Below are 115343 nucleotides of genomic sequence, written 5' to 3' on the forward strand. Positions count from 1 at the left end.
GATTTTGGCAGCGTCACGCCGCCGCAGGGCTGGCCGAGCCATGTCCCGCTACCGCAGATCGAGCAACTGTTAGAGCGATCGCTGCGGCAGGGCGGACGGCTCAGTCTAGAAGTGGCATCGCCGCGAGAAAAGTCTGGCAATATTTGGCGCAGCTGGCCGTGGAGCCAGTCTCCTGATAATGCCACCAAGGCCGTGGAAGGGATCTTGGACTGCATTCAGGCAAACCCCCGAAGCTATATCAAACTGGTCGGCTACAATCCGAAAACCCAAACGCGGCTTCTCGAAGAGACGATCGTGCGGCCTCAGTAGAGTCGAGAGGGGTGGCGTGACGCTGCCAGTGGCGATCGTGGCATTGCAGCGCGATGTTGCAGCGCAGCTACACAACGATCTTGCGTTCTTTAATCGGTCGCGCGGGATTGCCGAAATAGATGGTCATCGGCTCCAAGGACTTTGCGGCAATGCTGCCCAAGCCAAGCACTGCGCCTTCCCCCACCGTCACCCCCGGCCCTATGGCAGCTTTTGCGCCAATCCAACTGCTGCGCTTAATGCGAATGGGGGCGCACTTGAGGGCAAATTCGGGATGGGTCCAATCGTGGTTGCCAGTACACAGGTAAGTTCCTTGGGACAGGCAGACGTGTTCTTCGATCGCGATTTCGGCCACATTATCGATCCAGCAATCTTCGCCAATCCATGTATGGGAACCCACCTGAAGCCGCCACGGGAACTTGATTTTTACACCCGTTTTGATCCGCACGCCTTGCCCGATTTTTGCGCCGAATCCCCGCAAGAGCAAAACTTTGAGGGCAGAGAGCGGCAGACAGCGACTGGCCACTAACGGATAGCCTGCAAAAAACCAGAGCAACTGCTTCCACAGGGGGGCACCGGGGGTATAGTCGCCGACTGTATAGGTATCTAATTTCATAGCCAAACCCTAGAAGCAAACGTCGATCGTCGCCAAGCTGAAACGCGAGGAATTGCTTGCGCCGCATTCACTTTTGAAAGGACTGGAACAGTTGCAAATAATCCTGCGAGATTTTCTCTACTGTAAAGTTCGAGATACAGTAATCTCGCCCGGATTGTCCCAGTTTGGCCGCCCATTCAGGATCTTGGCTCAGTTTTTCGAGGTATTGGGCGAGTCCTTCGCTGTCTCCATTCCGAAATGTAGCACCACATTGGGCGCGATCGACGAGCGCATTAAGGTATGAGTAAGATTCGCAGATACCGACAACAGGGCGACCCGTCGCTAGAGATGAGTATAGTTTGCTAGGTACGACAAGCCCTTCCATATCTCCGCGAATGCTTACAATGGACACATCGCAGGCCGTCAAGGAAAAGGGGAGAACTTCGCGAGACTGATAGGGAAGAAACAAACAGTTTTCCAGTTTCAAACGTTTGACTTGCTCGCTCACCACATTAAACTTGGCTCCGCTACCAATAAATACGAATTGAAAGGGGCGATCGCGCAGCAGAACGATCGCTTCTAGAAGGGTCTGAATATCGTGGCACCGTCCCATATTTCCCGAATATAAAACCGTAAAGGGCTTGACTAAGCCATGTTGTTTCGCAAACCAATTATTTTGTTTTGGGATCGGTTTGATGTACTGAGGATCGGCCCAGGTCGGAAGCACGACAATTTTATCTTCAAGCGCGGGATATTTTTTGGTAATTCGCACTTTCATAGCATTGCTTAAGACAATAATTGCAGCAGATCGATTCCAAGTTAAGAAGTTGCAAGTTTCCCATAGCTTGACAATCCAATGACCTGGAGAGAGCACTTGGAGGTTGACGGCAATATCTGGATAGAGATCGTATAGCAAACAGACATATTGAATATTACAAACCTTACTGAGCAGGTACCCCAAAAAGGGCAAAAAGGGCGGAGCTGTTGTCAAGAGAACGAGTTCTCTGCGTTGAGTATGTTTGAGTAAATTAATCGCTGCTCGGACAAAGAAAATAACGCCGGAGAAGGCTTTGCCTCGGATGCGAGACGGCCACAACCGCGTACTTTGAGAGCGGCGAATTGTAAGGGTATCATCATAATGCTCCCAGGTGGGAGAATCGTCGCTGTCAAAAGCATAGGAAGGTTGGCTGGCAAAAATCTCTATAGGGCCAAGTTCGTCCTTGAGCTGATGAGCCAGTTCTGCAATGAGTTGACCTGTTGGTGCGTAGTCTGGCGGGAAAAATTGATTGATAATTTTCAGTCTAATCCGAGGAGATATTTTGCGAGAAAGATTGCGGCTTCTAGTAGAAGATGGAGCTTTTGCGCGAACAGATTGCTTGAAATAAGACAGCATAATTTAATCCCCCGTTGCAGAAAAACTTACAGCCAAAATTAAAGGTCAGCAACTTTAAATTGGCTGACCAATCAGCAGAATTAGGAAACAATATCTATCTAGAGAGCTCGGCTTCTAGGAGATGAAGCGAGAGAAGAATTTCTGCAAATGTACGTTGAAAAGCATAGTACCAACCGCGCCAACCATCTAAAATTCCACCTTTGAGAAACAGACAATATACTAGTATGACGAAGGGCGCTAAGATTTTTGTTTTGCGCAAGCGATCGCCAAAGCTTAGTTCCTTTTCAGGTGTTTCTATGAGCTTTTTGGCCTCGATAATCATGTAACGATCTTGCGCCCAAATCCATCGCGTGAGGGGTTTGCGATCGTCATGGTAAATTGATGCTGAAAGCATTGTAAGGTTACCCTCAATACTAACTTGATGAGCATGACCATCATCTTGATATCTAGCTTTTACTCGTCTATATAAAACTTTCCGCGGTGGTAGTAATGTACCGCGCAAGGGTTTACCAAAAACGCAGTATTGAAACGGAACCCGATATCCGTCGATATTGGGGTCTTCCGTAAGCATTTTGATCTGCAACACTAACTCATCGCTCAGTCGATAGTCAGCATCTAAAGAAAGAACCCAATCTGATTCGATTTTGGATAGGCCGTAGTTACATTGTTCTGCAAATGAGTCAAATTTCCGCTGAAAAACTCGGACTTGAGGGTAAGCGTCCAAAATTTTCAAGGTTTCGTCGTCACTGTGACTATCAATAACAACGATCTGTTTTGCCCAAGTTAGTTTTTGAAGCGTGCGTTCGATATTGGGAGCTTCGTTATAGGTCAAGATCAGCGGTGTAATTTCAAGTTCGGTTGTAATAGAAGGCATTGAAGTTTGCGAAAAATTTTTATCAGTTCGACTGTTTAATGTAAGATTCACGTTAGCAACTATATATTTTTAGAAAACCTGGAGTTAATGAGGTAGATTTATCGCGCATATCATTGATTTCCATAGAAAAGGGAAGCGTCCTGAAAATCTAAATTTAGGAGATGCAAAACCTTCAGAAATTAGAAGCTTTTTGAGCGTAGGTACTGAAAAGAACTTTATATGCCCACCATCCCACAGAGTTGTGAAATGGGCATCCAGCTTTCCGGTTAGAGCTAAGGAAACATTTTTGAGATAGCCGTGAAACGGAGTAGTTACAATCAAAGTACCTCCAGGCTTTAAACATTGCTTTGCTGCGCGAGGCAATTCCCTGGGATAGAATAAGTGTTCAATTACTTCGATTGATATAACAATATCAAATTGATTCTGGCAAACCTCTAAAGGGAGTTGATAAAGACTACCTTGAATAAAACGAGTTTCAGGAAAATTTTGAGTGGCGATCGCAATTCCAGATGCTGATTCTTCAACGCCTACCACGTCGTACCCTAGATTAGTCAACATATGGCTAAAGCTCCCATTTCCACAGCCAAGGTCTAAAATACGTATTTTTCGCTCATCAGAGGACTTTGTTTGAGGATTTGGGAGAATTGATAGTATTGGGTTGGTTAAGTACGAGTAAATATGGGTAAGTTGCTTTGAGGAATACTGATATTCATAGTTAAGCTTCGTTTTAGTCATAGGTTCAGGTAGTTATAGTTGAGCTTATATTGATAATCAGTTTCCTGATTCTTTGAGATAGACAGTTTGTCCGTCAGCATTTTTGTGCGAATACACCCTAAAATGCCCGTTTAGACGTGAAAACTAACGCATGCAAATGTTTTAGAGTATTCCCTGAAAGGGATATTGACCTTACTGCCTCCAATCGTTAGGAGCGAGGCCAAAACGTCAATTTTCAGGCGATCGCCTTGGCATCACGTACTTCATAGCGAGTCGAACCATCCAAATGATGTAATAGAGCGGAAACAGCAGTTTGGGTAGCGCAAAGTTTTATCAGTCAACCAGAGCGATCGCGCACTAACTAAACGCTATCTATCCCCAGTTCTCGAAGTTTTGCAGCCAATCGATCTGCCCGTTGCCGCTCTTGGTCTGCTCGCTGCCGCTCTTGGTCTGCTCGCTGCCGTTCCTGGTCTGCTCGCTGCCGTTCCTGCTGGAGTTGTTCGGTTGCCATCGCAATCCAAGCACCTGATTTATCGTACCAGCGCAACCAAAGCCCCTCCGTATCTTGGTAGCAGCCTTGCCAGACCCCCAAACCTAGTTCGAGTTCCTCAAACCAAAAACGCTGCTCGGGGAGAGGAACGGATTCATAGCGAGTAGCCACTAAGCGAAATAGCCGAAACTGGTTGGAGTAGCGGTCGAAAACAGCATAGTAGGGAATGCGAAGGATCTGTTCGTAAACTTGCCACTTTGTAGGTGGTGTATTAATTTCCCTGAGGGTTTGGCCTAAATCCTCTGCCTCGGTGCCCGGTGACAATAGCTCGACGACCAAAAAGGGTGCTGTCCCTTCTTGCCAGATGACATAGCTAAGATGCATCCGATCTTGGGTTGAGGCAGGGGACTTACCCAGTACTAAAAACCAGTCGGGACGTTTGTACCAGCGGGTATGGTTAGGATCGTAATAGAGGTTGAGGTCGCTGGCGGTCAGGAATTGATTGGGTGCATAGACAGGGGGACGGCAGGTTTCGTCCAGCAAACGCGGTTGTGCGACATGAAAAAGGTCGGGCAAGCCTGGATCCTCAGAGTCTTCGCTAGGAAGATCGTACATGGTGGGGAGGGTTTCTTGGGGAGGCTGGGGGAAGTTGGTTTGATACATGCCACGCGCTCCGAAAGGGGAGAGTTTCTCCTATTTTAGGGTATTGAATCCACACGGCTCAGGTACAACTAAATCTCCAGGAAAAAGCGAGAGAAAAATTTTTGAGGTTGCTACAATGAGCCTATTCATTGCCTGAGCTGTTTTGCCATGCAAGTCACCGAACAGCAACCCACCGAACACCCACGGCATTCAACCCTTGTTTATCCGGTTTCAGATGGTGAACCCGTGGCAGAAACCTACGACCATCTCTACGCGATCTTAGTCACGCTAGAAGTGTTACGCCAATACCTTGAGGGACAGCAGGCAACAGTTCTTGCTAACCAGTTTTTGTATTATGCCCAAGGATTGCCCAAACTCAGGGTTGCACCGGATGTGATGGTAATTTTCGGGGTGGCGCCAGGGGGACGCGATAGCTACAAATTGTGGGAAGAGGGGGAAGTGCCACGGGTCGTCTTTGAAATGACCTCTAAAAGCACTCAGCAAGAAGACCAAATTATTAAGCGTCGTCTTTATGCCCAGATTGGAGTCCAGGAGTACTGGCTATTTGACCCAAAGGGAGAATGGTTAGAGTCACCCTTAATGGGGTATCGGCTCTTAAATGATGACTATGTACCGATTACCGATTTATGCAGTGAGGCTCTAGGGCTGCAATTGCAGGTGGAGGGGAAGTTAATTACGTTTACGGAAATTACCACGGGGAAGCGGCTATTGATGCCAGCAGAACTGGGGCAGGCGTTAGAGCAAGAGCGGCAGCTTGCCAACCAAGAACGGCAGCGCGCCGAACAAGAGCAGCAGCGCGCGGAGCAGGAACGACAACATGCGGAGCGATTAAAGGAACAGCTCAAGGCTTTGGGGGTTGAACCGATTGAGTAGCAAATCTTTTTCAGTCAGGCGGGGCGCTAATGGGGAATGGGTTGTTTGCTGAGGATGGCAGTATAAACCTCAATGAGTTGCGCGGCAATTCTATCCCAGGTGTAGCGTTCGAGGACGAACTGACGCGCGCGATCGCCCATCGCTTTGGCTTCCACAGGCCGAGCAAAGTATTGTTCCAGGGTTTGGGCGATCGCACCCTCATCCAAATCTGCAACATAGCCCAGTTGGTATTGTCGAATCATCGGAGCCAGGGCCACACCGGGCGCGACTAACGCGGGCAACCCAGCGGCAAGGGCTTCTAAGACTGCAATGCCAAAGTTTTCAGAGTGAGAAGTTAATGCAAACAAATCTGCCCCCTGGAGCAATTGGTTTTTCTGCTCGCCTTTGACAAATCCCATCCAATGGGTGCGTTCGTCTAACCCGTGGGTTTCCAGAAGCGTCCGAAGATAAGCAGTATACGCAGAATCTCCATCTCCAGCTAAAACAAAGGTAAACCGATGGCGAAGCAGCTTACCTAAGGCGGGAATTAAAATATCCAATCCCTTTTTAGGATGGAGGCGGGATAAAAACAAAATAATGGGTTCGTCGGGGGGGAGGTTGAGTTGTTGTCTGAGGATTTGACGAGCATCCAGACACGGGCTGGGCATTCCCAATCCGTGGGGAAGGATAAAACTGGATGGCTTTAGGCAGAGCGACTTGACTTCGGTTTGTTCTTGTTGCGCCGTAAAGTGAAGGGCTTTGGCGCCGTTTAGATTGACGCGTTCGATGGCATCTAAGTACAGTTGTTTTTTACGGGCGCTCTGCTGCAAAGACCACTCGCAAAGTTGCCCGAGAGGGCGGGCAATATAGGGGACATTTTGCTGGCGGGCGATCGCCATGGCCATGGTGGAAGGATAAGAAAAAATAGCATGAATATGCAGCAGATCGTATCGATCGATATTCTGCCAAAGCCAAGTTGTTAGCTGACTGGAGAAGGCAAATTCACGGACTGAGTGAATATTGGGAGAAAAGCGGGAGAAAAACCAAACAGGCACATGTTGATATTCGCTGCACTGCCCGATCGGGACATCCAAGAGAACGGAACCATTGTCATTAGTAGTGGCGATCTCAGCCTCCATCCCGCTATCGTTGAGAGCTTTGACCATTTCTAAAACAGCTTGACTGGGACCGCCCCGCACTTGAGCGATCGAAGGAATAACATGCAGAATTCTCATGGCTGAATACTTTGCCACCAATGTTGGAGAATTGCAAGACGAGTATGGGCTAGCGCAATATCCCAATCCTTGGAAATATAAATTCCCCGGTCATCGGGACCGCGATGGAACAAAGCACCTTGCATCCATTGGATTCGGCGTTCTAGATGGAAAAAGTCGGACTGGGCCGTTAGGATGCCAGCAATGCCACACATGTAAAAACTCCAACTTTAAAGATGAACTAAAGGAAAGCGGTCTTCAAGTTGAAGTTTAAGAGCTTGTTGAAATGATTCAAAACAAAATTGTTTGATAACAGCTTGACGTAACTGTTCGGGTTTGTATAGTAGCGAATTAGGATGTTTTTTTTGCAGGATCTGAATGAGTATTTGCGCGATCTCCTTAACATCGTCAGGATTGACCAAAACCCCGAGCTTGCCTTGGCATAATGCATCGATCGCTCCATCTTGATTTCCCCCTAGTGCTGGCTTGCCGCAAGATAAAGCTTCCAAATAAACAATCCCAAACCCTTCCCGTTTGCTAGGCATTGCAAACACATCACAGAGGTTGTAATAATCGCAAAGTTCTTCGTCTGGAATATACCCTGCTAATGTCGTACAATCTCGTACGCGAAGGTCATGCATCATTTGCTCGATTCGCGGACGGTCGTCGCCTTTGCCCACTATTAAATAATGAATATTGGGAATGACTTGACGAATCAGCGGAAGCGCGCTCAAGATTCGCTCGTATCCTTTGTATTGCTCCGATTGCACCAAACGAGACACCGTTAAAATAATCGGTTGTTCCGAACTGAGTCCGTGACGTTCTAATAAAAACAATGGTTTTGGCTTAATTTGAAACCGACTCGCATCAAAAGTATTGGGCAAGATCGCGACTCGATCGGGGTCTAAGGATTGCTCTCGTAACAGGCGATCGCGGGTGTAACAACTCACGCACAAAATCCGGTCAGCCTGTAGGAGCGCTACTTTTAAGTGTGGATTTTGAATATCCCAAGCCTCAACCCCATGGGCAACGGCCCAGTAGGGAATACCCGCAAACCGTTTGAGCCAATATGCTGCAACGGCAAAATTTAAGTGGGTCGCAATAATCAAGTCGGGCCGCTTCAACAGCGCCTGACTTACGATTTGAAGGGAGAACATGAGGGTTCGGACGGATAACGGCCATCTGCCGACAAAGTGAAAGCGCGTTTGGGGGAGATAGCCATCGCGATCCGGTTCTCGGACATCGTGTTTGAGAAATACATCGTATTGGTCCTGAGGGTAAAGCGCTTGAAGCGCTTCCAGAAAAAAAGCCGAATAAACCTGTATTCCCCCTTTAAAATCAAAAATATTGGGGATCCAGAGATGAAAACGTTTTTTTGTCACAGTCATCCTATGGGTGGCACACGCAATTGAGGGCTTGCAATAAACCCTCGGTTGCTCGGGCGTAACTATAATTTGAAACGATGGTGCGACTGGCTATCCCCCACTGCCTTAGGCGATCGCGGTCGGAAAAAGCTTCTTTTAAGGCGGTTGTCAGTGCTTCTACATCGCCAGCCGGAAAAACCAATCCATTCTCCATGGGGTGAACCAAGTCTTGAGCGCACCCAACATGGTTACTGACAATGACCGGACAGCTCAGACACATGGCTTCGTTGATCGCTAATCCCCATGTTTCTTGATTGCTGTAACTCGGCAGCACGACAAGATCTGCTGCTGCATAGGTCCGCGGCATTAAGGTTTGGTTTTGAAAGGGGGCAAAGTAAATACTGTCGTGGATTGAAGTCTCAGCTTTTAAGGTTTCTTCTAGGGGACCCGCACCGACAAAGAGTAAAGAAACATTGTCAAGTGCGGCTTTTTGGAAAGCACGGAGGAGATCTAACGGGCGTTTTTTAGTCTCAAATTTTCCAGCGAAGAGAATGACCGCATGATTTTCAGGAACACCTAGAGATTTTTTCCACGCGATCGCCTCCTGACGCGCCCCAGCGGCTCGATCGAAAAATCGATCGTTGTCCACCGCGTGGGGCGAAAAAAAGAGCCGATTTGCGGAAACATCGTGATATCGAAAATATTCGTAATTTGCTTTGCCCACGTACAAACAAGCTGCAAACCGATGAAAGATTTTCTGGATCACCTTTTGTTTGGCCCATGCTTTAATCCCAGGCGAAGGCAATAAACGATGGGAATCGCCGCGAAAGAGGAGAGGAATGCGATCGCGATTCCATTGCAGTAGAAATCGATAACAGCTTGCGTAGTTATAGTTCATTAATAAAACGGCATCGGGCAGGAAGGCTTGCACCCTCTGGCTCAAAGTCGGATTATTTAAGCCCCAGAACCGATCGGTACCTGGACGAGAACTAGCATTGGGGACAAACTCAGACTCATATCCCTCTAATAAAGGCAGATCCCATTGAATCGATTGCTTAAACCCAGGATCGATCTGTTGGGTTATGCCAAAGTCCCAAAGATAGAAAACTTTAATATCAAGATTGTTATGTTGTGCGAGATGGCAAAACCAGGGAGCGTAATATTGAATGGGGTGGGAGGCGACAATGGCTAGTTTCGTCATTCCAGCTCGTATTGACTCTGAAGGATAGGCGCTGACGGATAGGTTTTCATGAGAAAAACAACTATCCCCAGCAAGGACATACTGGACTGGAACAGTGCTGCAACGTACACGCCAGCGGACCATTCGGTTTGAAAGGAGAACGTAATCATTAAGATGGCAAATAGGGACTGAGCGGAAAGGAGTGGGGCATTAATGCTCCAGCGTGTTGTTTTTCCATAGGCAATTCCCAAAACAATCGCTAGCCCCGCACAACCAAAATTCCCAAAGTTAGCGTAGGCTTCATTTAAAAGCCCCCAGCCAATCGTCGTGTTGTAGGTATCTTGACGTCGTTGCAAGCCGTAGTGAATATTCAGGATGTAGGTGCCTTCGTGGCTGCGGATCTTGTTCGCATCAAAAATACGAGGAATCAAAAGCTGCGGCACAATCGCGTAGGTTTCTCCGCTGAGATACGGGACAGATTCAGGGGTTTTAGTTTGAGCTAAAAGGAGCAAATGAATGACACTCGATCGCTCTGCAAATGATTGTCTTTTGGCATAGGAAGTGACCTCAGATGACCGATCGGCGGAAGGATTCAGTCTGGTTAGGGAGTAATCTGCCCACTCTGCATACCACGCTGGATACTGCCAAGGTTGAATGATGGCACCTGGCCCATAAACCCAATATTTGGCCCGCATGTCGCCTTTCCCGCCATGCAGCAAAATCAGACAAACTAGGGTAAATACAATGAATGATGTTGGAGGTTTTTTACGTCCGATGCTAAAGGCGATCGCAACCGTTAAAAATGTTACCATCGCACCCACCAGCAAGAGTCCAGCCGCGCTGACAATCATATGGAGAATAATCAACACCCAAAATAAGCGGGTTTGGTTGCTGGAAAGTTCGTCGCTTCCGGCCCGATAGGCTAGGGTAAAAGTTGCTAAGGCTGTAAGACCTAAGATCCCGCCTCGCACTAAGGCAAATGAGCCGCCCGATAACAACAGCCATCCTCCCGTTGCTGCAATGGTAAAGAGGATTCCTAAAACTAAAACGCCTAAGAAAAAACTCTCCCCTTTTTTTCCGCTCAATGCTCGATAGGTTTGGGGTAGAGGAGGTGGAGATTTAACAAATTGGAACCAAACCCAAGTTCCTAGTAGGAGAAAACCCGTCGTGGTGAGGCTGGCATAAAGATGATGAATGGGGCTATAGGTAATAATTTTAGGATGTTGGCTGATTAGGGGTAAGGCATGGGTCCAAATAAAGGGGAGGGCAGAAAGGGGGAAAACTGGAAATCCGAATGCTTTGCCGGAACACCATAGGTAACTGGGCAATAATGCGGCAGCAGTAATGAGCAGTCCGGCAACAGTGGTTTGCAGCGAATTAATCTGCGTGCCAAAGACTTCAAATAAAAATAATCCGCCTGCCACTAACCAAAATAAATTGAGGAGTTGCCGCCGTTCTTGCCGTGTGGTTTCTGGCAGATAGGCAATGGGTTGAATGGCGGGTTGTGTCGTCTCAGGCATGGCTAGCTTATTGGGGTTGGCACAAGACAGCGATCGAAAACCATGCACTGCTGGCGGGTCATTTCTTTTGCGGTGTAGGGTTGGAAAGCTTGCCAGTCGGTGTCGGGCTGGTAGGTTTTAGGGATGGAGAGGAGCCATTGAAGTTGAGGTGCAATGAGGGAAAGTAATTGCTCGGGGCGATCGCTGCTTTTGAAGGTCAGGGTTCGGCCTGCATTGCATTGATTGAGTATATTAACGACGGAACTTTGATGGTGGAAAATGGCCAAAATGGGTTTTCGGGCAAGCACGCAAGGGTACAGTTTAGATGCTGTATAGCTGGCATCATCGGATCCGATCAGCAGGATGCCATCGCTTTCGACTAAAACCTGAAGGGCTTCAAAATAGGGAATGCGATAGGGATGTTCCGTGACTAAGTCGGCGACTCCTAGTTCTCGAGCAATGGGCTCTACGGTTTTTTCGGCTCGCCCTTGGGGAGCATAGCTGGTTCCAACAAAATGCAGGTGCACGGATTGCCAAAGTTCGGGCTGTTGATGGCGGGCTTCTTGCAAGCCTAAGAATAATGACCGCAGCGCTAGGGCCATATCGTTTCCGCCCCGCCCTACGTAAACCCAGTGACGTTTGCCATCGTTGGGGTCAAAAATGCGTTGTTGAATCTTAAGGGAGGGCAGTACCTCAAAGTCTAATTCTGGAGCCCCAAAGGGCAAGACTGTAAATTGCTCTGGGGATAAGTAAGGGTATCTTTTTTGAAGGGCTTCAGGATAGGTTGGCGAAACGCTGATGATGTGGCTGACTTTCTGGATGGCTTTGGGTTCGAGTATTTTTGCCTGAAGTTGTGCAAAACTATATTTGAATTTTCCCCCCGGCGGTTTTACGCCTGTTTTTGCATAATAGTCGCTTTGCCACGGATCTTGAAAATCCAGCACGTAAGGAATTCCAAAGCGATCGCGCCAGCGGGGGCCAAGGCTCATGGCGTTAAAAACGGTAGTGGAGAAGTAAATGAGGTCGAAGTGTTGTTGGCTTAGGAGGCGATCGCCTTCCCTCTGCAAAAAGGGCAAACTCCTAATCCCTAAGCTCCCAATCCCAAAGGTTCGAGTGTATTTGAGCGGCAATGCGTTCGCGTAAGTTAATGGTACATTATTAGGGAATGTTTGTGATAATAACGGCTCTTGTACTGCTTCAATACAGTCTGCTTTTACTGCTAAAACATGGGCATCCCAACCATACTTTAAAAAGTATGGCAAAGACATCCGTACTCGTTGATGATCTGCCGCATTAATAGGTGGGAAATGGGGACTGACAATAAGAACTCGGTGAGTCATCTTTTGATGAAAAACATATAAATAGCTAATTAAAGACTTGAAAAAAAGCGTTTGACTTAATCAAAAAGTAATTCCTAAGACTTTATATTTAGGAGCTGCTTTACAACGCTCTATAATTTGCAATGGATTGCGAATCCATAAAAAATTGTTACTTACATGCTCGCTGGCTGACGTCTGAAATTCTCGTTTAAATGGATCGTAACTAGCAGGTTCAAATCCATTTTCTCGAAGAATTTTCTCAATTTTAGGATCGATAGTTTCTAACAAAATAGCGAGTAAAGAATTACAAGCCAGAGTTTTCACTGCTCCTGCCATTACATCCGGCTCAAATCCCTCAACATCAATTTTCATGAGTACTGGATGTAGTTTATCGAGCAACTGATCGAGGGTTTCGACGGGAACCTCAATCGAGCTTCCTGAATAATCAGGATCGACTACTTGGTTTGTTGTATCGAGATCTGATGAAAATTTTAATACTCCATGATTTTGTCCGGCGGCACAACAACGACTTTCCACCAAGGATGATATATCGTTAAGGTTTATATTGCGTCGCAAACGTTTATAAGTCGCTGGAACGGGTTCAATTGTAAAACTGTTTGCACCAACTACTTTAGAAGCGAGTATTGTATACGAACCAATATTTGCACCCACATCAACAAAGAGATCGCTCGGTCGCAATAAATGAAGAGTAAAAGCCATGTCTACAAACTCATGCATACCAGCATAAATATTACCAGTAGCACCAGTCATCCCCATCTCAGCAACTAACTGAGATTCACCGACAAACGGAACAACAATCGGCATCTTTAAAATACGAGATCCAATTTGCCATTTAAGCCAAAGCTTGAGCGCAAGTGGAATATTTTGTGAAGCTAGCGGGTGGGAATAGATAAATCGCCAAGTTCTTAAAAATGAATCAATTACCATTTGGGTATGTTTTAAACAGAGAAATAAACTTTAATTAGGTGATGATTCAAGATTTAAAGTTAGATTTAATTGTATAAAGCTGTCTAATCTATTTTGGCAAAAAAAGACCGTTAGTATGTCTGGGTAACAGGTTAATGGAAATGGAAGAGAAATAGTATTTTTTGGCATTATTGATGGTTTATAAGTTTTTGATAAAGTTTCTCATAACGATCGACAATGACTTCCGCAGAGAAATGCTGCTCGACCCGTTGGCGACAGTTTAATCGATCAATCTTTGGCAGTTTTTCCACTGCGGAAATTGCTTCTTCAATACTTGTTACTAAATAGCCATCAATCCTTTGACGAACAATCTCTGGCAGCGATCCTGTAGGACAGGAGATGACTGGAGTACCGCAGGCTAGAGATTCGGCAAACACGATCCCAAAAGGTTCATTCCACTCGATCGGCACAATCATCGCAGCAGCTTGTCCTAACAGTTTATTTTTCTGAGTGTCATTAACTGTACCAACATACTCAATTCCATTCTTACCCAAGTGAGGCAGAATTTCTTCTTGCCAATACTGCCCTGCTTCACCAGTAGTAGAATAATTCCCAGCAATCAAGAGTCGCCTTCCAGTTTTTTGAGCAATCGCGATCGCCGTATGCGCTCCTTTAATTCGTTCGATCCGACTTAAGAATACCAAGGGGGCATCATCAGCTACTGTTGGCTGAAAAGTATATTTATCCGTCTCGACACAATTGTAGATAGGATGCCAAGTTCCACCAGCATTTCTACCAACTCGACAGATATAATCACTACAACCAGTAAATGTTAATGAACCGTTTGCCAGTTTCACACCCCAGCCAGCAGTACGCAAACTGGGATCGCGTTGATAAGACATAACTTTTGGTAATCGAGAACCTAGCAGTGGCAACAAATAGAAGATACGAGAAAAACTGTGAACGATATCGGGTTGAAATTGCTGCACTGCTGACCATAGGGTCATGGTGTTGCGAGCAGTATCAAGTTTATTCTGCGATCGCTTTCCCTGCCAGGGGAATATTGGAGTTGCAGGCGAGGTAGATTCTGAATGAGCCACTAATCCAATACTATGTCCACGAGCTTGAAATTTAGTTACTAATAGATCGACTATCCGTTCGATCCCTCCATAGAGGAGTGGTGGCACTGGTAATTCTGGATCTGCTGTAAGGAGAATACGCATTTAGACACCCCATCGCTTATCATTCCGTAGTGGGCTATGACGAGGGACAAAGATAAAATCAGCCTGCCACAATGCTCGATCGAGAGGACGACGAGTTATTCCACAAATGTCATAAGCAACCCAATCACGTTCGTTGAGCCATGAAATAACTTCTGCCAGTAAAGGCACATTTTGATGAATATCGAGCAGGTTAACTTCTGCTAAAACTACTTGTATACCCTGCAAAGACTTCTCTGCACCTTTAAGGACTTCTAATTCATAACCTTGCACATCTAATTTGAGAAAATCTGGACTTTTACCATTGAAATATTTATCTGCAATAGTATCTACAGTTGTCATCGGATAAGAATTAACTGGAAAGTCCTGTTGTATTTGCTCAATTAGCACAGAAGAAGCCGTTTCAGCCTCATTGAATTGCACTTTTTCTTGTACTTCTGCTCCTAGCAACGTTGTAAATACTTGTAAGGAAGGATTTTGAGATGCTATTTGTTTTAGCTGCTCAACTCGATGTTCTAAAACTTCAAAACAAGCAATCTTTGAATTTGGAAAGTTCTTAATACATAGATTAGCAAAGTCACCTTGATAAGCTCCAACATCAAAGATTAGAGTAGGTTTAAAGCCTATATTTGTGAGCCTTTCTAGAGCAGATGGAATTTCTGGCAATCCTAGCTTTTTGGCGAGGTATGTCCTGATTTTCTGTTTAACAAACATAGTATTTAAGCTGATTTTAATTTAGCAATTGTTTTTTCGATTAATTCTAAGATGGTTCGCTCATGATTTTCCCAGCTTAGTTCATCTTGAGCAGCTAGTAGAGCAGCTTTTTTCATAGTATTTAGTTTCTGAGGATTTACTAATAAATTATTTATGGTGTCTCCTAATGCTCTTGGATTTTGGCTGGGTATTAACTGTCCAACTTGAGGATGCTGTGACAGAACTTCTTTCTGACCGTCTGTATCAGTTGCTATAACGGCTAAACCAGCCTGTAGGTACTGAAAAAATTTATTTGTAACTGTAAGATTACGACTGGAAATATTATTACGCTCCAAAGCCAAACCAATGTCATGTTCAGCTATCCGGGATAGTAACTCATCATTAGGAACAGTGGGATGAATAAATAGTTGATTGTGCCATCCATTAGGAATCAGCGGTTCTAACCACTGACGAGAACTTTCTGGATAATTTCCCCGCAAATGAATTTCTACGGGTTGTGACACGTAGGGTAATGCTTGAAATAAAAGCTCTAGACCTCTTCCAGGACCAATGGTCTGGGAAAACCAGTGAACCGAAGGTAAGTCTAAATTGTGACGATCTTTGATTTGGTTATCGATCTGCGATCGCTCACCCCATGGAAAGCTGTTGTAGATCGCTGTTGGCTTAGGTGCTTGATAAGCATTAGCCATAACCTTTGCCATCACATGAGAAGTTGTTAGACAATATTTGCACTCTCGTATCAAACGGTTTTCTAGCGTCTTCAGTTGTGCAATATGACGGTGCGCTCGTGCTTCGGGCAAAAGATCTTCAGAAAACCAATCTTCAAAGTCTACCCCTACACGATAACCTTCATTGAGGAGCTGGTTTCCAGCCCACAAACCTGCTTCAGAATGCACGATGGTCAAATCAGCTTTAGCTTGTCGAGCCGCTTTTGGCATTGCCCTAGCGCCATACCCTAATAACTCTGGGGAAAAAATCTTAAAGCGCTGATATAGTTCGCGCGACAAACGTCCTTTCAGTCTCACGCTCAGATTTTCCAACCGATGCTGAGGTTGAAAATCCAAAATAGGTTCAAATCGCCATTGTTTATCTGCAATTAAGACGCGATCGCGCTTAACGAGTTCAGGGTCAAACCATACACCTCGTAATATAACATCATGGCCCGCTTGCGCTAAGGTATCAGCTTCTTTTTGGGGACGGGGTGCAGTACAGAGGTGTCCGCCGATCAGAATTAAGATTTTAGCCACAGGTATGAGAATCTAGAAGTTTGGTGGAGTACTATGACTTAACGGATACGTTTGTCCGTCAACCAGGGAGTAACATCGGAAGAGTTTGTATGTTGCAAAATGATGATTTTTCGGGTTTAAACCCGATCGGAAGCGAGTCCTAGCTCCCTAAGTTTTTTGGCTAATTGGTCAGCCCGTTCTTTTTCTCGATCAGCCCGTTGTCGTTCCTGCTCAGCTCGTTGCTTTTCTTGTTCAAATCGCTCTTCTGAGAGCGGGATCCAGTTACCTAAGGCATCATGCCAACGCAGCCATAGACCCTCAATATTCTGATATAGCCCTGACCAGACTCCTAATCCTAATTGAATCTCATCGAACCAAAATTTTTGATCGGAAATTTCCATTTCTTGATAGCAGGTTGCGACCAATCGAAACATTCGAAAGCGACTTTGATAACGATCAAACACCGCATAATAAGGAATTCTTAAAAGTTGTTCGTAGACTTGCCACTTGGTTGACGGTTGATTGACTTCTCGCAGGGTTTGCCCTAAATCGTCTAATTCAGTGGTAGGTGAGAGGAGTTCAACCACTAAAAATGGAACCACTACCTCTTGCCAAATGACATAGCTAAACCGTAAATCCTGCTGGCTTTGCGCGCGAGATACGCCTAATACTAAAAACCAATCCGGTCTTTTGTACCAGAGCGGATGACGACCATCGTAATACAGGTTTGGATCGCTGGCCGTAAAAACTTCATTTGGAGGGTAGTTGGGAAGTAAACACGTCGCCTCTAAAAGACGAGGTTGAAAGACATGAAACTCATCAGGCAAGCCAGGATCCCCCACTTCTTCGCTGGGAAGATCGTACATGGTCGGAAGACTTTCCTGGGGGGAACGGGGCGGATCGGCTTGATACATAAGACATTAAAGTAAATACCCTATTCTTGGGCAAATCATAATGATCTATTGTTTTTTCGCATTTTGGATGCTCAATCTTTTGAACCTGATACCATTTAACTCTTAGTATAACATCTGTCATTGTTTTCAACGATCGCATTGGCCCCCACTAACTTGCAGAACTGGCAAACCAATTTCTTTGAGTACACCATCGTTTAATTATGGGTTGGAACACTAATTCTAGTAATACAGAGATTACAGTTGAAAGCGCAAACCACAAGATGGCACGCAAACAAAATATTGTCCAGCTTCCAGCCAATGGAAAATATACTTGAATTATTAGAATGAATGGGAAATGAACCAAGTAGAATCCATAGGATATTCGACCCCAAAATGCAAGCGAGGAAAGCCTTTTGCAATCAAGCTTCCAACCCATCAAGACCAAGGCTAAAACATAAAGAACCACGGCGGATAACCACCGCTCTTCCCCAATGCGCCCGGTTAACACCAAAAAGAGCGACATTAAAGCAGGGAGAAGAAAACAAAATCGGTTAATCCACTTGAACCCTATGAAAGGCCGATGGGTAATGGCGGCCATCATCACAATGCAAATCGGCATCGCTCCTATCAAATCGGCTAAGCTCACTTGGGAGTTCGATGCGCCAGCCATTCCTAATCCATGTAAAATAACGCTGCCGAACTGAAAGTTATGCAAGGAGTAAAATAACAAAAGGTATGAAAAGAGAGGAATTTTGCTAAAAACCTCACGATTTATTTTGACACGCCAAGCCAACCAAAGCCCCAACACCCAAAAAATAAATCCTGAAGCATAACTACATAACACGTCAGGAATTGGAGAGCTAAACCAGCCTAGTATACTAATTGACAAGCAAAATAGGATAACAAACTTTAATGGAGGTCTTAGCCACCAAATTAGCAAAAACAACAAATAATAAATGACTTCGTAATTAATACTCCAAATTGGACTATTTCCTTCAATTCTTGGAACTAAAATATTTTGCAGAAAAAATAAATTTCCAAAAATAGCCAATATATTAGTCTGTGGAATCGCTATCACACCCAAAATTACAGCAATAATATAAATTGGGACAAGACGAACCATTCGCCGAAGTAGGTATTGCTTAGCTTGGAGAGGAGAATAGGATGTCTGGTTGGTCAGACCGATCACATAACCAGACATGATAAAGAAAATTAAAACAGCACTCTTACCCGTATTGAGCCAAAATAGGTCTGGATGGTAATCAGGGTCCAAAAGATGCTTGATCCCAAATATGTGAGATATCCCCACAATCAGTGCTGCCAAGCCTCTTAAACCTTCTAAGTTAGAATCATATTTAATTTTCTGACTTGCTAATAATGATTCAGAATGATTCATAAAAGTTCACTTTTCTATTTTTTGTAAATTTTCATGAATCTCAATATATTGTCTTGCACATTTTTCAAGGGTCAGATTCTCAAGAATAAACTCTCTTGGTGCAAAGTGTTGGAGTTGGAGTTTATCTATAAAATCAGTTAGTTTGTCATAAAAATCAGAAATTTCTTGAAACTTTATGCCGCAACGATCATCCCAATAAGGGACAGAACTTACCTCTGTGAATTGAACCTTATGAGGATAATAGGAAGGATCTTGCCAAAGTCCGCCCCGATCCCAAGCCAATATAGGTACATTACAAGCAAGTGCCTGTTGGTAAGCAATACCTTGAGTTTCATGCTCGCAGAGAAAAATCATTCCTTTGCTACGATCTAAAAGATGATGAAAATCTTCCTCTTTGTATGAACCATAACGAATGGTTTCTACCGATAATCCTAAGTCGCTTAACTTCTTATAAATAGGTTGAATGAGTTCTTCTTCGTACTTATCATGTTCCCACCTTACTTTGTCATATAGCAATACATCTATTGTTTTATCATCTGGTTTCATAGGTAACCAATGATCTGTATCAATTCCGATTGGCCAAGACAGAACACGATCACCATAGTAAGGTTCGCACATTTTGCGCATCCACTCACCCGGTACCAGCATTCTGCGGACTGGTAGGCGATCAAATAGGTTGAGATCATCAGTAGGATGAGAAAAAACAGCCGCACCAAACAGAATTGGATTTTTCCAGTGAATTTTATCTAAGATATGAGGCTTACCGATAATACAGGCAACTTCATCAGCGTGTTTTTGAATGTAGCGGTAATCATTCACTCGGTAAGCAACTCCTAACTTATCGAGTCCTGCACACAAGTTTAAGAAAACACGAGTTTGGCCACCGGGTCTGGGTTTACCCCGCACAATGCGGCGGATGATGCGGCGGGGATAGCGATCGTAGGGAAGCCAGCGATCGGGATCAGGCTCCTCATAAAATAGATTTAAAGACTCCATGAGCAGCTTCACTATACAGAAAATTGATGAGGTTTTGGAGTTTTCGGGTAGCGCCCTAGCTGCCTCAAAAAGTTGCGCCTAATGCTCAATACTCGTTCAGTAGCCCGAAATCCTAATTGCTTATACATCTGGCCTAGTAACCCTAATTCAGGGGGGCGAAAATCTGGATCAAGTTGATAAATCCATTCTGCCACCTCACAGGCTTCTTCTGGGTGCCTCAACGCAATCCAATGAGCAAGAGGCCAGAGCACTTTACAAGCTGCTTTACGGCGACGACTGGTGAGTTCTCCACGTTGGTACAATTCGCTAAGGATACGTTTATATATGTTCAAGTGTTGCCAATTAGTTGCAGTGGCTTTCATACCTCGGTAATTTCCTTGCATTTGCTGCTCGTGTTTTACCCAGTACCCTGCACAACCAGAAACATGTGCCAACTTGGGATTTAGCAATCCCACTTCTAGCAAAAACATCCGATCTTCTCGGTAAGCAAAATCTGGACGACGTGGAACCTTTTCTACCAAGTCTCGATGAAATAGCATACCTAAAAAGTGGCTTCCATAGGTTTCACCTAATTGGATCGCCAGAAAATCATCCCAAAGTGGAGGTTCAGGGCATTCAGTTATTCTCCCAGACTCATATTCCATTGAATCTACGCGAGAATAGACTAGAGTAGCTTCTGTGGCGATCGCTGTTTGAAATTGTTTATCAATGGTGCCATCACACAAAATATCATCTGAATCCAGGAACCTGATGTATTGCCCTTTGGCCATCAATGTTCCTCGATTAATCGCCCAGGTTTGCCCCTGGTTAGGCTGCCAAATGGCAATAACATCTTCTTGAGCCTGAAGCCATTTCCAAGTCCCATCTGTGCTGCCATCGTCAACCACAATAATTTCAGATTGACACTGGGTGTTGCGGCAAGACTCGATCGCTTTTGATAAACACCAAAGTCGATTATAAGTCGGAATAATAATAGAAACATCCATTGTTATTGATAATCACTCAAATTCGATTGGATGTTGAAATAGTTCTGGTGCCAAAGAATTGGCGGTAGAACGGTCGAAAAACATCTTTGAAGGTGCGAATGCTGACTTGAGGAACAGAACAAGTTAGCACCGCCCAGAAATCTGATATCCACAGCGGCCAACCCTTAACCATGACTAAGGACAAACGCATTTCTTCTCTAACGTAGGGATAACCAGAGGTTCGGTCTCCTAAAAAATGCACCAGAATTGGGCTTGCCTCTGTAACTGGATACCAGGGCTGATGTTTTGGATGAGGCGCAGGTGGGTTGAGTAAACGCGATTTGCCCCTCAAGACATCAATGGATAAACCTACGGGGCAGGCTTGAGGATCGGTAAAAATAGAACCATCATCGGGAATTGCGGTTTGATTGTGGAGTGCCATTGCGATCGCCATCAACAACTCATCGTTTGGCCGACCACGTAAGCGAGTTAACCCGATTTGATCGTATTGGGGTTCCAATTCTCGTGCTTTGGTGTAGATGCGATCGCTAAGTTCGCCCTTTTCCATGTAATACACCCCCCCATTGAATTTAGGCAAGGCTGTTACGCCAAACTGTTTGCAAACAGATGCAACATCGCCAAACCATTCTCCATGGGAAATTCTTTCTCCTACTACTGATACAGAATGACCTGCAAAGCGATCAAATACGGATTCCAGAGAACTGACGCAGAGGCAGTCAGCATCGATAAAGAGAGTGCGTTCAGCTGGAGCTAGTTTGTCCAAATGTAGCTTGGGCGAAAATCCTTGACCCAACTGTCCAGGCTGAAGTTCAATAATTTCAATATCTGATAGATCTTGAGGGAGTAAATCTTTCTGATCGGTAGCAAGTACAAATCTAATATTACTATTTTTATGCCACCATTTAAACGATCTGGCTAAATTGACAGCCATTTGAATATAAACTGGTTTTCCAGTTGCGATCGTGAGAACTGCTTTTTTAATATTTTGAACCATTTAGTTTTTGACCTCTTTGCTAGCCGCTATGAATCGAAAAGCCAAATCGTAGGCTTCACGACTCATAAATTGGCATAGTAAAACTCTAACAAAAGTCCAAATAAGCTTGTAAGCCATTAATATTTTTCGCCAAAGTGGAGGTGAGGGCGAACCTCGCATTCCAGATAAATATTTATCTGTCTTTCCATCTAGTGAAGCTGTCATATGCCACTGACGAGGAGTACTTTCTAAATAACCTAGGTGTTGAATCGCAGCTTTCTCACCAGGATCTAAAACAGCACAAATCAGTTTTTGATCTTCAAACCACTGGGAAAGAAATGTCTCAAAACCTAAGTTTTCATCTCTGGACTCTTGCTGTAGCGACTGAAAACCTTTCCGAATTAAATCAGTTCGGCAAAGACAAGGGTTTGCGGAGAAACCATACACTGAGTCGTAAACCCCTTCACATAGTTTATTCTGCTTCTCATGTTCATTTAATGGTCCTGTTTTACTAAAACGGATCTGAACCCACTCAGGATTTTGTCTTAAAAGAGTAACAAGATATTCCAGATCTGCTATTTCTAAAAAGTGCCAGTCATCTTCCAACCAGAAGAAAAAATCTGTTCGGACTATTTGATTTACATAAATAATGCTATTTATATAGCCGGACCTTTTCGTAACTCGAATAATAGTATCAAAACTGGATTGATCTATTTGAGAAAAATCTATGTTTCCATCAACTGCTAAAATTCGCTTAGAAAAATCATATTCAAGCCTCTGTTCAGCGGACGCCAGAGTTTTGTTTAATAAATGTTCTCTACCTTCACAGGTAAAAACGACTAGACTAATAGATTTAGAATTCACAGTAGTTAGTGGTTTAGTTTGATACGGCAACTAGGCTGCTGTGGTTGCAGAGATTATAGTTTGAGTAAAGTTATAACAAGGGTTTAAGAATCCTCTAATCGATGCTGGAAATCTATGAAACTCATTCAGAGGATTTATATCATTCTCAATAATCAGGTCAACAAGCTGATATCTGTCTATCCAACCATCCGATGTTTCAATTGCAAACCCTATTTTATAATCTCCTGCAACTAGATTTAGATTGTGAATTATGCAGTTAAACTTAACTATTTCATCTTTACAAACAGAGATTTTTGCTTCTTTTGGACTTAAATCTATCAATGCAATTCTTATTCCTGTAACTGTATAGATGAGTAGTGCAATAGATAGAATGCTAAACCGATCTTCTCTGTTTTGAATCCTTAGATTAATCTCTAAGTTATCTTGCTGAAGATGATAGCCAAATTCTTTTACTAATAGTCGTTCAGATAGCTCTAAATTTTGAATTTTATCAAGATTCATCTCAGAACTTAGATTGCTATATAAAGCAATAGTACTATCTATATTAGCTTGGCAGATCATTGCGCCTTTGCTGAGAAGGATTCCATTTGTACATAATGCTCTTATCGCATCCATATTATGGCTTACAAATAGAATTGTTCTACCTTCACCTTTACTAATATCCTCCATTTTCCCCAAACACTTCTTCTGAAACTGTGCATCTCCTACCGCCAATACCTCATCCACAATTAAAATTTCTGGCTCTAAATGTGCCGCCACCGCAAAAGCTAACCGGACATACATCCCACTGCTATATCGCTTCACGGGAGTATCCAAAAACCGCTCCACCTCCGCAAACGCTACAATCTCATCAAACTTTCGTTTAATCTCCTCTTTCTCCATCCCCAAAATCGCCCCATTCAGGAAAATATTCTCCCTTCCAGTTAACTCAGGGTGAAAACCCGTACCTACTTCCAGTAAACTTGCAACCCGCCCTTTTATCTTGATCCGTCCCTCTGTTGGCTCAGTAATGCGACTCAAAATCTTTAGCAGCGTTGACTTACCTGCTCCATTGCGCCCAATAATCCCAACACGATCGCCCTGTTTAATCTCAAACGAAACATCCTTCAGCGCCCAAAACTCTTCATGACTTGGGTCTACTGCATCTTTAGAAGATAAGAATCTGCTTCCTAAAGACTTAACCCCATTAGCAATCACATCCCGCAGCGCAGTGTAGCGTTCTTGCTGTTGGTGATTTAGGACATATTTCTTACTTAAATTTTCAACGTGAATAACTGTATCAGTCATGATCTAGATTAACTTCCAACACTTCCATACCAATCTCACTGCATTAGGCTGATATTTTCGATAGCATCGCCCACAATCCTATCTCCCAAATTTTTCTAAATAACATCCGCAAACGTACGCTCAACCTTGCGGAAATACCAAATACCACTTATAAAGAGTAGAACTACAAACCCAATTGAAATCATAAATCCAGGCAAATAAATCGATGATTTCCCGCCTAAAATTGCCCAGCGAAAGCCATCGATCACACCTACCATTGGGTTTAATGAGTAAAGCGATCGCCATTTTTCCGGTACAATATTGCTGCTAAAACCTACAGGTGAAATATATAACCCAAACTGCACAATAAAGGGCACAATATATCGGAAATCTCGATACTTAACATTCAACGAAGCGAGCCATAAACCTACTCCCATCGAAGCTGCAAAGGCAATCAGAATAAAAAATGGTAATGTCAAAATCCGCCAACTCGGGACAAAATTGTACCAAGCCATTAGGCCCAACAAAATTATCCCCGAAATCATAAAATCTACAAAACTGACGACCACTGCACTGGTAGGAACGATCAAGCGAGGGAAATACACTTTTGAAATCAAATTCGCATTTCCAATCAAGCTATTGCTACACTCAGAGAGCGAATTTGCAAAGAACTGCCAAGGAAGCATCGCTGCAAACACTAGAATTGGGTACGGCACCCCCTCTGAGGGCAACTTAGCTAAATTCCCAAACACAACTGAAAAAACCACCATCGTCAAAAATGGACGAATCAGCGCCCAAGCCATCCCGATCGCCGTTTGCTTGTAGCGCACTAGAATATCGCGCCATGCAAGAAAGTAAAATAACTCCCGATAGCGCCATAAATCTTTCCAGTACTGGCGTTCTGCCCTTCCAGCTTCAATAATCAGCTCCGGCTGAGCATCGATATTTGACTGACTCATAATTATGCAAATATCACAAAAAATTAGCAGACGAAATTAAAGCCTTTCAGGCCCTGATAGCACGTCATTCTAGACTGGGTTCGGGTAAACTCTCCCACCGACGGATTTCCCTTCGGATCGATCACACCACTCACCTGTCTCCAGAACGCTTCCGGCGCAAGGGAAATTTCATAACTGCGATCGCCCGTCTTTTGCACGTAATACCAACGGGATTCTTGACACTGCTCGCACCAGAACGCCTCCAACCATTCGCCTGGAAGAGAGACTGTCGTATTCGTACTAATTAAAAGCTGAGAAGAGAGACGATTAACCCCTCGCAAACGTAATTGCTCGGGCGTATCTGCAAACAAATAATGCTTCTGACTCACGCTGTCGAGATAACAGCCGTGCTTCGGACATAAAATAGCGCGACGCTTAGAGCGCTTCCGATTTCGGACACACCTATTCTGCAACTTGACCCCCCCCTGAATGATGCACATCATAGAGCTAAGGCTGCAAGGGAGAGACTGAGATCGCTAGACCGTCGAAGCCCGCTCCAAAAACCAGCTTAAAACCTAAATTTAGCAGTCTAATGACTTAGCAAATGATACGGGAATTATACCACAAATTACTTTTAAAACATAAAATCAATTCACCGAATCATTACCTATTTCAACTTCATATCCAGACTCGTCTTTAAATCCTGCTTGCCATCAAGAAGAGTAGATTTAATCGACTCATCCTTTGGAGGTGGATTCCCATAATAATTCTTCGTGTAGTAATAATAGCTATAGCTTTCATTTTTTATAATTACACCATTTGCAACAACTCCTAAAACATTACTTCCAGACTGCTGCAAGCTACTATTAGCAACTTTTGCGCTCCCTTTTTCTACAAGCTCAGGGCGAGCAATGAGTAAAATACCATCTGTAAATCGGCTGAGAACCAATGGATCGGCTGCTACGGTCAGCGGTGGCGTATCCAGCAAAATATAGTCGAATCTCTGAGCTTGAGCTTTTAGAAAATCGCCCATACGCTGAGAGTCGATTAATGCGAGCGGATTGGGTGGAATAGGTCCCGCCGTTAAAATCTGCAAGTTTTCATTAATGATATGGACTGGAAGCGAATTGAAAGATTCGTCCTCTGCAGTTGTCAGTACATTCGATAAGCCAAACCCGTTAGGAACCTCCCAAATTTGATGCGTTGTCGGTCGCCGTAAATCTGCATCGATCAGCAACACTTGGTGGCCCAACTGGGATAGTACTGCTGCCAAGTTGGCAGTAGTGACTGACTTTCCTTCTCCAGGTTGGGCGCTCGTAATGGTAATGATGCGTACCGGAGCATCGGAACGCAAAAACTTCAGGTTCGCTTGGAGCATCCGGTAAGCCTCGCTGACCATCGAATTCGGCTCGGCAAACACCGGGATCTTTTGAAACGCATCTCCCGCCATTTCAAACATCGGAATGTTACCTAACAGCGGATAAGGATACGCCTCTCGAATAGAATCGACGTTTTTGAGCCTGCGATCCGTTATCTCCAGCAAATAGGCCACGGCAGCGCCAAGCATTAGAGCGGCGATCGCGCTTCGCAACAATTCCGCAGTCCGATTTGGTCCGACTGGAGTAGTTGGCACAATTGCCGAGTCAATAATTTTAACCGTCGGGATCGTTTCGTTCTCCGTTACCTGAATATCCTGCAAGCTTTTGAGCAAAGATTGGTAGGTTGCCTCCGCTGCCGCTAGTTCTCGCTCTAGCTCCCGCTGCCGTTGTTCTAAACCCGGTATAACCTTGGTTTGATTCGCATAAGCTATCTTTTGATCCGCCAACGACTGTCGCTGCTGCACCAGCCCCGTCCGCGTCAACTCGTACTTGAGCAAATTATCCATCAACCCTTGCCGGGTCGCACCCACAAACGAAGCCCCCCGAGGAGAAGGACTTTGACCTTTCAGAGCGGCATTGAAACGCTCCTGCAACAGAACCTGCAATTCCCGCTGGCGATCCTGCAAATCCAAAACCGCTGGATGATCCGGCGCTAACCGCGCTCTTGCCTCCCGCAACTGTTGCTGCACCGATTCTTGGCTTTTCAGGACCTCCTGCACTGCCGGCGACTGTCCCACGACACTCTCTGCAAGAGCCTGCCGGGCATCGCCCCCGAGTTGGCGGCGCAAAGAAACGATTTGAGAATCGACATCTGCGAGTTGAGCGTCAAGGTTCCCCAATTGTTCTTGAAGTTTTGCCTGACTTTCGACAGCAGCAGACTTCGCTGCCGTTAAATCGACGACTCGGTAGGTCTCCTTGAACCGACGCAAGATAGAATCTGCGACAAAGACCCGTTGGCGCACCCGAGGTAGCTGTCCTGCAATAAACTCGCGCGTTGCCCTTGCCTTCGCTCTATTCGACTGCAAATTAGAACGGACGTAAACTTGCATGAGTTGATTCACAACCTGGGCCGCAAGTTCGGGATCCAAACTATCAAACGAAACTTCTACAACATCCGTATCCTGAACGGGCAAAACCTTAAGACCGTCGCGCAGACTGTCAACATCTAGCTTGCCCTTCTTAGCAAGGAATTGAGGGGATTGTTGTATCACGGAAAACAGAAATTCACGCGAAAACATCGTGCGAATTTCCGTTGCCAGAAGCCTTTGGCTGTCCCATCCACTGCTTTCCGAACCCGAACTCAGTGCTTGAATTCCGTCAATTTTAGGCGAGCTTTCTCCAAGGCTAAATCTCAGCTGCCCTTTAGATTGATAAATATTGGGCTTTCTCGAGACATTGCCAAACATGAAGATAAATAGAGCCAGCGCTACCCCTCCTGCAGGTAGCCAGCGGCGCTTGAGAATCAACCAGTATTTGAGAAAATTAGGCCCCTCAGGGGATTTCATATCTGCTTGCATAGGTATTTCTCAATTAGTTTTTTGTAATTGAAAAATACCGCGCAAGCAAATTCGACCTGAGGTCTTTCACCTCAAACAGCAATATCTTCAAAAGTCCATCCCCCCATCTTTGACAGTTAAGCCTTAACCTTCCCTCAGCGATCGCTCGAGACGAAGATCGCCCCCAACCGAGCCGCAAGCGATTCTCAAATTAGGTGCAAATTAAGTCTGCATCTCTCGCACGAGGAATTGAGGCAATCAAACCCGTTCCACAAGCCCGTAACATAATGATGTACTTAATGTACCCATGTTTTCTGTACACATATCATCTATCCCAAAAAGATCTCGGTCAAGGTCGGCTCGGTCGTGCAAACAGGGCGTCAATGCCTTGTGCTCAAAGGTTTCTAAATCGATTGATCGAAGTGAGGAAGGGCGTCAAATGCAATACTCAAGTTCTTTTACTCAAGGCCATCTCTTGTCAACCCCTCTGCTCCAAACGAGCGCAAATTGGGAACCCTATCGACGTAAGGGTATTCTAGGCATCCAGATTAATTTTCATACAACGCCTACAATATAACGTCAACGTTGCTCCTCTGGAGTTTTTGCTCTTTCAGCTAAATTTCTTATGCTTAAGGCTTTCAACGCATCCATTCAGTCACTCAGAATCTGGCATATTGCACCGCTCTTTTTGCCGCTGCTGCTTGGCTCTACCAGCGCCCGCACCTCCCCTGCCATCTCCACACCAGCGATCGTCCCTCCCGTCCCTACCAGCGTCTTAATCGATCGCGAACTGGCAAAATTCCGGCAACAGCCTCAGCCGCTGCCCAGCCAAGTTCTGAGCACCTTCTCCAGACCCTCTCTCTCCAAACCCAAACCTCAGGCGATCGCAACAGTCCCTCAATCGCAGGCGAAGGCTCCAAAAACTCAACGCGCGTCATCTTCATCTTCATCTCCAGCATCAGCGCCTCCCCAAGCTACTCTGGCCGCTCTGTCCGCACCCAAGCCCGCCCGCAACCTGCCGTTTATCCCGCTACGGGTGGCGATCGCCTTCAAAGCCAAAACCCTCAGCATTACCACCTCCGACAATGGCGCCATTGCCGATGGCAACGGTCGCGTACTGGGCCAGCTGGCAGCTCAGACGGGCGTTGCGGTCACCCCGACGCCAGACGGACTTCAGGTTGGAGATTGGCAAACCCCCTCCACAATCTGGGTTAAACCCAAAACAGCTCGGGGATTGGTGTTCTTAGAAGGGCGCTGGTACCGGGGCGCGGTGCAGATTGTGGCTCAGGCCGACGGACTGCTGGCCGTCAACCACGTCGATTTAGAAGCCTATCTTTACAGCGTCGTAGGCGCAGAAATGCCCGCCTTTTGGTCTGCTGAAGCGCTTAAAGCCCAAGCCGTCGCCGCGCGCTCCTACGCACTGGTTCACATGGCCCGCCACGCAGACGAACTGTACGACCTAGGGGCAACCCCCCGCTGGCAGGCCTACAACGGTGCAGAATCCGAAACCAACACGACCCAAGCTGCCGTCAACGATACCAGAGGCATCCTACTGTCTTACCAAGGAGGAGTGGTCGAATCTCTCTATGCCTCCTCCATCGATATTGTCAGAGACGTGCATGGCGGCTTCGGGATGAGTCAAGAAGGAGCAAATCAGCTCGCCCAAAAGAACTTTAGCTACCCGCAAATTTTGGGACACTTTTATCCCGGCACGAGTCTAGCCGTATTAAACATCAAGTAACCACGCGCCAGACAGACTACTGTGCCAAAATAGCTTCATACTGCGCCGACGCTCAACCCGTTGTCGGCTAACTTTTTAGAGCTATATGCCCGAACCCGTCGAATCCACTACCCCCTGGCCCTATGTCAGCCCCGGCATTCCTGACGAGTTATTCGAGCAATTGCCGGGCATTCCCATGACAAAGCGCGAAACTCGGCTGCTGCTGCTCTCGCAGCTCCGGCTTCAGCATGACACCATTCTTTGGGACATTGGAGCCGGGACTGGCACCATTCCCGTCGAAGCAGGGCGACTCTGCACGGCGGGGCACGTGGTCGCCATCGAGCGCGACGACGAAGTCGCGAGCCTGATTCAAACCAACTGCGATCGCTTTGGCGTTAAAAACGTAACCGTCGTCCAGGGCAGCGCGCCCGAATGCTTAGCGCAACTCCCCAACGCCCCTCACCGCGTCTGCCTCGAAGGCGGCAGATCCGTGCGCGACATCCTGCGACAGGTTTGGCAGTACCTCTTGCCCCAGGGACGCATAGTGGCAACCGCCACCTCCTTAGAGCATCTCTACGCGATTTCAGAAACCTTTGCAGAGTTGCAGTCTCGAAATGTCGAGGTCGTGCAATCCGTCATCAACCGACTCGAAACCCGAGGCAATAACCAGGTCTTTACAGCCGTCGATCCAATTTTTATCCTTAGCGGCGACAAGCATTCCTAGATGTCTCGATTTATAAAGGAATTTCTAGAGTTTTATCTATTATTTATTCAAAATTATTTAGAGAATCCTATAAATAAGGACAATAGCCTCTCCCGATCCGCACGGAAAGACTAGACTGCATTTGTGCGGCAATGATAGGGTTAGGTTTGGTTTGCTAGCGAAAGCCGCTCCAGGGATTGAATCTACTCGTTTCTGGTCGTAAAATAGCTGAGCTTGTGCCTTAGCAATCCTTATGCCTTTAGCATGCCGCCCGCCTAGCGAAGCGCGCGCGCTCTTAAGGCAACTGTCCCAATTGTTTGATGTGCGAAACGTCGATGGATCGGAATTGGAGCAAGACATTTTCTTTTTTGACGGCTGCGGTGCTTGCTCAACTGCCCCTCCTTCCGACTCGAGCAAATCCCGCTGCTTTTCGAGCATCTGCGGCTCAATCTCCGTCGTTTCAGACCGCCAATGGCTATCCGATTGCCCGCCAGGTTTTTGTCGGCGATCGAGAAATCCTCCAGCCCCAAGACATTAGACCGTTGCCGGGCGGTCTCGACTCGACGCCAGTCTTCAACAGCAACAGTCCCGAGGCTATTCGCCAGTCTGGAATTTTACTCTCCACCTTTCCACCCCAAGGGAAGCTCTCTCCTAATGCCCACTTAGGCCACGCGCTTCAAGGTCGTTTCGACGTATTCGCGCACCATATTGCCAAAACCGATAAACCCGACACGACCCCTACGCTTTACAACGGGATTTTGATCTACAACCCCAACCCAACCCAACCTGTCATCGTCAACGTGCTGAAGGCAGGTAGTTTTTTAGGAAATCCCGAAGCGCCCTATATCGGTCTCCCCCCTTTTTTAGAAAACCCTTTCGGCAGAGTTTTTTCTGGTCCCGGCGGACGCCTAACCGATGCCCTCCTGCGCAACAACCGCCTTCCGAGTTGGCCGTCTCGGATCGACCTCCTCCCGAAGCAATCTCAGATGTTGATGAATTTGCCGATTCCAGTGCCTCGGCCTGGCTTGTCAAGATTGATGTCGAGCCCTTTAATGTCGCGGAACAGGCTGCCCGCGTCGCTTCGGAGAAGATCTAGCCTCAACTTAATGCCTATTAATGCTGCATCGTCTTCTAATACTCGCTCCACGATGCTTCAGCTTTATAGCAGCGGACCGGTATACATGGCCTACTTGGCGATGTACGCGCCCATTACCCCCAGTCGAACGGAGCGCGTTCCGCAGAAGTCGGATTGGGAAAATTTAGTCATTAACGGAAAGCTTGCCGAACCCCGCGATCGCCCTCCTTCGGTGACGGATAACGGGACGGACAAATTTTTTTACGGTCGAGTATCTGGCATCAGCCGCGGGTCGCAGTGGCAGGCTAAGGTGACAGATACCCCGCGCAGCAAGCGTTTGACAATTCCCGTTGCGGGCGAGGCGTTTTCCTATGGGTTGAGCACTCTACCGCGCGGTACCTTTGGCACGGGCCAAGTCCAAAGCGCGCCGATGTTGGTCCGCTACCCCGATACAGCCTGGTTGTCTCATGGCAACTATGGCGTTCACTATCAGGTTTCGCTACCCTTATACAATCCGACGGACGCGCCCAAACAGGTTGCGGTCGTCGTTCAAACGCCAATTAAGCGGGATGTGTGGGGCAACGGACTGCAATTTTTGCGCGCCCTCCCCGATCAGGTCTTTTTTCGAGGAACGATTCGAGTTCGCTACCAAGACGACGACAACATTCCCCAGCTTCGGTATTACCATTTAAATCAGCGTCAAGGGCAGCAAGGAGAGCCACTCGCGTTGATTACATTGGGGAAAAAGGAAAATCGGACGATCTCGCTAGACTATATGTATCCACCGGATGCCACTCCACCCCAAGTGTTGACGATTCAAACTTTGGCTGCAACGTCCTCCAATCAAAGGTCTGCTTATGGAATTCAGCCTTAAGGTGCTACCCGATGCAATGGCTTTAGTAGAGCATGCGGAGTCTGTCATCGTTGCTGCCTGTCAGGAGGCGATCGCCCAGCAGGGCCGATGCACCCTGGCCTTATCTGGCGGGTCTACACCCAAGCCCCTCTACGAAAAACTGGCAGAACAAGATCTCCCCTGGGATAAAATCCACATCTTTTGGGGCGACGAACGGTACGTGAGTCCCACTCACCCTGACAGCAATGAAGGAATGGCGCGGCGGGCGTGGCTCGATCGCGTCCCTTTCCCTGCCGAAAACCTGCACCCCATGCCCACGCAGGCAGCAGATCCGGCAGAATCCGCCCAACTCTACGAGGCGCACCTGCGCGCGTTCTTTGGAGAGGGGGATATTCCAAGCTTCGACTTGATTTTGCTGGGACTTGGAGACGACGGACATACGGCGTCGCTATTTCCCCATACGGATGTCCTGAATGTTTGCGATCGCCTCATTGGCGTCGGCTATCGCGATCGAGATCCGCGACTGACCTTTACCATTCCGCTCATCAATCAAGCACGCTGCGTCGTTTTCTTGGTTGCGGGCCAAAGCAAACGTCCTGCCCTCAGTGCTATATTTTCGGATAGCGCCAATCCTTTTGACTATCCCGCCCGCTTCATTCGCCCTCAGGGACAACTTCATTGGCTGCTGGATAAAGCTGCTGGAGACGGTCTCGATCCCAGCTCAGCCGACAGACAGCTGTAAACAATATTTTTATAACTTCTAGCTTTCATCGAACAGCCGTCGGATCTAGACTGACGAAAGCGAGTTTCAATAATAGACTGCGGATCCTTGAGATGGCTGACAGTCGCCAAAGCAGCAATGAAAATGCGACAATAATAATCCTCCCCTCGGGATATCATGATGGCCGTTTTTTTAGCAGAAGTTTTAAGTATTTGTTTTTATCATTATGATTGTCTGCTCGAACTGTCTCCATCATAATCTTGACGAAGCATCGTACTGCGAAGCTTGCGGCTCAAAGCTTCCAGAAATGAAAAGTTGCTCGAACTGCGGCTCTCCCGTCTTGGATAACGCCCATTTTTGCGGAAATTGCGGGTTCAACTTAAAGATTTCAGCGTACCAGCGCGTCGAGTCGATCGATGCAAAAGCGACAGGCAGCGACATTGTCATACCCATGCCTTTTCCGCCAGAACCGTCAGCGGAACTAGACGCACCTGCAGGTTCAGCCAGCTACGGGGTAGGTTCCAATGCTTCGATCGCCGCAGAATCCGCCCTGGGGGTTGACGCGGCAGGGGCGGGGAACATAGAGAGCGCAGGAGACGAACTGTTCTCCAATACTCAGATTCAGGCTCAATCCGCAACGCTGATCCACAGCCAAAGCAATACGGCGATCGCGCTGCCTGACGGTCGATCGGTGGTTCATATTGGCAAGCCCAACGATAGAGTTCCGCCGGATATTAATGTTAGTGTTTTTCCAAGTGCCGAAGTGGTTTCTAGAGTTCATGCCGCCATTCACATTGAGGGGGGACATTTTTTCGTAGAAGATGTGGGTAGCGCTAATGGGACATACCTAAACAACATGCCCCTCACGCCCAGTACCCGTTACCGACTCCGAGTCGGCGATCGCATTACCTTGGGGAAAGGCGACCTTGTAACGTTCATCTTTAAAACGAATTAGTTGAATAAAACGTGATTACGCTAACGCTCTTGCATCCGGTTCAATCTACACCAGTTCAAAGCTGGAGCTTTGAGCAAGACCCTGCGATTCGTATCGGTCGTGCGGTGGACAATCACGTTGTCCTCTACAGTGCAGTGGTCTCTCGATATCATGTCGAAGTTCGACTGACCGACAACCAATGGGAAGTGGTCAATCTAGGTACGAACGGAACGTACTTAGGGCTTGCTGAAAAAGTATAGAACGTAGGGATTACAGTTCATCTGTCCGAACAAGGGGGTTGAAAAGTGCAAGAAAAAAGGCGAAAAATAGTCAAACCCCTTGCACTTGAGTCGGCATGTATCGGACTTCACCCCCAGGCCAACTGTCCTTTGAGAACTTCTACCTGCCCTTCGGCGGCAAATTGTCCCGTGACAATCGCTGGGTAAAGCTGGCTAAACTCATCCCGTGGGAAACAGTAGAAGCGAGTTATGCCGACCAGTTTAGTGCCACGATGGGCGCACCAGCCAAACCGTTTCGAGTCGCATTGGGAACCCTCATCATCAAAGAGAAGCTCGGCACCAGCGATGAAGAGACCGTGGAGCAGATCCGCGAGAACCCATACTTGCAGTACTTCTTGGGATTTAGCGAGTATCGGGATGAAGCGCCATTTGACTCATCCCTGTTGGTTCACTTTCGCAAACGCCTGAGTCTGGAGCTAGTGGGTCAGGTCAACGAAGCCGTCGTGCAGAAGATGCAAGGAGTGGCAGAAGCTACTGAATCACAGATGGCGGTATCGAGTGAAGCAGCATCTGAATCAGACCGTGATGACGATGAGCCACCCTCCCCCAATCAAGGGCAGCTCATCTTAGATGCGACCTGTGCCCCTGCGGATATTCGCTACCCGAGCGACTTGAGCTTATTGAATGAGGCTAGAGAGCAGAGCGAAGCCATCCTAGATGCCCTCTACGTCCAAGTGAGCGACCAATTTAAGACCAAGCCTCGCACCTACCGAAAGCTCGCGCGCAAAGCGTATCTATCCATCTCGAAGCAACGAAAACCCAGCCGTCAACTCAGGAGAAAAGGGATTCGTCAGCAACTCAACTATCTGGGTCGCAATCTCAAGCATATTGATATCCTCATAACAGCTGGGGCATCCTTGGCACAACTGAGTCGGCGTCAGTATCGCCTGCTGTTGGTCATCACTGAAGTCGTCAGGCAACAACGAGCCATGTTTGACGCCAACATCCGTCGCATCGATGACCGGATTGTGAGCATCGCCCAGCCCCATGTGAGGCCCATTGTGCGTGGCAAAGCAGGCGTGCCCGTGGAGTTTGGTGCAAAGCTATCGGTCAGTTGTATCAACGGCTGTGTGTTTCTAGACCGGCTCAGTTGGGACAATTTCAATGAGTCGACCCATCTCCAAGACCAGGTGGAAGCTTATCGGGCTCGGTTTGGCTGCTATCCCGAGTCGGTTCATGCCGACCAGATTTATCGCACTCGCGCCAATCGCAGTTGGTGTAAGGCGCGTGGTATCCGATTGAGTGGCCCGCCTTTGGGCAGGCCGAAGCAAGACCCATCGGTGCAGGCTCAACTCAAGCGACAGGCGCGTCAAGATGAGAAAGTCCGGGTCTGGATTGAAGGTAAGTTTGGTCAGGCCAAGCGACGCTTTTCTCTGGCACGGGTGATGGCGAAATTGGCCCACACGGCTCAAAGTGCCATTGCGATTACGTTTCTCGTGCTCAATTTGGAGCGTTGGCTCGCTGGGCTCTTAGCCTTGCTTTTTTGGCTTTTCGATCTGTGTCTGCAAGTCCTTCATGGCGGGATGGAGCGTGACGAAGCCGCTCAGCTGACGATGGGAGAATCGATGTCCTTTGTGTCCATTACTGAGCATTCATATCCAGCTATGTCTGAATTGGCGATCGCGTTGCCAATCTCAGTCTGAAATGACTTTTTCAGCAAGCCCTACTTAGACGGAAAACGAGTCCATCAAGCCCCCCTGTCCAACGGTAGCATTATGCGTCTGGCGCGGTCCGGGCCAAACATTCAGATTTATATCGACGATCGCAGCGCGGAGGGGACGAGCGGATCCGAAGCACCCAATCTTAGCAACCTCAGTGTGGAGGCAGAGGCGGATAGTTTAAAGCCGCCAGAATTCCCAGAAGCGCTGGCTGCAGAACCCGCCATTGAAGAGACTGCCGTTGCCAGCATGTCCCCCCCGACAGAAACCGATGGCGACGGCATAGTTCCCACTCCGTTTTACGTGAGCGGGCGGTATCCGCTGTTCAGCGAGCCGGATGGCGGAATCCCGTCGGCGCCCCTCCATCCCTGCGATCATCGCGGCGCGCCAGAGGGTTCGTTGATTTGTACGGACTGCGGCTTTCCCGTTCGCCCGCTGCAAGCAATCGGTCCTTACCAGGTTCTCAAGTCGCTCAATCCCCTCGGCAATACGCTGATTGCGTGGCGCGGCGGACACACCGTCGTGTTGAATACGTTGAGACCGGATTGTCGAGAAAATCCGGACCTCGTGCGTCAGTTTGAAATGCAGGCACAACTGCTCTGTCATCTCGAGCATCCGGGGATGCCTAAGTTTTTCGAAGCGTTTGAGGATGGCGGACAGCCTTACTTAGCGAGCGAGATGATTCACGGGCCTAACCTCAGAGATTGGATCGCCCAACGCGGACCGATGTCCTCCTATCAAGGCGTGCAGTGGGCGCTGGAACTGAGTCGCCTGCTCGACTACTTGCACCGTCAAACGCCCAGCTACGTCCATCGCCGCATTCAACCATCTAATTTAATTCGCCCTAGAATTCCCCACGGCTTCAGTCAAGCGGTGTTGGTTGGATTTGGCGAATTGCAAGGCTTATCTCCAGAATCGGGGACTTTGAGCGGCTCTGGCGGCTACCGAGCGCCCGAACAGCAGATCGGAGAAGACTCTGCGCTATCCGATCTCTATGCTTTAGGCGCAACGCTCGTCTACCTACTGACGGGTCAAGAACCCGATGCATTTTATCGCCTTGGGGATAATAGCTTTCGCCTTCAGGTGCAGGAGGTTCCCAATATCAGCCCTGAGATTGCCAATATCATTCAAAAGTTGACCCATCCCCATCCCAGCGATCGGTTCGAGTCGGCGGCAGCGGTGGCTGAAGCCCTTCAACTCTTGCTTTAATGCCGTTGCTGCCCTTGGTCTATCATCCGGACTACGTGGCGCCGCTCCCGGACGGCCACCGATTTCCGATGGCAAAGTTTCGAGAGCTGTACGAACTCCTGATCCGGGACGGAGTGGCAGTCTCGGCTCAGTTTCGCGCCCCGGAACTGCCGCCGAGGGACTGGCTGGAGCTCGTGCATTTACCCGATTATGTGAGAGCCTATCGAGAGGGGACGTTAGATACCCAGGCCCAGCGGCGGATCGGGTTACCGTGGAGCGCGGCTTTGGCGCGGCGGACTTGCATCGCGGTGGGCGGATCGGTCCTGACGGCGCGGCTGGCTCTGGCAAACGGCTTGGCTTGCAATACGGCGGGCGGAACCCACCATGCGTTTCCGGGCTACGGGTCGGGGTTTTGTATTTTTAACGACTTGGCGATCGCCGCCCGCGTCATGCAATCTCTGGGGTTGGCGCAAAAAATCCTCATCGTAGATTTAGACGTCCATCAGGGAGACGGAACGGCCTATATTTTCCAGGACGATCCCAGCGTTTTTACCTTTTCGATGCATTGCGACATCAACTTTCCGGGCAAAAAACAGCAGAGCGACCTAGACGTGCCGCTGCCGGAGGGCATGGAAGACGAGGCTTATCTGCAAACCCTAGCCCAATATTTACCGGATTTGCTCGCGCAAGTGAAACCGGATTTAGTCCTCTACGATGCTGGCGTCGATCCGCACTTTGACGACCTGTTGGGCAAACTGGCCCTCACCGATACCGGACTGTTTCGACGGGAAATGCAGGTGCTGGGCACCTGCGTCAAACAGGGGTATCCTATAGCTTGCGTCATTGGTGGCGGTTATAGCAAAGATCTCTCGGGCCTGGTCTACCGCCATTCCCTGCTCCACCGCGCCGCAACCCAAATTTACGAGCAGTATCGGTTAGGCGCTTGACGGACTTCGATCCAGATACCGCTCCACTAAAATAATGGCCACGATGTCATCGATGGGACGCGGCACGTCGCGCATGCCTTGGGGAACGAGCCGCGCCAATCCTTTGGGGGGATACATCGCCCAGTAGCGATCGCGGGCTTCAAGGGTGCTGTAGCGCTCGTCGATGAAGGAGATCGGCAGGGGTACGGCAAGGCCTCGTTCTAGCTGTTGCCGCCATTGCAGGGCAGTGGTTCGATCGCCCATCACGAGTCGTTCCGGTCCGTATTGCTGCTGCAGGGCGTCGATCGCTGCAATGGTTTCAGCCGCAGGAATCACCTCGTGGAAGCAAATACTGCGATCGATGCCGACCACCGCCACGCCGCATTTATCTCGGCCCGGATCGAATCCTAAAATCAGTGGAATTGCCTGCTTCAGGCTGGATTGAGTTGAGCTCATGGTGTGGCAAAAGCCTACATTACTAGATGGAGATGCTTAGCTCTACGGTAGGGTAATATAGATCCCAGTGTCCTTTTAGGGACATCTTTTTTGTCTGGAGAGGTGGCAGAGTTGGTCTATTGCGTCTGACTTGAAATCAGATGATGCGGCAACGTATCCGGAGGTTCGAATCCTCTCCTCTCCGTTTTTAGCGATCCGCAGCGCATCCCGATCGGGCTTTTTCGCCCCCTTCAAAATGGAGGGGCGATCGCCTTGAAAACACTGATGGTTAGAGCGGTCGATCGTGTCAGTGCCTCGAAAAGGATGGGTACAATAAACGCAGGGAAAAGCACAATTCGGTAGCGATCGCTACTTTTAAGGCCAAGGGGATTTTTATGAAAATGCAGTGGAAAATGTATCGGGAGCTGGAGCTCATTCCCGAGTCAACCCCTACGCCTAAGCCTTCTTTGTTAGCTTGGCTGACAGCCCCCGTAAGACGACCTTTTGCAGATATCTTTACCCGAGACCTTTCCCATAGGCACCAGATTTTACTACTCAAGCGCTGCTTGAACTTGAGCGATGCCGAGCAAACGGAAGGGGTTCAGGGCGACGATCGAACTGTTTTTGACGAATACCAAGGTAAAAGCAAATCTCCAACGCCTTCATTTTTAACGCAGCAACAGCAAATAACAGCTCAACAGTGGCTCAATCGGGGTGGAATGCCCTGGTGGACTTGGTACGACCTGTAGGCGTTTGGAGACTGCAAGCCAATCGCGACTGATGTTGCCGTATTCTGACGTCGCCGTATTCTGACATCATTCGGTCAGGCATCGATTATCTTTTCGATATATTGAGGCCTCGATCGCACTTTTCTTGCCCAATCGGGGGTTTCTTGGTACAAAGTACAGGTATTACCGATAGAGGTGCGGGAGTGATTTACGTGTCGCAAACAACAGGTCAAAGCTCGGATAGCTTCGATCTGGAGCCCATAACCCTTGCGCCGGGGATTTTGAGAGCCGCTCGCAATATTTATCAAGCCTATGCGGATACCCACGGCAGTAAGCAGGTGCCCCTTGGGGTAGCTCTAGATCGATACACGCTTCGGGGTCAGCTCATTTTTACGGGCCGACCCATTTTATTACCCCACGAATGTTTTGTGCCCATGCAAAATATTGAAATGTTCGACGACAGTGACGAGGCCGAGGAAGGTTGATGGTTTGCCCTTTAGCCTGGATATGTTTTAGCAATGGATTCTCCTGAACTCTGGCTAATTGGCTTCTTCGTGTTTATCTTAGGAGCAGCCGTTGGGAGCTTTTTGAATGTGGTCATCTACCGCGTTCCTGAGGGACTATCGCTACTGCATCCTCCTTCTCGCTGCCCTCAGTGCAAAACGCAACTCAGGTTTTACGACAACGTTCCGATCGCCGGATGGCTGTGGCTTAAGGGTCGCTGTCGCTATTGCGGTTATTCTATTCCCGCACGGTATCCGCTGATTGAGGCGGCAACTGCTATTTTGTTTGTTTTGACCTACATTGTCTTTGGGCCGACGCTTCAGACCCTAGGCTATTGTCTATTTTTGAGCTGGCTGTTGGCACTGACCGTTATCGATTTGGATCTCATGATTTTACCCAACGCGCTGACGCAATCTGGGGTCATTGCGGGCTGGATTTTTCAAGGGGCGATCGCTTTCAGTCAAACCCCCACTTGGATGAGTGTCGTAAAAGGGGTGGCGGGCGCTTTTATTGCTTCGGTTTTGGGAATTTGGCTTTTTGACAGCATTCGGGTTGTCGGGTCTTGGGCGTTTAGACAAGATGCCATGGGCGGGGGCGACCCTAAGCTGGCGGCGGCGATCGGGGCGTGGTTGGGTTGGCCGCTGATGCTCGTCAGTGCTTTTCTGGCCTGCTTGTTTGGCAGCATCATTGGCGTGGGAGGTATCTCTTTAGGCCTGATCGGGAGACGGCAGGCGATTCCCTTTGGACCTTATCTGGCACTGGGCGGGGCGATCGCCGCGTTCTACGGCACGCAGCTGATCGAGTTATATCGCGGCTGGCTGGGGCTTTGAGGAAGGACCGTGCAAAAGCTTTGGGTGCTGGGGCTGTCGATCGGGGGTGCGCTCCTGGCGGGTTTATTACTAAACCCTCATGTTCGATCTCGCTCTGGGGAGAAGGTTGCAGCCGTTCCTGCGCTTCAGTATGAGGTCCTGAAGCGGTCTGGTAGCACGGTTTATACCCTCGCGATTCCGCGCGATCGCCGTTACGCGATCCGTCCTTTTGTGGCGGAGGGGATTTTGACGGTGGGGCAGGTGGCGGAGCGAACGGGGGCGATCGCGGCGATCAATGCTGGCTTTTTTGACCCCGTCAACCAAAAAACGACGTCTGCGATCGCGATCGACGGTCGCGAGGTTGCCAATCCGAGGGACAACGAACGGTTGGTCGATAATCCGAAGTTGTCCGGCTATCTCAGCGCTATTCTGAATCGCAGCGAGTTCCGGGTTTATCAATGCGGCACTCAGGTCGATTACGGGATTGAGTTCCGCTCGGCAGCCGTTCCCCCAGGCTGTCAGTTCCGGCAGGCGGTGGGGGGCGGGCCGCAGCTTTTACCGAACGACACTTCCCAACAGGAAGGCTTTACGGCCTATGACAATGGCGAGCTGATTCGGGATGCGATCGGCAGCAAGCAGCGCAATGCGCGGACGGCGATCGGATTGAAGCCGGATGGCAGTGTGGTTTGGGTGATGGTGGCTCAGACCAAGGCTCGGGATTCAGGGATGACGCTTGATGAGCTGGCCGATTTTATGAAACGGTTGGGGGTAACGTCTGCACTAAATTTGGACGGCGGCACCTCATCGTCTCTTTACGCGCAGGGGAAAGCTGCTTACGGGAAGCGCGATGAGACGGGTCAGCCGATCGAGCGGGCTGTTAAGTCGGTACTGCTGCTGATGCCGATGCGAACCAAATAGGGTTTCGTAATAATCTTTCGACAATTCCTTGCATCATAGGGTTATTGCAGATGACCTACACCAAAACGATGGACCCCTTTATGACCAACCCGAACGCACCAGATTTGAGCGTCAGGATAACGTTCAAGCAAGCGATCTGATGCAATAATTGTGTCCTTCGCCAGTTCAAATGCTCCAGTTTCAATGTCAATCGCAACAATTTTGCCATGATTGCCTTGCTCAACTTGAGGGCGAACCTGAGATTCATAAACCTCATTACCCCGTCGAGCAAATTCCTCTTTGCTGTAGCGAAGTTGCTGAACTGTCATAGGCTTTGACCTTGTGCTATGGCGTCGCGTCTACATTTTACCCTGAACGATCGCCCCACTGCTCCAGCCACAAATCCTGACAATTCAAACCCAAAAACTCTAAAACTTAAGTTCAGCAGCTAAATCAGAGATGGACGGAACAAACGACTAGAAACCACTGGCGGGGTCTAACGTTCCTGGTCAGCGGCTGCGAATAACCTTGGAAACTCCACTAGCGGCTCGCGACAGTCCGCTGCACCAGGGTTGTTATACGGTTGACCTGTGCTGTGATTTGATATTTCTCTTATCGGTGGACGAGAATATATGCTTATACACTCTGCTTAACAAAGAACGCCACAATTACCAGAATCTCAAATCTTCTTCAACCTGCCTATCAATAGTACAATTAGACTATCCGGCATGTGATGCGAAATCCATGATATAGAACCTAAAGTATGGAAAGAAGAAAAATCCTAATTACAACTAAAACCTACCCATCCATTAGCACAAAATATAAGGAAACTGTATGTACTGCGGGGATTCTTTTGGATGAAGATGAGAAGCCTGTGCAGTGGATTAGGATCTATCCAGTTAGGTTTCGGGAGTTGGAGTTTGACCAACGATATAAGAGGTGGTCTATTATCAGTGCTGAAATCGAAAGAAATGAGAAGGACTTTAGAGAAGAGAGTTACCGAATTAATGACACTTCTATAAGTGTCATTAGAGAAATAGGAACTAAAAATAACTGGGAAGAGCGTAAATCTTTTGTTTTACCCTTGCAATTCAGTTCCATTGCTGAAATTCAGGCACAGAGAAAATCTTTGGGAATAATTAAGCCCAAAAGCATAGAGAACTACTTTCTCAAAAAGACTGACCGTGAATGGAGTTCAAAGCAACAGGCTGTTCAAGATCAGGGTGATTTGTTTGAACCATCTGTAGACCTAGAAAAAATTCCTTATCAGTTTGGCTACAAATTTACTGAAATAGACGGTGTAAAGCACTCCTACACAATAAGCGACTGGGAAATATCTCAACTTTATAGAGGATGCCGGAATAGATCTAAATATTCCACCTTAGAAGGAAAAGAAAATGAAGCAATATCTAAGGTCAAGCAAAAGCTGGAGGATGAGTTTTTATCCAAAAAAGACCTTTACTTTATTGTAGGTAATCTCAAAAATCACTGCAAAGTTTTCATGATCATAGGAATTTTTTATCCTCCAAAAACTGCTCAAAAAAACGAAGTGCAGACCCTAAGTTTATTTGATTTATAAAATGCCTAATCTAGCAGCTCCAGAAAAAAAACTCATACTGACTTTTGGCTATGGCAACCGAAAGGACTATGATGCTTTCCTTGATTATCTAAAGGAATTTAATGTTACTTGTGTAATTGATGTAAGGTTAAGCCCCCGTGCTTGGTCTAGGAAATGGTACGGAGATGCTCTTGAAAAGCTGTGCACCTCCAGAAATATTCAATACATCTCTAAAGCATCTCTCGGTAATTTGTCGGGATGTAGCCATTGGGTCCCGCCTGAAAATAAAGAGGCGGAGCAAACTTTGTCTGAAGTTGCTGAAATACTTGAAACTGGGAATGTTCTATTGCTCTGTGCAGAAATGGATTCCTCAAGATGCCATAGGGTTGAGGTTGCATCTCAACTGCAAGATTTGACCAGTGCTTCAGTTAAACATCTTAAGTAAAATCTTTGCGGCTTAACAGATAACCTTCGACAACTCCTCATTACCACTGCCGTATAACTCTAAATAGACGGACAGCATCCACCCATATCGCTATCTGGGCTATATAAGCGGATAATTTCAGTGTTTTTTCGGATCTCGCATTCACTAACTTTTTTACTATTAATGTCAATACCTTTGCATTTCTCTGAGTGTCTGGAATAGCTGAGCAGCCCAAAAAGATTTTGGATCGGTTGCGCGATGTCCTGTGCCTGAAGCATTACTCCTACCGCACCGAACAGTCTTCTGTGGACTGGGTTTATCTGCCCTCCACCAAGACATTGATGGTCATATCGATGCTGTACGAGCCAAACAATCTCGCTATTTGCCCACCGCGATAACTCATGAGGAAAGGATCGCCCCACTTAGCGCGTCCATCCTCAATCAAGTCTTAAAGCTATGCTTTGACAAACTGCCTTAACCTGCCCTGTCAAACTTCAACCAAAAATATCTAGAACGATCGCCGCCTAAAATCTAGCAAACATAAACTCTTGAACTTGGCTCAGCGCAGGTAAAAAGGGCACTGCTTTAAGCTTGATGTTCAACGACTTTGCTAAAGGCTCGAGCAACTGAAAGACCAACTCCGAACTAACCGCAATTTCCTTCGGCACAAGGCTAGCGCTGGCTAAAGTCTGCGCTACCGTCAAAGGCACCTTCCCCCACATCTCTTCCAGAGAAGGCAACGGCTGAAACATCTCATGACACAATATCATGCCACTCTGTACGTCTACTATCAACAGAATGTAGGCAAAGTAAGGGCGATCGCCCTTCTCCCGCATAGGTGCAGGAAACATACACAGATCTATTTCAAACTTTGAATTTTTCAGTTTGATTTGCTTCAGATGCGCTAAAAGTTGCGGATCCATCAAAAGTTTGATGGGTTTTGGCTCTGGCAGAAGAACCGTCATCGCACGATCTTCCCAACTGGATGCGTCCTTAGACTTGGGTACTCGAACTAGATACTGTTCCGCGTCATAGGAGTCAAATAGATCGGGATTCTCTTTGAAACGCGGTGCGACCTCAGCCAATTGATCCAGGGCATAGGTCAAAAACCGTACTTCTCCAGCTTCTAAATGCCAGGGTAAAAAACCCGCCCTAAAGCTGCGAAACATCGGCCATGCCTTTTTGCCTCTAAACTTTAGCCCCAGGTTTTTAATAACCGTACGATCTTGAGTTTGGAGTTCATCGCGATCTTCAAAAGAAGCCTGAAGTTGAGGAATCTCCAGCAGCCGTTCGGGTGGGCCAAATTCCCCGATTTCCTCAAAATCCCAAAAGCCGTAGAGACCCTTTGCGCCCAGATATAGGCTGACCGCAAAATGTTCGCCCCGCATCCCCATGACACTCACAAAGCCCAAATCGCCCGTCTCAGGATTCTGAACCCCAAACACATCGGTTTCAACCATCCAAGTCCAAGGGGCAACCTCTTTCAGGCGAATCGCGGCCTCGTAAAGATGAAGCCAATCCCGATCGCTGTCTGCTGCTTTGGCCATAAACTTACCTCAGCGTTCTTTAAAGTATTGAGGGGTTACGAGTACTGTTGTCAGAAAGCATAGACTAGAGCTGAGCGGATTTCAGCATTACCAATGAAAATTCAAAACCTGTTGGCTCAGGCCATGCTTCCGATGAGTATCCTAGCGCTGGTGGCGCTAGCGCCCTTGGATGCGATCGCCAAGCCTGCTGCCCCGAGCAAAATTCCTGGAACCGCCGTCCAGATTGCACCGCCAGAAGGCTTTCAGCCCAGTAAACTCTTCCTCGGCTTCGAGCAGCAGCAAACGGGAGCTTCAATTTTCGTGACGGAGTTACCGATTCCCAAAGCAGAAGTGCCGAAAGTACTGGAGAAACTTAACTCGACGGCAGACCTTCAGTCTAGAGGCATGCGCCTCATTGAGTCTCAAGAAATTACAGTTGGCAGCATTCCTGGCAAACTGCTGCTCGTATCTCAATCGAACCGAGGCATAGATTTTCTGAAATGGTTGATGGTTGTCGCACAGGGCGATCGCGTCCTGATTGTGACAGCGTCCTTTCCAGAAGACGAAGCGGCAAAACTCAAAGAACCGCTCCGCCAGAGCGTTATCGGGCTGACCTGGTCTCCGGGACAGCCCGCCCAATTATTAGAAGGACTCCCCTTTACGTTTCAACCTGCGGGAGACCTCCAAGTATCGGGTCGGGTCTCCAACAACGTGGTTCTAACCCGAAATGGAATGAAAGCCCCCATTCCTGCCTCTGAACCGCTTCTAATTCTGGGTTCCGCCTACGATACCGTCCGCATCCGCGACGTTGCAAAATTTTCGCGGATGAGGCTCAAAGCCCTGCCGCAGGTTCGCGACTTAACCGAAGTGAGCGGCAATTCCAAAACCATCGCAGGCCATCCGGCGTTTGAGTTGGTAGCACGGGGCTACGATCGCAAAACCAATACGCCGCTGACCGTATATCAAGCGATCCTGGCAACCAAGCGCACCTACTATGTTTTGGAGGGGTTGGTACCGAACCCGAAAGCCAAAGCCTATCTGCCGATTTTTCGCGCGGTGGCGGATACGTTAGTCCCGCAGTTGTAATTATTGGCTTTGGGATGGGAGATCGATCTCCCAGGGCTATTGCGACCCGTCCCGCTCCTACACCTTAAGCAATGCCAAAGTTTATCGGATTTCTTGGCAATTCTTGGCGATTATATGCGACCTTGAATAACAGACTTATGTTGAAGCGTTACGGACTAGGGCCATGTCAAACCCCACCATTGAATCCATCCTTAACGAAAAGCGTCTGTTTCAGCCCCCTGCTGAGCTGTCCGCCCAAGCAGAAATCAAAAGCTTTGCCGAGTACGAAGCGCTTTACGCCAAGGCAAAAGCAGACCCCGCTGCATTTTGGGCAGAACTAGCGGAACGGGAACTGCACTGGTTTCAAAAGTGGGATACAACCCTTGACTGGCAGCCGCCCTTTGCCAAATGGTTTGTGGGCGGCAAGCTGAATATTTCCTACAACTGCCTAGACCGTCACCTCACCACCTGGCGCAAAAATAAGGCAGCCCTGATCTGGGAAGGCGAACCCGGCGACTCCCGCACCCTCACCTACGCCCAGCTCCACCGCGAAGTATGCCAGATGGCAAATGTGCTGAAGAACCTGGGCGTGCACAAGGGCGATCGCGTCGGGATCTACATGCCCATGATTCCAGAAGCGGCGATCGCCATGCTCGCCTGCGCCCGCATCGGAGCGGCCCATAGCGTCGTATTTGGCGGGTTTAGCGCCGAGGCCCTGCGCGATCGCCTGGTCGATGCCGAAGCCAAACTGGTGATTACGGCTGATGGCGGGTTCCGCAAAGACAAAGTGGTTGCCCTCAAAGAACAAGTCGATAACGCTCTCGCCAATAACGCCGCTCCTTCGGTGAAAAACGTGCTCGTGGTCCAGCGCACCAAAGAACCGATTCACATGGAAGCGGGGCGCGATCGTTGGTGGCACGAGCTACAGGCCGAAGCTTCCGCAGACTGCCCCGCCGAACCGATGGACAGCGAAGATACGCTGTTTATCCTCTACACCAGCGGCAGCACGGGCAAACCCAAGGGCGTCGTCCACACCACGGGTGGCTATAACCTGTACACCCACATGACCGCCAAGTGGACCTTCGACCTCAAAGACACCGATGTCTATTGGTGTACCGCTGACGTAGGTTGGATTACAGGCCACAGCTACATCGTCTACGGCCCGCTTTCCAATGGAGCGACGACCGTGATGTACGAAGGCGTACCGCGTCCTTCCAATCCTGGTTGCTTTTGGGATGTCATTGAAAAGTACGGCGTCACGATCTTCTACACCGCCCCAACCGCCATTCGCACCTTCATCAAAATGGGCGAACAGCACCCCAACGCCCGCAACCTTTCTTCTTTGCGCATCCTAGGAACGGTCGGCGAACCCATCAACCCTGAAGCCTGGATGTGGTACCACCAGGTGATTGGAAAAGAACGCTGCCCCATCGTCGATACCTGGTGGCAAACGGAGACGGGCGGATTTATGATTGCACCCCTCGCCAGCGCGACGCCGACCAAACCTGGCTCGGCCACGCGCCCCTTCCCCGGCATTTTGGCAGATGTGGTGGATCTGGACGGCAACCCAGCCCCCGATAACGAGGGCGGCTACCTGGTCATTACCCATCCCTGGCCCAGCATGCTGCGGACGGTCTACGGCGATGCGGATCGCTTCCGCAAGACTTATTGGGAACACATCCCGCCCAAGGATGGTAAATACCTCTACTTTGCAGGGGATGGTGCCCGTCGGGATGAGGACGGCTATTTTTGGATTATGGGTCGGGTGGATGATGTGATTAGCGTCTCCGGCCATCGCTTGGGCACGATGGAAATTGAGTCGGCCTTGGTGTCCCATCCGGCAGTGGCTGAAGCTGCTGTAGTGGGCTGTCCCGATGAACTGAAGGGAGAAGACGTTTTTGCGTTTGTGACGTTGGAAGGGACTTATACGGCCAGCGATGCACTCAAAGACGAGCTGAAGAAACACGTGGTGGGAGAAATTGGGGCGATCGCCCGTCCGGGAGAAATCCGCTTTGCCGACGCGCTGCCCAAGACCCGTTCTGGCAAAATCATGCGGCGCTTGCTGCGCACCCTCGCCAGCGGTGCGGAAATCTCTGGGGACACTTCGACTCTCGAAGATCGCACCGTGTTGGATGCTTTGCGCGAAGAGCGGTAATTGCAGGAAGAGATCTTTTAGCTGGCTCTGTGGATGAGCGTTTCGACAATGCCCTGTTGGAGCGCAAGATTTCGTTGTCGTCGACCGCACTGCGATCGCAGGCGTTGGCATTCTTGCTGCAATCGCTCGACAGATATTAAGGGCGATCGCACCTGTTCGCTCGTTTCAAACTACGGCGATCGCGCGGTTCTGTCTCTTAGGGCCATCGCTTTCAAGTTAGCATCCAGTTACGCTGTTCCGTTCGATCGGACTTAACCTATGAACGACTACCGTATCCGTCCAGCCCGAGAGGCCGATGCTAGCGCCATATTCGCGCTCATTCGAGAATTGGCCCACTACGAAAAACTGACCCATCAAGTCACGGGCACCCCCGAAATATTAGCCGCACACCTCTTTGGTACGCCTGCCTACGCTGAAGCGATCGTTGCTGAATCTCAAGAGCAGCTTGTTGGTTTTGCTCTATTTTTCAAAAACTACTCCACCTTTTTAACCAAACCCGGTCTGTATTTAGAAGATCTCTTCGTCCAAAAAGCTTATCGAGGACGAGGCATTGGCAAAGCATTGCTCAAAACTCTGGCCCAGATCGCACGAGAACGCGGTTACGGTCGGCTGGAATGGAGCGTGTTGGATTGGAATGAAACGGCGATCGCGTTTTACGAAAAGATGGGCGCAGATGTACTGCCCGACTGGCGGATTTGCCGCGTCACCGGAGAATCGCTGCAATCCATGAGCGATGCTTAATTGGACTGCCTTTTAGAAATACGTTAAAATCAACGTACGTTAAAAATGACGTAAATAAAAATCAACGTACGTTCCAGAAACCATGAAGACAAATCCAGGCGGAGCCTTAGCGCCGAATGAAGTTGTGGGGCGCGATCGCCTTATTGATAAGCTTTGGAGCATTCTGGAACGGCAGAGTTTGGTTTTGACGGCTGAGCGCAGGATGGGCAAGACCAGCATCGTCAAAAAAATGGCGGCAGAGCCTCAGTCTGAGATGCGCGTGTTCTTTCGGGATTTGGAAGCATTGCGATCGCCTTTAGAGTTTGTAGATTGCGTTTTTCAAGATGTGCGGGCAGATCTGAGTGGAAAAGAACGAGTCATGAACCGCGTTCGGGAATTTATGGAGCAAGTTGGGGGATTGGAGTTGAAGGGTTTGAAGTTGCCCAAGCAGGTTGAACCCCACTGGAAAACGATTTTGACGAAAACGATGGAGGATTTGGCGGAGTATCAGGAGGGCTTGCTGATTTTTTGCTGGGATGAAATCCCGATGATGCTGGACAACATTAAGCGCGAGCAAAGCGAGGCAGTCGCGATGGAGGTGTTGGATACCCTGCGATCGCTGCGTCAAATGATTCCCGGCATGCGAATGGTGTTTACCGGATCGATTGGGCTACATCATGTGATTACGCGACTGAAGGAGAAGGGTTATGCGAATGCTCCGACCAATGACATGCTTATAGAAGATGTTTCCCCGCTTGCTTTTGAGGATGCTTGCGATTTAGCCAGAGGGTTATTGGCTGGGGAAGGGATTTGGGCTAAGGAGGGTGAAGCACTGGTGAGGGCGATCGCCCGATCTGTAGACTGTTTCCCGTATTACATCCACCATGTTGTCGATGCGTTGAGATGGACAAAAGAATCCCGCACGGTTGAGCGGGTGAATGAAATTGTGCAGGCGAATCTCTGCGATGATGCGAATCGTTGGGATATGGCGCACTATCGGGAACGGATTGATATCTACTATGCGGATGTAGAGCAGACGTTAGCGTTAGGAATTTTAGATGAGTTAGCAACAACCGAGACATCCTTGTCGTTACGAGAATTGCTGGATCGGTTGAATGTGCAAGGGGCTGGGCTGGAGCCGGAGTTAGTCCGCAAAGTGGTGATGTTGCTACGGCGCGATCATTATGTTGTGCAGCAACAGGACGGATCCTATGAGTTCAAGTTTTCTCTGATTCAACGATACTGGCGCATGAGCCGAGGGCTTTAGAAATGGATAAATCAGCTCTATTTTCTTTTACGCCCAGTTTGATGGATGGAGAAACCCTGGAAGCTATTTTTGTCCAGCGAGAGGCCTTGGCTGCCGATCTAGTCGAGCGCATCCGAGAAAGTGTTTTAACGCAAAATAAGCTCCACACGTTGATTATAGGAGCACGGGGGATGGGGAAGACACACCTCGTTTCTTTGGTATATCACCGCGTCCAGGCAATGGATGACCTGAAAGAACGACTGTTAATTGCGTGGCTGCGGGAAGAGGAATGGGGTGTTACATCGTTTTTGGATTTGCTGCTGCGGATTTTTCGAGCATTGGCGGAAGGCGATTCGACGGTTGAGAGGCGGATGGAGGAGCTATACGATCTTTCCTCTGAAGAAGCCGAAGCCTCTGGGACAAGATTACTCAACGAACTGATTGGAGAACGAACCTTATTGCTGATTGCTGAAAACTTGGATGATTTGTTTAGCGGGTTAGGAGAACAGGGACAGCAAAAACTACGAGCGTTTTTGCAAACCCATGCAAACTGCACCATTCTGGCAACGTCGCCTCGACTATTTAATGGGGTGCAGCGACGGACTGCCCCGTTTTATGGGTTCTTTCGTCCAGTGCATTTAGATGAGTTGACGACAGAGGAAGCTCAGCAGCTTTTGGTCAATATTGCAAAGTGGCGGCACCAAACAGATCTCGTAAATTTTTTGAACACCCCAACGGGACAAACACGGGTTAAGGCAGTACAGCATTTGGCTGGAGGGAACCCAAGAATTTACATTATTTTTGCTGATTTTTTAACTCATCAATCTTTAGAAGAACTGGTATCGCCGTTTATGAGTTTGGTGGATATTCTAACGCCTTACTACCAATCACGGATGCAGTATTTGTCGGCGCAGCAACGCAAGATTGTGGAACTACTCTGTGAGAAAAAGTCTTCCATACCTGTTAAGACGATTGCTCAACGATGCTTTATGACGGCTCAAACCGCATCAAGTCAACTTAAGGAGCTACGGGAGAAGGGCTATGTTCGAGCGGAAACCATTGGTCGGGATGCATTTTATGAAATCACTGAACCACTAATGCGGATTTGTCTGGGAGTGAAAAAGGAGCGTGGCGAACCATTGCGGTTAATGGTTGATTTTTTGCGGGTTTGGTATCCAAAAACTGAACTTCAAAACATGTATCAGGCTTTATTGTTGACTCCTGAGCGCTTTACTTCTATGTGCCGCTATCTAGAACGAGCAATGGATAATGACGATCTCGTGGATAACGATCCGCGCATCCAGGCTTACCTAGACGAAATTAAAGCTCGCTTCGATCAAGAAAATTATAGTGACGCTCTCCAGATTGCCGAAAAACTACTTCAGGTACGTGACTCTTGGGTTGAGCGATCAATGTATGCAGCTTGCCTTTGGAATTTAAGACAATATGAAGCAGCGCTCAATAATGCTGAACAAGCCATTGCATTAAATCCCAATTATGAATTGGCGTGGAATTGCCGAGGCAATGCTTTATATGATTTAGGACACTATGAAGAAGCAATTGCCAGTTTCGATAAAGCTCTTCAAATTAAACCAGACTACTATCAAGCCTGGGTCAACCGAGGCATTTTCTTGAATAACTTAGAACGCCATGAAGAGGCAATTGCCAGTTTTGACAAAGCCCTACAACTCAAGTCAGACGACAACCAAGCCTGGAACAATCGAGGCATTGCTTCTGGCAAATTAGGCCACCATGAAGAAGCAATTGCCAGTTTCAACAAAGCTCTCCAAATCAAATCTGATGACCATCAGGTCTGGAATAATCGAGGCATTGCCTTTGGCAAATTATGTTGCCATGAAGAAGCAATCGCCAGTTTCGATAAAGCTCTTCAAATCAAGCCGGACGACCATCAAGTCTGGAACAATAGGGCCGCCACCTTGGGCAATATAGGTCGTAATGAAGAAGCGATTACCAGTTTTGAGAAGGCACTTCAAATCAAGCCAGACGAATATCAAGCCTGGAACAATAGGGGCATGGCTTTGGTCAATACAGGTCGTAATGAAGAAGCGATTACCAGCTTCAATAAAGCTCTTCAAATCAACCCGAACAACTATCAAGTCTGGAACAATAGGGCCGTTGCCTTGGGTGAATTAGGTCGCAATGAAGAAGCGCTCGCTAGCTTTGACAACGCCTTGCAAATTAGGTCTGATTATTGGCAAGCTTGGGGAGGACGAGGGTTAGCTTTAGACCAATTAAATCGCCATAAAGAAGCGATTATCTCTTGTGATAAAGCCCTTGAAATCAATCCGGATTTTGAACCTCTTAAGAGCTTACGTTCCAGAATACTATCTGATTTAAAAAATTGGCCTGAAAACTACAAAATGCTAGAGACATTACTCAACAAGCAAAAGCCCATTCACTCAGGACTTCTAGAAAAAGCCGTTCAGAGTCTTTTTATAACCATTCCAGATCCTCAACAATGGCAACAGAAGATTGTTCAACTGGTCAACCGATTGGAAGAACGATCACTCCTACCCGAACTCGTCGTAGCCCTCGTCAAAACCGCCAGCGAACTCACCTCAGAACTCGTCAGCCTAGCCAAAGCAACCGCATGGCGAGATGCTTGGGCAGAAGTAGTGGGGCACAAACCTGAATTTGACCTACCGTTACGCCTACTCAACACCGCCCTGCACTACAAACAAACCCCCGAAGACCCTCGCGTTTTTCTAGAACTCCCCACAGAAGAACGGAAAATTTTGCAGCAAGCCTTAGGGATTGAGCACGAGGTGATTTGATTAGCCTGGATTATTCACCGATCGTCGGAGATTATGGAATAGCAGAAGATCCGAGACGATATTCTCTAAAATTTTCAGATGGATTTCCTTCTATCTTCAGCACCCCGAGCGGCTTTCCTCGATCGTCTTTAATCGTGTGGTACCACTCAAGCTTAGACTGTCGATTGAGATCTTCCAATGCCTTGGAGTTACCTTTGAGGGATTGCTGGATGGCTTCTTCAAATTGTTTGACCACCAAAAATCGCTGAAACGGGGCGTCGTCTTTTGAAACTTGCGGGTAACTGGTATAGCGCCACAAAACGCTACCATCTCGACTATCTGGGACGTAAAGCATCGCCTGTCGAACAAAAGGCAGCTCCCTGAAAGCATTCATCACCTCTTGAAGCAATTTAGGCTTAGCAGAAGCACTAACAGGAGTTTTCTGAAATTGACTGAGCGGTGGAATCAACCTTTGCCCAAATCGCTGCATTTGCTCAGCAGCAATCCGTTTAAAAACCTCGCTCCGATGCACCTGCACTTGATAGTCAACCAACCCTAAAACGCCAATCAGCGCCGCAAAAGCCGCAAACAGACCCAGCATATACCCCACATAGGTTAGCGGACGAGTTTTAGGAACCGCCAACGCCGGGTCTAGACTGCCCTTGCGCTCCAGAGCTTCAACCGCCTCCACAATCCGTTTGAGACTGAGTACAAAGGCGATCGCCACCCCAAAAATACTCAACATCAGACTGGAGAAGAAAACGCCGTAGAGAAATGCTTCCACCTGCGGGCTAAAAATATCCCACTTAAGCTGCTGGTTAAACACACCCAAGACAACCAGCGTAGCTCCCAACAGCAAAAGCCACACCGTAACCCAAACAGTCAAAGAGAGAAGTTTTACTTGTTGTTTCATGCTGCCTACTCTCTACATCAAACCAACCTGACGCTCTGCACTAGGCAAAGTATCGGTCAAATAATGAATTCCACAACTTTTTCCACCACTGCACTGGAATGGGTTGCTCGAGGTTCATCTTTTTGCGGATGTCGCTAATATTCCAGCCCGTCAGGTTTGCTAGAGTCTGGGCTTCCTTCTCAAATCGGGCAGGAAGCGATCGCGCATACTGCTTGCCCGCAGAACAGCTCATCTCACCCTTGTAAGGATGGGTTAATACGTAGCGTCCTTGAAAATTTTGCTGATTGGCCGTTTCTTGAAACACCAAATCCTCAGGAAACTTATCGCGGGTATAGCGCGCGTGGAGCCGCGTAATAAAGACCGTATTGCTCATCCAGGGCGGCGCAAACCGACCGCCGGGACGAGGCTGAGGCTGCGACAGCTCATCCATCCAAAATACGCCAGCTTGGCGCAGTTCTTCCGGCGTGAGCGGGTCGGCAGAGCAGGGGTCGCAGTTGCCCATATTCCAGGCATATTCCCGAAAGACGACGTTACGACCCTCGCGGTTATAGGCAGTTTCAAACAGAGCGGGATAAACCTTCCCGAATTCCGATTTCACAAACAGCGGCACATTAGCATCCGAAGGCACGTTCACCGTTCGGTAGTTGACCACTTCAGCTTGGCCCTTAGGCGAAAGAATGTACACCACCAAATCTTGAGCCGTCCCCGCATTGATCATCCCCAAGCGAATCGGCAGCATGAACTTGGGCGACTCGTAAGCCATCTGGATCGGACGCAAGAACTCAAAGCCCGCTTTATTAAATTCTTTAAGGTTCACCTTCGCCACAAAGAACTTCATATTTTGGCGAATATAGGGCCGAAACAGCGGCGCAGCCCCACGGGGAATTTTGTAGCCATTCTGAACCAGCCAGGTTTCGAGTCCGTTGGATTCTTTGGCACCCAGCACCACAATATCGTACTCGCCCACGCTAAATTGGGCTTCTACCGTCACTCCTAACGCATTACTAGAGCGGGCCTTAGCCGCACCAAAAGATTCTTGAGCCGCCGGAGCAGTAGGCATAATGCGATCGTAGAGCATGGGCGGCTGGCAGGGGTTCGCGTCGAAATACTCCACCAAGCGCGGGGCACTAAAGGCATCCAGACGCTTGAGGACTTTGGGGTCGCCGACATGGACCTGCTCTTGTTTCAGCACCATCGGCACGGGAACCACGACGGCAAAGTCCTTGATGTCCCCGCTCACGTCATTAGCCATGGTAATGACAGTGCGCTGACCGTCCCGAGCGATCGCCACCTGGGAAGCCTTATTGAACAGCGTTGTATCGGCCTTGGAGACATAAAACCCGCAAAACGCCCATGCAGGTGCAACCCATCCCAACACGAGCAGCGCGGCACACAACCCACACGCCAAAACCCGCCATCGTTTCATGATTTTTGCCCCATCTTCTCTATCGCATCATGCTATCCCGAACGTTCGAGCGCTCGAGACGGTTTCAAGAATTGAAACAACGGACTTTACGCTTCTTATCAGAAGGAGCTGAGCCGATCGGCCTGGCGCTGAACTGGGAAGACATCGATCGAGAAGATTTGTAGCCCATACCGCAATCGGGGTAAGGTGATAGCGGTTCTTTGAATGATGGCAGCTCAATATCTATGGAGCCAAACGAACAAAATATCCCAGAGCCTGACCTATCTGCGCCGCCGGATGAAAGGGTGGAGGATGTGGGGCGATCGCTCCAGGAAGCAGAAGAACTCCTCGACGCGGTAAAAACGCGCTACCAGCAAATCCAGACCGCCAAGGCCCAGCAACCGGAACTCGAAGCCCGCCTTGCAGAACTGAAAGCAGAACTCGAAACCGTTAAAGCCAACCTCGCCAAAACCTGGGAAGACCTCGAAAGCCAGCTCGTGACCTGGCGCGATAAAGAAGAGCTGTTCTGGCAATTTCTCAGATTTGCAGGCATCGGCTTTGCGATCGCGATGCTAATCAACACATTTGTAAAGTAGTTTGTAACATTTCAAGCCCTTAACATAAAGTTCTGTGCGGCTCGACATATTTCGCATAAGTCATGTTTTGCAAGAGTTACAGACCATACAGACCTCAGAAAAACTCTCGAAACACCGAAAATTGTGACAGCAGCTTTACAAAACTAAATATTGTGAGTCATAATTACATTATGGCGAAGCGTTAACCCGTCTAGCCTTTTACTTTTGTAAATTTTTAAGCACTCATAAAACCATGACAACCGTACTGCAAAGACGCGAAAGCGCCAGCGCATGGGAAAAGTTCTGTAGCTGGGTCACCAGCACCGACAACCGACTCTACATCGGTTGGTTCGGCGTCTTGATGATTCCTACCCTTGCCGCTGCTACCATCTGCTTCATCATTGCCTTCATCGCTGCCCCTCCTGTGGACATCGACGGCATCCGCGAACCCGTAGCGGGTTCCTTGATGTACGGCAACAACATCATCTCCGGTGCTGTTGTGCCTTCTTCTAATGCGATTGGTCTTCACTTCTACCCCATCTGGGAAGCTGCTTCCTTGGATGAGTGGCTCTACAACGGCGGTCCTTACCAGTTGGTCGTATTCCACTTCCTCTTAGGGTGTGCTTGCTACCTCGGTCGTCAGTGGGAACTGTCCTACCGTCTGGGCATGCGGCCTTGGATCTGCGTTGCTTACGCCGCTCCTTTGTCTGCTGCGACTGCTGTGTTCTTGATCTACCCGATCGGTCAAGGGTCTTTCTCCGATGGCATGCCCCTCGGAATCTCGGGGACCTTCAACTTCATGTTCGTGTTCCAAGCCGAGCACAACATCCTGATGCACCCTTTCCACATGTTGGGTGTGGCGGGTGTCTTCGGCGGTAGCTTGTTCTCTGCGATGCACGGTTCTCTCGTTACCTCCACCTTGGTTCGCGAGACGACTGAAGTGGAATCTGCCAACTACGGTTACAAGTTCGGCCAAGAGGAAGAGACCTACAATATCGTTGCAGCCCACGGCTACTTCGGTCGCTTGATCTTCCAATATGCTTCGTTCAACAACAGCCGAAGCTTGCACTTCTTGCTTGCGGCATGGCCTGTTGTGGGCATCTGGTTCACGAGCTTGGGTATCAGCACGATGGCGTTCAATTTGAACGGGTTCAATTTCAACCACTCCATCGTGGACAGCCAGGGCAATGTGATCAATACTTGGGCCGATGTGTTGAACCGCGCCAATTTGGGATTTGAAGTGATGCACGAGCGCAATGCTCACAACTTCCCTCTCGATTTGGCTGCTGGTGAGTCTGCTCCTGTGGCGATGTCTGCTCCTGCTATCAACGGCTAATCTCGAACTGAGTTAAGCCTGCAAAAAGCGCCCCTCGTTGAGGGGCGCTTTTTGGTTGCTCGTCCAAGGGATTTGATGCGATCGCCCGATGTCGGTCTGCTCGACCGAAACAGCTTGAGCCACAGCTATTGCCCGCTTAGCCAACGCTACAATTGTGGATAAGCTCCAATCGTTATGATTAGCTTGCCTGCGATCGTGCAACCGCGATCGGACAAAAAGACAGTTCAGTTCGATCTTTAACAACCAAATCTGAATGGTTCAGGACAAATTTTATTATGGTAATGACTCCATCTCAAATTAGAGAGCCAGCCACGAAATTCTTACAGTTTAGTTTGCAGGGGGTACGCTGGGAGATATTCCAAAAGTGACTTTTGGAATATCTCGGACAAAAGTCTAGACGATAAACTAGATTGGAGATCGATCAAAAATTGGAAATTTTATATCCATCGCAGTTAGAAAAGTTACCCTCAGAGGGTCGTCTGTTTTTTGTCTAGTGTTTTTGAGGACGGCTATTTCGAAATTTTCTAATTATTGGTATTAGAGGAAGAGGATAGAATCATGAAAACAGAATTGGAGCCTATCAAACAGAATCTTTATGAAGCTGATTATGTACGTTGGGTTGAGACTACAGCGGAATTATTGCGTACCCAAAATTACGATTGTGTAGATTGGGTAAATTTAATTGAGGAATTTGAAGACATGTCGAGACGGGAGCGGAAAAGCCTGAAAAATAACCTTGTGGTTATTCTGCTTCATCTTCTCAAATGGCAATATCAGCCGGAGTGTCGGACGGGTAGTTGGCGAGGCAGCATTCGGGAACATCGTAGACGTGTCAATGAGGATTTGAAGGATTCTCCGGGTTTAGTACCCTATTTTGAAGCGGTATTTGATGAATGTTATGCCCATGCTCGAGAACAGGCCGCAGATGAGACGGGTCTTCCGTTAGAGACGTTTCCAGTAAATTGCCATTTTTCCCCCGAACAAGCTTTAAATGCTGAATATTTAGCTTTTAGACGGGAAGCCCCGCGCTCTATCCGTTTCGGATGAGCGCTGGGATGAAAGGTGCGTGAGTTGAGGTACGTTACCTGACCGCCTTGCGAAGCAATAGGGAAGGCAACAGTGCCGAAATGAACAAATTATCTATGCGACTACTCAGGGGTGTTTTGCTCCTCAATGTATTTCTTCAAAACCGAGATTGTGACCCCACCACAGGAGGCGATGAAGTAAGACTCGTTCCACAGAACCTTTTTCCAGTAAACTTTATCGACTTCAGCCGGAAACTCCTCCCTGAGCCTTCGACTGGAGACAGACTTCAAGTTTCCGATGAATTTGGGTAATTCCATCTGCGGCAAATACTGAAACAGCAAATGAACGTGATTGTCTTCGCCATTAAACTCGACGATTTTGCAGTTCCATTTCTGACATAAATCGCTCATCACTTCACCTAGTCGTTGAATCATCTCGCCTGTGAGCACCTTGCGGCGATACTTGGTCGTCAGCACCAAATGAGCTTTCATGTCGGACACGGATCTACCACTGGATACAAAATCGTCTTTCATCAACAGTTTACAATGATTACTTTTGTCAGTGTGCCTATTTTAAGGTACAGCAATTATAATAGAGACATGAGAATTGCCTACCAGTATCGACTACTGCCTACCGCCCAACAATCTGCCGATCTGAATCGGTGGCTTGAAATGTTGCGGTGTCAGTATAACTGGATGCTGTCAGAGCGCTTTGGGTGGTGGGAAGAGAACCGGAGTCCGGTTAATGCCTGCCCTATAGTTTGTCATCTCCCCGAACTCAAGGATCAGCCTGACTACTACAGTCAGAAACGCGATTTGGTTTTGCTCAAGCAAGATAGACCTTGGTACAAAGAGATTCATTCTCAGGTGCTTCAAGACATGGTCAAGCGAGTCAAACTCTCATTTGACCGTTACTTGATGGGTGACAGCAATGGTAGGCGCAGTGGTAAGCCCCGGTTCAAAGGTCAAGGCAGATATCATTCATTTACCTACCCTCAAGCTTCGCTCTTCTGGATTGACGGCAACAAAATCGAATTGCCGAAGCTTGGGGCGGTGAAGGTAATATGGCATCGTTCTTTGCCGGATGGATTTATTGTGAAAACCGCCATTATCAGTAAAAAGGCTGATGGATGGTACCTCACCCTCACCCTGGAGGATGCACAGGTTCCTGAGTTGACCTCACAGGTAGAGCCAGCTTGGGAAAACTCGATTGGGATTGATGTTGGATTGGAAAAGTTTGCTTCTGATTCAGATGGCAGCTTTGAGCCAATTCCTCAGCATTTCCGAAAATCGGAAGAGAGGCTTGCTCGTTTACAGCGGAAGGTGTCAGCATCCCAAAAGGGGAGCCTTGCCCGTAAGTTGTTGGTTCGCAAGGTTGCTAGACTACATCAAAAGATTGCGCGCCAACGCAAACAGTTTCACTTTGAAACGGCTGGCAAGGTTTTGGACAAAGCTAATGTGGTGTTTGTCGAAGATCTCAAGGTCAAAAATATGTCCAGACGAGTCAAGTCTAAACAAGACGAGACAGGCAAGTTTCTTCCGAATGGTCAATCGGCTAAGTCTGGACTGAATAAAAGTATTGTTGATGCAGGATGGAGCCAATTCATTGATATCCTCACTTTCAAAGCTGAAAAAGCTGGTCAGAGAGTTATCAAGGTTGACCCCTACGGAACCTCTCAGCATTGCAGTGTCTGTCTCAATAAAGTTTCAAAAGGACTCTCGGAGCGCTGGCATTCCTGTTCTCATTGTCAAAATGAAATGGATAGAGATATCAATGCTGCCATTCTGATTAAAAAAGTGGGGTTGGGACTCGCCTCACTCAAAAAAGCTCGAAAGCCGAAAGGTCTAGAGAAGCCCGCGCTGTATGCGTAGCATCAGCGTCGGGAGTAGTTCACGAAATTAACGTGAGGATTAGGCTTTGACTGCTCTATCGCTGAGGGTAAGGCTACGTCAACTACAAGATTCCTTCGACGATTCGTTATTAAGTTCAGCTAAGAAGATTTCAACTAGACGCGCTGGTATAGAACCGCAGCGCAAATCGCCAAAATAGGTGGGTACTGTACAAAAGCGCCAGCGCCAACAGTCCCGATCCCGCCACCCATCCCCAATCGGCCCGATTCAGCATCACCTGGGCCGGGACCGTGGTCAACACCGTAATGGGAACCACAAAGCTAAAGAAAAATCGGTAGCTGGCGGGGTACGCCGCAATTGGGTAGCGTCCCGCTTCCACGAGTCCGCGCAGCACTTCGGTCACGTTGTAGATTTTGACAAACCAAATGCTGGTGGCCCCCAACATAAACCAGAGGCTGTATAGGCTGATAAAGCCAAATCCCAACGGAATTAGGCTCCAAAAATAGTCCACAGGTCTTAGATTCAACTGAATCCCGGCATAGCCAATGACGGCCATCCCAAACAGCACATCGGGCAAGCCCCAGGGCGAAAAGGTATAGGCCGAAAGCCAAAACTGGCTGCTGATGGGCTTGAGCAACACAAAGTCTAACGTGCCCTCCTGGACGTGCCTCACAATGCGATTGAGATTCGGTACTAAAAAAGCAGCCGATAGCCCTTGCAACAGCGTAAAAATGCCCAATACAACGAGGGCTTCCTGCCACGACCAGCCCGCAAAAGTGTAGCCATTGCGGTAAAACAACGACAGCCCAAACAGACTCCCAGCTAAATTGCCAATGCTGCTGAGAGCAGATAGCAAAAAATTGGCGCGGTACTCCATTTCAGCGGCGATCGCCGTTCCCCAAAACAGTCGCAGGACTCGGAAATAACGCATCATCCAAACCACCTTTGAGCGCAGAATTGACTTATCTCTAGCGGTAATAGAGCCACTACAATAGTGAAGCGAGAAGGAGAGGGCCGAACGACGTCGTAGTTTCTCCCCGCACCCAATATCGAGATTAAGGATAGAGAAATGTTAAATCGAATGGCGATCGTTGCCGTGCTGGTTTTAAGTCTAGCGCTTCAGAGTTGTGCCAGCCTTGGCGGCGGATTCAATGCCTACGTGGATGCCATGGACGGCTATCGCTTTCTCTACCCCAATGGCTGGCTCCAAGTGAAGGGCAATAATGGGCCGGATGTAGTCTTTCGCGATCTTATCGAAGAGACGGAAAACGTGAGCGTGGTGCTGAGTACCCTCACGGGCAACCGCAAGCTCTCCGACTTGGGCGATGCTTCCACCGTTGGATTGCAGGTGGCCAAGAAAATTCTGGCCCCGGAAGGCTCCAACCGTCAGGCAGAACTGCTGTCCGCCGTGGAGCGGGAGGCGGCGGGTAAAACCTACTACGACTTGGAATATCTGATTAAACTCGGCGATCGCGAACGCCATCACCTGGCTAGCGTCGCTGTCAGCCGAGGCAAGCTCTATACCCTCAACATTTCTGCCCCAGAACAACGCTGGGATAAAGTTGCCAACCTGTACAAAAAAGTAGAAACCTCCTTTAGAGTGGATTAATGCTTTTTTCTCGGCAGGTATCGCAGATCTCATGGGCACCCCCAATCTCGGCTGGGTAAAGCTAACCTTTCAGGTCAAGGGTTCGGTCATTCCGGCAGTCTTTCCAAAGGCACTCTTTTGCGGCAGCATTGGGGCGATCGTTTCGATGTTCTACGGATGGGGCTGGATCGAAGCTTGGCCCATTTTAGGCAATGTCGTGCCCAGTATCGTTCTGGGTTTGCTGTTAGTGTTCCGGACCAATACGGCCTACGATCGCTTTTGGGAAGGGCGCAAAGCCTGGGGAACGCTGGTCAATACCATCCGCAACCTGACGCGCCGGATTTGGGTCTTTGTCGATGAGGAAGACAAGAGCGATCGCGCCCACAAAACAGAGGTGCTTTATCTGATTCTGGCCTTCGCGATCGCCACGAAGCTGCACCTGCGCCAAGAGCCGCTGAATGCAGAGGTCCTGGACTTGGTGGGCGATTTTCGGAGGACAGCACTCCAAACCGCCCCCAACGCACCGCTCAAAATTGCCTTTTGGATTGAAGATTACTTGCAGCAGCAGTACCAGCTCAAGCGCGTGGATTTGTATCAAGTCACAACCCTCAATGCCCTGCTCGATAAATTAGTGGATAGCCTCGGCATCTGCGAGCGTATCTTAAAAACGCCCATTCCCATGGCCTATGCCATCCACCTCAAGCAGCTTTTGCTGATTTACTGTCTACTGCTGCCGCTCCAGCTCGTGGGCGAAATCAGCTATTGGACGGGTCCTATTGTGGCCCTGATCAGCTTTACGCTATTCGGGATAGAAGAAATCGGCATCGAAATCGAAAATCCCTTTGGGCGCGATCGCAACGATTTACCCCTAGACGCCATTTGCAACACGATGCGCCAAAATATAGAGCACCTAGTTACCCTACGTCCTAGCGCCTACCATCGCCTCGAATGAACTAGCGCTCCAGCCACGTATGTTGCCTTTACCGTGCGATCGTCGCCCAGCAGCATCATGGCAAAGGCTTTGTCGGCCAATTCCGATAAAGAAACGGATTCTGGGGTAGGGTTGCGCAGCTTCATCAGCGGCGTAGCTTGGGTATCTAACACGATAAAATCGGCTTCTTTCCCCACCTCAAAATTGCCAAGCTTATCGCCAACAGACAGTGCTTTGGCCGCACCCAAAGTCGCGAGATAAAATGCCCTGAAAACAGAGAGGCTTTCTCCCTGGAGCTGCATAATTTTGTAAGCATCGCTCATGGTTTGCAGCATGGAAAAGCTGGTGCCGCCGCCTACATCCGTTGCCAAACCCACTTTAACGGGATGGTCTGTCGATTTTGCTTTGCCGAGCCGAAACAATCCGCTGCCTAAAAATAAATTCGAGGTCGGGCAAAAGGCGATCGTCGCCCCCGCATCCGACAGCCTCTCAAAGGCAGAGTCGTCCAGCTGGACGCAGTGCGCAAATATAGAGCGATCGCCCACCAATCCAAATCGTTCGTAGACGTTCAGGTAGTCCGTACTGTCGGGAAACAGCTCGGCAGTAAACGCCACCTCCGCTCGGTTTTCTGAGAGGTGGGTGTGCACGTAAACCTCTGGGAATTCTGCCTTCAGCTGTCCGGCAAGCGCGAGCTCCTCATCGGTGGAGGTAATGGCAAACCGAGGCGTGATGGCGTACAACATCCGTCCGTTCCCGTGCCATCTTTGAATCTGCTCGCGGGTTTGAGCGTAGGCTATTTTGGGTTCGGTCAGGAGAAATTCGGGGGCGTTCCGAGACATCAACACCTGCCCCGCAATCAGCCGCATGTTGCGCTTTTGAGCTTCTTCAAACAAAACTTCCACGGACTGAGGAAAAATTGTCGGCAGCACCAGCGCAGTAGTAGTGCCGTTTTTGAGCAGTTCGTCTAGAAAAAACGCGGCAATTTTGCGGGCGTAGGCAGCATCTGCGAACTTCGCTTCAGTTGGAAACGTATATTTATCCAGCCATTCCAAGAGCTGTGCCCCATAGGACGCGATCATTTCCGTCTGAGGATAGTGGACGTGCAGGTCGATAAATCCCGGCACGATCGCCATTCCGGCGGGATAAACCGTCGTTTCTACGCTTGAATAGAGGTCCTTTAGACGTTCGTAGGGACCAAATGCTTTAATCTGACCGCGATCGAGAATTAACAATCCGTCGGGAAGGTAGCGAACGCTCTCGGCTTCATCCTTGTAAAACGGATCGTCCACGCAGTCCCAAAACGCCCCGCGAATGGCCTTAACCGATGGAGACAGCGCAGACACCACATCCGACATATCGCAAAGACCTCATTGTCACGCTCGTCGATCGAGTCGATGTACCCTTCAGCGATGGGTGCGGCCAAGTTTAGCTCGATCTGCACTGGCAATGCCCAGCGCGCCGCGCCAAAACCGGCCCCTTCCCACCGATCCCATCCATGCTCGATCTTAAGCTTTACCGAAACGCAGCGTCATAAACACAAATCTAGCGACAAAAACACCCGCGATCGCCCAGGTTCCGACGGGAACTTCATGGGCTTTACCCTGAAACGCTTTAACAATGGGATAAGAAATAAAGCCAACCGCCAAACCCTCGGCGATCGAGTAGGTCAGCGGAATCATAAACATCGTCAAAAAGGCTGGAATCGTCTCTGCCATATCGTCCCAGCGAATTTCCCTGGCTTCAGCCATCATCATCGCGCCCACAATAACCAAGGTGGGTGTAGTTGCAAAGGCCGGAATTGCCTGAAACACAGGGATAAAAAACAACGAGACCAGGAACAACAGACCGACGACCAACGCCGTAAAGCCCGTGCGTCCTCCTTCTGTCACACCTGCCACAGACTCCACGTAGGACGTGACGGTGGACGTTCCAAAGACAGCGCCTGCCGTCGTCCCAATCGCATCGGCCATCAGCGCTTTATTGGCGCGGGGCAATTCTCCATCGGGACCGATGTAGCCCGCTCGCATGCCAACGCCCGTCAGCGTTCCAATGGTGTCAAAAATATCCACGAACAGAAATACAAACGTCACCGCCAGCCAATCTAAAAAATTATTGGCATTGAGGTTGACCAACCCGCCAATTGCTTGACCTAGCAGATCCGTTGGCATGCTGGGCAGGGCAAACAATCCCTGGGGCCATGCCGCCACGCCCAAAATCCAAGCTAAAAGCGCAGTTGCTAAAATTCCCCACAGCAGCGCCCCCTTCACCCGGCGCACGATAAAGGCCGACGTGATGAGCAATCCGGCGATCGCCATCAGCGTATTCGGCTCGCTGAGGTTCCCGAAGGCAGTTTTAGTCACCTCATTCCCCACGATCAAACCCGCACCGCCCGTTTTAACGCTGCCCGACAGGCCGATGTAGGCAATAAAAAGACCGATACCTCCAGCCGTAGCGTGCTTCAGCGATTGAGGAATGGCCTTGATCAGCAGGCGGCGCACGTCTGTAAAGGTGAGCGCCATAAAGATCAGTCCCTGCACGAACACGCAGGATAGCGCCAGCCGCCAGTCGATCTTGAGTCCCAGCACGACGGAGAAGGCAAAAAACGCATTGGTGCCCATCCCTGGGGCAAGAGCAAAGGGATAATTGGCCATAAATGCCATACAGAGCGTGGCGATCGCGGACGAAATTCCCGTCGCCACCGCCAGCTGGGAAAACAGATCGCCTGACTGTTCGAGAAAAATAGCGTTGGACAAAATAATCGGATTCACCACCAGGATGTAGCCCATGGTCATAAAGGTGGTAATGCCCGCCAAGGTCTCGATCCGAAGGTTGGTCTTGTATTCCGCAAACTTAAAATAACGGGCGATCGCTCCCTGCCAGCCGTCTTCTGGCGGCTCTGGCTGAGGCTTTTCCAAGACGCTTTCTTCAGTATTCATGGCGCTTCCTTGGGATAAACAACAAACTCATCGGAGCGATCGCGCTTTCGGATCCGGCCATCCCAGTTTTAATCCCCGAGCGCTTTTTTTTGCACGCAGCCTGCAGAAGGTATACCAAACCCAAAACATCGCATTTGTGCCTTGAGCTACGATTTTTGGGTCGCTCGGCATGCAGTATACAAATAACGCTCGATCGTTCGCTCCAGTAGAATTAGCACCTGCCCTATGGCCCATCAAATTGCCTATCCCCGAGGCTGTACCTTTACAGAGTCCGACTGGGACGCGCTGTACCCCTTCTGGTATCCAATTGCCTTCAGTCACGACGTTAAAGATCGGCCCCATTCCACCACGCTGCTGGACCAGCGATTAGTCATTTGGCGAACCCCCACCGGGCTCTCTATTGCCAACGATATCTGCCTTCATCGCGGCATTCCCCTCAGCATGGGCCACGTTGCGGGCGACCAGTTGGTGTGCAAGTACCACGGCTTTCATTATGCGGCGGACGGCCAATGTACGTTAGTTCCGGCCAACCCCGGCACCGCCATTCCTAAAAAACTCTGCCTCAAAACCTATCCTGCCAAGGAAGCCTACGGCCTGATCTGGACTTCTCTCGGCGGCAACGAGCCCTTCGATTTCCCCGATTTCCACGAATGGGACGACCCCGATTACCAGCAAATTCTCCCCGATGCGGTGAACCTAAACGCCGCCGCAGGGCGTCAGGTAGAGGGATTTCTAGATGTGGGTCACTTTGCCTGGGTGCATACCGATACCTTTGGCGATCGCGCTAACCCCGTCGTCCCCCGCTACGAAGTCCGCAAAACCGAAAACGGCATCCGCGCCGAATACCTCAGCACCGTCAGCAACTTTCCCAAAGCCATGCAGCATCGAGCGCCCAAAGACTTCCAATGGTTGCGCGTATTTGACGTATTTTTTCCATTCACAGCACGACTTACCGTCAGCTTTCCAGAAGACGGTCAACGGCTGTGCGTCCTCAATGCGGCTTCTCCCATCTCAGCCCGCAAAACCCGCGTATTTTGCCCGATCTGCCGCAACTTCGATAAAGACATGCCTCTAGAGCCAGTCTATGAGTTCAACTACCAAGTCTTTGCAGAGGACAAAGAAGTAGTAGAAGCGCAATATCCCGAAGACTTACCCCTAGACATTGCATCAGAAGCCCACATCGGGGCCGATCTTACCTCTATCGCCTACCGGAAAGGACTCCGCTCTCTCGGTTTAGGCGCAGCCTATACTGCTTGAACGGAACCTTTACCCTAGACTGCCGTCAAGCCGTCAAGCCTCTGAAGTCAGAAAATCCAGAAAATATAAAATTTGCCATCGAGCTGACTGCAGACAGCCTCAGAGCAACGGGTGTTTGCCTCGCCCAAAAAACTGGTTGATTTTCTTCAGAATGAGGTAAGCTTTCAGTGACTTAGGGCACGTCCAGATCGGGAAAATTCACCGAACAGCGCCATAGCAAAGCAATTCTTGTTTACACGCTAAGAGAAAAAACGTATGAAATCACTAATTCGATTGGGCTTAACCCTAAGCCTTTTAGGGGGTACCGTATTGGGGCAGGCGTCTATCCAGCCCGCACCTGCCGTCGCACTGTCGGAAGCAGATGCAATGAAGCGCTTAGAGCCCATCCCTGTTTTTGCCGTCACCAACAAAGAAGGCGTTCCAATCCTCGCCTCTGTGGCCAATCCTAAGGATAAAACCAAGCAAGTCCAGATTGCGACGTTTTTCATGAGCCAGCAAGATGCCCAATCCTTAGTGACCGCCCTTAAAAAGCAAAAGCCAGATGTTGGCAACTCGGCTAAGGTGGTCGCGCTGTCCATGCGTCAGGCCTACGACATCAAAGTCAAAAACAAGGACAAAGCAGACTCTTTGCTCTTTGAGTTTCTGCCCCCGAAACAACAGATCGATGAAGCGATGGCAGTACTGAAGCAAAACGGCCAAGAGGTGAAGCAATTCAACGATATTCCTTTATTTTATAGCACGGGCGGCAAAGATAAAGGACTATTGACCATCGAGCAGGGAAAAAACAAGGTTATTCCCTTTTATTTCAATAAAAAAGACCTCCAAGGGATGCTCGACCAGCTCAAGCAAAGAGACCCGAAGCTGAGTAGCACCGTTAAGATAGAAGTCACTTCGCTCTCCAAAATCTTGGATTCCTTACTCAAGGAAAACGGTGCGGGCATTCAACAAATTACGCTAGTGCCCGATCGCGCCGCCCTTCAGTTTGCGCTAGAGCAGCAGAAGGCGGCGGGAGGCGCAGCTCCAGCTAACAAGTCCGCAGCTCCAGCTAACAAGCCCGCAACGCCAGCCGCAACACCGGCTAAGCCTCAGGCTCCCGCAGCAAATCCAAAATAAATAACTTTGGCCCTGAATGGAGAATCCGAGCTGGGTCTCTGGAGAAGCGCTTTGGGAATGGCGTCGCGTCGCCTGCCAGCAAGTTTCAGCCTGCGCTGTCAATCCTCAGGAAGCAGGCGCGTATTTGCGCGAACTCGACTGGATGTTGATGGCCGTTGCCGAGGTCGATCGCCTCGCGCTCAGGCTCGAAAGCTACCGGAACCGTCCCGCGATTAACGTGGAGAGATCCCTCGCCGATCTCTCCACGCTTTGGCAGCGCAGGCTTCAAGAAAAAGTGCCCCTTCAGTACCTGCTGGGCAGAACGACCTGGCGAGATTTTACGCTCGCCGTCGCCCCAGGGGTATTAATTCCCAGACCTGAGACGGAGTTGCTCGTCGATCTCGCCATAGCGGCTGCGGCAACGATGGCAGTGGAGCCCTCGCACTGGGCCGACCTAGGAACGGGAAGCGGGGCGATCGCCCTAGCGTTGGCCAGAAGCTTTCCCCAAGCGATCGTTCATGCCGTAGATGCGAGCGCGAGCGCCCTTACCATTGCCAAGCAGAATGCCGAGCAGTTGGGCCTCGCCGATCGGGTGTTGTTTTATCGAGGCTCTTGGCTAGAGCCTTTAGAGTCGCTGCAAGGCAAATTGACTGGGATTGCGAGCAACCCTCCCTATATTCCAAGCGCTCTCGTGCCCGCCCTGCAACCAGAAGTAGCCCGCCACGAACCTCACTTAGCCCTAGACGGCGGAACGGACGGCTTAGAATTCCTGCGCGTCATTGCGGAGCGGGCTCCGCAATTCCTCCAGTCAGGGGGCGTGCTGCTGCTAGAAATGATGGCGGGACAAGCCGAAGCAGTGGCTGACATCCTGAAGCAATCCGGCTGCTATTGCAATATCCAAATTCATTGCGACCTTGCTGGCATCCAGCGTTTCGCTGAAGCCTATCGAATTTAGCAGCGACCTTTTCCAGACCCTTTTTCTAGATCGTTTATTTCCAGACAATTTATAAAGTGTCACTTCCCGTCGCCCCTCTCGATCCGGGCGAGATACATTAGTAGATGTGAGGAGTGAATTCAACTGAAAAACCCTTGGAGTCGAAACACGGACAGACGCCCAAGGGTTTTTCTTTGTCTCTTTTTGGTTAAAGTATCGAATTCCTAGATAATCTAGATAATATCCATCCTTGACGCTAAGCCCCTGCCGCGCACCATGAAACACACGCTGTCCGTTTTAGTTGAAGATGAAGCCGGAGTCCTCAGCCGCATTGCAGGATTGTTTGCAAGGCGGGGCTTTAACATTGAGAGCCTTGCCGTCGGACCGGCGGAGCAAATGGGCGTTTCCCGCATCACGATGGTGGTTCCCGGCGAAGATCGGATTATCGAGCAACTGACGAAACAGCTCTACAAACTCATCAACGTGCTCAAAGTCCAGGATATTACTGAAACGCCTTGTGTCGAGCGGGAGCTGATGCTCATCAAGGTCAACGCTACGGCGCAGCTTCGCTCTGAAATTCTGGAGATCGTTCAGATCTTTCGCGCCAAGGTTGTGGACGTTTCGGAAGATTCTTTGACGATCGAGGTATCGGGCGATCCGGGCAAAATGGTGGCGATCGTGCAGATGCTCAATAAGTTTGGAATTCGCGAAATCGCGCGGACGGGTAAGGTTGCTCTGACTCGCGAATCCGGCGTGAACACAGAATATCTAAAATCCCTAGAGGCTAAGCTTCAGTATTAAGCTGGATTAAGCTGGGCCATCGACTACCGAAAGCTAGGGTTGTCGTCGAAGTTACTGCTATTGTCGAAATCGTCGTCGTCCGAACTAGGCGGTTTTGGTGCGTTCAAGGGTTTGTAGTCTACATAGTCCCCATCAAAGGGGCCCCCATCAAAGGGACGATTTCTCGGCGCGGAGCCGTCCCCATTGGCTCTAGAACGACGGCGGGAACCGCGAGACCCCGAAGACAACTCTGATTCGGGTTCGGAAGTAGGCGACGATAAGGACGAACCCGCACGACTGCGACGCCGTCCGCTAGACGCAGGTTCAGTTCTGGCGGGGCGCTCTTCGCCGTAGAACGAAGCATCGCTATCTGTCACGATGTCTCCCCTCAGTTGGAGCGGACTGCGACGACGAGAACGCTCGTCCCCGTACTGGCTTTCATCTGTGGAGGAGCTGCTAGAGCGGCGACTTCCAGCACGACGCGGTTCGCGGGTATCCTCTACCAATGGTTCGACGTAGGCACTGTTATAGATATCCCGGCCCTCCTCTCGACCGCTCCGAATCCGCCGCACCCGCGAAGGTTCTTCCATCGACATGGGTTCGTCATCGAACTCGGCGCGCACTTCCGAGCGCGGGCTGTCTTCATAGCTAGAGCGATAGGAACGACTGGGGCGATCGCGATCTCCCTCCCAACGGCTGGAACGCCCGCTCGTTTGATACGTGGGTTCGTTGCTCGCCGTGCGGTTTCTAATCCGTTCGACGATCAGCGCGATTTGGGTTCCAGCAGAGACCATCAAGAGCAGAGAGACTCCAAATCCTGCCTGCCAATTGGCCAGCGAAAGGATACCCAAAGTCATGAACAGAATGCCGTAGACTTTGTCCGAGTCACGCTTATAGCCTGGCTTAAACGTATCTAAAAAGAACAGACCAATCCCAACGACAAGCAGCATAACGCCAATCAGGATTGCAACAGGAGTACCGATGCCGCCCACAGTGGATTCCTCGTAGATAAACGCGACTTAGAAGAGGAGCGTTGCCATCGCTCGAAAGCAACAACCGATAGATTCAATTCAATCCTAGCGGCCTTTGAAAGTTTTGGCGTGGATTGGGGCGATCGGCATGCACCAAAAAAGCCTACGGCTGAAGGCTGTCAACCGTAGACTTAAAGGCGCAAATGCAGATTGCTTTGAAGCCCAAGCCTTGATTTCCCCGAGTTTTACATGAATCTAAACTCAAGAGCGCTGAATCTTATCCAACTGGCTCACGAGGATGACGCCGCCAGCGATTGCAGCTAACACAACGCCGCCGGACACTAAACCAATAAAGAACCCATTCAGAGAGGGGGTAATTGTCATTAAAACAGGCATCATAACCGTTTTCGATCGCAACATTACTCTTAATCTTAGAGGGTCGGCTGACGCTTGAGAAGCATTAATTTAAAGCCATCGTTCCTAACCCAACCAAACCTACCATTGAGACCGCCGAGGTTCTAGACTGAAAACAGCCGTTACCCCCAATGTCTTGAAAAGATGGATACCGCAACGCTGTTAATTTGGACGATCGGGCCGCTGCTGGCCATCATGAGCTTTTTGTTCGTGTTTCGAATTGTACTGACCTGGTATCCTCAAGTCGAATTTGGGAAGTTTCCGTGGGTTTTGATCTACTGGCCCACCGAACCCTTGCTGGCTGCAACGCGCAAGGTCATTCCGCCCATTGGCGGTGTGGATATTACGCCGATTGTTTGGTTTGGCTTGGTCACCCTTGCCCGAGAGCTATTGCTGGGACAGCAGGGTCTCCTCAGGATGATTTAGCGTTTGCGGCCTGCATCTGTTCGACAAAGTTGGTATACACTCGCCCGGCCTGAAATTCGGCGTTTGCCAGAATTTTTTGGTGGAATCCAATGGTGGTCGAAACGCCAGTGATGGCGCATTCCTGCAGCGCCCGCTGCATTCGGGCGATCGCCGTGGGCCGATCGGGTCCCCACACGATGAGTTTGCCAATCAAGGAATCGTAGTAGGGCGGAATTTCGTAGTCGGGATAGACGTGGGAATCCATGCGCACGCCAGGGCCGCCGGGAGGCAAGTAGGCCAAAATACGGCCTGGGGTAGGGCGGAAGTTATGGTCCGGGTCTTCAGCATTGATGCGACATTCGATGGCATGGCCCCGCAGCAGCACCTGCGCTTGGGTAAAGCTGAGTTTTGCGCCTTCGGCAATTCGGATTTGCTCTGCAATCAAATCCAGCCCCGTAATCATCTCTGTCACGGGATGCTCTACCTGAATGCGGGTATTCATCTCCATGAAGTAAAAATTTCCCGAAGCATCCAGCAAAAATTCCACGGTGCCCGCGCCCACGTAACCGATGGACTGAGCGGCCTTAACTGCCGCATCTCCCATTTTCTGCCGCAGCTCCGGCGTTAAGGCAGGGCTGGGTGCTTCTTCGAGCAATTTCTGGTGGCGGCGCTGGATGGAACAATCCCGTTCGCCAAGGTGCACGACGTTGCCGTGGCTGTCGGCCAAAATTTGAAACTCAATGTGGCGCGGTTTTTCAATAAATTTTTCGAGGTAGACGCCCCCATTGCCAAAGGCGGCTTCCGCTTCGCCTTGAGCGGCTAAAAAGAGCTTGATCAGGTCTTCTGGATCGCGCACCAACCGCATGCCGCGTCCCCCGCCGCCCGCCGTCGCCTTTACCATGAGAGGGAAGCCAATCTTGTCGGCCATCGCCTTAGCCGCATCCTCATCGACAACAAGGCCATCGCTGCCGGGTACTGTAGGAACGCCCGCCCGCTGCATCGTTTCCTTAGCCGTGGATTTATCTCCCATCCGCCGAATCGAGTCGGGCGATGGGCCAATAAATTGAATTTGATGATCGGCGCAAATCTCGGCAAATTTTGCATTTTCGGCCAAGAAGCCGTAGCCGGGGTGGATGGCCGTGGCATTGCGGGTCAGGGCCGCAGCAATGATATTGGGAATATTGAGATAGCTTTTCGCACTGGGTGCTTCTCCAATGCAGACGGCTTCATCGGCCAACTGCACGTGTAAAGCAGACTGATCGACGGTGGAGTGAACCGCAACGGTAGCAATCCCCAGTTCCTCACAAGTTCGCAGGATGCGGAGGGCAATCTCTCCGCGATTGGCGATCAGAATTTTAGAAAATCGCATGTGTTCCGAGGTAGACGCGCGGATAGAAGGTCGAGCGTCGGCTTTAATCAACAGTTCATCCTATCACGTTGTCATAGCACCCTCGGCGATATCCAAAGCGTTTTTAGCAGCTACGGATCGCTCGGTTCTTCTTCGGATGGTTCGGGTACGGGCTCGAGGGGTGGCGGTTCGCCATTTTCTAACGGCGGGGGCGGCCCAACTGACTGAGTCGGTTCTGGGGGCGCGGGTTCTTCTGCGGGGGGCGCGGGTTCGGGTGGGGGCGGCTCGCTGGCGGCTTGAATTTGGCGGCGGCGTTCGGCCCAATCGGAAATTCGAGACTGTGCTTCGCCGTACATCGCTCGGTTAGACCCGATATCGTAAGCGCGGGCGATCGCCTCCGACAACCGTCCTTCGCTGGCCAGTGCATCCGCTTCGTTGAGGATGGGACGATCTTCAATGGCCTGAATCTGGGCGACCCATTCTCCCGCCCGCGCCTGAGCGTCTCGATAGAGCGCTCGATCGGACGAAATTTTGTCGGCAGTCTGAATGGCTGCATTCAGGTCGCCTTTCTTCGCTAAGGCGATCGCCCGATCTAAAATGGGCTGGTCTTCGATGCGTTGCACGACGTCTCCCCACTGCACCACCAAAGCTTGAGCGACCTCTCGCAGCGGTTGCCCCGACAGGACCTTACCCGCTTCGGCGATCGCAATTTGAAGACTGGCAATGGTGTTATCCACGGCAAATTGTTTGGCGCGCGCGATAAATTGACGGTCTTGGAACGAATCGATTTGCTTGTTCCAATTGGCAATAAACGTTTGAGCTTCAATGCGACGGGGCTGCTCTGGGCCGACCATCGCAGCCTGCTCGACCGCCATGCGATAGCCCGAAACCTGGTCGATGCCAGCAAACCATTGGGCGACCGCTAACTGCCCCCAAGCCTGAACTTGCCCTTCCCATTTCTGACGCTGGGTTTTGCTTTCGGTATAAACGGGCGTGCTGGTGTCAATTTGAGACGCAAACGCATGGGCTTGAATGGCAGACCAGAGCGTATCGTCCTTGGCGACCGTTCCGGCGCGACCCAACTGCAAATAGGAAGCTGCCACCTTCGCCGCTTTCGCAGTCGGGGGAACCTTTTGGGCTGCCTCGATCGTCTGCTCGTAATTGCCGTTGGCCTGGGCATCCTTGGCGATCGCGACGAGCTTCTCGCTCCACTCATCGATCTTTTCGCCCACGCGCTTGCGCGCCAAACGCTTCGGATCGATTTTGCTCACCGTTTGAATCGCCTTGGCAAAATCATCGGGAGTGCCATAATCAGCCACTTCTTGGGCTTCAGCAATTTTGAAGAACGCCTCTTGCTCGACGGACATTTCCTTCACAATTTTGTCGGCCTGTCCCTGCCAGTAACCGCTGCCAATCTGGATCAAATCTCGGACTTGCTCCATGGCAATGCCCCAATTCTGATCCTGAATCGCCTCTTTTGCCTTCTTAAAAATTGCGTTGCCTTTTTGCCAGTTACTTTGCCAATCTCGAATCATTTCTTGGGCGCTGGCATGAACCGTACTGGTTTTAGGCACCTTTTGGGCCAAAGCAATCCCCTTTTGCAAGTCCCCAGTTTCTACTTTTTTCCGGGCTAGCACCAAAATCGATTCGGACCAACGATCGGAGAGCTGCCTGGATTGCTCGAACAAAGGATTGGACTCTGTAATCGAACCCGATAGCTGAAGAGCTTCCGACAGAGAAGCTTCATCACCCTGCCGCGCGGCTTGGTCAGCACAGTAGAGCTGCCCGGCATCGGAAAGCGTCGCTCTGAAAATCTTTCGACAGTTTGGGACGGGCGGTAAAGCGGTCAGCCACTGAAAGGCGATCGCCCCAGTGAGCGCCGAGGTGGACAGAACGACGACCCAAAATAATCCTTTGGAGCGCTTGTGAGGGAAACGCGCTAAAACGTCCAGCACAGGTTTGAGAATCTTGTTTTCCTGTTCCTGTTCAGCCGCAGAGTCAACGTCAGCCTCTATTGCTGGCTCGGAAGGAGGGGCTGAAGACGGTTCGTTCGAGGACATCGGAGGAATCTAAACAATAAATAATGAAGTGAAGGAAGATTTTGGGACGATTTATTTGGTTTTATCTTAGGACTTTAGGGTCTCTAATCACAAATGTTACGCTTCCTACGCAAAAGGCGTGCAGTGCAAATATACACCACACGCCCTCAATAATAAGATGATTCCGATTTCAATAAGACCGATCGAGTTCCGATAATCCGACGGGATGGCCTAGGCTTTGCTCGCTTGAGCGGCAATTTCTAAAACCGAGGCAAATCCATCCGGGTCTAGCACGGCCAATTGAGCCAGCATTTTACGATTGAGCAAAACGTCTGCTTTCTTTAAGTTGCCGATGAGCTGGCTGTAGCTCATGCCATGCAAGCGAGCTGCTGCATTAATGCGGGCAATCCACAGGCGACGAAAATCGCGCTTGCGCTTGCGGCGATCGCGATAGGCATTTCGCAGAGCCTTCATGACCTGCTGGTTAGCGGTACGGAACAATCGAGAATGCGATCCTCTAAATCCCTTGGCTAACTTGAGAATTTTGTTGCGGCGCTTGCGAGCGACGTTACCGCGTTTGACCCGTGTCATGTCTTCGTCCTTGTTTCCAGTGTGGTTCTATGCGCGAAAATTACGAGTAAGGCAGCATAAGACTGACGTTTTCAGCGTCCCGCTCGTTGACCACAGCCATTTGAGACAGCCGTGTCTTTCGAGTTGTTGTCTTATGTTCTAAAATGTGGTTTTTATTTGCCTTGCGACGCATAAATTTTCCACTCCCGCTGCGCTTGAATCGCTTTGCGGCGGAGCGTCGCGTTTTTAACTTGGGCATGGTGTTCCTAGATATTAAACACAGTCTTTAACTATAGGATGTAAGTAGTCCGATGCGCAAGCTTTTGTTTGGATGGGCCGCAGATCGAGGCTGCGCGAGGTGTCTCAGCTTCGGATTTGAATGGGCATGATCAGATAGGTCATCTTTTGCCCGGAAACTGGCGACAAAATGGCCGGCATGGTTTCGGTATTGAGCTGCATTTGAATTTCGCTGCTGTGCACGGCCTTAAGTCCGTCGCTCAAATATTTGACGTTAAATGCAATTTCAATCGACTTTCCAGAGATTTGAGCCGGAATGGATTCTTCACCACTGCCGTACTCTGGCGCTTCAGCCGACAAAAATAAGCTTTGCGCTTCTCGATCGAGTCGCAACCGAATGATATTGTTTTTGCGCGCGGCCAATACCGAAATCCGATCTACGCCGCTCAAAAAAGCCTGTCTGTCCACGGCCATTTGCCGCTCGAAGCTCTGGGGAACGAGTTGGTTGTAGGCCGGATACTGACCATCGAGGAGGCGACAGCTCAGCCGTTCGACCCCCTGCTCGGACTGTAACTCGAACACGATCTGCGTTTTATCGGCCCGGACTTCTACAGTGGCGACCGTGCGACCCAACATTCGCTCTAATTCCCGCAACGCTCGTGCCGGGACGGTTACGTCAATGCGATCTGCGGTACTGGAGTCGGGAAACTGGGCGATCGCCAGCCGATGTCCGTCCGTAGTGGCCATCTCTAACCCTTCGGCAGAGGAACTGATATGCAGCCCCGTTAGAACCTGCTTGCTCTCGTCCGTACTCGAAGCAAAGAGGGTCGCCTGCAAACCATCCGTCAAAACTGCCGTATCGACCTGAAGCGGTTCGATATCTGCCAAGGTGGGCAATTCTGGAAACTCCTCAGCGGATAGACCTTGCATCTGGTAGCGTCCAGAACCGCAAGATAGCGAAACGGCCAGTGCGTCTGTTTCGAGACGCACATCCTGATTCGGAAGCCGAGATACAATTTCGCTGAACAATCGTGCTGGAAGCGTCAAACTCCCTGTTTTTTCAACTGCTGCCGGAATCCACACTTGCATTCCCACGCTCAGATCGAAGACGGACAAACCTAAGCGATCCGGCTCTGCGGTGAGCAAAACATTGGCCAAAACAGGATGGGCGGGATTGGACGGAACGATGCGGCTCAGCAAGGAAAGTTTTGCACTCAAGTCATTCTGGGAACAAACAAACTTCATACTGCTGCCGAAACCGTTTCAATTCTGGAGGACTGGGCTGAAAAACTGAAAATTCTCGCTGGACCGATCTGTAGCGACCAACATCCTATCACCCTTTTTCCGAATTCCGATTCGAGAAATCGCTCGCTCGAACTTTGTCCTCTTAACGATTCCTATTTCTTTTAAAAAATTTAAATAGTAGTTATAGTAGGGGCTGTGGAAACTGTGGAAAACTTTTTAAACTCCTTATCTGGCAAACCCTTCAGGCTCCACCCCCCTGTGGAAAACCTGTGGATAAACTGGCCGAGTTTTCCACAGGCTGTGGAAAGAAAAAAAGTATTCCACAGAAGAGTTGGGTTTTCCCCAGGGTTTTCCCCAGGGTTTTCCCCAAAATAAGGGGAGTTTTCCACAGGCTGGAATGACGTTTACGTTTGTTCACATAAAAATTTATTTTTCTCGAAACTTAAGCTGAAGTACTCTTAGTAGCTTGGATTTGACCGTTTTAAGGAAAGCCGTTAAAAAAACTTTACGATCGATCTGCGATGAAAGTTTTATTTGCTGAAATTCCCTGCTTGTAAGGTTTCTGTGGATTTTGCGCCAAAATCCGATTTGCGATGGTTTCCAAACCTATTTATGATGCAAGTAAGAGTTCAAAGTTTTGTAAAGTCCCTTGAATAGAAACGCCTTGGAACCAAACGCGGATTTTCAGCAAGATGCCTTATCTTGCGTGCTGGATTGGCAGCGTTTGGATGTGAGTTGGGTCGGCGACCAAGTGACATTGCAGCATGGCGTTCCCCGTCACCTATTGACTCCACCTTGGCAGGTGCTGGTGTTAGGGGACGGTTCTACGACTCGCCACCTTCAGCTTTTGACAGGAGAGTCAATTTCTGTTGATGTGATCGATATGTCTCTGATTGGAATGCATGCGGACCGCGCGCCGGATTTGATTCAGGCGGTGCCCGGTCCGCGGCTCAGGCGTCAGGTTTGGCTAAAAACGATGTCTGGACAGCGCTTGGCTTACGCAACGTCTTGGTGGGAAGCCAGCCATGTGGATGAGTATTTACGCAATCGCTCTATTCCGATTTGGTCGAGTTTGGCAAACCTGCGGATGGAACTGTATCGGGACATTCGCGAAGCTTTTCTGGGCGATTCTGAGGCGTTAGAAGTGGCCTTTGGATGCCCCGGCCCATTTTGGGGACGTTACTATCTGTTTTGGCACGATGGTAAGCCGCTGACGCTCATCTATGAGGTTTTTTCTTCTTGCCTCGAATCTTATTTAGGCGTATCTAGTCCAGGTTTGCTAGATCTATAAATTTGCTGGATCTATAAAAATTAAAGATGCTATGGCGTTAGTCACGCTCTGTAAAAAAAAGCCAGTCAGCGAAAATCTGACTGGCTTTTTCGGTTTTACGAACTCTTGTCGTGAAGCTGTTTCAGTTAAGCGCTCTTGATGGTTTTAGCCATATCTAGGTAGGACTTCATGTTGGCTCCGGGGCGGCGGCGCGGTCCGAACTTGGTGTAATTGTTAGTCGAGGTTGCAGCAGGCGTGTTGGTCGTCGTGACGCTTGGCTGCGGTAGATTGAGGGCGGTTGCTGTGGCTGAAGCAGGTGCGGGTTTGTTGTTAGTCACAGCCGCAGGAGCTGAAACCCCTGTGGCATCCGTAGCTTCTAGAAAGAAAGCTTCTTTCTTTTTTTTCTTCGGAGCTGAGTCTGCAGTTGTTTCCTTATTAGAGGACAGTAGCTTGACCGGTAATGTTAGCAAGGTAATGGGCAGCTTTAAGATCGCGCCGAAAATCCCAAAGATAGAGGCAAAAAGTTTTTTAATAGACCCGATCATGAAAATTTCTCCTGAGCCGTGCGGTTTGATGCCGATGAAAAGGTAGGTGGATGGCGGTAGGTGGGCTAGGCGATATCTTCAGCCCAGACAAAATCGTAACCTGGGAGACGATGAAATCGTCGGATTTAGGCTCAGGCTGCGACAGTGTCACTAAAATTATCGGGGGTTGGTGTACCTCCTGAAAAGGCAAACGTTTCGTTTCGTAACAAATCCTCAGGTTTTGGGGGGTTTGCGGTCGATGGCTTGGGTCTTCGGGGTCGTTATCTCTTCGCGACCTGCGCGAACCTAAGGTTGACTGTTTTCAATGCGTCGAAAGTCGCCTTCAATTTCAGTCCACAGGGATTTGTTATGGGGGTCGGTTTTGAGCGCTTTTTTGAGGTAGGCTCTGGCCTGGGTCAGGTTTTTGTTTTCGATCAGTTGGCGGCCCCACCGCTGGTAAATGATGGCTTGCCACTGTCGAATTTCGGGGTCGTTGGGGAGACGGGCTTGGAGGGCTTCAATGATGGCGATCGCCCGAGGCAAGCTGCGGCGCTTGATCAGGTCTTCGATCTGACGATAGGTGTCGAGTTTCAGCTTTTGGTCTGCAAAGGATAGCTCTGGAGCGGCAGTATCGGTGGTGGTGGCCGCAGGCGGTTCGGGTATGGGAGGCGCGGGGGGCTGATGCGATCGCGCAGGTGGAGCGGCAGTTTTGACCGAAACGGTTACTTCTGGGGCTGGACTGGTGCGGGGCGATGGTGCGGGGTTGGGAGCCGCGCTTACAGGTCGGGCGGCGGCAATTTTAGCGAGCACTTTATAGGCTTCTGTAATGCGAATGAATCGATCGTGGGCTTTGCTGTCGTTAGGATTTACGTCAGGGTGCAGCCGACGGGCGAGACGTCTGTAGGAGGATTTAACGTCTTCTAGACTTGCGGCGGAGGTGAGTTCTAACAGCCGATAACATTCAATAATATCCATGCAGATTTAAAGCGCTCCAAGCCCACTAGTTAATTTCCCCTCCGTTTTAGGATGGTCAATCTACGCGGTTTTCTTTCACCGAGACGCAGGATTTTCCAGCCTGTACGCATGTTTGCCTTACATTAACATCTGCGTGCTGAAGGATAGCGACAGCAGCGATCGATGCCGCATTAAAAACTTTGTTTGCTGCGCTGGGGCAACTTCAGGTGTAAGCTAAGCGTCGATCTTCTTAACGATTTACAGCCTGGGTTCGGGCAAGAGATAAAGGCAATGTCACGATTTTGGTTGACGGTATTGGCGACGATCGCTCTGGGTGGTGGCTGGGCGACCGCCGCTCCCTTTCCCGCGATCGCCCAATTCCCAACCCCGGTAACATCCTCGCCAGCTTTAGTGGATCCTTCTTTTCCAGAAGCAATCGGCACTGCCGTCATCCAAGCTGCCTCGGTTCAGTCCGGTTTCCCCCCGGAACAATTAACCCTCGTCCAGGCGAAGCCAAAGATTTGGTCGGACGGGTGCTTGGGGTTAGCGCCACCCGAGCAGATGTGTACTGCTGCTTTGGTCAGAGGCTGGGAAGTAAGAGTCGCGCACCAGCAGCAGGAGTGGGTGTATCGCACCAGCGCGACGGGGGGGAAAATCGCGCTAGATTCGGCAGGCAGTCGATCGAGTCGCGCGATCGCCCCTCCTGCCGAGCGAATTCCAGCCAACGAAATGCCGCCTCAACTCGAGCGATCCGTCGTATTTCGGGAAATCAAGTCTGGCGGTATTGCCGGGATTAACGAAGAAATCAGGTTGTATAAAGACGGACGCCTCGTGAAGCAGCCCCCCTCAAAAGCGCCAAAACCAACCCAGGCAGAAGCGATTCGCACGCTCTCAAAGGCTGAGGTCAAGGCATTTCGGAAGCTGTTAGAGACGCGTCGTTTCGGACAGTTTGGCGGGCTGCGCTACCCGCCTCAAAGGGGAGCTGCGGACTACTTTACCTATACGCTCGGCAACTGGCAGACGACGGTGCAGTATGCAGAGCTGGGCGCGCAAGAATTGCCAGCGGATTTAGAAGAAGTCGTGCGGGCGTGGCGATCGCTGGTTTCACCCAAATGATTTGAAAATGCTTATATCCCCGTAGGACCGATATAGGCGAATTGGATTCCGTATATATTTATCTCCAGAAGCGCGATATAGGTGGAAGGGTAAAGGCTTGTCCGCCTATATCGCCAAATCAGAGATATACGTGTATTTTATCCGTCTAATTAGAGTTGGGTTGCTATTGTCGTAGGGAAACATCGCCCGGATTTAATTTATTAGCCCATGAACGATATCAAGTCAAAACAGCGTGTCGCCGATCGTGGAGAGGTCTTTACCCCGGCATGGATGGTTGAAGCGATGCTCGACCTGGTAAAAGACGAAACGGATCGCATTGACTCCCGCTTTTTGGAGCCAGCCTGTGGAAGTGGCAATTTCTTGGTGGTAGTCCTAAACAAGTAAGGATGCATTGTAGTGGTGAACAAAGAGCCAGATGGCTCCAATGTGATTTTCCAGTTTTTTAGAAAAAGAGAGGGTTTTACGCACTAATCGTGAGACTCGTTGGCGCATCGTACAGTTGAAACGCTCAATATAACTCGTTTTGCCTGTCTCTTTGCCCACAGCCTTGTGACGCTTATCAGGGAACACAAGGGCGTAGGCACTCCAAAAATCTGTGTAGGCCACTGCACACTGACGGTAGATCCCAGGCAACGAAGCCCAAAGCGCTCTCGCTCCTTGTTCAGAGCGGTCGCCGACATGAACCCCGACAATTTCGCGGGTCTCGACATCCAGAGCAAGCCAAATCCATTGTTTGTTGCCTTTATCGCCGACAAACGACCACATTTCATCGCACTGAAGGGTCAACGGCCCTTTTTTTTAGAGGACACTTTGACCTGTCGAGGAATCGACTCATATTTGCAGTTAACATAGTCCTGCAACCATGTTTCGGAAACATCGCAAACCCTCGCAATCCCGGCAAGCGGTATCTTTTCGGGTAAGAGTTTATCGATGAGGTCTTTGGTCGCTTGAGAGATCAGTTTTTGCTTAGGGGCCTCAACGAACTGGCGACCGCAAGTTTTGCACTTGTGATTTTGATTCCCGTTATGGATAAAACCGTTTTTGACAACGTTTGTCGATTCGCAGCTTGGGCAACTTGGCATTGATCGTAAGGCGCTAAAGAGGTCTTTATGATCTTATCCTTACATTTGGGGGACTACCTCTTGGTCTTGCTGCTGTAGAACTCAAGTATGGCAAGTCTGATTTCGAGCGGCGGCACTATGCGCTGCTGGGGCTAATGTGCATTTACGGTGTCGAGCTGCTGGCGGACAACATTGCTGAGTGTCGCGCCAATGTGCTGGAGATCTTCGCTGATTACCTGAATCTAGATGAGGCGGACGATTGCTACCGGGCGGCATCCTATGTGCTATCGCAGAACCTGATACATGGCGATGCTCTGACGATGCGTACTCAAGACGATCGAGCAATTACTTTTGCGGAGTGGGGCTACTTAGGGAAGGGCCGATTTCAGCGGCGTGACTTTCGCTTTGATAGTCTCACCCTTTCATCGACCTTTAGCGCGGAGGATTCGCTCTTTGCCCATCTCGGTAAGCATGAGATCTTCATGCCGATGAAGACCTACCCGCCGATGATGATGAGCGATCTGGCTGCTGCTAAGCCGATCGGTACCAAAGCAGGAGGGGTAAGCCTGTGACCGAGTTCCCGTCGTTGTCGAGTCTGCTCAATGATGTCCGTGCCATTTTGCAAGAGGCGCGAGGACAAGCCTATGCCGCCGCCAACACTGCTATGGTGGATGCCTACTGGCGCATCGGTCGTCGCATTGTTGAGGAGGAGCAGGGCGGAGCCGCCCGTGCTGAATACGGCAGCCAGCTCATCCGCCATCTTGCCCGTGCCCTTGGTGAAGAATTTGGTCAGGGCATGTCTGTCGCCAACCTCAGAAATTTTAGGCAGTTCTACCTTACCTTCGCCGATGCGGGAAAACACTACGCGCTGCGTAGCGAATTGAGTTGGACTCACTGGCGGTTGATTATGCGGGTTGAAGATTCGCAGGCGCGTGACTACTACATTGAAGAAACTGTTCGACAGGGATGGAGTTCGCGGGTTTTGGCCAGGGCGATCGAGACCCGCAGCTACCAGCGACTTCTACAGGCTCCTGAATCTGACATTCCGGCTCGCCAGAAGCCCAACCCGCTGCATTTACTCAAAGATCCCTACATTCTGGAATTTCTCGATCTGCCCGATCGCGGCGATTTTAGCGAGCGTCAGCTCGAAGATGCCCTTGTCACGCGCCTGCGTGATTTTCTAATGGAACTGGGCAAGGGATTTTCCTTTGTTGGTCGCCAGTTTCGGGTCAGTACGGAGACCACCCACTTCTATATCGATCTTGTCTTCTACAATTACCTGCTCAAGTGCTTTGTCCTCATTGACCTGAAGATTGGGAAACTCACCCATGCTGACATCGGCCAGATGGATATGTATGTGAGGATGTTTGACGACCTCAAACGGGGCGAAGATGACAATCCCACGTTGGGTATCATCCTTTGTGCTGACAAGGACGAAACCCTCGTGCGTTACTCCGTTCTTAGCGAGAGTCAGCAGCTCTTCGCCTCGAAATACCGCCTTGTACTGCCCAGTGAGGAGGAGCTTCAGGCTGAATTGGAGCGACGGCACATTCTCGATTGGCCGCAATCAGAAGGGGGGGAAACGCGATGAATACTCAGGTTGGTTTTGCGCTGCGGGGGCGGAACCCGGATGTGCTGACCTGCATTGCCAATCTCTCAAATGATGAGGTATTTACGCCGCCGGAGTTTGCGAACCGGATGCTGGATACGGTGGCACAGGCTTGGGCGGAGAATCATGGCGGTGCTAACATGACCCAGATTGACGCGGGCGACATTCTCGACACTGCGATGGCCGGAACCTCAGCCACCCTGCTAGCCCGCAAATGGGAGAGCGCCCTACTGGTGAACGTGGACAACGACACCCTACGCCGTATTCTGGATAACCCCGAAGCACTGGCCGCCGTGGAGCGCATTGAAGGTTGGCGCGCATTGGGCGACAACATCATTGAGACGATCATCAACAAAAGCGATAAGGTAAAAGGGCTCAAGAACAAGGCTAAGGAAACGGATCTCACGCCCAATGAGAAGAAAGAGCTTAGCGACGAGGAAAAAGAGTACAAGTCCAAGCGCAAGCAAATCCAGGAGAAACTGATCAAGTTCGCCACCCGCATCCCGGCGTTTATGTACCTGACCGACTTCCGGGAAAACACACTACAGGATGCGATCGCCAAGTTAGAGCCAGATTTGTTCCTGACCGTCACGGGCCTGACTGTAAAGGACTTCCATTTACTCGTGCAGCTCAAGGTATTCATACCGAGCACATGAACCAGGCCGTATTTGCATTCCGGCGATATGAAGATGCATCACTCCGCTACACGGGCATCGAAAGCCATCCAGAGCTGACCCATTATGGGCTGTACGACACCGTAGTAGCAAAGGAATGAGCATGGTAGAAGAAGCCAGTAATTTGTAGATGCAGGGCATTTTTACAGTGAATGTAGCTATTGATGAGAAGCAGTCCGGGCTTACTCAGTTAGCGTCATGTGGCAGCGCATCCCAAAAATGCGTTGGTACGGACGGAACAGAGTTTATTTATCAGAGTTCAGAGTTATCTGCCGCCGCACAACTTCACCATTAGGTGTAACCTTGGAATGCCTTACTTTTCTACACTAGACATCTTCAAGAGGCATAGCCCATATCTGACAAGGTTTTTTGCCTTTTACTCAGAAGGTACTTAATGGCTGAAACCCTTATTCTTCGTTCTTAATTCAATTTCGCGCAAAAATTATACGATCTCTAAAAAAGTTTTTTTGATTGAATAGACCATCTGTCAAGAGTTTGAGGCTTTAGTTTGTATTTTCAAGATGTCTATTTAAAAAATATAAAAGTAAGAGAACTAATTCAGTTAATTGAAGATGACGATTGGTATTTAGCTCGGATGAAAGGTAGTTATCGTCAATACAAGCATTCCACAAAGACTTAATTAACAACTGTGATGCAAAGTGCAAGCTAGTCCGTTGATGCGTAAAGCGGTGCCGCCCCTACGTGGGATGAAAATAATCGTAAATTTGTTGGGCGAGGTGCGGCCCAATGGTCGGCACCTCGGCAAGCCGTTCCGGGCTAGCTTCGCGGATGTAGTCGATGGAGCGAAACACCCCCAAAAGCTGTTTCTGACGGTGGTGGCCGAGTCCGGGAATTTCGTCGAGACGCGATCTCCGCATTCTTTCCGTCCGCTGCTGGCGGTGAAACGTCACGGCAAAGCGATGGGCTTCGTCCCGGAGTCGTCGCAGCAGTTGCACCCCTGGCTGTTCGGCTTCCGTATCCAGCGGCTTCGATTCCCCCGGCAGAAAAATTTCTTCCCGCTGTTTGGCCAGGCTAATCACCGTTAGCTCGTCCATGAGACCCATCTCGGTCAGGACGGCTACGACGGAAGAAAGCTGACCTTTGCCGCCGTCAATCATCACCACATCCGGCCAGTCCTCGGAGCCAGCGCGGGGTTTATCGGGATGCATTGCATAGTCGCGAAAGCGCCGTCCGATCACCTCCGCCAAGCTGGCAAAGTCATCGGAGCGACCCGAGCGAACGTCGGGGTTGCGGATTTTGTAACGCCGATAGTGTTGCTTGGCGGGCATCCCCTCGGTGAAGACCACCCTAGAGGCCACTGCATCGGAACCCTGTACGTGAGAAATGTCGTAGCCTTCGATGCGATGGGGTAGATCCGGTAGATCCAAGAGCGCCGATAAATCTTCCATCGCGCTCAGGTTGCGATCGCGGGTTTTCTGAGCGCGGGCCAGCTCGTACTGGGCGTTGCGTTCCACCATTTCAATCAAGTCGGCTTTGGATTGGCGCTGAGGGCATACGATCGTCACCTTGCGACCCTTGCGCTCGCTCAGGTACTCCGCCAACATATCTGCGTCGGGGAGCTCCTCTTGCACTAAAATTTCGACCGGAAACTCGACCGGGTCGGCGCTGGCGTAGTGGTTTTCTAAAACGCGCTGCAAAATTTGCCCCACGGACCCAGATTGAGCGTCGGCTCCAAAGCCCAACCGCCCCACCAACCGCCCGGCTCGAATTTGAAACAGCTGCACGGAGGCATACTGGTCATCGGCGGACAGGGCGATCGCATCTCTGGAAACCGTATCGTCCGGCAACGATACCTTTTGGTCCGCGCCCAGGGTTTTCAGTCCATTGATCTGATCGCGCAGGCGAGCCGCGACTTCAAAATTCAGATTCTCTGCGGCCTTCTCCATCTGGGCCGTCAGCGTCTCGATCAGTTCCTCCGCTCGGCCTTGGAACACCATTGCAACTCTGGTCATGATTTTGCGGTAGTCCTCCGCTGAGACCAGTTTTTGACAGACGCCGGGACAGCGACCGATATCGTAGTTCAAACAGGGCCGATCTTTAAATAAAGGCTTGGGCCGCTGCCGCAGGGGAAACACGCGCTTGATAATGCGCAACGTTTGGCGCAGCAAAAACGTATCGACATAAGGACCGTAGTAGCGATCGTTTTTTTGGCCGAGCTGCCGCTTGCGCGTGATAAAAATGCGCGGGTATTCCTCAGACCAGGTAATACAGACGTAAGGGTATTTTTTGTCATCCTTGAGCAGCACGTTGAAGTGGGGCTGATGCTGCTTGATCAGGTTGGCTTCTAAGGCGAGGGCTTCCGCTTCCGTGTCGGTGACGATGAACTCGATCTCGACGATCTGCCGCACCATCAACTCAATGCGAGGGCTGAGTTCTTGGAGGTTGCGGAAATAAGAACGCACCCTAGACCGCAGCTTTTTCGATTTTCCGATGTAAAGAATATTGTCGGTAGCATCCCGCATGAAATAGACGCCCGGTTCTGGAGGAATCTCCTTGAGCCGATATTCGAGGCGTTCTGGATCTTTAAGGAGCGATTTAGGGGTGGATGTTTCGATCGCCATGTAACGGTTTGGGCATACTAAGCATACAGAGCCTTAAGAACATTGTAATGCTCGTGCGAGAAGGGTTAGACCTTATTGCTACGCGCGATCGCGACCGACAGTGCTGTTAATTTTTCTGTAAAGTGCGGCTTGAAAATCTTTGGACTGTAAAATCTGAAGGTTTCTACCAATACGCTTTGTCATCGTTCGAGTACGGGATTGCCCGATCTTTTAATCCAATGCGACTCAATAACGGGGGTTTTCTAACTATCAAAAAAGTTACAAAACTAGGATCTGCTCCGCTATGTTGCTGAGAACGTTGCTTCAACTTTCCCTCACTTCAGCGGATGCTTCGCGATCGAATCAGTTTCGCCAGCAGCTTAACGCAGCTTCAGATCGAGACTGGCAGGAGGTGTCGATCGATCTCGAACTCCATCGTTTGATGCCGTTTGTTTACTATGGCATCAAGGTTCACGGCCTCAAGGATTGCGTTCCAAAGTCTATTCTCGACAAACTTTTGAACGTGTATATCTCTTCCCTGGGGCGCAATCAGGTTTTGTTAAATACCCTAGCGGCTGTTTTGAAGGCGACCTACGAAGCAGGCGTCCGTCCGGTGCTGTGGAAGGGCGTCGTGCTGGTCGATCAGCTGTATCCCGATCGTGCCGTTCGGATGATGGGAGATATCGATTGGGCGATCGCTCCCCACGAGCTAGAGACAGTCAGTCGCGTCTTCGAGCGGCTCGGCTTTACGATTAAAGACCGATTGACAACGCCGGATGCAGTTTACTTCATGGGTCAAAACCGCGTCTTTTTCGACGTGCACCACCGGGTGCGCTTGTTTGAAGGAAAAGAGCACCTGCCTTTAACGCAGAATCTGACGTCTGCCTTAGGAGGGCTTTCAGAGATTTGCGCTTTAGAGCCGACGGCAATGCTGACTCATCTGACGGTTCACTTGGCGGGGCATATGGCAGAAACAGGGCCGCTCCTGTTTTGGATCTTAGATTTTGTATTTTTACTGCGCAAGTGGGGCCATCTCATCGATGGGAACCGCCTCGATCGACTGATGCCATCAGAAAACTGGTTGTTTTTAGGGCGATTGCTGCACTTTTTAGAAGTTGAATTCAACGAGCCATTACCCCCGGATCTGGCCAAGCTGGCCCGCGAGCACAAGCCCCTCACGCTAGAATCAATAACACGTCAAAGTCGATTGGCCGTGTGGGGTTTACCGCACCCTAGAGGCTGGCTGAAGCTAATGGCCTACCGCTTGGGGCTAAAATCCCCCTCAGTTCAAAAATTTCCGCGAGCGAGCGATTTAGTTTTGTGGGCTTCGGATGTCGTTTCAGCCGTCCACTGAAGATCGATCTCCTATTATTGTCGGTCGAACGGTTGCGAGTCGGGAATGGAAGAACGAGAATCTCCTTTATTTTTGATAGAACAACGCTACCTGCTGGTTTCGGGTATAATCTGTCACTGCGATTCAGAAGGCTATCGATATTTCGATTTGCTCTGGTACAAAGACCTTGTCGAGCATTTCCGCTATCTCAAAAACTTTACGCTTGCGTCTCCCTGCCTCTATCAAAGCCCGCCCTCCGATTGGGTTAAAATTGACGTCGCAGATCTGGAACTGTCGAACATTGAATTTATCGATCTTCCCGTCTCCCGTCATTTACTAGAAGCAATCGTTCATTTGCCCCAAACAGCGTCCGTTCTTTGGCGAGCGATCGAGCGTAGCGACATCGTCCATGCCGGGATTGTCGGGTTTCCGTTTCCTTTTTCATGGCTGGTCACACCATCTGTTTATTTTTGGAAAAAATTCTATATCATCGTTGTAGAATCTGCTCCTTGGCGGCTTTATCCAGGTATGACGGCTTCGTTAAAAGACAGATTGAGAGCCGGTATCTTTGAATGGTTAGGTCGCTGGTGTTTGAGAAATGCAAATCTTGCGATCTTTACGCAGGAAGAATATCTGAAAAGCTTTTTAGACCGGAACGATCGCAAAGGATATGTCATTCCGGCTTCGTGGATTGACGATAGCAATATCGTATCCAATGAAGCTGCGAGTCAAATTTGGAACGATAAAATTGATAATTTTAAATTTCTAAAGATTATTTTTGCGGGTAGGTTGACAGCCAATAAAGGAATTCGACCGCTTTTGGAAGCATTGACTTTACTCGATCGAAATCGCGTTTCCATTCAACTCGACATTTTCGGTCAAGGGGAGTTATTGGAGGAGTGCGAGGCATTGAAGGAGATTCTCAACCACTCCGTGCAAATTAACTTATTAGGAACCATTGCTTACGGTAGCGGCTTTTTTGAAACCGTAAGCCAGTATCATGCCGCGATCGTTCCCAGTCTTTCGGACGAGCAGCCTAGAATCGTATTCGACGCTTACTCTCAAGCTGTGCCGGTGGTGGCAAGCGACACGCCTGGCCTTCGCAGTTGCGTCCGCCATCAACGGACGGGTATTTTGATCCAGCCTAATGATGCGATCGCCCTTGCAGATGCTCTGCGCGACGTATCTCAAGATTTGGGTCAGCTCAGGTCTATGGGGCTTGAAGCGTTGCAAGAGGCCCGCCAAATGAGTCACCGAACCATGCACCAGAAGCGCTGGCAGCTTTTAGCCGAATTTCTGAGATCGTAAAGCTCGAGCGACAGCGGCGTTCGGACGATCCGATCTCATTGAACGTCCACAGCTAAGGCCACGCGATCGCCCCCAATTTCCCGAATTTGACCTAAAACCTTTGCCAGCTTTTCATAGGTCAAGGTCTTGTCCGCCTGAAACACAACAACACCCTGGGGCGACTTTTGGAAATAGGCTTGGAGCTGAGTGTCTAGCTGCGATGGCTCAACGGGCTTATTTTGAAGTATAATTTGCCCCTGCTTATTCATTCCCACCATGAGAGGTTCCGGCGCTTTCGCATCCTGCGCGGAGGGTTTAGCGCCATCATCCGTCCTGGGTAAATTGACCCCAATGACATTTTGACCTGTGGATAGGGTCATGGAAATGACGATAAAAAACGTCAAAACCGCCATCAACACATCCATCATGGGGATCAGGTTGACTTCTGTCATGGATACCGGACGATTTCGTTGACTATAGCCCACTGTAAACCTCAGCAGAAAAAGATAAGAGCGACCGTTGAAATAGGAGTTGACGAATGTTGAGCGGGTTCGATCGGATCCGAACGCTTGCGAAGATCTGCCTGCGCCCCATTATCGAATGTCAACAAGAGAAGGACGATCTGTCCTCGGAGCAGAGGTTGGATTGACGGCAGAGGTTGGACCTAGGGAAGAAGGCCCGCCTTTAAAGGACTTGAGTTCGCACCAAATCTGACGGTAGGTCAGCTCTAATTCGTTGCCCACCTCGGTAAAGTAGTCCATTTGCTGTGCCTGAAGCGAAACAAAAATCCGAAAGAAGATCAGTGCAATGATGGCGACTATCATCCCGCCAGCGGTGGTAATAAGGGCTTCACCAATCCCCGCTGCGGCTTTGGACGCTGACTCAGAAGTTGCCCCGCCCCCGCCGCCAATCTGAAGGTTGCTAAAGGTATGAATCAGTCCCGTCACCGTACCCAACAAACCGAGTAGCGGTGCAACAGCAACCACGGTTTCGAACAGCTTGTCGCCCTTACGCATCCTGACAAATTCCTTATCTGCCGAAGCCTCTAGGGCTAGGTGAAACGTTTCTGGCGTAGGCCGATCGAGCAGAAGGGGAGCCAGCAAAAAACGCCCAATCGGCGAAGCCTTGGCATAATTGGCAATGGTTGCGGCTTCGTCTAAGCTGTGCTGAGCGGCCTGCAAAACATCATGGACAATTTGTTTTTCGTGGCTCAACAGGCGCACCCAAAACCAAGCGCGCTCTAAGGCACAGGAAAACGTTGCAACGGATAATCCAACCAAGGGAACCATGATTGGCCCGCCCTGTACCAATAAATCCAGAATTCTGGTCATAGATTTCGAGACGACTGATGAAATATAAAGGAATGACCCAATTTTGACGCACTCACGCTTTAGACTAACGGACAGATCGCTGGGGTTGGGTTAAGAAAGATTTATAAAAAAGTTAAAAACATCATAACTTTTTCTCTATCCCATCCGGGAGAATATAGATCGCCTGAGTCAGGCTCTGAAGGCTGTGGGACTCAAAGGGTGCTCTACGGATTGCGGCGCAGCGTAAGCGTACAGACCGTCGCTTGCAGGAGTTGCTCTACGTAGAAGTCTGGACGACGAAGCGAGCGGACGACACAGGTTGGCAGTGCAACTGTAGTAGAAGAGACGCGGTACGATGATACGCTCTATTAAGAGCTGTGTTTATTGTTTTAAGATCTTTTTGTTAAGACAGGGAGAGAGTTAAGGATATGAAATCCTTTGTTCGACGGATTCGTTTATTGAGTTTAGTGGCGGTTGTAGTGGGCTTGAGCGTTCTGAGCTGGTTTCAGCCGGCTCAGGCATCTGTTCTGAAGGTTGCGCCCAATGCTTTTGTGTTTGCAATTGAAAACTCAAGCAATGCGGCAGATGCCAAACTGGGCAGCGAGTACGGCCAAAAAATCGACTTAAACAACGCCAATATCACTGCTTTTAGTCAGTTCCAGGGACTCTATCCGACCTTAGCTCGTCTGGTGGTCAAAAATGCGCCCTACAATTCTGTCGAGGATACTTTAAAGATTGAGGGGCTATCGGAGCGTCAAAAGGAAACTTTAAAAGCAAATTTTGACAACTTCACCGTTACTGCCGTCGAAACGGCGTTGGTGAGCGGCGACGATCGCTACAACAATGGCGTTTACAAATAGATTGTCCAATAGGTTGTCTATTTGATTTTGTCCGTTGCTGTATTTCAGTGGCAGCCGTGCCAAGCGCGGCTGCCACTAAGTTTTAGCTTCCATCGCAACGGGGTTTGATTGCGCTAAGATACTTTCCAACCCATCGGAGTTTGACGGGACTTTGCAACCCTCCCTACCTGCCCCTGAAGCGCGTTATTTTGATGTACTCATTGTCGGTGGCGGTGCGGCTGGACTCTACGCTGCGCTGTCTCTCCCCCAAGGTTTGAGCGTTGGTTTGATTAGTAAAGAAGCGCTGTCCTTGTCCGCCAGCGGCTGGGCGCAGGGAGGTATCGCTGCGGCTCTGGATTCAAGCGACTCGCCTCACCTTCACGCTGAGGATACGCTGGCAGCAGGGGCTGGGCTATGCGAACCTGCTGCGGTTCGGTTTTTGGTGGAGCAGGCTCCTGCCCAGGTCAAGGTTTTGCTGGAGATGGGTATTGCCTTCGATCGCAGTGCGGATGGCCTAGCCTTTACCCTAGAGGCAGCCCACTCCCGACCGCGGGTGTTGCACTCTGCTGATACCACCGGGAAGGCGCTGATTCAGACCCTGACCCATCAGGTCTGGCAGCGCGAAAATATCAAGATTTTTTCCGATGCGTTTACGTTAGGTCTCTGGACGCATCCCAAAACCCAAGTCTGTCAAGGCATCTGTGCCATGATGGCTAGCGAAATCCTTTGGCTCAAGGCTCCTAGGGTCATTTTGGCGACGGGAGGCGGCGGACAAGTTTACGCCCAGACGACAAATCCAGCTTTGAGTACGGGCGATGGGGTGGCGATCGCCTGGAGAGCTGGCGCGGTCCTGCGCGATCTAGAATTTTTCCAGTTCCACCCCACCGCGCTAACGGTAGAAGGCGCACCCCGATTTTTGATCTCTGAAGCAGTGCGAGGCGAAGGCGCTCACTTAATTGATGCCGAGCAGCGGCGCTTTATGTTTGACTATCACCCGCTGGGAGAACTGGCTCCAAGAGATGTAGTGAGTCGTTCCATCTTTATGCATCTTCAAAAGATGGGTAAACATTCCAAAGCGGCGGCGCTGGAAAATGTCTGGCTCGACCTGCGGCCCATCGATCCAGAAAAGGTCCGGCGACGGTTCCCTAAAATTATGCAGGTCTGTCAAAAATGGGGCATCGATGTGTTCTCGCAGCCGATTCCGGTGGCGCCAGCCGCCCACTATTGGATGGGGGGGATCGTGACGGATTTGGACGGTCAAACGACGATTCCCGGCCTCTACGCAGTGGGCGAGGTGGCCAGTACGGGAGTGCATGGTGCCAATCGCCTCGCCAGTAATTCTCTCTTAGAATGTCTGGTGTTTGGAGCGCAGTTTTCGACGTTGGAGCCGCTGCAATTGCCTGAGGGCGACGAGAAAATTCATTCCGCTCTTTCTCCTGCCTGGTCGGATATTGATTGGGACGGGGATACTAGCGCGATCGACCGGATTCATCAGGAGATTCCGGTCCTGATGTGGAGCAATGCCGGGATTTGCCGGGTGGCGGATCGGCTGGAAGCGGCGATCGCCCAAGTCAAGGTATGGCAAGAGCAGCTTCGTCAACTGGGTCTGACGCAAGTTCTGACTGCTTTACCTCCAGGCGTTGCTCTGTCGCTGCCCGATCCAACCGCTAGACTGTGGATTCGCCGCTGTGCGGAAACTCAGAATTTACTAGATAATGCTTACTTGATCTTAAAAAGCGCTCTATTTCGCACTGAAAGCCGGGGCGGTCACTATCGGCTCGATTTTCCCGCAACCGATGAGGCTTGGCAAGTCCATACCCAGGTAGAGGGAGAACGCTGGATGCGATCGCACCCCATTGGCACGACAGGCGATTTGGGGAATGAGGGGGTATTGTGAGACAATCGCGACACAGCATTTGCGTTTCTTGAGCGCATTCCATCTCCTCTCCTGAGTGCGTTTTCGATCTTTTCTTAGCGATTCATGAACATTACGCTTCAGCTTTTTATCATCGTTTTGCTGCTTTTGGTGAATGCCTTTTTTGCGGCAGCAGAAATTTCGGTGGTAACGGCCAGCGAAACCCGTCTAAAAACCCTGGCAGAGCAGGGCGATCGCCGCGCCCGCTTGGTTGAAAAAATTACCCGCGATAGCACCCAATTTTTAGCCACCATTCAGGTGGGCATTACGCTCTCTAGCTTCTTTACGTCTGCCACTGCCGCCTCTCAGCTCGCAGTGCCCCTAGTGGCAGCGCTCAAGCCCTTCATAGGCGATGCTGCTAACTCCACTAGCCTGATTTTAGTCACCATTGGGATTGCGTTTGTGAGTCTCATTTTTGGGGAGCTAGTCCCCAAGCGGTTGGCCCTCAGGCACGCCGAGGCGATCGCCCTTCTGACCGTGGAGCCGATCGTCTGGTTGCAGCGGCTGACCTCTCCGGCGGTCAAGTTTTTGAGCTTTGTGACGACGATGGTGTTGCGATTATTGGGCAGCCCGCCAGGAGAAGAAGATGCGGCTATCAATGTGGAAGAAATTAAGGCGCTGGTGAATGCGGCCCGCTTAGGCGGTACGGTGGGGATGCAGGAACAGCGCATTATCTATGGTGCGGTGGAGCTGAGCAACCTAACGGTACGGGCCATTATGGTGCCCCGCGTCAATATGCTGTATATCAAAACCTCAGCCACCATTGAGGAAGCCTATCGGATGACGGCAGAAACGGCCCATACGCGTCTGCCTGTCTGCGAAGAAGATCTGGATCGCATTGTGGGCGTACTGCACGCTAAAGACTTGATCCGCGCCCAGACTTCGGAGGATGTGACGGCTGTGACGATCGCGGAGCTGATGCGGCCCGTGCGGTTTGTGCCGGAATCGAAACCCGTGGCGGATCTGTTGCGAGAGATGCAGCAGAGTCGTTTGCATTTGGTCATCGTAACGGATGAATTTGGTGGGACGGCGGGGTTAGTGACCCTAGAGGATGTCCTGGAAGAAATTGTGGGTGAAATCCGCGATGAGTACGACGCCGAGGAAGAGCGCGAGTTTCAGCGCTTGGATGAATTTAGCGGCATCTTTAAAATCCGTGCCAGTCTTTCGGTGGTCAACAATGAGATGCACGTGCGCCTACCGCGCGAGGATGCAGCTACGATCGCGGGGCTATTTATGGAAGAACTAGAGCGGGTGCCCGAGCCGGGCGATCGCCTTGAGGTGGGTGATGTGATGCTGACGGTGCTAGAGGACGGACAGCGGGTGCAGGTGACGCTGATGCCGCCTCAGCAGGATGAGGAGGACTAGTCCTTCAAGGCAGTCTATCAACCGTCCCTATTGAGTGTGAGATTGCCGACGGCGACGGCGGCTTGATGCGACTTGGGGAATATTTTCTGTACCCTGACTGTTGTTAGATCTAGAGGATTTCTCTTGGGGCCGCGAAGAAGACCTTCCCCTAGAGCCATTTCTACGTTTGTCTTGAGCGGCAATGGGGAGCTGATGCTCGGCAGCGGGATTTGGTTCAAACCCAGCAATAACCTCTTGGGGCAGCGATCGCCGGATCAGCTTCTCAATATCGGCCAAAAACTTAAACTCATCCGCACAGACCAACGATAAAGCCTCCCCTGAAGTCCCCGCACGACCCGTTCGACCGATGCGATGGACGTAATCTTCCGGCACATTGGGGAGGTCGAAATTCACCACCTGGGGCAGTTCGCTAATGTCAATCCCGCGAGCTGCAATATCTGTGGCAACTAAGACCTGAAGACTGCCATCTTTGAACTGGGCCAGGGTGCGGGTGCGCACGAGCTGGCTTTTATTGCCGTGAATTGCTAAAGCTGGGATGCCAACTTGGTTGAGCTGTTTAGACAGCCGATCCGCGCCGTGTTTTGTGCGGGTAAAAACCAACACTTGGAACCAGTTGTGCTGCTTGATGAGATGGGTTAGCAAATGCGGTTTTTGAGCGCGATCGACCCGATAAATCTTTTGCTCGATCAGCTCGGCCTTGGGGTGGAGTGCCGCTACCTCAATTAGTACAGGCTGGTTCAGCATCTTCTGCGCCAGCGCTTTAATCTCATTGGAAAAAGTGGCGGAAAATAACAAGTTCTGTCGCTTTTGGGGAAGTAATGCCAAAATGCGGCGAATGTCCGGCAGAAAGCCCATATCCAACATCCGATCCGCTTCATCCAAAACCAAAATTTCAATCTGAGACAGATCCACCGTGCGCTGCTGCACGTGATCGAGCAGGCGACCTGGCGTCGCCACCAAAATATCGACGCGACTCCTAAGCTGACGGATTTGCGGGTTAATGCTGACCCCGCCAAATATCGTCATGGAGTTGAGGTTGAGGTATTTACCGTACTCTCGGACGCTTTCTTCCACTTGGGCTGCCAGTTCGCGGGTGGGGGTTAAAACGAGGGCGCGCACGGGCGGGCGACGATTGGGTAAATCCCGAACTTTTTGGGCAGAAAGCAGCTGCAGAATGGGCAGCGTAAAACCAGCGGTTTTACCCGTCCCCGTCTGGGCACCCGCCAATAAATCTTGCCCCGATAGCACGATCGGAATGGCTTGTATTTGAATGGGGGTGGGTTCTGTATATCCTCGTGCGGTTACGGCACGGACAATCGAATCTGACAGACCGAGTTTAGAAAAAGACATGAAACTCCAGAAATAAAATCGGTCTGTCGCCGCGAGCGGCACCAGTCTAAGGCAGACGGATAGGGTTTAAAGAACGGACATCAAACGCGTTAAGAAGACTGGAAGCGAATACCGCGCTCTTGCATTCTAGCAAAGCACTACCCATTACCATAAATCTCTGCAATGGAGAAAACGCTCTATCCTAGAGATTCAAAACGCCAAAAAAAGGCTGCCTGCAAGATCGATCTCGCAGGCAGCCTTTTTTAACTTAACTAAGCGCTAAAGCCTAGAACGAGAAGGTTGCACGAAGTACACCTTGAATAGCCGTGTTAGTGTTGACATTACCAGAATCGGTAATCACCATAACTGCAGGTGTGATGGTGATGTTGTCATTGATCGGGAAGCGATAGAATCCTTCATAATTCATCTGCTCTGGTCCGGCTTGACCTAACACCATGTAGGGCATACCTACTGCTGCTGCCAAGAGCGAACCTGGAATAAACAGATCCTTTACACCAACACCAGCTTGCCAAGTAACAACGCCATCATTGTTATTAGAAGCAAGAAGGGCACCTAAAGGACCGACGATGAACGAAGGGTTGATTGAATAGCCGCCACGACCAAAGACACCAAAGCGACCAAAGGTAGCTTCTGCATTCAAACCAACAACATTTTGGTGGACATCAAAAGCAGAGGAATTCGTGTACTGAGCGCGAATTGCAAAGTTATTTTTCTTGTCAGTACCAAAAGCCTTGGCGAACTCAAGTTCACCAGTTGCTTGGTAAGGGTCTCCAAAGAGACCGCCACCGAAAACATTGGCAGTTGAGTTGGTCGGGCTAGCTGCAACGTAGACTGCACGAGCCGTGACACCACTAGTACCGAACTTGAAGTCAACGGCTGCACCAGCACCACCTAAGGTATCAACAACGTTGTTGATAATGAGAGGGTTGTTGATGAAGACGCCAGAGCTGAAATCTTGAGCGGAGTTATTGGCGTAGCTGTTGAAGTCAACAAAATCGCTAGGGAACAATCGAGGACCAATCGTCACTGTCATGTTCTTAGCAGGCTTGAACGAATAAGCTAAACGTCTTAAAGTTACGTTCGTACCGATCCCAGAGTAATCAGCTTGGCCGTAATCGTAGAGGGGAGGACTGCCAGCAAAACCAGTTGTAAACGAGTCGCCTATAGCACCAGATACGTTGGAGAAAGTATCTAAACCGGCATTCCCTACTTCAAGCTGCGTTTGCAGTAAATCGCTACCGGTGAAGCTGGTGTTGAAGTTTAGACGAACTCTAGCCAGAGCTGTAGCTCTAGTATCGTTAAGAGGAGCGCCCGGTGCGCTTAGGTTGACTGTTCCAGGATTCGTCGAGCCAAAGGTGTCGCCGTACTGGACTGCCATGACTACTTCACCTTGCAATTTGGTGGTAGTCGAAAACTGCTGGGCTTCAAGAGTCTTGGTGCGGGCTTCTAGACCGTCAACGCGGCCTTTGAGGGTGGCAAGCTCGGTCTTGAATTCTTCTTGCAGGGCCTTAACCGTTGCTAAGTCTTCCTTGGTTGCAAAGCGATCGCTGATTTGATCCAAGCAAGCGTTGAGGGCGGCAGCCAACTCGTAGCGGGTTGCAGCGCGGTTGCCTCGGAACGTACCGTCGGGATAACCCGCGATACAGCCATAGCGCTCGACCAAGGACTGAAGGGCTTGGAATGCCCAGTCGGTCGGCTGAACGTCAGACAGTTGAGAAACGGACGTAACCTGACCAACTGCATCCTGCTTGGTTGCAGACATGAGGCTGTTGACGGAATTCACTTGTTCGGCGGAAGCGGTTTGCGCTGCCAAGGCAACTAAACCTAGACTTCCTGCTAGTAAAAATGCTCTTTTCATGTTGACTCCTCACTCAAATTTCATTCAGGTAATGGTTGGCCATTGTGAATGCACACACAAAGTATAGATCGAAAATGAATCTAGTACCGTTTAACTTTTATATCACTCGACTAAAAGCTGTGGCATTTGTCTGTGGAGCTATGTTGACTGGCACACAGCGCTCGGGTTGTTTGCGTCGGACGCAAAACCATACAAGAATGTTTCCAGTTTTACTGACTGTAGTGCTCTCTCTAAAGGCAGAGATCTCTGCCTTTAGAGGGGCTAATATTCTTCTCTCTCCTCTTTCTCAAGCTTTTTCTCAGAAAGGGATTGAAGGATTCTAAGTCGATGATAGGAGCTTTCTAAGATCGCAATGCTTGCAAGTTTACTGAAGCAGTTTCTGCAGAAGGCAGCCCGGTCTGAATGAGTTCGACCTTGTAACCGTCGGGATCTTCTGCAAAAGCAATGACGGTACTGCCGTGCTTCATCGGGCCTGGGGGACGCGTAATTTTACCCCCTTTGGTGGTGATATCTTGACAAGCTGTATAGATATCGCCGACGCCTAGGGCAATGTGTCCGTAGGCATTTCCTAGCTCGTAGGCGTCCACGCCCCAGTTATGGGTCAGTTCTAAGACGGTCTGTTCCGATTCATCGCCGTAGCCCACGAAGGCAAGCGTAAATTTGCCGTCTGGGTAGTCTTTGCGGCGCAAAAGCTTCATGCCCAAAACGTCGCAATAGAAGGCTAAGGATCGCTCTAAATCTGTCACCCGCAGCATGGTGTGTAAGAAACGCATGACAAAAGACCTCCAAATGGCTCATCTGTGTTTTTCTGCAGTTACATTCTGGCGCGTTCCCCCATAGGATTGTTTAGAAGCATTGCACTGCCCATTTTTTTAAGGGTATCGTGCAGCAGCACTGAGTTGAGCTATAGGGAAACTTTACGCACATGCAAGACACTGCGATCGCCGAGATTTACGCGCGCGAAATTCTAGATTCGCGAGGTCGCCCCACGATTGAAGCAGAAGTGACCTTGGACTGCGGGGCTTATGGCATTGCCCAGGTTCCTAGCGGTGCTTCGACGGGGAGCTTTGAGGCCCACGAACTCAGAGATGAGGAGGCCGATCGATATGGAGGCAAAGGAGTTTTAAAGGCCGTTGAAAATGTCATTACTGAAATCCAATCGGAGTTGATCGGCCTGGATGCGTTGAATCAATCCGAAATCGACCGGATCATGATCGATCTGGATGGCTCTCCCAATAAAAGCAACCTGGGAGCCAATGCTATTTTGGGCGTGTCTCTCGCTACGGCGAAAGCGGCGGCTTCCTCGTTAGATCTGCCGCTCTATCGTTACTTGGGCGGGCCGCTCTCCAATGTATTGCCCGTTCCGCTCATGAATGTGATTAATGGCGGCGCCCATGCCGATAACAACGTCGATATTCAAGAGTTCATGATCGTGCCCCACGGCGCGCCGACCTTCAGAGAGGCGCTTCGCTGGGGTGCCGAAGTCTTTGCAGCGCTGAGTCAAGTGCTGAAGGCCAAAAATTTGCTCACGGGCGTAGGCGATGAAGGGGGCTTTGCTCCTAACCTCGGCTCCAATCAAGAAGCATTGGAATTGCTAATCTCTGCCATTGAGAAGGCAGGGTACAAGCCAGGGACTGACGTATCGCTTGCTCTAGACGTAGCCGCCAGCGAGTTTTATAAAGATGGGCAGTATACCTACGATGGCACGGCGCACTCGGCTGTGGAACTGATCGACTACATGGCTGGTTTAGCAGACAGCTTCCCCATTGTGTCCATTGAAGATCCGCTGCACGAGGACGATTGGGCGCACTGGCAGTTGATGACGGCAAAACTGGGCGATCGCCTCCAAATCGTGGGCGACGATCTGTTTGTGACCAATATCGAACGGCTGCGTCAGGGTATCGAGCAAAAGGCGGGCAACACCATTCTGATTAAGCTCAATCAGATCGGATCCCTAACCGAAACCCTTCAGACGATCGATCTAGCCACGCGCAATCGATTTAAGGCGATCGTCAGCCATCGCTCTGGCGAAACGGAAGATACGACGATCGCAGATTTGGCTGTGGCCACCCGAGCCGGACAAATTAAGACGGGTTCCCTGTGTCGCAGCGAGCGGGTGGCAAAATATAACCGACTCCTTCGCATTGAAGACGAGCTTGGAGATTTTGCCGTTTATGCGGGTGCGGCAGGCTTAGGTCCGATGGTGTCGTTCTAAAAACTAAAAACCGGAGAGATGCATTGCATCTCTCCGGTCTTGAAAATCAAACATCAGTTCAGTACGCCGAATCCGATTAGAACAGGCCCAACGTTAAAGACTTGTCAATGGGGAGGGTTGCACCGATCCCCAAGTACAGAGTAACCAGCGTCCCAAACAGGAACATGCTGGTGGCCACCGGACGGCGGAAAGGATTTTGAAATTTGTTGACGTTTTCGATGAATGGAATCAGCATCAGACCCAACGGAATCGCGGTCTGGAGTGCGATGCCCAACAGTTTATTGGGCACGACCCGCAAAATTTGAAACGCAGGATACAGGTACCATTCCGGTAGAATTTCGAGGGGCGTTGCAAAGGGATTTGCAGGCTCGCCGACCAAAGCGGGATCTAAGACTGCTAAGCCGATGCAAAGCGCCATGGTGCCCATGATGACTACTGGGAAAATGTAGAGCAGATCGTTAGGCCAAGCGGGTTCGCCGTAGTAGTTGTGGCCCATGCCTCGTTTCAGCTTCGCTCTCAGCTGCGGATCGCTCAGATCTGGTTTGACTTGAATTTTTGCCATGGTTTGAGAATGTTCTCCTTCAAAGATTCGGCAGAGGATTCGTGTTCTGCGGTTAAAGCGGACCTGAGATGCCTTGCTTCCGAATCATGAGGAAGTGGAGCAGCATAAAGACCGCAATCAGCCAAGGCAGAACAAAAGTATGCAGGCTATAAAAACGAGTTAAAGTCGATTGTCCGACGCTGGTACCGCCGCGAAGCAGTTCCACCATCAGCCCACCCACAACGGGAATGGCATCCGGAACGCCAGATACAATTTTGACGGCCCAGTAGCCGACTTGATCCCAAGGAAGAGAATAGCCCGTTACCCCAAAGGAAACGGTGATGACGGCCAGCACTACACCAGTGACCCAGGTTAATTCGCGTGGTTTCTTAAACCCTCCGGTCATGTAGACGCGGAAGACGTGCAGGATCATCATTAACACCATCATGCTGGCAGACCAGCGGTGTACAGATCGGATCAGCCAACCAAAGTTGACTTCCGTCATGAGGTACTGGACGGAAGTAAAGGCTTCTGCAACTGTAGGTTTATAGTAAAAAGTCATCGCAAACCCAGTGGCAAACTGGACGATGAAGCACACGAGGGTAATACCGCCAAGGCAGTAAAAGATATTAACGTGAGGTGGAACGTACTTGCTGGTGACGTCTTCGGCGAGTGCCCCAACTTCAAGGCGCTCGTCAAACCAGTCGTACACTTTGCTCATAAAACAGATGATTCCTGAATTTGCTAATGAAAGAAGTACAGCGCTTTCATTAACGAATGTAACACAGTCTTCATCTTCATTTCAGCAGTTGAGGAGGCAGTATTTTGAAGTGTTGTGAAGACGAGCGGACGAGAATTTTGTGTTGGTTTTGGCTTTAGGTTGCCACAATGAAGGAAGGCCGTTATTGGGCGATCGCTCCGCACCCAGAGTTCGCAAAAACCGCAAATATGAAAAAGCTTTTCGTCAAACTCGTCTGTCTCGTTGCGCTCCAGGTATTGTTTTGGTCGAATTGGGTACCCAGCGCCTTGGCGCTGACCTCGGATCAGCTTTTGCTCAACGAAGCTTGGAAGATCGTCAATCAGGCCTACGTGGACGGAACGTTCAACCACCAGAACTGGTGGCAGCTCCGCGAAAAGACCCTCAAGCAACCCCTCAAAGATCGAGCGGCGACCTACGAGGCCATCCGGCAAATGTTAGGAACTCTCAACGATCCCTATACGCGGTTGCTCCAGCCCGCACAGTACCGCAGCCTTCGGACCAGCACCTCCGGGGAGCTGACGGGCGTGGGACTGCAAATTTCGGTGAACACCGACACCGGCTATCTAGAGGTGATTGCGCCCATTGAGGGGTCCCCGGCGGCGATCGCCCACCTCCAGCCCCGCGACCAAATTTTGCAGATAGACGGCGTGCTCACGACGGACATCACTCTAGATGAAGCGGCAGAAAAAATGCGCGGCAAGGCGGGAACGGTTGTGGTTTTGGAGGTGCAGCACCCCGGCAAGCCCGAGGCCATTGAGACGGTGGCGTTGAAACGCGATCGCATCGAAATCAACCCCGTCCGCAGCGAAGTGCGGAAAGCACCTGACGGATCGCTGTTGGGTTATATCCGGCTGGCTCAATTCAACGCAAACGCGACCAAAGACTTAAAGGAAGCGATTCAAAGTTTAGAAGCGAAAAAGGTGAAGGGCTATATTCTCGACCTGCGGAATAATCCAGGTGGGTTGCTTCAGGCTGGGGTTGAAATTGCGGATCTGTGGATGGATCCGCAGCCGATCGTTTATACCGTAGACCGGCACGGATTGCTCGGCAGCTTCGAGGCGACGACCCCCGCCCTTACCCGCGCTCCTCTCGTGGTTTTGGTCAACCGAGGGACTGCCAGCGCCAGTGAAATTTTGGCAGGCGCGCTTCAGGATACGGGACGAGCGACGTTGGTCGGGGAGCGAACCTTTGGCAAAGGTGCGATTCAGTCTTTGTTCGATCTGTCGGACGGTTCGGGGCTGGCGGTGACGATCGCTACTTACGAAACCCCCAATCACCGCAATATCAATAAGGTCGGCATCGCGCCCGATCGCGAGGTGGTGCTCGACCCCGTAGCGCCTAAGGTTGCGGAGTCTGAAGGTGCAGGCAACCCGCTGCTACGGAGTGCAGTCAATCCGTCCCTGGACGATGCGGTCAGTTCGCCTTTGGGCGATCGTCAATATCAAGCTGCTGTCGAACAATTAACCCAAACCCAGGTAGCAGCCAGTGGCGGCACGTCTCTATAGCCGCACCTATCACGACCCCCTCCACGGGGCGATTACGCTGGATGCCGCCGATCCAACGGAAGCGCTGCTGATCCAGCTCATCGATACGCCTGCCTTTCAGCGGCTGCGACGAATCCGCCAGCTCGGTCCTGCGAGCCTGACGTTCCACGGCGCGGAGGGGTCTCGATTTACCCATTCTTTGGGCGTGATGTACGTGGCGCGTCGCGTCTTTGACCGTCTGGCGAAGTGCTATCCAGAACTATTGCCTCACCGAACTGTGGCGCTTTGCGCGGCGTTGCTCCACGATTTGGGTCACGGTCCGTTCAGCCACACCTGCGAAGAAATTTTTCAGGGCAACCACGAGCAGTGGACGCGGCGCATCCTGCAAGAATCTCCTGAAATTCAGGCTTTGCTGGCCCAAACGTCACCGACGCTGGCCCAGGACATTATCGGCGTTTACCGTAAGCAGTATCCGCTACCGATGGTGAATCAAATGGTGACCAGCCAGCTCGACTGCGATCGCCTAGATTACTTGATGCGCGATAGTTACTTTACGGGCGCGTCTTACGGAAGATTGGACTTGGATCGCATTGTGTTGGCTTTAGACTACGACCCCCAGAGCCAGCAGTTGGTTGTGGTGCGCAAGGGGTTAGCGGCGATCGAGCATTATTTAATCGTGCGCTACTTCATGTACGTGCAGGTTTACAACCACTCTAAAAACATTGCGGCGGGATGGCTGCTCGAGCGCATCATGCATCGCGCCCGCCAGCAGTTGGCTTCGGGTACGTTGGAAGCGGATGCGACTTTGACGGCTTGGCTGACCCAGTCCAATCCAGAACTGACGTTGAAGGACTATTTGGCAGCAGACGATGGGGTTTTTCTGTACCACGTGCAGCGATGGTGCGAGAGTGAGGATGAGATTTTGAGGGATTTGAGTGCGAGGTATCGCGATCGCAATCTCTTCAAGGCCAAAAATATCAGCCAATACAGTGCTGCTCGGCGAGAAATCCTTTATCGAGTGGCGCAGGCAACCCTTGAGGCAAAAAATCTAGACCCAGATTACTATGCGAGCCTCCAGTTTGCGACCACGCGGGGGTATACGCTATATCAGAGCGGCATTCAGCTCCAAACGGGGGCCGATTTAACTGAGATTAGCGAGCTGTCACCTTTAGTGCAAACCCTCATTCAACCTCTAGAACGGGCATGGCTGATTTACCCCCGCGAGATCGAACCCTATTTGCCCCAAGGCGATGCTAAAGATTGAGGATCGAGTTATTCAGGCCCAAAGGCTCAAAAGCCCAAAGGTTTAGACGGTTGTTAGAGGGGTTGCGCTCGCCCTAGGTTTAGCTTCTAGACGGGAAGCCCCGCGCTTTACCTGTACCCAGGTCAGCGTCGGGATGAGAGGCGCGTGAGTTGAGGTACGTTGCCTGACCACCTTGCAAAGCAACAGGAAAGACAACAGTACCGAAACGAACAAATTATGCCTAAGCGAAGCCATCTTAGGGAGTTCAGCTTTTCCCCTAGGATGGGCTATCATGGCATGATGATAAACCTCACTTACGAGTACCGAATCTATCCTGATGCTCAACAGAGGGAGTTGATGACACAGTGGCTAGAAACCTGCCGCAAAGTCTACAACTATGCCCTTGGCGAACGTCGCGATTGGATTAAGTCTCGAAAGTGTGACATCAACGCCTGTAGCTTGCACAGCGAGTACATCATTGCCGTCGATGCTCCCAAGCCCACGTACTATCAACAAAAACGAAATCTGACCGCAGCTCGAAAAGTCATCCCGACCATTGGCGCGGTGCATTCTCAGGTTCTCCAAGATGTGATGGGACGTTTGGAGAAAGCGTTTAATGCCTTGTGGAACGCTGGTCATGGATTTCCACGGTTTAAGAAACGCTTTCGCAGCTTTACGTTCCCGCAGTTGGGTAAAGATCCGATTGGTGAACGAACAATCAAGTTGCCTTCTATTGGGGAAGTAACAGCTACAGTGCATCGTCCCATTCCTGATGGGTTTGAAGCGAAGCAAGCCAGAGTGATACTTCGTCCTTCTGGATGGTATGTGCAGCTAATTTTGGAGGCAAATCTTGAAATCCCTGACATTATTCCGAGTGGTTATGCCATTGGGATTGATGTCGGACTCAATAGTTTTGTGGCGACCTCTGAAGGCGAGTTAATTGCACGCCCCCGATTCTTTGTTGAATCTCAACACAGGCTTAAAGAGCTGAACCGAGCGATATCGAGAAAGAAGAACGGGTCAAAGAATCAGCAAAAGGCTCGACAGAAAGTGGCGCGGTTTTACGAACGGATTGCCAATCGGCGCAAGGACTTTCACCGCAAGACGGCCCATCATCTGTGCGATCAAGCGGGGATGGTGTTTGCGGAAGAACTGAACCTGAAGAGTTTGGCAAAAGGAATGCTGGGCAAGCATTGTCTGGATGCTGGGTGGGGAGAATTTCTGGATGCTCTGAAATGGGTGAGCTGGAAACGTGGGGTCTATTTCTCCAAGGTGAGCGCATCCGGCACCAGTCAAGAATGTCCTGCTTGCAGCGCATCTGTTAAAAAGGACTTGTCTGTTCGGGTACATCATTGTCCTGAGTGTGGGTACCAAACGGATAGAGATGTCGCCAGTGGTCAAGTGATTCGTAATCGGGGTCTAACAACGGTGGGACACATCGTTGATGCCTGTGGAGCCGAACCTGTTGGGGTGGCAATGAAGCAGGAAATCTCAAGAGCGATCTTGGGAAGCCCGCGCTCTACCCGATAGGGTGAGCGTCGGGAGGATGTCACAAAAAAGGTGAATTTTTTCAGACGATCGATAGAAATTTTTTGCTGAAAATGCATTCGATCGAGGCATCATAGAGAAGTTCTAGCTCATCTGTACCGATCGAGCATAAACGCTTTCTGGGGGAATTATGTCTGAGTTCAACGTTCAATCAAAACCGTCTCTTGATAAGGCTAAAGCAGTCCTGCGGGAACAGTGGCCTGAAGTGATTCAGTATATAGGCGATCGCTTCACGCCAAGCGCCCGCAATTACCAAAGCAAATCTGCCGCCGAGCGCGCTTCAAGCGCAGCTTCTCAAGGAACCTGCTGCAAACGCTCGAGCGAGGCTGTTGGTCCTATCTTTCATTAAGAGGGGGTTTGAAAAGTCACAGTCATTCCTGAATCGCCTGCTGGCGCCCTAATTCTGGAGGAAGGAATGCACAATCTCGGGTTTTCCCCCAGAATTGGTGGGGGGCTAGGAGGGTGAGTATAATGTCTGCAAAACTTTTCAGACCATCTCTAAAACTGCACCCTAATTGCTCTAGGCTGAGCAGCCCATAACTTTAAGAGATAGTCGCCTGCGTTAGTGTCCCGAAGTTTTGGCCACCCTTAAATGTGCTACTTCTACGATCCCTATTATTATTTATAGGCATGATACAAGTGGCTGAGTCCAGTGGCGAAAAACTAGGGACACTAACCATATATCCGCAGCGAGAGGAAGTTTTACTAGAGGGAACCTAGCGAGCGATGAATGCAACATGCTTACCTTTTTTCTCGATCGCCTATTCAAGGATTTGCAAAAACTCGCTTAGCGCTAAATCTGAGATTCTGCGACCCCAAAGATGCTACATCGCGCGGAATTCAATTGCAATCTCTGTAATTGGAGTATCCACACATTTTCCTCATTTTTTAAAGGTAGGGTGAGAAAACTTAGCTTTTAGCAATTTTCTATGCCTTACTTGGTGTGATATGAGGTTTTGAACGTGACTCTTTTTCTCATAAAGCCTACTGGCTCCATTGATGCTGCAATTGGTCTATCACTTCTGGAACAAGTACGAACGGGTCTTGAGCAAGGGAAACTCATTTTCAGCATTGATTTTTCTTCTGTTTATGCATTAGATGAGCAAGGTCTTGAAAGATTTCTTCAGAGTCTTAAAATAATCTATGATGCTGGAGGAGAACACAGAATTTTCTCAATTAATGCTGACGTACATAAGCTCTTTGTCTTAAAAGGTTTAGACACAGTTTTGAATTTAATACCCTCAAATACGATGCTTAGATTTAGTTTGGATAATTTCAAAGCATTTGAAAAATTTAATGTTTCTGAAGCCGTCTCTAATTTAAACTCCTAAGTCCTCAAATTATTCCAATCCTCATTTGAGAACGAAAACGTGCCATGAATAAGCTTATGCTTTTGTGAAAGCTCTACTAACAATATTCTTTTTAAATATATCCAATATTCTGAAATCATAGGAAAATTTAAACAAAAGTTTAAGTTTAGCCTTAATGAATAAGCCTAATAGGTCTGTAATTATTACAAATAAATATGAGGATAGTTTTAGGAATGAACGATCATTTATTGACAATTTATAAAGTATTTCATCCTTTTTTCTTAAAGAAATTTTATTGGTGGGAAAACTGTGAATGGTCCTTCGATCCGACTGTAAAAGCATTGCGTATATTTTGTCAGAAAGAGGGACTTCGAGGACAAATCCTGAGGGATTCTGGAAAGTTATCTCGTATTGATATCGGAATAGATAAATTTGTGGTGTCTCGTCCAGGCCACCAAGATTTAATTATCCAGTGTATCGACCGTTACAATACTTCACGATTTGGGTGAACGGGGGTTGAGGTATTCTCCTCGCAATAAATGTTCTCTTATAGTGGTTACTGGGTTAGTGAGGTACAGCCAGCCTTTTACTGACAGGGCTCATGAGTTTAAGAATATACCTCACTCGATCGGGAAACGCTGTATTGGCTAATATTATCGAAACGAGTGATTTCAATAGAAAGGGTCAATCTGTCGAGAAGCCTAAACGAACTTATGACCGCTACAAATTCAGAAAAAGTTCTAAGTGCCTAAATTATGGGAATCATAGTCATAGTCATAGTCTATATGAAATGTTGGCGAAGGAGTTGAGCGATACGGGTTTGGGCGATGTTGATTCAAAGGGAGATAAAACCTTGAAACTCATACTTGACAAGGTTTTGAAGTATTTTATGCCAAGATCGTCAATATTCACACAGCTCTAAGCTTAGCGGGTTTATTACCCATAAAGTGAAGAGTACAACGTCTTGGGAACTCGGTTAGGATCCTCAGATACTCCTAATGCCGTAGTACTTTTGATTGTTTTTTAAAGATAGCTCTGAAAATGTCTTTTGGCTTTGATATAAGTCAAATTGGCAAGCTTTTTACATTGCTGCATTTGGTTTAACTGATGTTTGTTTAACCCCAAAAGATATGTTACAAGATGCTTATATTAAGAGTTTTTTAGAAATACCTGTTGTTTTAGGTATCGCTCTTTGTCAAGCTAAGTTTGTGTCTTATTCTTACTTTAAAGAGCAAATTCAGAATCATCCTCAAAAATCGGAGCTAATCAAAAATATTCGAGATAACATTTTCAGTTCTCCTGAAGATGTCGATTTTTTTGAGTTTAATGTCAAGGACTACCATGCGTATGTCTATCAACTAGATGAGAAGCATAGAATTTTGATTATAGTTCTTCATGAAAACAATGTAGTCAAATCTTTTAGAGCTAAACAATTACAGGTCAAGCTAGAGAAAGATGTTAACTTAACGATCCAAATATTTAAAGAATTTTCAAATTTTGATTTTATCCCAGATCGATTTATTCAATGTACAAAAGAAAAAAATCAAAAATTGGATTCAGTAAAAAATCATTCTGAGAAAAAATCTGAAGATGAAATTAGCATTATCCAGATTTTAGATGCACTTAACTTTTTGAGCCATTTTGTGTGTGGTTATTTGGGTCCAAAAATTACATCAAATTTTTGGAATATTTCTCGACCTAAAAATGAATGGCTAAAACAATTTGAAATTAAATTTGATTCTGAAATCATCTTTCAAGGGAACTCTGAAGAAATAACTAAAGCTCTCCACGTTCTTAGCATTAGAGAATGGACTAGAAATTTTATGAAGCAATGTTGCAAACTAATTCGAGATTTACCTGAAAGACTTGAGAAAGAAAATATAAATGGAGATTATAGAAAAATTATCTCCATTTATACATCTGAATATCTTAGTGAATTTAGTAAATTTTCTGTTAATTCGGATGAAAGCTTGTTTGGAGATGAATTACTATAAACTTCCTAATATTTGAGAGCAGTTACTTTAGGTGATTTGTTGATTATGTCTTCCCCTATTATAGAAATTTCATTGATGACTAGATATCTGTTGAGAGGTATTTTGGTCAAACATCGAGAAAACATTGGACTTAGAAAATCTTTGGTATTGATTTCTGAAAATGCAAATAAAATCGATATCGATCGGATCTTATTGACTGTGTATGAGAATCCATCAGATATTATTTTTCATGTCAAACAACTCGAAGCTTTAACTAAAGTATATAAAATACATAAAAATCAAGCTAATTCTCAAAATTTAGAAAAATTGGAGTTACAAATTCTAAATATTCTTGGATATCAGAAAATAGATAATAAATCAATTAAAAATATAAATTCAGAATCAACTTAACTGGTTGATATAAATTTTATGACTCAAAATTTTAGTCAGATTTATTACTCATCTTATGATTTTCCATTCTTAATGGTAAGCCATCTTGTTATGAAAGAATTTTCAGATATTGCAACAGATAAAGATTTTTTTGAATTTTCGGTTGATTTACTATGTATTGTTGACTTTGATGGTCAATTTAGACAAACGAACCGTGCTTTTGGAAGTCAATTAGGTTATTTGGATTGGGAATTAATTTCAAGGCCTTTTATAGATTTTGTTCATCTTGAAGATCGGCCTGTAACATCAGCTCGCATGGATTCCATTATGCAAGGACATTCGACATTTAGTTTAGTCCATCGCTTTCGTTGCCTTGATGGTTCCTATAAGTTTTTGCAGTGGAGAGGTCGTGCTGATTTGGAGCAGCGGTTAATTTATGCGATCGGCCGTGATTTAGATGATTATATCCGTGACAGTGACGACGTGCAAAAAACGGATATCACGTACCGAGAACGAATAGAAGTTGAATTGAAGGAGAGCCGCGAGCATTGGCAGTCAGCCTTAAGTGCCCATAATGATAGTGTTTTGGATTGCATTATTAACCCTGATACAGTGTTCTTGTCGCGCTGTTGGAAAGAAATACTGGCATGTAAAGATGACGAAATTCTGAATCACCTAGACGAGTGGTTGCAGTGCGTGCATCCTGACGATATTGCTCGGGTAATACAGACTGTTCGATATCGCTTAGATCGAACGCTATTCTGCATTAACGAGCATCGAATGCAATGCAAAGATGGTCATAATAAATGGATTTTAGATCGCAGAAAGGTGATTGACTGCACTGCACAAGGGCAGCCCCTAGAGATGATTGGAACTCATACGGATATCAGTAATTGCAAACAGGCTGAAGCTGAACTGAAACGGATGAATCTGGAATTCGAGACTCGTGTGCAGCAGCGAACGGAGGAGCTTCTCAAGGCTCTGCACAGCTCACAGGCTAGCGAGGAGCAATTTCGGCAATTAGCAGAGAATCTCAATCAGGTTTTTTGGATGACTGATGTCTCAAAACAGGCCGTACTTTATATTAGTCCTGCCTTTGAAAAGATTTGGGGTCGCTCTTGTGAATCCTTATACCAAAATTCCTTGGAATGGCTAAATGCAGTACATTCTGAGGATCGAGAAAGAGTGCGATCGCTTCTCCCCGCACAACTTCATTCAGAATACGATATAGAATATCGGATTCTCAGACCAGATGGTGAAATTCGATGGATCCACGATCGCTCCTTTCCTATTCAGAATGCATTAGGAGAAGTACACCGTATAGCCGGAATTGCTGAAGATATCAGCGAGCGCAAAGCTGCCGAGGAACGTTTAAAGATCAGCGAAGAAAGATTTCGGGCAATTTTTGAACAAGTTGCTGTCGGTATGGCGCAATGCAGTTTAGACGGTAAATTTTTAAGCGTTAATCCATCATTCTGCGATATTACCGGATACTCTCCAACAGAACTTTGGACCAAAAGCTTTATCGAAATTACCCATCCTGAAGATATTTCGACTGACTTAGAACTCTGTATGCAACTGCTTGGGGGTATGAAACAAACTTACTCTATTGAAAAGCGTTACATCCGCAAAGATCGAAGCTTTGTGTGGGTAAATCTGACCACTTCTCTGCTGCGAAAACTAACGGGGGAGCCAGACTATTTCATCGGAGTGATTGAAGATATTAGCGATCGAAAAGTGGCAGAGGAAACTCTCTGCAGAATCAATGAAGAGCTCGAAAAACGGGTTGAAGAACGAACTCTTGCCTTGAAACAAGCTAAAGAATTGGCTGAAGCGGCAAATCGCTCGAAAAGCCAATTCTTAGTCAACATGAGCCATGAATTGCGCACTCCTCTTAATTCTATTCTTGGGTTCAGCCAACTTCTAGCGCAGGACTCTACTCTGAGTATGGATCAGCAAGAGAACCTCCGTATTATTAACCGCAGTGGTTCACATCTGCGCACCTTGGTGAACGATGTATTGGATATGTCCAAAATTGAGGTTGGTCGGATAACCCTTGTTGAAAGGGACTTCGATTTAACGCAGATGTTGATCGATCTGCAAGACATGTTTGCTCTAAGAGCAAAGCAAAAATACTTAAAACTGAGAGTCGAGTGCGAGTCAACGGTTCCTAAATACATTCATGCCGATGAGATAAAATTGCGGCAAGTTCTGATTAATCTTCTTGGTAATGCTCTCAAATTTACCCAGAAAGGTCACGTTGTTTTGCAAGTAAGCGTTGAACCAGATTCTTTACCTCCAAACTCTGCGTTACCTCAAGTAAAACTTGTGTTTGCAATCGAAGATACTGGAATTGGTATTCCCCCAGAGGAGATAGACATTATATTCAATACTTTTGTGCAAACTAGGGCGGGACAGAACTTTCAAGGAGGGACAGGCCTTGGCCTTTCAATCAGTCAAGCATTTGTTCAACTGATGGGGGGAACTATTAAAGTAACCAGTCAACCTGAGCAAGGCAGTTGCTTCCAATTCTCAATTTTCGTGGGGTACTTGCCAGCTGGCTCTAGCTCAGACCTCTCAAAGACTGATTGTAGGTCGGCGTTGCAGCTAGATCGATCTCCCTACCAAGGGCTTGAACTTGAAACTACTACATCTTCTCAGAAGGAGCTTCAGGATATCGACATGATTGCAGCTCATCATCTCCAAGTTTTATCCCAAGACAGGCTCGCAGCTCTCCATCAAGCAGTTCTTGAAGGCGATATAGAAGTAATAAAAGCGATACTTGACCAAGTAAAAAAGAATTATCCCCACCTGGCAACCCATTTGGCTGACTTAGTTGGCGCGTTCCAATTTGAATTTATCTTAGACCTAATGAAACCTTTGATTCAGCCGGACTGTTTGCCTAATTCTTAAACGATCTGTAACAGTCGATCCCTCGAACAGATCGACTGTCCATCCTAAAACAAAGATTTATTTAGACTAACCATACCAGGCAACCCCCAACTGTCATGACTATTCCTTCATCTGCTTCAACGAGAGGAAATATTCTCATTATTGATGATGTGCCTGAAAATTTAATTTTCCTGAATAAAATGTTGTCCGCTCAGGGCTATAAAATTCGCTCTGCGCCTAGCGGACATTTAGCGATCCAATCGGTCCTTGCAAAACTGCCGGATCTTATTCTGTTAGATATTCTGATGCCGGAGATGGATGGCTATGAGGTATGCCAATATCTCAAAGCCAATGAGCGGTCTCGCAATATCCCTATTATTTTCGTAAGTGCGCTGAGCGAAACCCTTGACAAAGTAAAAGCTTTTTCAAGTGGCGGTAGCGATTATTTGACTAAACCCATAGAACCGTTAGAAGCGATCGCCCGCATTGAGCATCAATTAAGCCTCAGCAGATTGCAACGACAGCTTATTGAGCGAAATAAACAATTAGAGCATGAAATCGGTTCTCGCAAGCAGGCGGAAGAGCAGGTACGACTCCTTCAGTCAGTTGTGGTTAATGCGAATGATGGAGTTGTGATTACGGAGGCCGAACCCATTGACCAGCCAGGTCCTCGTATTATTTACGTGAATGAGTCATTCACCCGGATGACAGGGTATCGACTTGAAGAGGTTAAGGGTAAGACGCCTCGCATCCTACAGGGAGTCAAAACAGATGTTGCAACCTGTGTCAAAATTCGGTCTGCTTTAAAGTCGTGGCAACCAATTCGAGCTGAACTTCTCAATTACACTAAAGATGGGACAGAATTCTGGGTGGATTTGAACATTACGCCTCTGATCGATGAGAACGGTCGGACTACTCATTGGATTGCCATACAGCGAGATATTAGCGATCGCAAGCAGAGGGAAGTAGATCTCCAACAAATCACTGCTGCCCTAAGTCATGCCGTGGAGGGAATTTCGCGACTCGATCTACAAGGACAGTATCGAATGGTCAATCAGTCATATGCTAGTACAGTCGGATACCAACCGGAAGAAATGATTGGTATGGAATGGCCAAGAACGGTACATCCCGACGATCTCGGTAAGTTGATGGCAGCGTATGAAAAGATGCTGAGTACTGGCAAGGTGGAAGTTGAAGCAAAAGGAATTCGCAAAGACGGCTCTCTCTTTCACAAGCAAGTGGTTATGGTTGCGACCTACGACAAGCAGCAGCAATTGACGGGGCATTATTGCTTCATGAAAGATATTAGCGAAAGAGTACGACATGAAATAATGCGCAAACAGGCGGAAGCAGAGATTTTGAAATCCCTCGCAAAAGAACGAGAGCTTAACGACCTAAAAACTCGCTTTGTATCCATGGTGTCCCATGAATATCGTACCCCTTTAGCGACCATGCTTTCCTCCTTAGAGTTGCTGGATCACTACGGGCATCGTTCTACAGAGCAAGAAAAGCAAGAGTACTTTCAGCAAATTCGGACCGCTATTCAGCGGATGACAACCCTCTTAAACGATGTACTAACTTTGAATAAATCCGAAACTGGCAACCTAATCTGTAATCCTGTTCCGCTTGATTTGAAACAGTTCTGCCAGGATTTAGTTTCTGAATTGCAGCGTAATATTAAAACGGAACACAATATCTCCCTCATTGTTGAAGACCAGTGCCTTCAGGTCCAAATGGATGAAAAGCTTTTGCGGCATATTTTTTCAAACTTGATCCTAAATGCTGTTAAATATTGGCCTCAGGGGGGAACAATTAGGTTTGAAGTCCGATGCCAGGATCGAGCCGCTATTTTTTGCGTTGAAGATCGGGGTATTGGTATCCCATCCGAATCTATTCAAAACCTCTTTCAACCCTTTTTTAGAGCTGAAAATGTGAGCAATATCGCAGGTACTGGCTTGGGGTTATCCATTGTGAAACGGTTGGTCGAAGTTCAAGGTGGTTCAATAAGTGTTGAAAGTCAGGTAGGATCTGGAACTAAATTTGTGGTGACAATACCACTTTGAATGACATACATTTGCTAATTAAAAATCCTGACAGTAATTAGATGAAAAGATTGCTCTCAAAGAGAGTACTTTTCTAAATTTTTTTGAATAATTGAGGCATTTTTAATGAAAAAAATTTTAATAATTGAAGACGAGCTGTCAATTCGGTCAAATATTCTTAAGATTCTAAGTTTTGAGAATTTTGAAGTAATTGGCGTTGATAATGGGGAGCTAGGTATAAAACTGGCTCAGGAACAGAATCCCGACTTAATTTTGTGCGATATCATGATGCCTAAAGTGGATGGTTATCGTGTCCGGAATGAGTTGAGCAAAAATCCAGAAACTGAAACGATTCCCTTTATATTTCTTACAGCTAAAGTAGATCGAACTGATATGCGTTTAGGCATGAGCCTTGGAGCAGATGATTATCTGACCAAACCCTTTAGTCGTGAAGAGCTACTGGAGACCGTTTTTGCTCGGCTGGATAAAAGGGCGGTCGTTCACAAACAATATCAGGAAAAACTAGAACAAATCCGGGGTAGCGTTGCAACATCATTACCCACAGAACTTTTTATCCCGCTCCAGAGAGTACGGTCTTTTCTAGAAACAATCCAAGGAGGAGAATCCGACCTCATTCACCCCACTCTAGTATCGACCGCAAAAGAAAGCTATGATGCCAGCTTACGCTTGGAAAAGATTTTGCAAAATTTCTTGCTCTATGCCTTATTGGAAGTAACCCTTCAAGATCCCTTACAAGCAGCTACATTTCGCGGACAGTGTGCGACTGATAGCGCAAACATTATTGCTGAAATCGCAAAAGCAAAAGCACAGCAAGTCGGACGAGATGCCGATCTAGACCTACAACTTCAACCCGCTATCGTTCCTATTCTAGAGGCAAATCTCGCCAAGATTGTTGAAGAGTTACTAGACAATGCCTTTAAATTCTCACCACCAGAATCCACTGTACAAGTTTTAACCTCCTTAGAGTCTGGTCAATTTCAACTGACTATTTCCGATCGCGGTCAAGGATTATCTCAGCAAGAGCTGAAAAGCATTGGTGCCTATGTCCAGTTTGGCAAAAAGCTCAGCGGTAACGGAGGTTCAGGCTTAGGTTTAACGATCGCAAAGCGGATAGTAGAACTTCATGGTGGAAGCCTTGAGGTTCATAGCACACCGTCTACGCAAACTATTGTCCGGGTTACTTTACCTATTTCCACCAGGATTCAGGCATCCAACACACTGGCAAAAAGTGCTGAAATTGCTTCCTAGCTCTCCAGAATTGGGCATCATAAGTCTTGTAGTCCTGTATCTAAGAATCAGAATATTCGTTCAAGTGGCTATTTTTTCTGACATCCTCCTTACACGGAGATTTCAATAGTTGTAGGAATCTGAGACGGTTTCATGTGTCTTAC

At 49.1% G+C, this 115343-nt stretch carries 112 protein-coding genes and 1 tRNA gene (1 of these 113 running past the window's edge); 61 read left to right on the forward strand and 52 right to left on the reverse strand.

The window, feature by feature from the left end:
• A protein-coding gene (locus tag R6H26_RS25630; RefSeq protein ID WP_404786629.1) for an AAA family ATPase crosses the window boundary here: on the forward strand, positions 1-309 show its end. Its footprint begins 990 nt before the window's first position; only the last 309 of its 1299 coding nucleotides appear in the window; the start codon falls outside the window, past its left edge; it ends in the stop codon at positions 307-309.
• Positions 310-376: 67 nt separating this feature from the next.
• On the opposite strand, the gene R6H26_RS25635 is transcribed toward R6H26_RS25630, so the two are convergent.
• The 5 genes from R6H26_RS25635 to R6H26_RS25655 form a co-directional block, all read right to left on the reverse strand.
• A complete protein-coding gene (locus R6H26_RS25635; RefSeq protein WP_404786631.1) occupies positions 377-922 on the reverse strand; it encodes a WcaF family extracellular polysaccharide biosynthesis acetyltransferase in 546 nt (181 codons plus the stop codon).
• A gap of 67 nt (positions 923-989) precedes the next feature.
• Positions 990-2294, reverse strand: coding sequence for a glycosyltransferase family 4 protein (locus R6H26_RS25640; RefSeq protein ID WP_404786633.1), 1305 nt, complete (start codon positions 2292-2294; stop codon positions 990-992).
• 94 nt (positions 2295-2388) lie between these two features.
• Positions 2389-3168 (reverse strand): glycosyltransferase family 2 protein, encoded by a 780-nt coding sequence (locus R6H26_RS25645; RefSeq protein ID WP_404786635.1) that lies wholly within the window; start codon positions 3166-3168, stop codon positions 2389-2391.
• A gap of 84 nt (positions 3169-3252) precedes the next feature.
• Entirely contained in the window at positions 3253-3903 is a 651-nt protein-coding gene (locus R6H26_RS25650; protein WP_404786636.1) for a class I SAM-dependent methyltransferase, read from the reverse strand.
• A 340-nt stretch (positions 3904-4243) separates the two neighbouring features.
• Positions 4244-5035 carry a Uma2 family endonuclease gene (locus R6H26_RS25655; RefSeq protein WP_404786638.1) on the reverse strand — a complete coding sequence of 264 codons (792 nt, stop codon included), beginning with the start codon at positions 5033-5035 and terminating at the stop codon, positions 4244-4246.
• A gap of 147 nt (positions 5036-5182) precedes the next feature.
• Here R6H26_RS25655 and R6H26_RS25660 point away from each other — a divergent pair, with 147 nt between their 5' ends.
• Positions 5183-5908 carry a Uma2 family endonuclease gene (locus R6H26_RS25660; RefSeq protein ID WP_404786640.1) on the forward strand — a complete coding sequence of 242 codons (726 nt, stop codon included), beginning with the start codon at positions 5183-5185 and terminating at the stop codon, positions 5906-5908.
• Positions 5909-5934: 26 nt separating this feature from the next.
• Here R6H26_RS25660 and R6H26_RS25665 read toward each other — a convergent pair whose 3' ends face one another.
• From R6H26_RS25665 to R6H26_RS25760, 20 genes are all read right to left on the reverse strand, one after another.
• Positions 5935-7122, reverse strand: coding sequence for a glycosyltransferase (locus R6H26_RS25665; protein WP_404786641.1), 1188 nt, complete (start codon positions 7120-7122; stop codon positions 5935-5937).
• Entirely contained in the window at positions 7119-7316 is a 198-nt protein-coding gene (locus tag R6H26_RS25670; protein ID WP_404786642.1) for a hypothetical protein, read from the reverse strand. Before R6H26_RS25670 ends, R6H26_RS25665 begins: the two co-directional genes overlap by 4 nt.
• 15 nt (positions 7317-7331) lie before the next feature.
• Positions 7332-8483, reverse strand: coding sequence for a glycosyltransferase (locus tag R6H26_RS25675; protein ID WP_404786644.1), 1152 nt, complete (start codon positions 8481-8483; stop codon positions 7332-7334).
• Between the two features lie 7 nt (positions 8484-8490).
• The gene (locus R6H26_RS25680) at positions 8491-9666 is read right to left on the reverse strand and encodes a glycosyltransferase family 4 protein (protein ID WP_404786646.1); all 1176 of its coding nucleotides are present in this window, start codon (positions 9664-9666) and stop codon (positions 8491-8493) included.
• Positions 9663-11165, reverse strand: coding sequence for a hypothetical protein (locus R6H26_RS25685; RefSeq protein ID WP_404786648.1), 1503 nt, complete (start codon positions 11163-11165; stop codon positions 9663-9665). Before R6H26_RS25685 ends, R6H26_RS25680 begins: the two co-directional genes overlap by 4 nt.
• Before the next feature lie 2 nt (positions 11166-11167).
• Positions 11168-12274: a hypothetical protein gene (locus R6H26_RS25690; RefSeq protein WP_404786650.1), complete on the reverse strand. Its 1107-nt coding sequence runs from the start codon at positions 12272-12274 to the stop codon at positions 11168-11170.
• A gap of 270 nt (positions 12275-12544) precedes the next feature.
• Positions 12545-13411 carry an FkbM family methyltransferase gene (locus tag R6H26_RS25695; RefSeq protein ID WP_404786651.1) on the reverse strand — a complete coding sequence of 289 codons (867 nt, stop codon included), beginning with the start codon at positions 13409-13411 and terminating at the stop codon, positions 12545-12547.
• A gap of 167 nt (positions 13412-13578) precedes the next feature.
• On the reverse strand, positions 13579-14613 hold the full coding sequence (locus tag R6H26_RS25700) for a glycosyltransferase (RefSeq protein WP_404786653.1): 1035 nt from the start codon (positions 14611-14613) through the stop codon (positions 13579-13581).
• On the reverse strand, positions 14614-15324 hold the full coding sequence (locus tag R6H26_RS25705; protein WP_404786655.1) for an FkbM family methyltransferase: 711 nt from the start codon (positions 15322-15324) through the stop codon (positions 14614-14616). It abuts the gene before it with no gap.
• Between the two features lie 5 nt (positions 15325-15329).
• On the reverse strand, positions 15330-16571 hold the full coding sequence (locus R6H26_RS25710) for a glycosyltransferase (RefSeq protein ID WP_404786657.1): 1242 nt from the start codon (positions 16569-16571) through the stop codon (positions 15330-15332).
• A gap of 116 nt (positions 16572-16687) precedes the next feature.
• Positions 16688-17464 (reverse strand): Uma2 family endonuclease, encoded by a 777-nt coding sequence (locus R6H26_RS25715; RefSeq protein ID WP_404786658.1) that lies wholly within the window; start codon positions 17462-17464, stop codon positions 16688-16690.
• Between the two features lie 148 nt (positions 17465-17612).
• Entirely contained in the window at positions 17613-18839 is a 1227-nt protein-coding gene (locus tag R6H26_RS25720) for an acyltransferase family protein (RefSeq protein WP_404786660.1), read from the reverse strand.
• Positions 18840-18845: 6 nt separating this feature from the next.
• On the reverse strand, positions 18846-19835 hold the full coding sequence (locus R6H26_RS25725) for a glycosyltransferase (protein WP_404786662.1): 990 nt from the start codon (positions 19833-19835) through the stop codon (positions 18846-18848).
• An 11-nt stretch (positions 19836-19846) separates the two neighbouring features.
• Complete coding sequence (locus R6H26_RS25730; protein WP_404786663.1) at positions 19847-20821, reverse strand: glycosyltransferase family 2 protein; 975 nt, start codon at positions 20819-20821, stop codon at positions 19847-19849.
• A gap of 16 nt (positions 20822-20837) precedes the next feature.
• Positions 20838-21815: a hypothetical protein gene (locus R6H26_RS25735; RefSeq protein ID WP_404786665.1), complete on the reverse strand. Its 978-nt coding sequence runs from the start codon at positions 21813-21815 to the stop codon at positions 20838-20840.
• On the reverse strand, positions 21816-22658 hold the full coding sequence (locus tag R6H26_RS25740; protein ID WP_404786667.1) for a hypothetical protein: 843 nt from the start codon (positions 22656-22658) through the stop codon (positions 21816-21818).
• Between the two features lie 30 nt (positions 22659-22688).
• Positions 22689-23945: a polysaccharide ABC transporter ATP-binding protein gene (locus tag R6H26_RS25745; RefSeq protein ID WP_404786669.1), complete on the reverse strand. Its 1257-nt coding sequence runs from the start codon at positions 23943-23945 to the stop codon at positions 22689-22691.
• Positions 23946-24040: 95 nt separating this feature from the next.
• A complete protein-coding gene (locus R6H26_RS25750) occupies positions 24041-24883 on the reverse strand; it encodes an ABC transporter permease (protein ID WP_404786671.1) in 843 nt (280 codons plus the stop codon).
• A gap of 23 nt (positions 24884-24906) precedes the next feature.
• Entirely contained in the window at positions 24907-25251 is a 345-nt protein-coding gene (locus R6H26_RS25755) for a hypothetical protein (protein ID WP_404786673.1), read from the reverse strand.
• A 278-nt stretch (positions 25252-25529) separates the two neighbouring features.
• Positions 25530-27746 carry a GumC family protein gene (locus R6H26_RS25760; RefSeq protein ID WP_404786675.1) on the reverse strand — a complete coding sequence of 739 codons (2217 nt, stop codon included), beginning with the start codon at positions 27744-27746 and terminating at the stop codon, positions 25530-25532.
• Between the two features lie 616 nt (positions 27747-28362).
• Here R6H26_RS25760 and R6H26_RS25765 point away from each other — a divergent pair.
• The 9 genes from R6H26_RS25765 (at position 28363) to R6H26_RS25805 (ending at position 37835) form a co-directional block, all read left to right on the forward strand.
• Positions 28363-29478, forward strand: coding sequence for a SpoIID/LytB domain-containing protein (locus tag R6H26_RS25765; RefSeq protein WP_404786676.1), 1116 nt, complete (start codon positions 28363-28365; stop codon positions 29476-29478).
• A gap of 85 nt (positions 29479-29563) precedes the next feature.
• Positions 29564-30181, forward strand: a complete 618-nt coding sequence (cbiT, locus tag R6H26_RS25770; protein ID WP_404786678.1) for a precorrin-6Y C5,15-methyltransferase subunit CbiT — start codon at positions 29564-29566, stop codon at positions 30179-30181.
• A gap of 314 nt (positions 30182-30495) precedes the next feature.
• Positions 30496-32109 carry a DUF3370 domain-containing protein gene (locus R6H26_RS25775; protein WP_404786679.1) on the forward strand — a complete coding sequence of 538 codons (1614 nt, stop codon included), beginning with the start codon at positions 30496-30498 and terminating at the stop codon, positions 32107-32109.
• A complete protein-coding gene (pgl, locus tag R6H26_RS25780) occupies positions 32093-32830 on the forward strand; it encodes a 6-phosphogluconolactonase (RefSeq protein ID WP_404786681.1) in 738 nt (245 codons plus the stop codon). The genes R6H26_RS25775 and pgl overlap by 17 nt, the downstream gene beginning before the upstream one ends.
• A gap of 205 nt (positions 32831-33035) precedes the next feature.
• Positions 33036-33764, forward strand: coding sequence for an FHA domain-containing protein (locus R6H26_RS25785; protein WP_404786683.1), 729 nt, complete (start codon positions 33036-33038; stop codon positions 33762-33764).
• A gap of 11 nt (positions 33765-33775) precedes the next feature.
• Entirely contained in the window at positions 33776-34003 is a 228-nt protein-coding gene (locus R6H26_RS25790; protein ID WP_404786685.1) for an FHA domain-containing protein, read from the forward strand.
• A gap of 95 nt (positions 34004-34098) precedes the next feature.
• Positions 34099-35685 (forward strand): IS5 family transposase, encoded by a 1587-nt coding sequence (locus tag R6H26_RS25795; RefSeq protein ID WP_404783413.1) that lies wholly within the window; start codon positions 34099-34101, stop codon positions 35683-35685.
• Positions 35686-35757: 72 nt separating this feature from the next.
• On the forward strand, positions 35758-36909 hold the full coding sequence (locus R6H26_RS25800; RefSeq protein WP_404786686.1) for a serine/threonine protein kinase: 1152 nt from the start codon (positions 35758-35760) through the stop codon (positions 36907-36909).
• A complete protein-coding gene (locus R6H26_RS25805) occupies positions 36909-37835 on the forward strand; it encodes a histone deacetylase (protein ID WP_404786688.1) in 927 nt (308 codons plus the stop codon). The genes R6H26_RS25800 and R6H26_RS25805 overlap by 1 nt, the downstream gene beginning before the upstream one ends.
• On the opposite strand, the gene ruvX is transcribed toward R6H26_RS25805, so the two are convergent.
• Positions 37824-38270 (reverse strand): Holliday junction resolvase RuvX, encoded by a 447-nt coding sequence (gene ruvX, locus R6H26_RS25810; RefSeq protein ID WP_404786690.1) that lies wholly within the window; start codon positions 38268-38270, stop codon positions 37824-37826. The genes R6H26_RS25805 and ruvX overlap by 12 nt on opposite strands.
• 96 nt (positions 38271-38366) lie before the next feature.
• On the opposite strand from ruvX, the gene R6H26_RS25815 reads away from it, so the two are divergent.
• The 5 genes from R6H26_RS25815 to R6H26_RS25835 all read left to right on the forward strand — a co-directional run bounded on the left by R6H26_RS25815 (position 38367) and on the right by R6H26_RS25835 (position 41208).
• Positions 38367-38454, forward strand: a tRNA-Ser gene (locus R6H26_RS25815).
• 190 nt (positions 38455-38644) lie between these two features.
• On the forward strand, positions 38645-38998 hold the full coding sequence (locus R6H26_RS25820) for a hypothetical protein (protein WP_404786692.1): 354 nt from the start codon (positions 38645-38647) through the stop codon (positions 38996-38998).
• Positions 38999-39189: 191 nt separating this feature from the next.
• Entirely contained in the window at positions 39190-39462 is a 273-nt protein-coding gene (locus R6H26_RS25825; RefSeq protein ID WP_404786694.1) for a hypothetical protein, read from the forward strand.
• 33 nt (positions 39463-39495) lie between these two features.
• Positions 39496-40311, forward strand: coding sequence for a prepilin peptidase (locus R6H26_RS25830; protein ID WP_404786695.1), 816 nt, complete (start codon positions 39496-39498; stop codon positions 40309-40311).
• Between the two features lie 9 nt (positions 40312-40320).
• Positions 40321-41208 (forward strand): phosphodiester glycosidase family protein, encoded by an 888-nt coding sequence (locus R6H26_RS25835; protein ID WP_404786697.1) that lies wholly within the window; start codon positions 40321-40323, stop codon positions 41206-41208.
• A 41-nt stretch (positions 41209-41249) separates the two neighbouring features.
• Here the strand turns inward: R6H26_RS25835 and R6H26_RS25840 are convergent, their stop codons facing one another.
• On the reverse strand, positions 41250-41516 hold the full coding sequence (locus R6H26_RS25840) for a hypothetical protein (protein ID WP_404786699.1): 267 nt from the start codon (positions 41514-41516) through the stop codon (positions 41250-41252).
• 434 nt (positions 41517-41950) lie between these two features.
• On the opposite strand from R6H26_RS25840, the gene R6H26_RS25845 reads away from it, so the two are divergent.
• From R6H26_RS25845 to R6H26_RS25855, 3 genes are all read left to right on the forward strand, one after another.
• Positions 41951-42766 carry a hypothetical protein gene (locus R6H26_RS25845; RefSeq protein ID WP_404786701.1) on the forward strand — a complete coding sequence of 272 codons (816 nt, stop codon included), beginning with the start codon at positions 41951-41953 and terminating at the stop codon, positions 42764-42766.
• Between the two features lies 1 nt (position 42767).
• On the forward strand, positions 42768-43190 hold the full coding sequence (locus tag R6H26_RS25850) for a DUF488 domain-containing protein (RefSeq protein WP_404786702.1): 423 nt from the start codon (positions 42768-42770) through the stop codon (positions 43188-43190).
• A 188-nt stretch (positions 43191-43378) separates the two neighbouring features.
• Positions 43379-43567, forward strand: a complete 189-nt coding sequence (locus tag R6H26_RS25855) for a hypothetical protein (protein WP_404786704.1) — start codon at positions 43379-43381, stop codon at positions 43565-43567.
• 126 nt (positions 43568-43693) lie between these two features.
• On the opposite strand, the gene R6H26_RS25860 is transcribed toward R6H26_RS25855, so the two are convergent.
• Positions 43694-44716, reverse strand: coding sequence for a DUF6930 domain-containing protein (locus R6H26_RS25860; RefSeq protein WP_404786706.1), 1023 nt, complete (start codon positions 44714-44716; stop codon positions 43694-43696).
• A gap of 93 nt (positions 44717-44809) precedes the next feature.
• Between R6H26_RS25860 and R6H26_RS25865 the strand changes: the two genes are divergently transcribed.
• The 5 genes from R6H26_RS25865 (at position 44810) to R6H26_RS25885 (ending at position 52676) form a co-directional block, all read left to right on the forward strand.
• Positions 44810-45781, forward strand: a complete 972-nt coding sequence (locus R6H26_RS25865; RefSeq protein ID WP_404786708.1) for a hypothetical protein — start codon at positions 44810-44812, stop codon at positions 45779-45781.
• Positions 45782-45944: 163 nt separating this feature from the next.
• Entirely contained in the window at positions 45945-47915 is a 1971-nt protein-coding gene (gene acs, locus R6H26_RS25870; RefSeq protein ID WP_404786710.1) for an acetate--CoA ligase, read from the forward strand.
• Positions 47916-48173: 258 nt separating this feature from the next.
• Positions 48174-48656, forward strand: coding sequence for a GNAT family N-acetyltransferase (locus R6H26_RS25875; protein ID WP_404786712.1), 483 nt, complete (start codon positions 48174-48176; stop codon positions 48654-48656).
• 82 nt (positions 48657-48738) lie between these two features.
• Complete coding sequence (locus R6H26_RS25880) at positions 48739-49902, forward strand: hypothetical protein (protein WP_404786713.1); 1164 nt, start codon at positions 48739-48741, stop codon at positions 49900-49902.
• A 611-nt stretch (positions 49903-50513) separates the two neighbouring features.
• Positions 50514-52676 (forward strand): tetratricopeptide repeat protein, encoded by a 2163-nt coding sequence (locus tag R6H26_RS25885; protein WP_404786715.1) that lies wholly within the window; start codon positions 50514-50516, stop codon positions 52674-52676.
• A 31-nt stretch (positions 52677-52707) separates the two neighbouring features.
• On the opposite strand, the gene R6H26_RS25890 is transcribed toward R6H26_RS25885, so the two are convergent.
• Both R6H26_RS25890 and R6H26_RS25895 read right to left on the reverse strand, forming a co-directional pair.
• Positions 52708-53568 (reverse strand): hypothetical protein, encoded by an 861-nt coding sequence (locus R6H26_RS25890; protein WP_404786717.1) that lies wholly within the window; start codon positions 53566-53568, stop codon positions 52708-52710.
• Positions 53569-53608: 40 nt separating this feature from the next.
• Positions 53609-54994 (reverse strand): DUF2330 domain-containing protein, encoded by a 1386-nt coding sequence (locus R6H26_RS25895; RefSeq protein WP_404786719.1) that lies wholly within the window; start codon positions 54992-54994, stop codon positions 53609-53611.
• A gap of 29 nt (positions 54995-55023) precedes the next feature.
• Here R6H26_RS25895 and R6H26_RS25900 point away from each other — a divergent pair, with 29 nt between their 5' ends.
• The 4 genes from R6H26_RS25900 (at position 55024) to R6H26_RS25915 (ending at position 57931) form a co-directional block, all read left to right on the forward strand.
• Positions 55024-55158, forward strand: a complete 135-nt coding sequence (locus tag R6H26_RS25900) for a hypothetical protein (RefSeq protein ID WP_404786721.1) — start codon at positions 55024-55026, stop codon at positions 55156-55158.
• Between the two features lie 60 nt (positions 55159-55218).
• A complete protein-coding gene (locus R6H26_RS25905) occupies positions 55219-55569 on the forward strand; it encodes a hypothetical protein (protein WP_404786723.1) in 351 nt (116 codons plus the stop codon).
• Between the two features lie 232 nt (positions 55570-55801).
• Complete coding sequence (gene psbA / locus R6H26_RS25910; RefSeq protein WP_404786724.1) at positions 55802-56884, forward strand: photosystem II q(b) protein; 1083 nt, start codon at positions 55802-55804, stop codon at positions 56882-56884.
• Positions 56885-57442: 558 nt separating this feature from the next.
• Positions 57443-57931, forward strand: a complete 489-nt coding sequence (locus tag R6H26_RS25915; RefSeq protein WP_404786725.1) for a DUF29 domain-containing protein — start codon at positions 57443-57445, stop codon at positions 57929-57931.
• Positions 57932-58032: 101 nt separating this feature from the next.
• On the opposite strand, the gene tnpA is transcribed toward R6H26_RS25915, so the two are convergent.
• A complete protein-coding gene (gene tnpA, locus R6H26_RS25920) occupies positions 58033-58443 on the reverse strand; it encodes an IS200/IS605 family transposase (protein ID WP_404786727.1) in 411 nt (136 codons plus the stop codon).
• Here tnpA and R6H26_RS25925 point away from each other — a divergent pair.
• Positions 58336-59781, forward strand: coding sequence for an RNA-guided endonuclease InsQ/TnpB family protein (locus tag R6H26_RS25925; RefSeq protein ID WP_404786729.1), 1446 nt, complete (start codon positions 58336-58338; stop codon positions 59779-59781). The two genes, tnpA and R6H26_RS25925, sit on opposite strands and share 108 nt — an antisense overlap.
• 130 nt (positions 59782-59911) lie before the next feature.
• Here R6H26_RS25925 and R6H26_RS25930 read toward each other — a convergent pair whose 3' ends face one another.
• Positions 59912-60694, reverse strand: a complete 783-nt coding sequence (locus R6H26_RS25930; protein WP_404786730.1) for an ABC transporter permease — start codon at positions 60692-60694, stop codon at positions 59912-59914.
• Positions 60695-60829: 135 nt separating this feature from the next.
• Between R6H26_RS25930 and psbP the strand changes: the two genes are divergently transcribed.
• Both psbP and R6H26_RS25940 read left to right on the forward strand, forming a co-directional pair.
• Complete coding sequence (gene psbP / locus R6H26_RS25935; RefSeq protein WP_404786732.1) at positions 60830-61369, forward strand: photosystem II reaction center PsbP; 540 nt, start codon at positions 60830-60832, stop codon at positions 61367-61369.
• 31 nt (positions 61370-61400) lie between these two features.
• The gene (locus tag R6H26_RS25940; RefSeq protein ID WP_404786734.1) at positions 61401-62300 is read left to right on the forward strand and encodes a bestrophin family protein; all 900 of its coding nucleotides are present in this window, start codon (positions 61401-61403) and stop codon (positions 62298-62300) included.
• Here the strand turns inward: R6H26_RS25940 and guaD are convergent.
• Positions 62282-63634: a guanine deaminase gene (gene guaD / locus R6H26_RS25945; RefSeq protein ID WP_404786736.1), complete on the reverse strand. Its 1353-nt coding sequence runs from the start codon at positions 63632-63634 to the stop codon at positions 62282-62284. The genes R6H26_RS25940 and guaD overlap by 19 nt on opposite strands.
• A gap of 150 nt (positions 63635-63784) precedes the next feature.
• Entirely contained in the window at positions 63785-65215 is a 1431-nt protein-coding gene (locus R6H26_RS25950; RefSeq protein ID WP_404786738.1) for an NCS2 family permease, read from the reverse strand.
• A 225-nt stretch (positions 65216-65440) separates the two neighbouring features.
• On the opposite strand from R6H26_RS25950, the gene R6H26_RS25955 reads away from it, so the two are divergent.
• The 5 genes from R6H26_RS25955 to ilvN all read left to right on the forward strand — a co-directional run bounded on the left by R6H26_RS25955 (position 65441) and on the right by ilvN (position 69299).
• Positions 65441-66472 (forward strand): Rieske 2Fe-2S domain-containing protein, encoded by a 1032-nt coding sequence (locus R6H26_RS25955; protein ID WP_404786740.1) that lies wholly within the window; start codon positions 65441-65443, stop codon positions 66470-66472.
• Positions 66469-66612: a hypothetical protein gene (locus tag R6H26_RS25960; RefSeq protein WP_404786741.1), complete on the forward strand. Its 144-nt coding sequence runs from the start codon at positions 66469-66471 to the stop codon at positions 66610-66612. Before R6H26_RS25955 ends, R6H26_RS25960 begins: the two co-directional genes overlap by 4 nt.
• 115 nt (positions 66613-66727) lie before the next feature.
• On the forward strand, positions 66728-67585 hold the full coding sequence (locus R6H26_RS25965; protein WP_404786743.1) for a Tic22 family protein: 858 nt from the start codon (positions 66728-66730) through the stop codon (positions 67583-67585).
• Positions 67586-67601: 16 nt separating this feature from the next.
• Complete coding sequence (gene prmC / locus R6H26_RS25970) at positions 67602-68519, forward strand: peptide chain release factor N(5)-glutamine methyltransferase (RefSeq protein WP_404786745.1); 918 nt, start codon at positions 67602-67604, stop codon at positions 68517-68519.
• A gap of 255 nt (positions 68520-68774) precedes the next feature.
• A complete protein-coding gene (ilvN, locus tag R6H26_RS25975) occupies positions 68775-69299 on the forward strand; it encodes an acetolactate synthase small subunit (RefSeq protein WP_404786747.1) in 525 nt (174 codons plus the stop codon).
• 23 nt (positions 69300-69322) lie between these two features.
• Here the strand turns inward: ilvN and R6H26_RS25980 are convergent, their stop codons facing one another.
• Together R6H26_RS25980 and R6H26_RS25985 are read right to left on the reverse strand one after the other, a co-directional pair.
• Positions 69323-70270: a Ycf66 family protein gene (locus tag R6H26_RS25980; RefSeq protein ID WP_404786749.1), complete on the reverse strand. Its 948-nt coding sequence runs from the start codon at positions 70268-70270 to the stop codon at positions 69323-69325.
• 240 nt (positions 70271-70510) lie between these two features.
• On the reverse strand, positions 70511-70633 hold the full coding sequence (locus tag R6H26_RS25985) for a photosystem II reaction center X protein (protein WP_404786750.1): 123 nt from the start codon (positions 70631-70633) through the stop codon (positions 70511-70513).
• Positions 70634-70807: 174 nt separating this feature from the next.
• Between R6H26_RS25985 and R6H26_RS25990 the strand changes: the two genes are divergently transcribed.
• Positions 70808-71089 carry a YggT family protein gene (locus tag R6H26_RS25990; protein WP_404786751.1) on the forward strand — a complete coding sequence of 94 codons (282 nt, stop codon included), beginning with the start codon at positions 70808-70810 and terminating at the stop codon, positions 71087-71089.
• Here R6H26_RS25990 and accC read toward each other — a convergent pair.
• From accC to dnaN, 5 genes are all read right to left on the reverse strand, one after another.
• Positions 71076-72437: an acetyl-CoA carboxylase biotin carboxylase subunit gene (accC, locus tag R6H26_RS25995; protein ID WP_404791451.1), complete on the reverse strand. Its 1362-nt coding sequence runs from the start codon at positions 72435-72437 to the stop codon at positions 71076-71078. The two genes, R6H26_RS25990 and accC, sit on opposite strands and share 14 nt — an antisense overlap.
• Before the next feature lie 110 nt (positions 72438-72547).
• On the reverse strand, positions 72548-74476 hold the full coding sequence (locus tag R6H26_RS26000; protein WP_404786752.1) for a hypothetical protein: 1929 nt from the start codon (positions 74474-74476) through the stop codon (positions 72548-72550).
• A gap of 210 nt (positions 74477-74686) precedes the next feature.
• Positions 74687-75046: a 50S ribosomal protein L20 gene (gene rplT, locus R6H26_RS26005; protein ID WP_404786753.1), complete on the reverse strand. Its 360-nt coding sequence runs from the start codon at positions 75044-75046 to the stop codon at positions 74687-74689.
• A 40-nt stretch (positions 75047-75086) separates the two neighbouring features.
• Complete coding sequence (gene rpmI / locus R6H26_RS26010; RefSeq protein ID WP_404786754.1) at positions 75087-75284, reverse strand: 50S ribosomal protein L35; 198 nt, start codon at positions 75282-75284, stop codon at positions 75087-75089.
• Positions 75285-75388: 104 nt separating this feature from the next.
• Complete coding sequence (dnaN, locus tag R6H26_RS26015; protein WP_404786755.1) at positions 75389-76507, reverse strand: DNA polymerase III subunit beta; 1119 nt, start codon at positions 76505-76507, stop codon at positions 75389-75391.
• 664 nt (positions 76508-77171) lie between these two features.
• On the opposite strand from dnaN, the gene R6H26_RS26020 reads away from it, so the two are divergent.
• Positions 77172-77798 carry a chorismate lyase gene (locus R6H26_RS26020; RefSeq protein ID WP_404786756.1) on the forward strand — a complete coding sequence of 209 codons (627 nt, stop codon included), beginning with the start codon at positions 77172-77174 and terminating at the stop codon, positions 77796-77798.
• Positions 77799-77923: 125 nt separating this feature from the next.
• Here R6H26_RS26020 and R6H26_RS26025 read toward each other — a convergent pair whose 3' ends face one another.
• Together R6H26_RS26025 and R6H26_RS26030 are read right to left on the reverse strand one after the other, a co-directional pair.
• Complete coding sequence (locus R6H26_RS26025) at positions 77924-78322, reverse strand: hypothetical protein (RefSeq protein WP_404786757.1); 399 nt, start codon at positions 78320-78322, stop codon at positions 77924-77926.
• A 285-nt stretch (positions 78323-78607) separates the two neighbouring features.
• Positions 78608-79276: a DnaJ domain-containing protein gene (locus R6H26_RS26030; protein ID WP_404786759.1), complete on the reverse strand. Its 669-nt coding sequence runs from the start codon at positions 79274-79276 to the stop codon at positions 78608-78610.
• 270 nt (positions 79277-79546) lie between these two features.
• On the opposite strand from R6H26_RS26030, the gene R6H26_RS26035 reads away from it, so the two are divergent.
• The gene (locus tag R6H26_RS26035) at positions 79547-80371 is read left to right on the forward strand and encodes a hypothetical protein (RefSeq protein WP_404786761.1); all 825 of its coding nucleotides are present in this window, start codon (positions 79547-79549) and stop codon (positions 80369-80371) included.
• A 207-nt stretch (positions 80372-80578) separates the two neighbouring features.
• Complete coding sequence (locus R6H26_RS26040; protein ID WP_404786763.1) at positions 80579-80755, forward strand: N-6 DNA methylase; 177 nt, start codon at positions 80579-80581, stop codon at positions 80753-80755.
• On the opposite strand, the gene R6H26_RS26045 is transcribed toward R6H26_RS26040, so the two are convergent.
• A protein-coding gene (locus tag R6H26_RS26045; protein WP_404786765.1) for an IS1 family transposase occupies positions 80744-81453 on the reverse strand; the annotation gives its coding sequence in 2 pieces (ribosomal slippage) (positions 80744-81156 and positions 81156-81453; 711 coding nt in all). The genes R6H26_RS26040 and R6H26_RS26045 overlap by 12 nt on opposite strands.
• A gap of 134 nt (positions 81454-81587) precedes the next feature.
• Between R6H26_RS26045 and R6H26_RS26050 the strand changes: the two genes are divergently transcribed.
• From R6H26_RS26050 to R6H26_RS26065, 4 genes are read left to right on the forward strand one after another with little or no spacing between them, the layout of a single operon-like run.
• Positions 81588-82004 carry a hypothetical protein gene (locus R6H26_RS26050; protein WP_404786766.1) on the forward strand — a complete coding sequence of 139 codons (417 nt, stop codon included), beginning with the start codon at positions 81588-81590 and terminating at the stop codon, positions 82002-82004.
• Positions 82001-83023, forward strand: a complete 1023-nt coding sequence (locus tag R6H26_RS26055; protein ID WP_404786767.1) for a YhcG family protein — start codon at positions 82001-82003, stop codon at positions 83021-83023. Before R6H26_RS26050 ends, R6H26_RS26055 begins: the two co-directional genes overlap by 4 nt.
• A complete protein-coding gene (locus R6H26_RS26060) occupies positions 83020-83697 on the forward strand; it encodes a hypothetical protein (RefSeq protein WP_404786769.1) in 678 nt (225 codons plus the stop codon). The genes R6H26_RS26055 and R6H26_RS26060 overlap by 4 nt, the downstream gene beginning before the upstream one ends.
• The gene (locus tag R6H26_RS26065; protein ID WP_404786770.1) at positions 83694-83816 is read left to right on the forward strand and encodes a hypothetical protein; all 123 of its coding nucleotides are present in this window, start codon (positions 83694-83696) and stop codon (positions 83814-83816) included. The genes R6H26_RS26060 and R6H26_RS26065 overlap by 4 nt, the downstream gene beginning before the upstream one ends.
• A 597-nt stretch (positions 83817-84413) precedes the next feature.
• On the opposite strand, the gene uvrC is transcribed toward R6H26_RS26065, so the two are convergent.
• Positions 84414-86291, reverse strand: a complete 1878-nt coding sequence (gene uvrC, locus R6H26_RS26070; RefSeq protein ID WP_404791453.1) for an excinuclease ABC subunit UvrC — start codon at positions 86289-86291, stop codon at positions 84414-84416.
• Positions 86292-86580: 289 nt separating this feature from the next.
• On the opposite strand from uvrC, the gene R6H26_RS26075 reads away from it, so the two are divergent.
• Positions 86581-87630 (forward strand): nucleotidyltransferase family protein, encoded by a 1050-nt coding sequence (locus tag R6H26_RS26075; RefSeq protein ID WP_404786772.1) that lies wholly within the window; start codon positions 86581-86583, stop codon positions 87628-87630.
• 45 nt (positions 87631-87675) lie between these two features.
• A complete protein-coding gene (locus R6H26_RS26080; RefSeq protein WP_404786774.1) occupies positions 87676-88917 on the forward strand; it encodes a glycosyltransferase in 1242 nt (413 codons plus the stop codon).
• A 35-nt stretch (positions 88918-88952) separates the two neighbouring features.
• On the opposite strand, the gene R6H26_RS26085 is transcribed toward R6H26_RS26080, so the two are convergent.
• Both R6H26_RS26085 and R6H26_RS26090 read right to left on the reverse strand, forming a co-directional pair.
• Positions 88953-89381, reverse strand: coding sequence for an ExbD/TolR family protein (locus tag R6H26_RS26085; protein WP_404786775.1), 429 nt, complete (start codon positions 89379-89381; stop codon positions 88953-88955).
• 108 nt (positions 89382-89489) lie between these two features.
• Positions 89490-90227 carry a MotA/TolQ/ExbB proton channel family protein gene (locus R6H26_RS26090; protein WP_404786777.1) on the reverse strand — a complete coding sequence of 246 codons (738 nt, stop codon included), beginning with the start codon at positions 90225-90227 and terminating at the stop codon, positions 89490-89492.
• Between the two features lie 407 nt (positions 90228-90634).
• On the opposite strand from R6H26_RS26090, the gene psbU reads away from it, so the two are divergent.
• The 3 genes from psbU to R6H26_RS26105 all read left to right on the forward strand — a co-directional run bounded on the left by psbU (position 90635) and on the right by R6H26_RS26105 (position 94325).
• The gene (gene psbU, locus R6H26_RS26095; RefSeq protein WP_404786779.1) at positions 90635-91066 is read left to right on the forward strand and encodes a photosystem II complex extrinsic protein PsbU; all 432 of its coding nucleotides are present in this window, start codon (positions 90635-90637) and stop codon (positions 91064-91066) included.
• Positions 91067-91217: 151 nt separating this feature from the next.
• Positions 91218-92942 (forward strand): L-aspartate oxidase, encoded by a 1725-nt coding sequence (gene nadB / locus R6H26_RS26100; RefSeq protein ID WP_404786780.1) that lies wholly within the window; start codon positions 91218-91220, stop codon positions 92940-92942.
• Positions 92943-93026: 84 nt separating this feature from the next.
• Positions 93027-94325: a hemolysin family protein gene (locus R6H26_RS26105; protein ID WP_404786782.1), complete on the forward strand. Its 1299-nt coding sequence runs from the start codon at positions 93027-93029 to the stop codon at positions 94323-94325.
• Between the two features lie 27 nt (positions 94326-94352).
• On the opposite strand, the gene R6H26_RS26110 is transcribed toward R6H26_RS26105, so the two are convergent.
• From R6H26_RS26110 to gloA, 3 genes are all read right to left on the reverse strand, one after another.
• Complete coding sequence (locus R6H26_RS26110) at positions 94353-95675, reverse strand: DEAD/DEAH box helicase (RefSeq protein ID WP_404786783.1); 1323 nt, start codon at positions 95673-95675, stop codon at positions 94353-94355.
• Between the two features lie 265 nt (positions 95676-95940).
• Positions 95941-97533: an iron uptake porin gene (locus R6H26_RS26115; protein WP_404786785.1), complete on the reverse strand. Its 1593-nt coding sequence runs from the start codon at positions 97531-97533 to the stop codon at positions 95941-95943.
• A gap of 341 nt (positions 97534-97874) precedes the next feature.
• Positions 97875-98306 carry a lactoylglutathione lyase gene (gene gloA / locus R6H26_RS26120; RefSeq protein ID WP_404786786.1) on the reverse strand — a complete coding sequence of 144 codons (432 nt, stop codon included), beginning with the start codon at positions 98304-98306 and terminating at the stop codon, positions 97875-97877.
• A gap of 152 nt (positions 98307-98458) precedes the next feature.
• On the opposite strand from gloA, the gene eno reads away from it, so the two are divergent.
• Positions 98459-99748: a phosphopyruvate hydratase gene (eno, locus tag R6H26_RS26125; protein ID WP_404786787.1), complete on the forward strand. Its 1290-nt coding sequence runs from the start codon at positions 98459-98461 to the stop codon at positions 99746-99748.
• A 76-nt stretch (positions 99749-99824) separates the two neighbouring features.
• On the opposite strand, the gene petD is transcribed toward eno, so the two are convergent.
• Positions 99825-100310 carry a cytochrome b6-f complex subunit IV gene (gene petD, locus R6H26_RS26130; RefSeq protein ID WP_404786789.1) on the reverse strand — a complete coding sequence of 162 codons (486 nt, stop codon included), beginning with the start codon at positions 100308-100310 and terminating at the stop codon, positions 99825-99827.
• A gap of 52 nt (positions 100311-100362) precedes the next feature.
• The gene (petB, locus tag R6H26_RS26135; RefSeq protein ID WP_404786790.1) at positions 100363-101010 is read right to left on the reverse strand and encodes a cytochrome b6; all 648 of its coding nucleotides are present in this window, start codon (positions 101008-101010) and stop codon (positions 100363-100365) included.
• Positions 101011-101177: 167 nt separating this feature from the next.
• Here petB and R6H26_RS26140 point away from each other — a divergent pair, with 167 nt between their 5' ends.
• From R6H26_RS26140 to R6H26_RS26190, 11 genes are all read left to right on the forward strand, one after another.
• Complete coding sequence (locus tag R6H26_RS26140; protein ID WP_404786791.1) at positions 101178-102554, forward strand: S41 family peptidase; 1377 nt, start codon at positions 101178-101180, stop codon at positions 102552-102554.
• On the forward strand, positions 102535-103797 hold the full coding sequence (locus tag R6H26_RS26145; RefSeq protein WP_404786793.1) for an HD domain-containing protein: 1263 nt from the start codon (positions 102535-102537) through the stop codon (positions 103795-103797). The genes R6H26_RS26140 and R6H26_RS26145 overlap by 20 nt, the downstream gene beginning before the upstream one ends.
• 279 nt (positions 103798-104076) lie before the next feature.
• On the forward strand, positions 104077-105306 hold the full coding sequence (locus tag R6H26_RS26150; RefSeq protein WP_404791454.1) for an RNA-guided endonuclease InsQ/TnpB family protein: 1230 nt from the start codon (positions 104077-104079) through the stop codon (positions 105304-105306).
• Between the two features lie 148 nt (positions 105307-105454).
• Positions 105455-105673, forward strand: coding sequence for a hypothetical protein (locus R6H26_RS26155; protein ID WP_404786794.1), 219 nt, complete (start codon positions 105455-105457; stop codon positions 105671-105673).
• Positions 105674-106286: 613 nt separating this feature from the next.
• Positions 106287-106655 (forward strand): STAS domain-containing protein, encoded by a 369-nt coding sequence (locus R6H26_RS26160; protein WP_404786796.1) that lies wholly within the window; start codon positions 106287-106289, stop codon positions 106653-106655.
• Between the two features lie 212 nt (positions 106656-106867).
• On the forward strand, positions 106868-107143 hold the full coding sequence (locus tag R6H26_RS26165) for a hypothetical protein (RefSeq protein ID WP_404786798.1): 276 nt from the start codon (positions 106868-106870) through the stop codon (positions 107141-107143).
• A gap of 621 nt (positions 107144-107764) precedes the next feature.
• On the forward strand, positions 107765-108628 hold the full coding sequence (locus R6H26_RS26170; RefSeq protein ID WP_404786799.1) for a hypothetical protein: 864 nt from the start codon (positions 107765-107767) through the stop codon (positions 108626-108628).
• Between the two features lie 45 nt (positions 108629-108673).
• Complete coding sequence (locus R6H26_RS26175; RefSeq protein WP_404786800.1) at positions 108674-109018, forward strand: hypothetical protein; 345 nt, start codon at positions 108674-108676, stop codon at positions 109016-109018.
• Positions 109019-109036: 18 nt separating this feature from the next.
• Entirely contained in the window at positions 109037-111910 is a 2874-nt protein-coding gene (locus R6H26_RS26180; protein WP_404786801.1) for a PAS domain S-box protein, read from the forward strand.
• 95 nt (positions 111911-112005) lie between these two features.
• Positions 112006-113952 carry a PAS domain S-box protein gene (locus tag R6H26_RS26185; RefSeq protein ID WP_404786803.1) on the forward strand — a complete coding sequence of 649 codons (1947 nt, stop codon included), beginning with the start codon at positions 112006-112008 and terminating at the stop codon, positions 113950-113952.
• Positions 113953-114057: 105 nt separating this feature from the next.
• Positions 114058-115200, forward strand: a complete 1143-nt coding sequence (locus tag R6H26_RS26190) for a response regulator (RefSeq protein WP_404786805.1) — start codon at positions 114058-114060, stop codon at positions 115198-115200.
• Positions 115201-115343: the final 143 nt, after the last annotated feature.

Origin of the sequence: Altericista sp. CCNU0014 (assembly GCF_044923475.1) — a bacterium.
Classification (GTDB): Bacteria; Cyanobacteriota; Cyanobacteriia; order Thermosynechococcales; family Thermosynechococcaceae; genus JAAURS01.

Bases quoted from the DNA above. Each gene is read 5' to 3' on its own strand.
- R6H26_RS25895 (WP_404786719.1), bottom strand. From the start codon at position 54,994: ATGAAACGATGGCGGGTTTTGGCGTGTGGGTTGTGTGCCGCGCTGCTC.
- R6H26_RS25940 (WP_404786734.1), top strand. From the start codon at position 61,401: ATGGGCACCCCCAATCTCGGCTGGGTAAAGCTAACCTTTCAGGTCAAG.
- R6H26_RS25860 (WP_404786706.1), bottom strand. From the start codon at position 44,716: ATGGCCAAAGCAGCAGACAGCGATCGGGATTGGCTTCATCTTTACGAG.
- R6H26_RS25795 (WP_404783413.1), top strand. From the start codon at position 34,099: ATGTATCGGACTTCACCCCCAGGCCAACTGTCCTTTGAGAACTTCTAC.
- acs (WP_404786710.1), top strand. From the start codon at position 45,945: ATGTCAAACCCCACCATTGAATCCATCCTTAACGAAAAGCGTCTGTTT.
- R6H26_RS26080 (WP_404786774.1), top strand. From the start codon at position 87,676: ATGGAAGAACGAGAATCTCCTTTATTTTTGATAGAACAACGCTACCTG.
- R6H26_RS26035 (WP_404786761.1), top strand. From the start codon at position 79,547: ATGTCACGATTTTGGTTGACGGTATTGGCGACGATCGCTCTGGGTGGT.
- R6H26_RS25990 (WP_404786751.1), top strand. From the start codon at position 70,808: ATGGATACCGCAACGCTGTTAATTTGGACGATCGGGCCGCTGCTGGCC.
- R6H26_RS25800 (WP_404786686.1), top strand. From the start codon at position 35,758: ATGCGTCTGGCGCGGTCCGGGCCAAACATTCAGATTTATATCGACGAT.
- R6H26_RS25865 (WP_404786708.1), top strand. From the start codon at position 44,810: ATGAAAATTCAAAACCTGTTGGCTCAGGCCATGCTTCCGATGAGTATC.
- R6H26_RS25915 (WP_404786725.1), top strand. From the start codon at position 57,443: ATGAAAACAGAATTGGAGCCTATCAAACAGAATCTTTATGAAGCTGAT.
- R6H26_RS26030 (WP_404786759.1), bottom strand. From the start codon at position 79,276: ATGGATATTATTGAATGTTATCGGCTGTTAGAACTCACCTCCGCCGCA.
- R6H26_RS26165 (WP_404786798.1), top strand. From the start codon at position 106,868: ATGAACGATCATTTATTGACAATTTATAAAGTATTTCATCCTTTTTTC.
- petB (WP_404786790.1), bottom strand. From the start codon at position 101,010: ATGAGCAAAGTGTACGACTGGTTTGACGAGCGCCTTGAAGTTGGGGCA.
- R6H26_RS25880 (WP_404786713.1), top strand. From the start codon at position 48,739: ATGAAGACAAATCCAGGCGGAGCCTTAGCGCCGAATGAAGTTGTGGGG.
- R6H26_RS25635 (WP_404786631.1), bottom strand. From the start codon at position 922: ATGAAATTAGATACCTATACAGTCGGCGACTATACCCCCGGTGCCCCC.
- R6H26_RS26115 (WP_404786785.1), bottom strand. From the start codon at position 97,533: ATGAAAAGAGCATTTTTACTAGCAGGAAGTCTAGGTTTAGTTGCCTTG.
- R6H26_RS26060 (WP_404786769.1), top strand. From the start codon at position 83,020: ATGAATACTCAGGTTGGTTTTGCGCTGCGGGGGCGGAACCCGGATGTG.
- R6H26_RS25775 (WP_404786679.1), top strand. From the start codon at position 30,496: ATGGATCGGAATTGGAGCAAGACATTTTCTTTTTTGACGGCTGCGGTG.
- R6H26_RS25900 (WP_404786721.1), top strand. From the start codon at position 55,024: ATGCTATCCCGAACGTTCGAGCGCTCGAGACGGTTTCAAGAATTGAAA.
- R6H26_RS25715 (WP_404786658.1), bottom strand. From the start codon at position 17,464: ATGTATCAAGCCGATCCGCCCCGTTCCCCCCAGGAAAGTCTTCCGACC.
- R6H26_RS26040 (WP_404786763.1), top strand. From the start codon at position 80,579: ATGAACGATATCAAGTCAAAACAGCGTGTCGCCGATCGTGGAGAGGTC.
- R6H26_RS25845 (WP_404786701.1), top strand. From the start codon at position 41,951: ATGGAAAGAAGAAAAATCCTAATTACAACTAAAACCTACCCATCCATT.
- cbiT (WP_404786678.1), top strand. From the start codon at position 29,564: ATGCCCGAACCCGTCGAATCCACTACCCCCTGGCCCTATGTCAGCCCC.
- ruvX (WP_404786690.1), bottom strand. From the start codon at position 38,270: ATGAGCTCAACTCAATCCAGCCTGAAGCAGGCAATTCCACTGATTTTA.
- R6H26_RS25685 (WP_404786648.1), bottom strand. From the start codon at position 11,165: ATGCCTGAGACGACACAACCCGCCATTCAACCCATTGCCTATCTGCCA.
- R6H26_RS25820 (WP_404786692.1), top strand. From the start codon at position 38,645: ATGAAAATGCAGTGGAAAATGTATCGGGAGCTGGAGCTCATTCCCGAG.
- R6H26_RS25965 (WP_404786743.1), top strand. From the start codon at position 66,728: ATGAAATCACTAATTCGATTGGGCTTAACCCTAAGCCTTTTAGGGGGT.
- R6H26_RS26190 (WP_404786805.1), top strand. From the start codon at position 114,058: ATGAAAAAAATTTTAATAATTGAAGACGAGCTGTCAATTCGGTCAAAT.
- guaD (WP_404786736.1), bottom strand. From the start codon at position 63,634: ATGTCGGATGTGGTGTCTGCGCTGTCTCCATCGGTTAAGGCCATTCGC.
- R6H26_RS26075 (WP_404786772.1), top strand. From the start codon at position 86,581: ATGTTGCTGAGAACGTTGCTTCAACTTTCCCTCACTTCAGCGGATGCT.
- R6H26_RS26025 (WP_404786757.1), bottom strand. From the start codon at position 78,322: ATGATCGGGTCTATTAAAAAACTTTTTGCCTCTATCTTTGGGATTTTC.
- R6H26_RS25875 (WP_404786712.1), top strand. From the start codon at position 48,174: ATGAACGACTACCGTATCCGTCCAGCCCGAGAGGCCGATGCTAGCGCC.
- R6H26_RS25670 (WP_404786642.1), bottom strand. From the start codon at position 7,316: ATGTGTGGCATTGCTGGCATCCTAACGGCCCAGTCCGACTTTTTCCAT.
- ilvN (WP_404786747.1), top strand. From the start codon at position 68,775: ATGAAACACACGCTGTCCGTTTTAGTTGAAGATGAAGCCGGAGTCCTC.
- tnpA (WP_404786727.1), bottom strand. From the start codon at position 58,443: ATGAAAGACGATTTTGTATCCAGTGGTAGATCCGTGTCCGACATGAAA.
- R6H26_RS25730 (WP_404786663.1), bottom strand. From the start codon at position 20,821: ATGGATGTTTCTATTATTATTCCGACTTATAATCGACTTTGGTGTTTA.
- R6H26_RS26065 (WP_404786770.1), top strand. From the start codon at position 83,694: ATGAACCAGGCCGTATTTGCATTCCGGCGATATGAAGATGCATCACTC.
- R6H26_RS26140 (WP_404786791.1), top strand. From the start codon at position 101,178: ATGAAGGAAGGCCGTTATTGGGCGATCGCTCCGCACCCAGAGTTCGCA.
- R6H26_RS25805 (WP_404786688.1), top strand. From the start codon at position 36,909: ATGCCGTTGCTGCCCTTGGTCTATCATCCGGACTACGTGGCGCCGCTC.
- petD (WP_404786789.1), bottom strand. From the start codon at position 100,310: ATGGCAAAAATTCAAGTCAAACCAGATCTGAGCGATCCGCAGCTGAGA.
- psbP (WP_404786732.1), top strand. From the start codon at position 60,830: ATGTTAAATCGAATGGCGATCGTTGCCGTGCTGGTTTTAAGTCTAGCG.
- R6H26_RS25840 (WP_404786699.1), bottom strand. From the start codon at position 41,516: ATGACAGTTCAGCAACTTCGCTACAGCAAAGAGGAATTTGCTCGACGG.
- pgl (WP_404786681.1), top strand. From the start codon at position 32,093: ATGGAATTCAGCCTTAAGGTGCTACCCGATGCAATGGCTTTAGTAGAG.
- R6H26_RS25640 (WP_404786633.1), bottom strand. From the start codon at position 2,294: ATGCTGTCTTATTTCAAGCAATCTGTTCGCGCAAAAGCTCCATCTTCT.
- R6H26_RS25705 (WP_404786655.1), bottom strand. From the start codon at position 15,324: ATGTTTGTTAAACAGAAAATCAGGACATACCTCGCCAAAAAGCTAGGA.
- R6H26_RS26180 (WP_404786801.1), top strand. From the start codon at position 109,037: ATGACTCAAAATTTTAGTCAGATTTATTACTCATCTTATGATTTTCCA.
- R6H26_RS25720 (WP_404786660.1), bottom strand. From the start codon at position 18,839: ATGAATCATTCTGAATCATTATTAGCAAGTCAGAAAATTAAATATGAT.
- dnaN (WP_404786755.1), bottom strand. From the start codon at position 76,507: ATGAAGTTTGTTTGTTCCCAGAATGACTTGAGTGCAAAACTTTCCTTG.
- R6H26_RS26090 (WP_404786777.1), bottom strand. From the start codon at position 90,227: ATGACCAGAATTCTGGATTTATTGGTACAGGGCGGGCCAATCATGGTT.
- rplT (WP_404786753.1), bottom strand. From the start codon at position 75,046: ATGACACGGGTCAAACGCGGTAACGTCGCTCGCAAGCGCCGCAACAAA.
- R6H26_RS25735 (WP_404786665.1), bottom strand. From the start codon at position 21,815: ATGGTTCAAAATATTAAAAAAGCAGTTCTCACGATCGCAACTGGAAAA.
- R6H26_RS25750 (WP_404786671.1), bottom strand. From the start codon at position 24,883: ATGAGTCAGTCAAATATCGATGCTCAGCCGGAGCTGATTATTGAAGCT.
- R6H26_RS25950 (WP_404786738.1), bottom strand. From the start codon at position 65,215: ATGAATACTGAAGAAAGCGTCTTGGAAAAGCCTCAGCCAGAGCCGCCA.
- R6H26_RS25725 (WP_404786662.1), bottom strand. From the start codon at position 19,835: ATGGAGTCTTTAAATCTATTTTATGAGGAGCCTGATCCCGATCGCTGG.
- R6H26_RS25645 (WP_404786635.1), bottom strand. From the start codon at position 3,168: ATGCCTTCTATTACAACCGAACTTGAAATTACACCGCTGATCTTGACC.
- accC (WP_404791451.1), bottom strand. From the start codon at position 72,437: ATGCGATTTTCTAAAATTCTGATCGCCAATCGCGGAGAGATTGCCCTC.
- psbU (WP_404786779.1), top strand. From the start codon at position 90,635: ATGAAATCCTTTGTTCGACGGATTCGTTTATTGAGTTTAGTGGCGGTT.
- R6H26_RS25985 (WP_404786750.1), bottom strand. From the start codon at position 70,633: ATGACAATTACCCCCTCTCTGAATGGGTTCTTTATTGGTTTAGTGTCC.
- gloA (WP_404786786.1), bottom strand. From the start codon at position 98,306: ATGCGTTTCTTACACACCATGCTGCGGGTGACAGATTTAGAGCGATCC.
- R6H26_RS25930 (WP_404786730.1), bottom strand. From the start codon at position 60,694: ATGATGCGTTATTTCCGAGTCCTGCGACTGTTTTGGGGAACGGCGATC.
- R6H26_RS25850 (WP_404786702.1), top strand. From the start codon at position 42,768: ATGCCTAATCTAGCAGCTCCAGAAAAAAAACTCATACTGACTTTTGGC.
- R6H26_RS25655 (WP_404786638.1), bottom strand. From the start codon at position 5,035: ATGTATCAAACCAACTTCCCCCAGCCTCCCCAAGAAACCCTCCCCACC.
- R6H26_RS25665 (WP_404786641.1), bottom strand. From the start codon at position 7,122: ATGAGAATTCTGCATGTTATTCCTTCGATCGCTCAAGTGCGGGGCGGT.
- R6H26_RS25785 (WP_404786683.1), top strand. From the start codon at position 33,036: ATGATTGTCTGCTCGAACTGTCTCCATCATAATCTTGACGAAGCATCG.
- eno (WP_404786787.1), top strand. From the start codon at position 98,459: ATGCAAGACACTGCGATCGCCGAGATTTACGCGCGCGAAATTCTAGAT.
- R6H26_RS26105 (WP_404786782.1), top strand. From the start codon at position 93,027: ATGAACATTACGCTTCAGCTTTTTATCATCGTTTTGCTGCTTTTGGTG.
- R6H26_RS25700 (WP_404786653.1), bottom strand. From the start codon at position 14,613: ATGCGTATTCTCCTTACAGCAGATCCAGAATTACCAGTGCCACCACTC.
- psbA (WP_404786724.1), top strand. From the start codon at position 55,802: ATGACAACCGTACTGCAAAGACGCGAAAGCGCCAGCGCATGGGAAAAG.
- R6H26_RS25765 (WP_404786676.1), top strand. From the start codon at position 28,363: ATGCTTAAGGCTTTCAACGCATCCATTCAGTCACTCAGAATCTGGCAT.
- R6H26_RS26050 (WP_404786766.1), top strand. From the start codon at position 81,588: ATGTGCATTTACGGTGTCGAGCTGCTGGCGGACAACATTGCTGAGTGT.
- R6H26_RS26175 (WP_404786800.1), top strand. From the start codon at position 108,674: ATGTCTTCCCCTATTATAGAAATTTCATTGATGACTAGATATCTGTTG.
- R6H26_RS25890 (WP_404786717.1), bottom strand. From the start codon at position 53,568: ATGAAACAACAAGTAAAACTTCTCTCTTTGACTGTTTGGGTTACGGTG.
- R6H26_RS25695 (WP_404786651.1), bottom strand. From the start codon at position 13,411: ATGGTAATTGATTCATTTTTAAGAACTTGGCGATTTATCTATTCCCAC.
- R6H26_RS26185 (WP_404786803.1), top strand. From the start codon at position 112,006: ATGACTATTCCTTCATCTGCTTCAACGAGAGGAAATATTCTCATTATT.
- R6H26_RS26000 (WP_404786752.1), bottom strand. From the start codon at position 74,476: ATGTCCTCGAACGAACCGTCTTCAGCCCCTCCTTCCGAGCCAGCAATA.
- R6H26_RS25745 (WP_404786669.1), bottom strand. From the start codon at position 23,945: ATGACTGATACAGTTATTCACGTTGAAAATTTAAGTAAGAAATATGTC.
- rpmI (WP_404786754.1), bottom strand. From the start codon at position 75,284: ATGCCCAAGTTAAAAACGCGACGCTCCGCCGCAAAGCGATTCAAGCGC.
- R6H26_RS25660 (WP_404786640.1), top strand. From the start codon at position 5,183: ATGCAAGTCACCGAACAGCAACCCACCGAACACCCACGGCATTCAACC.
- R6H26_RS25905 (WP_404786723.1), top strand. From the start codon at position 55,219: ATGGAGCCAAACGAACAAAATATCCCAGAGCCTGACCTATCTGCGCCG.
- R6H26_RS25650 (WP_404786636.1), bottom strand. From the start codon at position 3,903: ATGACTAAAACGAAGCTTAACTATGAATATCAGTATTCCTCAAAGCAA.
- R6H26_RS25830 (WP_404786695.1), top strand. From the start codon at position 39,496: ATGGATTCTCCTGAACTCTGGCTAATTGGCTTCTTCGTGTTTATCTTA.
- R6H26_RS26110 (WP_404786783.1), bottom strand. From the start codon at position 95,675: ATGTCTTTTTCTAAACTCGGTCTGTCAGATTCGATTGTCCGTGCCGTA.
- R6H26_RS26170 (WP_404786799.1), top strand. From the start codon at position 107,765: ATGTTACAAGATGCTTATATTAAGAGTTTTTTAGAAATACCTGTTGTT.
- R6H26_RS25955 (WP_404786740.1), top strand. From the start codon at position 65,441: ATGGCCCATCAAATTGCCTATCCCCGAGGCTGTACCTTTACAGAGTCC.
- R6H26_RS25680 (WP_404786646.1), bottom strand. From the start codon at position 9,666: ATGACGAAACTAGCCATTGTCGCCTCCCACCCCATTCAATATTACGCT.
- R6H26_RS26155 (WP_404786794.1), top strand. From the start codon at position 105,455: ATGTCTGAGTTCAACGTTCAATCAAAACCGTCTCTTGATAAGGCTAAA.
- R6H26_RS25760 (WP_404786675.1), bottom strand. From the start codon at position 27,746: ATGAAATCCCCTGAGGGGCCTAATTTTCTCAAATACTGGTTGATTCTC.
- R6H26_RS26150 (WP_404791454.1), top strand. From the start codon at position 104,077: ATGATAAACCTCACTTACGAGTACCGAATCTATCCTGATGCTCAACAG.
- prmC (WP_404786745.1), top strand. From the start codon at position 67,602: ATGGAGAATCCGAGCTGGGTCTCTGGAGAAGCGCTTTGGGAATGGCGT.